We start from the raw sequence: 115,343 nt of genomic DNA, 5'->3' as shown, positions 1-115,343 counted from the left end.
GAATAATGTTAGTAATCACCCACAACAGATATCTATTGAATCATTGCTTTAATAAAATTATACACTTAGAAAATCTTGAACTCCAAGAATTTGATGGAAGCTATATTGATTATAACTTCTCATTACTTCAAACTAAAATTGAGTTACAAGAACTAGCTATTGCTGATAATGAAGAAATTGAGAGAAACGAGCATATAATCAATAGACTAAGAGAGAGAGCAGAAATTACAGGTGAGACTGCTGCTGGAAGATATCTAAAAGGTAAAATGAAATTTCTAGAAAGATTAGAAGCTCGTAGAATAAAAACACCTTTTATTGAAATTAAACAACCTTATATCCGTTTAACTACTAATAATCCGATTGAAGAAACAATTGCTTTAAAAGTTAATGATTACAGTGTTAGCTTTGATGATACACTTTTAGAAAACATTAACTTTGAGATTAAATCTAATGATAAAGTGGCTATTATCGGGTTAAACGGTACTGGAAAAACAACTTTACTTAGAGATATCTTTAAAAATAATAATCCTGCTATTGAAATAGATCCTCACATTGAAATAGCTTATTTATCACAGCTTCAAGGTGAAATACTAAATGAATCTAATACAATACTTGAAGAATTCCTAGATGCAGGTTTTAAAACTTATGAAGATGTTGAATCATATATTTCAAACTATGGTTTTGACGAAGAAATCATAAACCAAAAAATAGGATCTTTATCTGGTGGAGAAAAGAATATACTTCAGTTAGCCAAAGTTTCTGCTAGTAAATCAAACATGTTGCTTCTAGATGAACCCATAAGTCATTTAGACACCTATTCACAGATAGCACTTGAAAAAGCCATATCAAATTATAACGGTGCGATTTTAATGATATCTCATGATTACTATTCTATTATAAACTGCGTAGATTATGTTTTAATTATTGAAGATAAGACAATTAGAAGAATGAGTATGCGAAAATTTAGAAAGATGATTTATGCAAAGTATTTTGATAAAGACTATTTAGAAATTGAACAAAAGAAAAGAGCTGTTGAAATAAAAATAGAAACGGCTCTAAAAAATACTGATTTTGAACTTGCAAAAGTTTTATCTGAAGAGTTAGAATCACTGATTAAGTTACTTTAAAATAAAAGTGTAAATAAAGCCCTCTAGTGTCTATGAGGACACTGGAGGGAAATAAATCATTTTATTCTTTTATTCACCATGAAAACATACTCCAATTAATTCATCAGTATCTGTATAAAAAGTTACATCTACTGTTTGACCATTTTTAGTCTTTGCACTAACTTGAACAGTTGGTCTTAATCCTAAATAACATAACTTCTTTAATAATAATCCACAATTTACCACACTAATATTTTATTAGTTATACTAATTTAATTCAATACGACACAAAGGTAAACTAAATTCTAACTTAATGTTTTCATTATAAAAAAAACAGAACACTGCCTTCACAACAGAGTTCCATTTTTATTTACATTATACTATCTAAAATAAGCTTAATTGCTGCACTATCTGCTTTTCTTCAAAAGTATGCATATAATTAAATATTACATCATTATTGCAAACTATCCCATGTTCTTTACATACTGAACGGAAGATATGCATAAATTTCTTACTTTCATCACTTCTTATTTCATAACTGTAACCATACTTTTTATGATATTTTTCTTTAAGCCCTGGAAAATGTTCATCTAACTTCTTATAAAAATATTCTCTATTACCATCTCTTAAAGTTAACCCCATACCAAAACAAATAATACCGTATACCTTAGCTTCTATACAATAATTTAAAATTCCTCTTAAATTTTCTTCTGTATCATTGATAAAAGGTAACATTGGATCAATCCATACAACAGTTGGAATCCCATTATCCCTCATAATCGTAAGCACTTCGAAACGTTCCTTTGTAGTGCAAACAGCAGGTTCAATAATTTTACATAACTCCTCATCATAAGTAGTAAGAGTCATTTGAACAACACACTTAGATTTCTCATTTATACTTTTCAGCAAATCTAAATCACGCAATATACGATTTGATTTTGTTTGAATACTAAGTCCAAACCCATACCTATCAATTATTTCAAGACATTTTCTTGTATGATTAAGCTTCATTTCAACATGCATATATGGATCACACATCGCCCCTGTACCAACCATACACTTCTTACGCTTTTTTCGAAGTGACTCTTCAAGTAATTGTGGTGCATTAATCTTTACTTCAATATCCTCAAAATCATGATCCATATTGTAACACCAACTCCTGCTGTCACAATAAATACAACCATGGGTGCAACCACGATATAAATTCATACCGTTACCTGGTGATAAAATCCCCTTTACTTCTTTATAATGCATACTACTTCTTCCTTTTCTATTACAACTATATAATAAGATTTATAAACACTATTATATATCATTATAGTTGACAACTATATGTCATATTTAATTAAGTTATTTATTTTACTCTCTAAAGTATTTTAGCTATAAATGATATTACTCTCGCTGCTGGAATCAGTAATAACTGTGCTAAAATTGTTCCTATTATCAAACCTTCAACAACAAAAATTATACATCTTTTAAACTGAAGTTCAGTACACTCTCCATTTATCACATCATCCGTTAACATTGATACATATGGATCCACGAAAATAACCATAAGTAATGTTGCAACACCTGTTATAACTGGTGATAAATTACTGCAAGTAGTTCTTAGTTCTGGATTTAAGCATCCAGCGTATAATGATGATAATGAACCAACAGTCACTGCTGAAAAAGCTAACGTATTTAATAAAATAACTTTTTTAGGAATCATCTTCAAACACTTTAACTGTGCTAAATTTTCTTTTTTAGGTTTTGTAACACTACTTTTAAACTGTTCTATTCCTGATTTTGAAAAAGCATGTAATAATAATTTGGGGATAGAGCGATTAACACAAAATGATTGTACTGCTTTTTCTAAGACTTTTATAAATGTTGGCATCAACAATGCTCCAATAATTGTTGCTACTGTTGTGAAACCTAGTATCCACCTAAATATATATAGCATACTTTCAACATTTCCAACCTTTATGCTATTCTCAATTTTTTTAGACAATACTGGTCCTTGAATACTATTTGCTGTTCTTGATATTAGCGCAAAAATACTGAATACTGCAGACGATACTGCTATTCTTCCTGTTCTTATGCCAACAATCCTTACAGAATACGCAAGTGTTGAAATTATTGATATTATAACTGTCAGGATTATAACTATTACTATTTGTACAGACATTCTTTTGCTCCCTTCAATAAACTATTGATTCTAATAAGAAATCAATTACAATCTATTTCCTGTTTAATTCCATATATCTCTATACATAAGTTTCCTTTTTATCCTTTATATCACACAATATAATTTTAAAACAGCATACTTTCTTATTTTTAACATTTTTTTCATACTCTCCTTTACTTTAAGAACAAAATGCGGGATTTTGTTAACAATATCTTCATAACATAATTTCTTTTTTATTCTTTCTCCATATGAAACCTAATCAAATAGCTTTTTTATAAGTTATACATAAATTCCACTTCATTACAATTTCTTAAGGAATAAAAAAAACAGCTCATATACAATTACTTTATAACTGTATATGAGCTTCACACTATAATTTTTAATATTTACTTACCCAATATCCTCAGATAATTTTAACAATTTAGAAGATAAATCATTAAGTGCTTGGCTTCCTGCTGCTATTTGGTCAGCTTGTCTAGATTGAGTTGTACTTGTATCAGTGAATTCACTTATAACGCTTACAATTTGATCTATATTTTCTTTAATCTTAGCTAGTGTTTCATTAATTTTTCCTGTTGATTCTTTGCTATTTGTAGCAAGCTTTCTTATTTCTCCTGCTACAACTGAAAAGCCTTTACCATGTTCACCAGCTCTTGCTGATTCAATTGATGCATTTAATCCTAATAAATTTGTTGTATCTGCAATACTTTTTATGTATTTAATAATGTCATCCATGCTTGCTATGCCTGCTTGAGTTTCGCTAATTAATTGATTAAAGTTTTCACTATTGCTAGATAACTTGTGTGTAGAACTACTTAAGTCCTCAGATGAAGATTCTAGTTCTTTTGAGAATAGTTGCAATGCACTTGCCATTTCAACTACTGCATTTTCTTTTTCCATAGAAATAGCGTAAGTTATAGTTCCAACTACATTTTTAGTATTAGGATTAATTAATGGAACTGCAGAAGCAACTATAGGAAATCCAAAAGCATCTTTAGGATAACGAATTGAAATCTTTTCTCTTGATTTTATTGCCTTTTCTGAGGTTCCTCCTACTATTAATTTAAGTCCTTCCTTTATACCCAAATCAAAAGTTTTAGCCTCTTTTATTGTTACTACCTTCTCATTATCAGTAATAGCCATGGTAACATCCGAATTGAATAGTGTTGGTAAAATAGGAAATATAGCCTTTACTGCTGAAAAAAATTCCTCATCACTTAAATTCATTTATAATACCTCTCTTTTAAGTTAAATTTTATTGATTTTCTCTTTATTATTATGAATTATATCAATAAATAGCAGTCATATCAATTGATATTATTGATATAAACTATATTACATTTAAGCATAATTTCTAACTTTTTAACTTTAAAGAAATATACTAACTAAAGTTCATATTTTTTGTCACATTATTAACTTTTTTGTAATCAATTTTCATTCTAATTATGATATGTTTAAAAGAAGTTCGCATATTGCAGAAATGTTATAAAATTAGAAAAAAAAATAATAAATTCTGTTTTAATTATTATTCCCTTATTTATTAATTTAGGTATATAATATCCAATAGGGACAAGCCACTTAATATGGGCTATTGTTTCCTTTAAAAAATATTTAATTAAAAGCGAAGGACGATTATAACTATGAAATCACTTACGAAACAAAATAATATTAGTAAAGCGACCTTGGGTGGAATTTTAATAGCATTAGGAGTTGTTTATGGAGATATTGGTACCTCTCCTCTTTATGTTATGAAATCTATTCTTAAAGGCAATGGTGGCATTAATAATGTTTCTGAGAATTTTATTCTTGGATCCTTATCTCTAGTTTTCTGGACAATCACCATTTTAACAACTATAAAATATGTAATGATTACTTTAAAAGCAGACAATAAGGGTGAAGGTGGTATTTTCTCTCTTTTCACTTTGGTTCGTAGCCAAGCAAAATGGCTTATTATTCCAGCAATGATTGGTGGATCTGCCTTACTTGCTGATGGTATGTTAACACCTGCTGTGACTGTAACTTCAGCAATTGAAGGACTTAACCTTATCCCAAGTTTCAATGAGGTTGTAGGTGGCAATCAAGATATTATTATCATCATTGTAATAGCAATATTGAGCCTTTTATTTGCTATTCAGCATTTTGGAACTGATTTAATTGGAAAATTATTCGGACCAATAATGTTTGTTTGGTTCTCTACACTAGCAATATTCGGAATAGTTAGTATTACTCATGATTTTACACTTTTACGTGCATTATCTCCACATTATGCAATTAGTATTCTTTTTAGTCATGAAAATAAAGCTGGTTTCTTCCTTCTTGGTAGTATTTTCTTATCATCAACAGGTGCTGAAGCTCTTTATTCAGATCTTGGACATGTTGGTCAGAAAAATATTTATGGTTCTTGGCCCTTTGTTAAGATATGTTTATTATTAAACTATTTTGGACAAGGTGCTTGGATATTAGCAGTAAAAAATAATCCTCAATTTGCAAATATGACAGACTTGAATCCATTCTTCCAAATGGTTCCACATGCATTCTTGGTTTATTCTGTTATAATTTCAACACTTGCTGCTATTATTGCTTCACAAGCATTGATTTCAGGTTCTTTTACACTTGTTTCAGAAGCAATTAAATTAAACTTATTTCCTAGATTACACATTATGTATCCATCTAGATCTAAGGGACAATTATATATACCAACAATTAATAGAATCTTATGGTTTGCTTGTATAGGAATAGTTCTTTACTTTAAGAGTTCAGACAATATGGAAGCAGCATATGGTTTAGCAATTACAGCCACAATGTTAATGACTACTATTCTTCTATTTAACTACTTATTAAAGAAGAATGTTAAATTTATCATTGCATTAAGTATGCTTATTTTCTTTGGTACTTTTGAAACTTGTTTCTTTGTTGCAAATGCAGTTAAATTTATGCATGGTGGATATATAGCAGTATTAATAGCTTTAGCAATATTATCAATTATGTATATTTGGATCAGAGGCTATAACATTAAAATGAGAGTTGTAGAGAATGTTCCACTTGAAGATTACAAGAAACAATTAGACCAATTACGCCAAGATAACGATAGACCTAAATATACATCTAATCTTGTGTGCTTAACTACTTGTAAAGAACCTCGCCAAATTGAAAGAAAGATAATGTACTCTCTTTTAGATAAGAGACCTAAAAGAGCTGATGTATATTGGTTTGTTCATATAAAAGTTACTGATGAACCTTATCAAGCAGAATATTCTGTAGATACTATGGATACTTCTTATATTGTAAAAGTTCAAATAAAACTTGGATTCAGAGTAGATCAACAATTGAATGTATTCCTACGTCAAATATCAACCGATTTGGTTAATAGTGGTGAAATACAAAAGCAATCAAGAAATTATACTACAATGCAAGATAGAAAAGTTGGAGACTTCCGTTTCTTATTAATCCAAGAACAACTTTCATATGAAACAGACTTGAATTTCTCAGAAACATTTATACTTAAAGCTAAATTATTTATAAAGAGATACACTGTTTCTCCAGCAAAATGGTTTGGACTTGAAACTAGTGATGTTGATATAGAAAATGTACCTTTATTCTCAGCACACTGTAATCACACAACATTACAACGTGTGTACAAAGAAGAACAAATAACATCAAAAAAGAAAGAAAAGAAGAAAGTTAACCAATAAAATATAAGCCTGTTAATAACAAATTGTTTTTAGCAGGCTTATATTTTTTATCAAAAATATCTATTAAATCATTATCTCATCTTAATAATTCAACTTCTTTAATTGCTGTAACTAATATTATATTGAAAAAAGCTAATACTATAAAAAATAAAGAACTATATTAGCTGTAAAGGAAGATGAATTATGAGTGAACCTATGAAGAAACATGATGTTACTAAAGTAACCTTAGGGTCAATTTTAGTAACTCTAGGAGTTGTTTATGGAGATATTGGAACTTCACCTCTTTATGTAATGAAATCAGTAATTCAAGGTAATGGAGGTTTAGCTAATGTGTCTGAGAACTTTATACTCGGCGCTTTATCTCTAGTATTTTGGACCATAACTATTTTAACTACAATAAAATATGTTTTTATTACTCTAAATGCAGATAATAAAGGTGAGGGTGGTATTTTTTCACTCTATACTTTAGTGAGAAAACGTGCCAAGTGGCTTATTATCCCTGCAATGATTGGTGGATCTGCGCTTCTAGCTGATGGAATGTTAACACCTGCTGTAACTGTTACTTCAGCAATTGAAGGATTAGAGTTAATACCACAATTCCGTGATATTGTGGGAAATAACCAAAATATTATAATTATAATTGTTATAACAATTTTAAGTTTGGTATTTTTTATTCAGCATTTTGGAACTGATTTAATAGGAAAATTATTTGGTCCAATTATGCTTATTTGGTTTTCTTCCCTTGCAATATTCGGCATTATCGGCATTTTTAATGACTTTACATTGTTTCGTGCATTATCTCCCCATTACGGAATAAGCATTCTTTTTAGTAGTGATAATAGAGCAGGCTTTTTCATTCTTGGTAGTATATTCTTATCAGCAACAGGAGCCGAAGCTCTTTATTCAGATCTAGGTCACGTTGGGAAAAAAAATATATATATTACTTGGCCTTATGTTAAAGTATGCCTATTATTAAACTATTTTGGTCAAGGTGCTTGGGTACTAGCTACAAAAAGAAATGGTGGATTAGCCAATCCAGAAGCAGTAAATCCATTTTTTCAAATGGTTCCCAGGAGCTTTTTACTGTTTTCTATAATAATCGGAACATTTGCAGCAATTATTGCTTCACAGGCATTAATTTCAGGTTCCTTCACACTTGTATCTGAAGCAATTAAGTTAAACTTATTTCCTAGATTACATATTTTGTATCCTTCCAACTCCAAAGGACAGCTTTATATCCCAACAATTAATAAAGTTCTTTGGGTTGTTTGTATTGGAACTGTTCTTTACTTGAGAACTTCTGAACATATGGAAGCTGCTTACGGTTTATCAATTACAGTTACAATGTTGATGACCACTATACTCTTATTTAATTACTTATTAAAAAAGAAAACTCCCCTTATCGTTGCTGTAAGTATGCTTGTTTTCTTTAGTACCTTTGAATCTTCATTCTTTGTTGCAAACATGATTAAATTTGCTCATGGAGGATTTATAGCTGTATTAATAGCCTTAATACTTTTATTTGTTATGTATATTTGGATCAAAGGTTACTATATTAAGATGAGATTGTTAGAAAATGTTTCAATCGAAGACTACAAAGAACAACTAAATCAGTTGCATAATGATAAAGACCGTCCTAAATATACAACAAATCTTGTCTGCTTAACAAACAGTAGAAAACCTAACGAAATTGAGAGAAAAATATTATATTCAATATTAGACAAAAGGCCAAAGAAAGCTGATGTTTATTGGTTCGTTAATTTTGAAGTCACTGATGATCCATATGAAGCTAAATATTCAGCAAATACTTTTGGAACCTCCTATATTGTTAAAGTTCAGATAAAGCTTGGATTCAGAGTAAACCAACAACTAAATGTTTTTATGCGTCAAATTTCTAACGAACTAGTTGAAAGTGGCGAAATACAAATTCAATCAAGAAGTTATACAATACTACCTGATAGGAAGATTGGAGATTTTCGTTTCATGCTGATTCAAGAACAACTTTCATATCAAACACAATTAAATTCTTGGGAAACCTTTATTCTTAAGACTAAATTATTTATAAAAAGATTTACTGTCTCTCCTGAAAAGTGGTTTGGATTAGAAACTAGTGACGTTGATGTTGAAAGTGTCCCATTATTTATAGCCATGGAAAACCCTGTTATATTAGAAAGGACTTCAAAATAATATTTTATTTTAAATAATATATAAAACTCCCCTACAGTATGTTTAAATCACCTGGTGGGGAGTTTTATAAAATATGTGAATACTTTATATTATTTTATTAAGTTTTTATAATAGACAATGGAACCCTTATATTTTTTCCACCGCATTCTTTTTCATCATCAGCCTTACTATTAGTACTAAAGGTATAGAAATTACCCATATTCCTAGAAAAATAAATTTAAAAATCGTAATACAACTTGCCATTGTCACAAGTATAGGCAACTTAATTTTGTATTTATATAATAAAGTTAAGATAAAAATATTCTCCATAATATCAAATAGACCTCTTAAGTAAGCAGTAGATAACAAGATCCGCCATCTAGTGCCTAATATGGTTTTACCCATAGCAAACTTTAAAATATAGTTTTGCACGAAGATATAGCTAATGGTAAAAATACAATCAACATACAAACTTTTAATATAAATTAGTCTTCCTTTTCTTTTTAATGTTTTAAACAATTGATAAACATCTATAGAATTGTATCCAAATTGCATATCCAACATCTTTTTTCCTTTGCTATACACTAGAAAGGTTGGTTCAATTTTTTTCATAATTAATAAAGTTGAGATAAAAGTTAATACAATTAGTATCCTAAATGCACATATTTTATTAAATCTCCTGTTACATTTCATTTCACAGGTCAGCTCCCTCTCACTTGCTTGACATTCTTGCTAAATAATGTATACTATAAGTAAATTTGTATACCACAAGTATACTTTTATGTGTTTTATTTGTCAATAGAGAGGAGCGATATTTTGGAACTACTAACCAAACGTCAACGTAAACAATTAGAGCGAGAAGATTTCATTGTTTCTAAAGCTGAAGATTTATTTTGTACACATGGATTCGATAAAGTATCAATGGATACTATAGCTAAAGAATGTAACTTCACTAAAAGAACTATATATAGATATTTCTCCTGCAAAGAGGACTTGTTTTTTGCTGTAGCTCTAAAAGGATATGAACACTTTTTAGATCATATAAAAAAACAAATGGCAAATGGTAATACTGGTTTTGAAAAAATTCGTCTAGCTTATTATGCTTATTATGATTTTTATCGCAATTCCCATCAACTGCTTCAAGTAATGAACACTTGTGCTATAATAAAATCAACATCTGCAGACACTGAACTTCCTTATCATAAAAAATTAATATCTTTCGATAAGCAAGTATTTGAGGGTTTAACCACCATGTTTGATGAAGGAAAAACTGATGGAAGCATCCGTTCTGATTTAGAAATTTCTCAATTAGCCCTTTCTTCAATTTTTGTTACTACGGGTTTCTTCAAATTACTTTCTCTATCCGGAAACACTTATACAACTCACTTTAATTTAAATGGTGATGAATTCATAAAATTTACTATAGAAATGTTACTAGATTCACTAAAGAATAAACAATAAGTTAGGTTAGTTAAAAATAAGTGGTACTTTCTGATTGCGCATAAGAGTACCACCATTAGAAACTAATTTATAATACACCATATGATTGTCTTTGTGGTTTACCTAAAATCTCACAAGAAGTACTGTCTATTTCAATGATTACCTTTAAAAACGTCTGAATTTGCTCATACATTAGATCAGCATCAAGTTTATCTATATCACCATTTAATGATATTTTACATAAATAATCTGGAGCTGGCACAAGGGAGATGGTTGGTATATTAGCTTGAAAAAGTGGTTGTCCTTCTCCAAAGTAGATATTATTTCTTTGTCTTAATGTTATTGTATTTATCTTAGTTCTCCCTCCTAATGCTCTCATATATATTTCATTCATTACTTTATTGCCTGTGTATACTAGTTCAAAATCTACTGGACTTACTTTTTTATATGATAGATGCTTTTTATCATCCTTCCATCCAGTACAGCCTAAATGTTCAATTGTAACTCCTGCTACAGCCTTTTTATTAGTTCCATTGCCAGTCCATAGTTCAGGATGTTTATACAACCACCTAGAGGTTGCCTGATGATTATCTACACCAAACTGAGGAATCTGAAAATGGCCTGTAACAAATACAAACACTATTGTACGATTTCTTTCACTTACTGGTATCTTAGAAAAATAGCCTGCTAAAGCTAGTAAAGCTATGCCTCCATTCTCCTCGCAAGCATTAGGACCATCTGTATGTGTATTTACTATTATAGTTTCTTCGGTATTGCTACCAGGTAAAACTGTATAAATTGTACTAGATTCTGCATTATTCTCAATAGATGCTTCTAAAATAATAGTCGCTCTTGCATTTATACCTGCTAATTCTTTTAGTCTTTCTCCTGTATTAAAGTCTACCCATAAACTTGGACACCCTTTATATGCTTCAGTAAAAGGTAAATACTGCTGTGATGCATTTTCAGAGGAAATCTTCCTCCAAATACATATTACTCCTAACACTCCTTCACTTGCTGCTTTTCTAAGGTTTGCCCCCTTTAATACAGAACCAACTACTGGATTATCTATTAAAAATGGAAGTTTAGCACCACTGGGATATGAACTTCTTTTTTTAAAGAGCAAAGATCTAGGCACCGAAGGAATCACTACATCCACAATAGCAATTTTACCTTTTGCATATTTGAAATTTCCTTCACCTGTACCGCAATAAATAAGTTCACCAGTTACCCCTCTCTTACTTGTAGCACCTGAATATGGATAATAAAAAGTCACTGGGATCTCTTCTTCAACAGCTTTTTCATTTTCAACAATCACCTTCCATTGCTTGGCTTCCCATCTGTTAAACCTATGCTTATCCTCTAAAACAGCCAAGCCATAGCTTTCAAGCTCGTTCCTAAGCAAGTCAACATACTTTTCATGTGCAGCATTACCTGTTAAACGTGGACCAAGCTCATTTATAAGCTTTTGAAAATTCCACACTTCCTCTTTACTTAATAGTAAATCATTATGTATCTTAAACTCTTTATTTTTTATCATTAGAATATCTCCTTTTTTCATTTTAATTGACAGTTTTCTATTAATTCATTATTGTTAATTATATATTTGAAATTGGCATTAAACAATGTGCCATCTTCATCAAAAGCGTTATCTATACAACACTTAACAACAAAGTGTCAATTAACTAGGAGAATATTTTATGAAAAAGCAAACAAATGATAGACGCTACAAGCGTACTCAAAGACAATTAGAATCTGCATTAATCCAATTGCTAAAAACTAAAAATATTAATCAAATTTCTGTTCGTGAACTATCTGAAATAGCTGATATAAATAGAGCAACTTTTTATCTTCACTATAAAACACCTAATGATTTATTAATGCAACTGGAAAATAAACTTTTCGATATTATATTTACTTCATATAAACATCATGATATAAAAAATCCTGATGATTTCCTAATTTTACTTTATAAAAGTATTAATGATAATTATGAACTTTTTAAAGTTCTTTTAAATCACAATGCAGGTAGCACCTTTTGGAATAAAATAAGTTCTGAAATCAAAAAAGAATATAGCTTCTTGTGGTCATCGGAGTTAAAATCCTTGTCTCAAAACCAAATTGATTATTACAGTACTTTTGTAATTGATGGTTATATTGCTGTAATAAAAGTCTGGATACTAAATGGAATGGAGGAATCCCCTGAAGAAATGGTACACTTAGCAAATCGTTTTGAATTAAAACATTTGAAACTAAAATAGTATATAGTATATTGATTTATTTTTTTGAATGTAACTAAAGTTGCTTACATAGAAAAGCTCCTTGAATGCTTTTACTGCATCCAAGAAGCTTTTAAATATCAATTATTCTTATTCTGCAAGTTCCTTAACTTCTTTATACTTCTCTAAGTCTGTATATAATTCACCAAGATAAGGATTTCTCTTAGTCTTAGCAGTTTTGTAAATCATATAAACAAATACTGCTACATTAGCTAGTAATGCTACTAAACTGAATATAAAAAGTGGAACAGTATTATGTGTAGATGCAACAGCAAAAGTTCCCTTGTCTATAAATGCTGGGAAGGTTTGAGCAAACATACACCATAATGCTAATGTTTGAGCACGGTGTTGTAACCAAGCTCCCTTTCCTATTGTAAAAGCACAAACTGTTGGAGCTAATAATAATGCAAATCCACAATACCAAGCATGATCTGGTAAGCAATTATAAGTATATGCAAAGTTCCATAAATCATAAGCTATTATCCAGAACCATAACATATCTGGCCATAACATATCTTGACTTCCATCTTTGTTTGTTTTCTTTCTTAAGCAAATTCCAAGCCATCCAGTAATAGTTATGATATTTAAAATACCAGCTATACCATTCATGAAGTTCCATGAGCCTCCAAGAACATACATAGCTTCATCAGCTAATTTTCCGCCACCAGCATATTGAACACCAACTTGAAAATCACGACTTACTGCTTCTGCTATATTAATAGCAAGAATTAATGGTGGAAAGCATAGTGCCCATTTCTTTTCTGATAGTCTCCATTCCTTGCCTGTAGTCTTGTTCTTTCCTCTAACATATTTAATACACCAAAAACCGATACATCCAGCCGTAGACGAATATACCTTAGCAAGATGGAACCAATCTGTATAAGTTGTATCTTTTAATACTGTAAACCATAATATTGAAAGTACTACTGGTAAAACAACAAAGCAGAAAAATCCTGCATATTTGTTTCTACGAGTTATTTCATTTAAAATAAAGAGTGCCGCAAAAATTAATATCCAAACACCCCATACACCAAAAAATGATGCTCCTTGAGCATAGTTAAAAGTAAACATATAATTCCCCCCTTGATATAAAATATTTAAGATTTATCACATTTATTGTACAACCCCTGTGTAATCATATACAATAGACAGATAATCCAAAGTGTCAGAATTATATAAATACTTTACTTTAAACCTTATTATTTAGCTGTTTCTCCGGCAAAGGTGGACACTGAACGCGGAATACTTCCTGTTATCATTACCATAAGCTTTTTTAGAATAGTTTCTGGTTCCCCCTCCATTCCTTCACGCATCCAATCTATAATCAATCCATTAAATACATGTCTATAAAAATTAACAATAAAAAGCTCATCTTTCTCTGATAATTTTACATTCATGTTTTTAACACATTCTGTAACAACATCATCTAATAATTTATTTGAGAAATTTGTAAAATAATTATTTGCCTCAGACCAATAAGAAGAATTGTATATGTGTAAAAACATTCTGGAATTTTTCTTCATATAATTCATTGTAGCTAAAAATCCGCCTTCCCATGTCTCGAAGGTTCTATTTTGTGCAATTTCCTCAGATAATTCCTGATACACTACAAACTTAAATATATCCATAATGTCTGTAAAGTAATAATAAAAAGTTTGCCTGTTAACATCACAACGTTTACAGATCTCTTTGACTGTAACCTTATCTATACACTGTTCATTAATAAGTTCTTTAAAAGAATTAATTATTGCAATTTTGGCATGTTGTTTCATTATACAATCCCCCATTCCTTAATCTAATTTTATACCATAATTAACCTATATTCAAACTCTATGGTAACGCATCTATTAGCTATATATATACAATAATATAAATATTATCGATTTAAGTTAATCATTCTTAGATTAACAATTTATTTTAATAATTCATTAACCCTTTCTTAATAATAGATAAGTAATAGAGTATATTTTTCACCACTTAAGTATATTACTTAGTACATTCAGTATACTCTCATATTTGCTTAATATTAAAGCATATTATATATAAAAACTATAATGTATTAATCTATAAGCATCCTATATTTTGTAGTTTTTTCTATAACTTTAATGATGATATTGACTTATTATCACCAAAAACTTTATACTTAAAATAAGCACTAATAATTCTAAATATATTATTAATATAAATAATAGAGAGATTTAGGGGAAACAGATGAAAATAATAAATAAAATTTCCAACAAAATAAATGATTATATACCAAGGTATGCCATTGTGCCCTTAATGTTATGCGTGACTTTTAACTTTTCTGTATACTGGGGTGTACGTTTATTTTATGATGATAGAATTTTTCATGACTTGACAACTTATTTAGATGAACGAATACCATTATTACCTATATTTGTAGTGATTTATTTAGGAAGCTATGCTTTTTGGATTACTAACTATATATTAATTAGCCGTATAAACAAAGAGCAATGCTACCGCTTAATAACAGCAGATTTGCTAGGTAAATTAATATGTGGTCTTATATATATACTATACCCTACTACTAACATAAGGCCTGATATAACAAGTACAGGAATTTTTGTGGACATGCTTAAATTTCTATATAGCATAGATGCTGCCAATAACCTTTTCCCATCAATTCATTGTTTGGTTAGTTGGTATTGTTATGCTGGCATAAGAAATTGTAAAGCTATTCCTAAATGGTATCGCTGCGTTTCTTTATTAGTAGCACTAATGATATGTATTTCAACAGTAACAACAAAACAACATGTTATTGTTGATGTTTTTGGAGGAGTAATGCTAGCTGAAATCACATGGCAATTATCTTTGTATTTACAAGTCCATAGAGCAAAAAAACTAATTAATCAGGAGGCATAAATGAAAATTCTTACTGTAGTAATTCCTTGCTACAATTCAGCAGCCTATATGGATAGAGCGATAGACTCATTACTAATTGGCAGCGAGGATTTAGAAATATTAATTATAAATGATGGTTCTAACGATGATACATCAAAAATCGCTAAGGAGTATGAACAAAAATACCCAAATATAATTCGTGCAATAGATAAAGAGAATGGTGGCCATGGCGATGCAATAAACACTGGCCTTAAAAATTCAACTGGTAAATATTTTAAGGTTTTAGATAGTGATGATTGGTTTGATAAAGGTAGCTTAGAAAAAATTCTTACTATATTAAAAAACATGATCAACACTTCAAAATGTGTGGACATGCTTATTGCAAACTATGTATATGAAAATGCAAATATCAATAAATCCACAATTATTAACTATAAATGGGCAATGCCAAAAGATAAAATCTTTACTTGGGATGAATTAGGTCATCTTAAAAGCAGTGAAAATATATTAATGCATTCAGTTATTTATCGTACAGAAGTTCTAAAAGAATGTAATATTGAACTTCCTAAACATACGTTTTATGTAGATAATATTTTTGTATATAAACCATTGCCTTATGTAAAAACAATGTATTATACAGATGTTAATCTGTACAGATACTTTATTGGAAGAGAAGATCAATCTGTTAATGAAAAAATAATGATTGGACGTATTGATCAGCAAATTAGGGTTACAAAAATAATTATTGACTCCCACAACCCTATGATTTTAACCTGCAAAAAACTACGCAAATATATGATTAAATATTTGGTTATGATGATGACAATAAGTACAGTGCTTTTATTAAAGGATGGTACTGAAGAAAGCCTAAATAAAAAAGAAGAACTTTGGAACTATCTAAGTACTAAAAACAAGGCTTTATATCAGCAAGTAAATAAGTCCTTCTTAGGCTTATCAATGCAGGCTAAAACACTACTAGGAAGAAGAATTATATTATTAGGTTATTCAGCATCAAGAAAGATGTTTGGTTTTAATTAATAATGGATTTATATAAAAAGGCTCAAATAATATTGTAGTAACTCCACAATATTATTTGAGCCTTTTAAGATTTACATTGATACTCCAAAAATCGCTCCGGATATGTATGGTATTAACCAAATTATCCACACTACAATACTAAACTTATGAAATTTAGCCTTTGCTTTTTCATTATCCTGTAACAACACAACGGTTGCCCAAACTGCATGAAAAAGCATAAGTATAATTGCAAGTAATCCTGTTATCCCGTGAAAATTAAGTTGAAAACCACTCTTAGCAATTTTACTCATCAAAGTAGTTCCAGTTGTATCAAAAATCAATCCTATCCAAAATATTATCAAGTGCCACTTTTTAAGTTTTCCTTGGATTTTTTCTGACCAAACTCCTATGGTGTAAAAAACAAGCGCTAAGCTAATGGTAACAATTGCATAAATCAGCATAAATAATCCTCCTTAGTATTAAACCACATAAAAAATATCTTGTATGTTGTATCTATATATGTTATATTATCATATAATTAGGTTGATATCAATTTAATTTTTATAAATATTATTTAAATTAATCTAAATATTTTTAGGTGTTTTACACACCATATAAAGGAGTTAATAAACATGGATAAAATAATTGATTTACTACAAAAAAATAATGTTGGGATTTTAGCAACCTCTGAAAATAATAAACCACACGGCAGACCTCAACATATTCATTTGATAAAAGACGGTAAATTTTACTTTACCACTGCTAATGTAAAAAATGCATATACTCAATTAAAGGAAAATCCATATATTGAGTTCATTGTAACTACACCAAATTATATCACTGTTAGATTAAGTGGAAAAATCAACTTTGCAGATAACCTTAATGAAAAACAGCTTCTTATTGATAATGCTCCTTTAGTCAAAAAGGGATATGAAACTGCTGATAATCCAATTTTTGAAGTATTCTATCTTGAGCATGGCGAAGCTACTTACTATGATTTATTATCTGGAAACCCATCTGAAATATTCACTATTTAAGGAGGAATGATTAATGAAAATAGAAATATGGTCCGATTTTGTATGTCCATTCTGCTATATTGGAAAAAGAAGATTGGAAGTTGCACTAGAAAAATTCGAACATAAGGAAGAAGTTGAATTAATTTTTAGAAGCTTTGAACTTGATCCAACAGCTAAAAAGAAATATGATGAAACTCTTCATGAAATTATAGCCAAAAAATATGGAATATCTGTAGATCAAGCTAAGGCATCAAATAAGCAAATTATTGAACAAGCTAAATCCCTTGGTCTTAACTATAACTTTGAAGATATAATTCCAACAAATACTTTTGATGCTCATAGATTATCTCATTACGCAAAAACCGAAGGCAAGATGAAGGAACTATCAGAAAGACTTTTAAAAGCTTACTTTGTAGAATCTTTAAATATATCTGATTACGAAGTATTAGCTAATCTCGCTTCTGAAGTAGGCCTTGATAGAAATAAAGCTTTAAGTGTGTTAGAATCTGATGATTATGCTAAAGACGTGCGAAAAGACGAAGAAAGAGCTTCAACACTAAGAATAACTGGCGTTCCTTATTTTATATTCAATAATAAGTATGCAGTATCTGGTGCTCAACCACCTGAACTATTCTTAGAAGTACTTGAGAAAGTGCAAAAAGAGGAACTTTCATCACCTGTAATAGAATTTTTATCAAAAGATCAATCCAAAGATGATTCTAACTCTGGAAACTGCTCTGATGGTAAATGTGAAATCTAACTTTTTCTTTGATTTAGGCATCTTGAAAAATAAGTGAGTGTACTTCATTACGTAAAATAAAGGTAAAAAGTTCAGAAAAAGTGTTAATAATCAAATAAAGGATACGATAATTAATATGTAATAATTTCAAAAGGAGTATTACATATGGAAATAATAATTGATAAAGTATCGAAAAAAACTTCCAAGCACATTAATACAGCTAATAAGAATTCAAAGGTTTCTTTTTCTGAATACCTAAAAAGAGACTCTATGCATTACGATAAAGATTTCAAAATATCAATGGATAAAGATCATGAAAAACAGGTCAAATCAACTAAGAAAGCTCAAAATGTGCTAAGCCTTATAAAACTTTTAGAAGGTCAAAAGGCTAAATATGAATATTTATTTAGTGTTACTCACAATAAAAGCTATTATAATAAGATAAATAGTCTAGAGATACAGATACGAGATTTGAAAAGTCAAATTGGTTCAGCTATTTCTTAAAACAAATGGAGGTGATTAGAAATCACCTCCATAACTTTCTACCGCAATTTATTTACTTTATCCTTGGTTCTACAATTATAAAATAGTGTAAATGTATTTGCTCTATTTACTACTTTGATTAATTAATTTATCTTTAAGAAGTACATGCTCCAATATCCAATTAAAAATAAATGATAGTATTTTATCTATATTCTCTTTTGGATTCTCATCTATGCTTCTAAAATCAACATTATCTAGCTGTTCTACAAAACCAGCATGCTCTATCTTTTGGCTTTCTAATTGTTCTGAATTAATAGACATCATATAATTTTCTTCTGATTGAAAATGAAATTTTGCATATTGACGTAAATCTTCTAAAATTAGAATGATCCTATCATATTTATCTACACAAAACTCATCCTTTAACAATGTATATGCATCATTACCAATTTCAAATAATCTTTTATGCTGGATATCAATTAATTCCACTCCTACAGAGTACTCATCCTTCCATACTAACATAATTCCTTCCCCCTATGAAAAAATCTAACTTATAAATTATATCACAAAATATTACATACTTTAACAATGTTTTTAATCTCTATTTTTCAATGCTTCTGCCATTCTAATTCTCTTTACCCTTTGCACATGAAAATAATTTATCACTAAGTATGATATAACTCCTATAGCTACTATAGCTACATATAAATATGCTGGTATAAAAATATCCATATATCCATTCATCTTTGCTAAGGCTAGTAAAAAGCAATATTTTAAAGCTACATAGTTTAGAGGTAACCCTATTATAAGAGACGCAATTACTACAATAGTAGTAGCATGTAAATATAATTTTCTTATCTCATTGTCTTCATATCCAAATACCTTCATATAGGAAATATATAGTGCATTTTTATCAATTACTATTTTAGTAAGTATATACATAAGAGATATATAAATTAGAATTGCAACAACAATACACATATACATTGAACTTCCAAAGGATGATGTCATCTGCTGACCTAATTTCACCATATCATTTGGAGTTATAACGGTTGCTACAAACTTGTCTTCAATATTAAGCTTTTTATTAGAAAAATATCCGTTATAATAATCCTTATTGTATTTAAGAAGCTTATTTAACTGTTCATTGTTCATAAAAATAGCAAATCCTGATGAATAATCATAACTTCCAATTATCTTTAAAGTATATACATCATTGGAATATGGATCAGTAAATTTAATATTTCCTCCAACACTAGAGCCAAGTTTTTTCATGAGACCATCTGATAAGTACACTCCTGCATTGTTTTTATCTAGTGATAATTTGCTTAGGTACTTAGATTTATCTGCTATTCCATAAGTAGAAACATCTACATCTCTTTTTCCTCCTACATAATAAGTTTTAAAAGAGTACATAGTAAACTTTTCTGCACTATCCTCTTTTATATCAACAGGTGATTTTAAGATATATTGATAACCTGCTATACTTGATTGCTTGATTTCATCAACATAATGATTAATCATAGGCTGCATGCCCAAACCAAATAGTAAAATTACACTTCCTAAAAATATTCCAATAAAAAGCATAAGATAATTAGCCTTATTCTGCAAAATAACTCTAAGACGGAATCTGCTTACAAATTTAAAAGCTGGCAATTTTACAGGTTTATTATTGGAATGCTTTTTTAAATCCCTTCTTAAAAATCTTAATGGTGATATATTTAATTTCAAAGTTAATGCTAAAATATTAATTAAAATCATAATACAAATAGGAATAATAGTTGTTAGTATGAATGCTTCCCTATTTATTTTAATTGTGCATTGTGGCAGGCTGTAGCTATTATAATACATCGCTTTAAATGCAGAAGGAAGGACTATATATCCAATAAGATTACCAATACTTGCACTCAAAAGTGTTATTATTATTGGCATTTTTATATAATGACTCAATATTTCATATTTACTGTACCCATTTGAAAGTAGCGTTCCTATTATTGGTGCTTCTTCATCAATAGTACTCATAATAATGATTGCAAAAACAAACGCCATAATTGCTATTGTAATATAGCAAAATACCTTCATCATAGGTACATCAGAACCCATATCACTCTCTATAAATGAAATGCTCTGATTATTAGCTGCTGTGCAGAAATTAGTTAGGCTCACCCCATTATTCACTAGATTCTTTTTAAGTTCCTCTGATAAATCTGCTTTTTTCTTTTTATCTAAATTCCTATCTTTAAAATGATAAGAATAGTTATATACTAAGCTGCTGTCATTAAAATCACTAAAAGCTGCATCTGATACAATTGCAACTCCAAAATACTTCGTTTCCATCATAAGATTAGAATTTTTCTCAAATAAGGAACTATAATCAGGAAGTGCTATAGTCCCTGTTATGTTATAAACTTTTCCCTTAATTTTTATAGTATCACCAGGCTTAAATGAATTGTTCTTAGCAAACAGCCTGTCTATTGCAATCTCATTTTTGCTTGTTGGAAGTTTTCCTTCCATAACAGTTGCAATATCAATATCTTTTCTCTCTTTATAAATTCTTAGGGTAGTATCTTTTAAAATCAATTCATCTGAATAATAATTCTCATACATACTTACTCCTAATTTTTCTGCCTTTGATATTGTTTCTTTGGGAATCTTAAAGTAAGAAGTAAACAATCCATCTTCTACCTTGCACTCTTTTCTATTGCTATAAAAATCCTCCTTTATTGAATCTGCTGTAGCTAAAAAGCCTGAAAGTAAAGCTATTGAGGCAATCATAATAACAGCTACAGCTATATATCTTCCAGCATTATGTTTTAAATCTCGTATTAATCTCTTATTTAGTGGATTTCTCATGCTGCACCTACCATTCTAGTTCTTTGGCAGGAACTATATTTTTATTCTCATATTCTTTTATAACCTTACCATCATGTAACTTCATAATTTTATGAGCCATATTCTTAATGGCATCATTATGAGTTACTATTATAATAGTATTGTTATATTTTTTATTTACTTTTTCAATTAACTCTAATATTTCCTTAGAAGTAGCATAGTCTAAAGCTCCTGTCGGTTCATCACAAAGCAATATTCCTGGATTCTTAACTAACGCTCTTCCAATGGCACATCTTTGCTGCTGACCACCAGAAAGCTGATTAGGAAACTTATCCTTATGCTCCCATAGCCCAAGGGTTTTAATAAGATCATCAATATCCAATGGTGCTTTACTTAAATATTCACAAACTTCAATATTTTCTTTTACAGAAAGATTGGGTACTAAATTATAGAATTGAAATACAAAACCTAAATTATTGCGTCTATAAAGTGATAATTCTTTTGAGTTCATATGTCCTATTTCTTTTCCATCTACAAATATTTCTCCTTCATCAAGTTCTTCAATCCCCCCTATAATATTAAGCAAGGTGGATTTTCCAGAACCTGAAGGCCCAAGTAATACACAGATTTGTCCCTTTTCAACAGAACAATCAATTCCTTTTAAAACCTTAACTTTATTTTCTTCCTCACCATAGTACTTAACTAAATTCCTTACTTCCAAATACATATTACCATCTCCCCAACTTTATATAGAGTTCTCACTGAAACTCGTTGAAACCTATTATTACTCTTACTAAGAAGTTTTTTATGAATAATCCTTCAGTATTTCATATGAACGATTATTCATATGTTCATATATAAATTTTATGTCTCCCTATAGCCTTTGTCAACATATAACATGGAATTATTATCAAAATAGTTAATCCTCACACTTATGTGTATGTAAAAATACTACATAACGTTCTCTTACTTATTGATAATGAATTTCAATATTGTTTACGTTAGTTAGTATACTCTAACTGTAATAAGATGTCAATAATATCTGGAAATTATTTCGAATTTATCCGATAGCTAGCATCCGTAACACTCCAACTTCTTTAAGTTGGAGATAACGGCTGCACGCTCCTGGATAAGTTCAACTAAGATTCAGATGGGGATACACCCCACTTGAATCAAGTTTCACTTGATACTGCAATTGAATATTATTAAAATTCATCTTATAATTAACTAAATGAGCAACCATAAATTATACTTAACTGCTAAGATAATTATATTTAGGAGGGACCTATGAAACTGCTTTTAATAAGACATGGACAAACAGATTGGAATGTAGAAGGAAAGATTCAAGGAAGTTGTGATATTGAACTTAATGATACTGGTATCAATCAAGCAAAAGAGTTAAGCCATAAAGTATTAAATGAAAACTACAAATTATCAAAAATCTACTCAAGCCAACAAAAAAGAGCTGTTAAAACAGCAGAAATTTTAAGCCAAGCTACTAATCTAGATTATGTCGTAATGGATGGATTAGAAGAGATTAATCTTGGAGAATGGGAAGGGCTATCCTGGACAGAAGTTAAAGAAAAATATCCAGAAGAATATAAGGAATGGTACATAAATAGAAGATACACAAAACCTCCAAAAGGTGAAGCTTATCAAGATATGCTAGATCGTGTTTTTGCAGCACTACATGAGATTATTAAAAATAATTCTAAAGATGTTGCTATTGTGACTCATAGTGCTGTAATTATGTGCATCCAATGCTATTTAACAAACACACCTTTTGATGAAATGACTAAATTTAAAACTGACAATACTTCAATAATAGAGATAGATAGTGATTCATTACTATAACTTAGAAAGGAAAGCATTTCTATGAATTATGAAATAAGAGAAGCAAATAAGCATGACTATGCAGGAATTTCACAACTTACTATGGAGGTTTATAACCTGCATCTTAAAAATAGACCAGATGTTTATTTAGATATTGAAAATCCACTATCAAAAGAGTTCTTTAATGATTTATTAAATTCAAATACCACAAACATATTTATAGTTGAAAATACTGATAACAAACAGCTTGTTGCTTATAGTATACTTCAAATAATGAACACCAAAAATCCAATATATATTCCAAAGAAATATATCTATATAGATGATTTCTGCGTTAAATCAACCTTAAAAAGAACTGGCATAGGAAAATTACTATTTAATCATATTGTTGACTATGCAAAATTAGAAAATGCTGCTGCATTACAGTTAAATGTATGGGAATTCAATCAAGATGCACTGAAATTCTACGAATCTATGGGAATGAACACAAGAAATAGAATGATGGAACTGAACTTTTAGTACAGGCTTATATAAAAATAGAAATATAGTTACATATAAAAAATGTTAACTATATTTCTATAAAACTATATAAATATTTATAGGAAAAATGCCATGTGCAGGACTGTAGTTGTCCACTTATAATGCTCAATATATGAAAATTCACTATATAAAAAATATGTAAAATTTATTATTAAATAATACACTTATTTTATTTCTATAAGTTTTCAATATTCCATAGAAAATAATGCTTTACTTCTCGTTTTTTTCTTATAGTCTTCCTTATCTTTTTTTTAGTCAATATATATTCCTCATAAATAGTTTCTGCATTAAAAATACTCTTCAATCCAGAAAAAAACATGAATAACAGGCAAAAAAAACTAAACTCCACATATTGCATTAAATCATCTCTATTTATTGTTGGTTTGTTTATCTTAGGATTCTTAGGTAAATATAGAATGTCTATAGTATTTGTGTTTATAATTTTGTTCCATCCTTCTATATTAGCTGGTTTTAAAACATGAAAATTTTGGCTAAAAATTGTAAGAATATTATTATTGGATGAATAGATAGAATTATTAACTTTGAAAGTATACTCAACATATCTAGTAGATGGTCTACCAAATCTAATTCCATAGTTAGTTAATGTGCCCTTACATACTACACCATTTTTATCTAGATCAAGGCTTTTATACATAGTGATTACATAATACATAGTCAAGATAATAAAAAAAGTTAACACAGCCAAAGTCTTTAAAAGATTCTTAATATTAATGTGAATATTTACATTGTACTTTTCTAATTTAAAATCTATAAGCCTCATAAAACCTCCTTAAATTATCTAAAAAATATTACTGAATAACAACGAAAATTCACTTTGAATATCACTTATTATAACATAATTTGCAAAATATCACATCTAGTATACATATTGCAACTCTCTCCTTTTCTATTAGATATCTATTTTGAACCTTGATTTAAAACATAACCTTCTATAAAAACATATAAATATTTATAGGAAAAATGCCACTAAAAAGCCTTTCTCACTAAATACCCTTCCCTTATATTACAAGAATTTATAAACACTTTTATTAGTAATATTGCATGTAAACTACAAATATACTATAATCTAATTAGCATATGCCAATAACATTATGTGCTAATTATAAATTATTGGAGGTCTATTCTATGAAAATTGCATTACCAACACGTAACAATAATATTGATGATCACTTTGGACATTGCGAATATTTCACTGTTCTAACATTAGATACTGAAACCAAAAAAATTATAAATTCTGAGACTGTTCAGTCTCCTGAAGGCTGTGGCTGTAAATCAAATATAGCAACAACACTTGCTGATATGGATGTAAAAGTTCTCCTTGCAGGTAATATGGGGCAAGGTGCAGTAAGAGTGTTAAATAATGCTGGTATAGACGTTCTTCGTGGATGTTCGGGAAATGTAGAAGCAGTTGCCTTAAAATGGCTTGAGGGTTCTCTTGTAGATTGTGGCGACTCATGTCATTCTCACGAATGCCATGACTAATCAAGTGAAACTTGATTCACGTATGGTTTGATTGCCATCTTAATCTTAGTTTAACTTACGCCCTCAGGTGGTACCTCGTTCAGGAGCGTGTAGCCGTTATCTCAAACTTAAAGAAGTTGGAGTGTTACAGATGCTTGCTATCGGATAAATCTAAAAAAAATTATAATCAAAACATAAATAATAGACCCATATGCTCCTACATATGAGTCTATTATTTTGTTTCATATTCTAAATTTCTATAATTGCTTTATTCTTCATCAATACAAGCATTGTTGCACTTACACCAACTTTTACAAAATCCTGCCACTTTCTTACTACACATAACTCTAGAAGAACCACAACTAGGACAACCTTCTCTGTCTTGACTATACTTTATCTCATAAATCTGTCCACATTCTAGGCACTTAAACTTACATAATTTTGTGGTATAGTTGCCGCCACTTATTTTAATTGCTTTACCTTCTGTTAATGCAATTGCTACTTTTTTTCGCGCACTATCTATAATATTTTGAAAAGTCTGTCTTGAAACTTGCATTTTTTCAGCACATTCTTCTTGATTTAACTCTTCAATATCTTTTAATCTCATGGCTTCAAGTTCTTCTACTTTTAAAATTATCTCTTCTATTTCACATTTAGGTTTTCCCAATGGCACAAAATAATCCTCTGTAGGGAAAAACTCTACCATTCTGAATTTTGTAGGTCTTGCCATTCGTATCCTCCTTGAATTTTTATATTTTCAAAACACTTTAGCTTCTAAATTCTTATCTTTATTTACTCATTTTATTATACTAAATTAAGTGAAAACTTCAAAGATGCATACTAACAAACCCACATTTATTATCACTTCGTAAATATTATTGAAATCATCTTCTAATATTAATTTTATTATATCCTATAGCTTTTTTAGGACATGCTACAGCACATTGTCCACATTGTATACAATCAGGGTGACTTAATATATCTCCTTTATAATCATACGGAACTAATCCTATTGGACATTTCTTCTCACAAACCTTGCAGGATACGCAAGCATTTGATACTTGTAGTACATTTTTGTTTTTTCTAAATTTTGAAATTATTGATGCTAAAGTTCCCATAGGACAGAAGTTGCACCAAGTTCTATGATTAAAGAATAAAGATAACCCTACACCAATAGCTGTTGTTACAACAATTAATCTATAAAACACCATGCCTATACCATAAAGGTTCCCCCAGTTTTTATATACCCCTGAAATGAACACTGTCATCATAATAGTTAAGATTACAGCTCTAAAATAATAAGACTTAAAAAACTTTGGTGGTCTTCTTTTATTGCTAAATTTAGAAATCACATTATCATAGAAACTGCCTCTAGGACATAAATTTCCACACCAAAACCTTCCTTTAAATATTGATACTATTATTGGTCCTACCATGCAGATAGCTGCCACCATTGCAAATCTTAAATCAAGTAATCCTAATACTATAAATGCAATTAGAATAATAAATGAATACTTTTTCCACAAATTCAGTAATTTTCCCACAAAAAACTCCTCCTATTTATCAATCTCTTTAGATAAAAAATATTTTTTTAATTATGTATGAACTGCTTGGCTCTTTATGATTTTAACGGATATAGCAATAAGTACTCCGTGACTTAATCACATTAATAAATATCTTATCTATTCATTTCTATAATCATTATTAGTGTTTTATGCAAAAAAAGATGAGATACTCAAAAAATGAGTTTCCCACCATAGAAACTAAAATTGCTTGAAAGCAAGCTAATATTACACTATTTTCTATTCTTCTCAATCCATTTGATAGCATAATCTACAATGTCTCTTTGTCTCATAAATCTAACTGTTGCTTTGCCAATAGTTACAATTTTTACTTCATGCTCTTTTTCAAAATCTCTGCCTATATCCTCAAAATCCTCTCCATCTACTGCTAGTGTCTCATAGGTAACCCATCTTCTTTCTCCATTAACCATCATAGCACTACTGTTAAATTCATTATGCTTACTAGGATACTTAGCAATTGCATCAGCTAAATGAATAGATGTATTTTTATCATATCCAACACCGATTAGCATTACATATCCATCTAATTGGTATAGCTTACCTATAGGTGAATCTTCCCCAAAAATATTTGCTAAGTCATGATTCTTTGTTAAGAATTCTGCATTCTTGCCAACAGCTGCAAATGATCTTGCTGGATGATCACTTCTTCTAGCATTTGGCCAAGTTCTAAGCATTTCTGCAACTGCTCCCATTGTATTTGTTGGAGTAATGTTCTTATCATAAGCAGGCCAATTATCTCTTATTATTTGGTGCCATTCCTCTGGTTCCTCCCAATGCACTCCCATTGAAGGATCAAGGTTCTTCCAAGTTTGCGTTGGCATCATAATTGTACCATTTTCTCCTGCACATTCTAGTAAAGCTTCTATTACAATTTGGGCTCCTCCGCAAACAAAACCTAGGCTATTTAATGATGTGTGAACTATTATCTGTTGACCTTCCATTACCCCCAGTGCTTTAAAACCATTTATTAAATCTTCTTTTAAAACAATCCTTCTGTTTTCACTCTTCATTTTCCCTATCCCCTCTACATTTTCTTAATACTATTTCTTCCAATTAACTCTACAGGTAGTATAACATTATTCTCCTTTATATCATCATTAGCTTGGCTAAAAAAACGAATATATAGGAATACTTCACCTTCTTTATCATTATTTTCAATTTCATCCTATCACAGCTTTGGCTTTAATACAATAGGTTAATCGCATAACTCGCTACTATTGGTAAATGTCACAATTAACTTGAACTTAACCATCTTAAGATATTACATTATCTTTTTTTAAAAATAATTCAAAAGCCACATTAATAATTATTATTATTAATGTAGCTTTCTTTTTACTAACTATTTATTAGCTTTATAACAATCAATTAATTTATATGCAGTATCAATGGTTTGTTTAGTATTGCAATTATTGGTTGTGCCTACTATATATAAGTTTTCATCTGGGCAATAAAATGCTACAGTTCCCAAGCTTCCTAAATGGCCAATCAACTCATATTTCCAATTGCATTCCATTAGGCCTGTACCATATTTCATTGGAGTAAACTGAATGTTATTGAAGTTTTGCATTTTACTTAAATGCTCTTTAGCAAACAATTTTCCATTGAAGAAGGCTTTTAAAAACATCATATTGTCTCCTGTATTAGAAACCATACCTCCAGTTGATCTTTCAGATGCATTAACAAGCGGTCTACCAACTAATCCTCTGTTAAATTCAATAAGTTGTATATTCCATTTCATATCCTTTTCAAAAAGATATGTTTTCTTTAAACCAAGAGGCTCAAAAATATACTTTTTATAGGCTTCACTTAAACTCAACGAAGTAACCCCTTCAATTATTTTACCAAGCAATTGAAAGTTTCCATCGGAATAATACGCCTTTCCCTCTGTTCCAGGAGCAAAATGAGGTGTTAACTTTTTTGTTCTATTAAGAATCTCATTAAAATCATAATATATATCGTTAACCTTAGTTGAGTATTCTTCTATACTAGCCTTATCTCCAACGTCCTCTGTAAAGTAATCAGGTAGCCCAGAAGTATGAGACATTAATTGATTCACTGTTATTTTATGAGAATAATCTACTCCATTATAAACATGTAGTTTATCTACAATATCATTACTTAAATATTTGTCAATTGTATCATCTAAATTAACCCTTCCTTCGTCAGATAGCTTAAGCATAACAGCGGTTGTGTACATCTTTGTGATACTAGCCAAGGCATACTGTGTATCAACCTTCATTTTTCCACTGGCATGACTCCATTTGAAAGTTCCATCCACAGTTTCAATTCTATAACTGGTTCCATTTATTTTATTCTCACTACATATGTTATCCAGCTCTTTATTCAATTTATCCTGAAGTTCTTTGTTTTCCTCAACTGCAGAATTGCACTGTTTTTCACCCTTAGTTACATTTCCTTGAATTATTATAAATGCTGCAAATAGTATTAATATCCCCAATATTGCCCCAACAATTATTACCCCTTTTTTCTTATTCATTTTCTCTATTCCCTCCATGCTATTCCAACTTAATTTAGCATATTGCAATAATACATATATAAAACTTCTTCCTACAAGAATATTTTCATTAAGCTATTTATTGTACTTATCATAACAATCAATTAATTGATATGCTACCTGAAGTGTTTGCTTGGTATCACAATTATTCGTTGAACCAACTATATATAATTTTTTTTCTGGACAATAAAATGCTAAGGTTCCCAAACTTCCCATATGACCAATTAATTCATATTCCAAATTACATTCCATAAGTCCTGTACCATACTTCAACGGAGTAGGTTCAATATCATTGAAATTCTGCATTTTACTTAGATGTGCTTTGTCAAATAACTTTCCATTGAAGAAAGCTTTTAAAAATATCATATTATCACTTGTGTTGGAAACCATCCCTCCTGTTGACCTTCCAGATGCATTAGAAAGTGGTCGCCCTGTTAATCCTCTAGGAAACTCAACGAGCTGTATATCCCACTTCATGCCTTTTTCAGAAAGATATGTCTTCTTTAAACTAAGAGGCTGAAAAATATACTTCTTATACGCTTCACTTAAATCTAATGAAGTAACCTTTTCAATTATCTTACCAAGCAATTGAAAGTTTCCATCAGAATAATACGCCTTTCCCTCTGTCCCAGGAGCAAAATGAGGTGTCAAATTCTTAGTTCGATTAATCAATTCACTAAAATCATAAGCATAATCTCTTATATTCTGTACAATGTAACCAACACTAGGCTGACCTTTCAAGTCTTCACTTCCATAATCAGGTAATCCAGAAGTATGAGACATTAACTGATTTACTGTTATTTTATGAGAATAATCTACTCCATTATAAACATGTAATTTATCTACAATATCATTGCTTAAGTATTTATCAATTGTGTCATCTAAATTGACTTTGCCTTCATCAGATAGCTTAAGCATAACAGCGGTTGTGTACATCTTTGTGATACTGGCTAAGGCGTACTGCGTATCAACCTGCATTTTGCCACTAGCATGACTCCATTTGAAAGTTCCATCCACAGTTTCAATTCTATAACTGGTTCCATTTATTTTATTCTCACTACATATGTTATCCAGCTCTTTATTCAATTTATCCTGAAGTTCTTTGTTTTCCTCAACTGCAGAATTCCACTGTTTTTCACCCTTAGTTACATTTCCTTGAATTATTATAAACGCTGCAACTAGTATTAATACTCCTAATATTGTTCCAACAATTATTACCCCTTTTTTCTTATTCATTTTTAACGTCCCCCATATCACTATTTTTCCTCTTTATTACTTATATTATAAATAATACTAAACAGTATGGTTATTTTCAATTTAGGCTACTAATAGTATTTACACGTATTCTATAAATATCTGCCAAAATAAAGACTTAATATAAATACATTTTTTCATTTATGCTAAAAAACTTTATTTTCTCAAGTATTTATCATGCTTAAATACAAAAAAACAAGAGCCGAGATTTTTCTCTCGGCTCTTGTTTTCTAATTTTTGATTTAACTTGACTTCTCTCAATATAATTGGGGCAACATTGTATAGAAATCATAGATTTAGGTTCTCTGCTTAATTTGCTGCTTTTACAACTGTTCCAGTTTTAACAACTTTGCATTCAGCTACTGCTCCACTTTGGAAGTGTAGTTTGAAAGTAATTTCACCATCTTTAGCTTCTGCAAAGAATTTGCTTGTGATAGTTACTTTGTTATTTGTATAATCAACAGTAAATGCATAATCATATTCTTTATAAGTTGTCCAGTTTTGAGGTCCTGCACCAGTTCCATCTGAATATACAGCTTCTAATGTAGAAAGTTTATCTCCATTAAATTGTACAGGAATGTTAAATCCATCTGTATTTCCTTCACCTGCACTTAATACTGCTGTTGCATAATGATCTACATAAACATTCCAATCAGCACCTGATGTAAATCTCATAGTTAATGTAGTATTTGTTCCATATTCACTTGTGATTAACTTATTTACATAGCTACCTTTTAATATTACAGTGTCATTAACATAAGTGTAATCTCTGCCTAATTTTAATTTTTTACTTCCATTGTGAATTGAAATTAACTTGTTACCATTTAAAGTCAATTTCATTGAAACATCCTTATTTCTATCTTCATCTTTAATGAAAACTCTATCTGATTCTGAGTATGAGCTACGATGTTTAAAAGATTCCTTAACCATATTTCCTAAAGATTGATTTTTCCAAGTATATTTAGTTCTATCTATAAGGTTTCCATTGTCCCAAAGCATTAAAGTAATACCCTTCGTTTTAGCATAATAATTAATATATTCAAAGTACTTTAATAATTCACCATTTTCAATAGCATTTGTTGATTTATCAAATCCTAATAAACCATACTCACCACATACTACTCCAATCCCATTAGCTGTAAAGTGATTATACATTCTATCAAATGCTGCTCTTAATTCTGAAACTACTGTATCGTTCATAGTAGTAGTACCAGCAATGTTTGTACTAAAAGGCCAGTAACCATAGTAATGGAAAGTTGCTATTATATTCTTATCATTGAATCCTTTTATTGTATTATATAGGGATTCGCATCTATTATCACTATCGTTAGTATTTAAAGTTGGCATAACTAGCATACGTTTTGAATTCTTCCCACCTGAATTTCTAACAATTTGATAAAATGTCTTGTTTACATCTTCAAGTATTTTTATTTGATTAGTAAGATCTCCTTCTTTAAATTGTGGTTCATTTAGAGATTCAAAACATACTTTATCAGAATAATTCTTAAAATAATCTGCTAATTGAGTCCAAATAGCTTTATATCTTTGCATTGAGGCTCCATTATCAGCACTTGAACCAATGTTATTTGCCCATGCCCATGAATCATGGTGTATATTTATCATTACATATAAGCCTTGATCAAGACTCCATTTTACAACTTCTGCATAACGATCTAAAAATTTAGGATCAATCTTATAGTCAGGAGCTGCTCCTGTACGCATATTACTTGTAAATGGAATACGAATACTTTTAAAGCCTTTAGCTTTAATTGATTGAATAAGTTGCTTTGTTACAACTGGATTTCCCCAAGATTGCTCACCTTTGTCTCCATTTGTGTCAAATGAATCAAAACTATTTCCAAGATTCCAACCATGACCCATCTCTTCTACATATTTCTGGGATACACTTTTTGCATTTGCTTTATCTGCAGTCTTTGCCTCTGCCTTTATAGCTGGTGCACCAATAATGCAAGTTGTAACAGTTAATGCGCATGCAAGAAAAATACTAGCAATTTTTTTTGTTTTCTTTAACAATTTGACATCCTCCCCTTTTTAATAATACCCTTAATTATACCTAATAATTTTTAATCATGAAATCGTTAACACTAATCACACGAATCAATTATAAATGCAAAGCACTAAGAAAAATACTTGTAAAATTATTCATAATCAACCATGATTTTTAGACATTCATACAAAACATTAATAATGTTTCAACTTTACACTATGATTATTAGTAAAAAAACAGCATTTGTTCTAATTCAAATGCTGTTATATCTACTTATATTTTTTAATTTTCTTGCTTAATTTTAATATTTTGTTTCTTAGTAATACTTTCTTGCAAAGACATAAGTGCTGGTAATGCTATCGGAAGTAGAATAAATGCCAAAATAAATAATCCAATAATTACACAAATAGCGAGTTCCATTAATACTATTATGTTGGATGGATACATTGTAGCAAATGTTCCTGCAAGTATTACAGCTGCTGACATTACTACACCACCTATATTTCTTGCTGAAAGAATTATTGCTTCTTTTGGTGAAATATTATTATATTCTTTAAAACGTGTCATTAAGAATATACTATAGTCAACCCCTAATGCTGCTATCATAACAAAGGCAAAGAAAGGCACATTCCAAGATAAACCTTCTTTTGCACTGCTGAATAACAGCTTTGAAATAGCTGCTGTTGCAGACAACGAAGTATAATATGCAGTTACCAGTAAAGATACTATATATACTGGAATCCAAAAAGATCTTATTACTAATATCAGTAATGTAAATATAGCCAATAGTACTATTACCTGGGTGAAAATTATATCATGAGTTGATATATTTCTTAAATCATATGAATTTGAAGTTACTCCTGCAATTCCAATACTTGCATCAGCAAGCTTCGTCCCCTTTAGTTGATTTTTAGTAAAAGTACTCATGTCATTTATAAGATTAATTGAATTATCAGCATAAGGCTCTGAATCTAGTGTAACAGTCAATTTTACTATTTTTCTATCTTTAGACATATACATATCAAATATTTTACTTATACTAGAACTACTGAATACTTCGTTTGGAATATAAAAACTTTTAGTATCTGAAAGCTGCTTTAAAAAGTTTCCTCCCTTATTAATGCCATCTGATATGGAACCTAATCCATCACTGCCCTTATTTATTCCAGCCTTTAACTGTGTCATTCCTCCACTAAGACTAGTCAAACCATCATACAATGTGCTTTGACCTGCTTTAATTTTATCAGTTCCTAATCTTAACTTTGCCATACTTTCTATAACTTGTTGTTGTCCTGAACTTCCCTTTTTAAGGCCTTCTGAAAGTGATTTCGCCCCATTATCTAGGTCATTTATTCCCATAACTAGCTTTGAATTTGGACTTGTATTATCAATTAATATCTTAATTCCATCATTAACTTTAGATAATCCTCCCGTAAGCATATCATAATTAGCATTAGCAGTATTTATACCTGCGGAAACCTTATCCAATGAAGAAGATAATTTTTCAATCATTACTTTTAATGTTCCCACATCTTGGTCATTAGGTAATTTTGCATCAATTTTTGTAACACTTGATTGCATCATTAAAACTAATTGCTTCAATTGTCCTATAGATTGTGGTAAAGACTTATAGCCTTGTCCAAGGGTATTATAACCATTATTTATTTCTGTTGTCTTTTCTGAAATAGTCTTCAACGTAACATTTATTTCAGATACTCCATTCCGAAGTTGCTCTATACCTAAAGCCAAACTATTTGCACCATTAGCACCTTGTGAAATACCTACATCTATCTTTTTAAGCCCAATTGTTATAGCATCCATACCATTTTGAAGGCTGCCTGTTCCATTTATTAAATCCTTAACTGACGAAAAATCTGGAGAAGATAAACCATTACTCATGGTATTAAGTCCTGATCTAACTTTATTGACTCCATCATTTGCATCCGATAAACCAGTTGCCACAGTTTGAGTTTGAGTATTTGTATAAAAGTCTTTTATCATGCTTCCTTTCGGTTGTGTCGGTCCAGAAACTTCTTTTACCCCTTTTAGACCTTTTAGTTTTTCAGTAAGATTGTCTATGACTGCTAAATCTTCATTGCTGTCCATAGCCTCTTTATTTTCTAAGACAATAGTGGTTTGCATTACCTTACCAGAACCAAATTTATCTGCAACAATGTTAAAACCTTTTACAGATTGATCATTAACACTTAAATCTTTAATATTATCAAATGATAGCCTAGTTGTATTAAATATTATTGCTGGTGCAATGATAACTGCCACTACTACTAATGATAGTATTGGATGTTTTACAGAAGTTGAAGCTGCTTTTCCCCAAAATCTACTTTCTTTATGCCCAGTTGAATTCTTAGATGGCCAAAATAACTTTTCGCCTAATATCCTCATTAGAAGTGGAGTTAATGTAAGAATTTCTATCAACAGTACTGCTATACCTATTGCAACTGAATTAGCGGATTTATAAACAGGAAATTTAACAAAAGTCAAACTAGCAAATCCCATAAAAACTGTAAAACCACTATATATTATTGTTTTTCCTGCTGTCTTATAACTTGTTACAACTGCTTCTTCTATAGAGGAACCATGTGCAAGTTCTTCTTTAAATCTGTTAAATAGTAATATGTGATAATCAGTTCCTATCCCGAATAAAACCAAAATTACAAACATCTGAGTAAAACTTGTAACTTTAAAGTCAAATTTATTTACTAGTATACCAATTATACCCATTGAACATAGATATGAAACTCCTACTGATAAAAGAGTGACTATTGGAGTAATCACTGAACGGAACATAAGTATTAATACAATCATGATAAATCCTACGGTAAGTATTCCACTTTTATCAACACCTTGAGCTACGTCATTTAAATAATCATTTTCTATAGCTAAAGAGCCAGTTATATAATGAGTCACATTTATATCTTTAATAGCATTTTTAAAATCATTTATTACTGTCTGATTGTCTCTTTTTCCTTTTTCAAAAGATATGGGTATTATTAAAGTAGTATTATCTTTTGAAAGTACTTGATCCTTAACTTCTGGTGTACTAAAAGGATCTACTATATTCGTTATTTTAAGTTTTTCCTTGTTCTCATTAAGCTTTTTGATACCTTTCTCAATATCTTTCATTTCATCTGCTGAAATTTTCTTATCATCGTTAAACACCAACAACAATGATTCACCTTTAGATGTACCCATCTTATCTAACATCTTGGAAGCTATTTTAGATGCTTCATTATCTGAAATTGTTGCTTCACCTTTTTGGTTAATTATTTGCTTTAAATTTGGCTGATTTACTGCAAATAATACAGTTATAATAAGCCATGTAATTAGTAATCCCCAACGATACTTTAGCATTTTCTGCATAAATTGATCATCCTCCATCAAAAACTCTTGTAGTCAAATATCTTCTAGATTGTAATTATTAAAAAATATCAACATAATCAAAATCATTTATTTGTTCAAAATCAAACACGTGTTGAACTTTGTTTATATGTGTATTATAATAAGCTTAATCTCTATACACAATCATCAGATTTGTTGAATGTGTTCAAAATTATACAAACTTCACTTTATTGATCAACTTTGAAATATTTTATTAAGGAGTACACTAATGGGCAATAAAGCAGAATATAAAAGTGCAATACGTTCACGTAAATTGATAAGGCAAGCATTTATTGAATTAATACAGGAAAAAGACATAGAAAAAATCACAGTCACTGATATTATTACTAGAGCGGACATTAACCGTGGAACATTCTATGCTCATTATCAAGATATACAGGCAGTTATGGAACAGATAATAGATGAACTCATATCAAAACTCAAGGAATTTCTTAGTGAGTTCCATTATAAAAACTTTTTTAAAAATCCATTACCACTTCTATTAAAAATATCAAACTGGATTGAAGAAGACTTTGAGCTATATAAAATTCTTATTAATACAAGAGGAGCTGAGGAATTTCTTATAAAGCTAAATGATATTTTTGTTAAATTGATGGAAACTGATAGCGATATACCAATGCACATTAAAAAAACTTCTAAATTTACTATTCATGCACATTTCATTGCTGGAGGATTTATTAATTTGTATCAGGTATGGCTTAGAGGTGAAATGAATATTTCTCTTGAAGAAATATCTGCAGAGCTTAGTGAAATTCTATCCACTTATCTACCATTGTGTGATGAATAATTCTTATGCAAATAGTGTAGTCTTCAATATTGAATATAAAAAACAGCATTTGTCTTTGCACAAATGCTGTTTCTATAATTATACAAATGTATCTAATTCTCTATAGCTTTCTTCCCATCATTACTCCCATGGCTGAAGCCATCATTAATCCTCTTGTCCATCCACTGGAATCTCCTAAACAATGTAACCCTTTGATGTTTGTTTCAAAATTATTCTTATCTACATTAATTCTGTTGCTATAGAACTTAATTTCAGGTCCATATAACAAAGTCTCTCTACTTGCAAAGCCTGGAACCACTGTGTCCATGGCCTGTATAAAGTTTAATATATTTGTCATTGTTCTATATGGAATTGCAGATGTTAAATCCCCTGCTTCTGCATCTGGTAATGTATGCTTAACATTTGATTGATACAATTCATGTTCCCAAGTTCTCTTTCCATCTAATATATCACCATATCTTTGAACTAATATTTTACCATTACCAAGCATATTAACAAGTTCTGCAACCTTTTGTCCATACTCAATAGGTTCATTAAAAGGCTCTGAAAAATTATGTGAGCTTAATATAGCTAAATTTGTGTTTTCAGACTTTTTATCCTTATAGGAATGACCATTAACTATTGCTAAGTTGTTATCATAATTTTCTTGGCTAACAAAACCACCTGGATTTTGGCAGAAGGTTCTAACCTTATCCTTAAATGGTGCTGGATGCCCTATAAGTTTAGATTCATAAAGAACATTATTTACGCTCTCCATAACTTCATTTCTTAGCTCTACTCTAACCCCTATATCTACTGGACCTGCACTATGTTTTACATTATGCTTAATGCACATATCCTTTAGCCAATCTGCACCTTTTCTACCTGTTGCTACAACAACTGTATCTGAAAGTGCCTCTTCATCATTCTTTCTAGTTAATGAATCAGTTGCTATTACTCCATATATTGCACCATTTTTAATTAAGAGGTCTTTAACTGTTGTATCAAATTTTATTTCAACACCACTATCTAATAAGTGATTTTGTATTTTTAAATATATTTCTTGAGCTTTTTCAGTTCCTAAATGTCTTATTGGACAATCTACTAACTTTAAGGATGCCTGAATAGCCTTTCTTCTAATTTCTTTTACAGCTTCATTGTTTCCTACACCTTCAACTCTAGTATCTGCGCCAAAATTTAAGTAAATTGAATCTGTATAGTTTATATATTCTTGTGCCAAATCAGCACCTACAAGTTCAGGTAAATCTCCACCCACTTCATGATTCAATGATAACTTTCCGTCTGAAAAGGCACCAGCCCCTGAAAAACCAGTTGTTATATTACAATATGGCTTACAAGATACACATTTCTTTGTCTTATCTTTTGGACAATGTCTTTTATCAATACTTCTTCCTGATTCAATTAAAAGTATTTTAGATTCAGGTTTTTGTTTCTTTAATTCATATGCAGTAAATATTCCTGCTGGACCAGCACCTACTATTATTACATCATAATTCATTTCCTATCTCTCCTCGATATTAAATATAATTTTTAGCAGACACTTATAGTCCTATAGCTATTTTCGGCAGCTTGGTAGAAACATCCAACCCATATCGTTGAATTTATATAAGTGAATATTATTTTATTTTTTCAATTTTTAATTCGTTTTACCTAGTAATTTTAGCTTAAGTTTTTATAAAAATCAAGAAAAAGCAGAAATTTAATTATATCAATCTTTTAAAATACGAATATTTCTATTCAAAATTGCAATTTCAGAAATAATTAAAGAGGAATCTGTACAACTCAGTTCCTCTTTAATTCTTAAATCAGTTTTCGTTTATCTATGGGATATAATGTGAAGATACTCCATTCTTAGCTAAGATTTGATATATGGTTCCATCATTCTTCATCTCTCTGAGCTTTTCATTAACTACATTTAGTAATTCAGTATCTTCTTTCTTAAAAGCATATCCTACACTAAAATTCAATTCTGGTTTATATTGACTTGGAGATAATAATTTAAATTTCAAGTTAGGTTTTTGATAAAGTATGTCTTCTTCTACTACAGATGAAGCAAGCATAGCATCAATAACATTACTTTCTAATGCCACCTCCAAAGAATTACTATCATAAAATTTCAGATAATCTTTTATCACTCCTTGCCGTTTCCATTTTTCTGCCATAGTCTCATAAACCGTACAACTAATCACTCCTATTTTTTTATTCTTTAAGTCACTTTTGCTATTTATATTTGAATCTTTCCTAGCTAAAATTCCATCAACTTCTGTATAAATTGAATTACTAAAATTCACTAATTGTTTTCGTTCATCAGTAATATATATTCCTTGAGCTAATAAATCAACTTGAGGATTCTTAGTCACTTCTTCTATTAAATAAGGAAATGCTATATACTTTGCCTCAACTCTATTAATTCCTAAACGCCTGGCTATTTCTCTTATGATCTCTGCATCAATCCCACTAAACTCACCATCTTTAGAATCTTTATATGAATATGGAGGCATATCAGGTGATAGTACCGTTAATACCCCTTTTTGTTTTATATTGTTAAATCTATCAACCTGTTTTGTAGAAGCTATATTCGCATTTGCTTTTATTACTTTTCCACTTGCAATAACTGTGAGATTTACACTAATAGCTAATAAGATTATAAACTTTACAAGTCTCTTCAATTGAATTCCTCCTAATTCCACGAAATAGTTAAAATACTCTAACATTATTTCAACATTCTTAACAAGATTTCCTACTAAGCTTTCATTAAGAATACTCATTAATTATGCTATTTAAGGAATATAATGTGATATTAAACTACGCTTAGCTAATATCTCATATAGACTTCCATCATTCCTCATTTCCTGTAACTTTTCATTAATTGCATTTAACAACGTAATATCTTCTTTCTTGAAAGCATATCCTACACTCAAATTCAACTCTGGCTTATATTGATTGGGAGATAATAACTTAAAATTTGAATTTGGTTTTTGAAAAAGAGCATTTTCTGCTGTTATAGAAGCAGTAATTGCAGCATCTATAGTTTTATTTTCTAGTGCCAATAGTAATGAATTATTATCATAAAATCTAGTGTAATCTCTTATTAAGCCTTGTAATTTCCAATTCTTTGCCATTTCATCATAAACCGACCCTGCAGCTGCACCAATTATTCTATTCTTTAAATCATTTTTACTATTTATATTTGTATCCTTTCTAGTTAATATTGCATCCACCTCAGTATAAATGGGGTTACTAAAATTGACCACTTTCTTACGATCCTCTGTCATATATATGCCTTGTGCTAATAAATCAATATCTGGATTCTTGGCTGTCTCTTCTATTGCATATGGAAATGCTATATATTTTGCATCCACTGTCCTAATTCCTAGTCTTCTGGCTATCTCTCTTATAATATCTGCATCAATCCCACTAAATTCACCACTTCTAGGATCTTTATATGAATACGGAGCTGAATCAGATGATAATACTGTTAATACTCCCTTCTCCTTTATTTTTTGCAATCTATCTATTGGCTGTACTGATGTCATATGTTCATTTGCTTTTATTATCTTTGCATTTGTGCCAATTGCGAGATTTAAACTAATGATGGATAAAGCTATAAATTTCAAAAAATTCTTCAATTAAATTCCCCCCTAAACTTATTTTTCTCTAGCAAAAAATATATATTTTTATATTTTCTTTTATCTTAGATAATTATTCACCTTTTATTGATAACTTAAAAAGTAGCTTTAAAACGTACTGGTACATACGCTTATACACAAAAGTATAAAATTAAGCTATAATTTTATTTAAATAAAAAAATTGTAAAAGATTAAAGATTAAATACTCCGAAATACTTCAAAATAATAAAAATATTTTTATAGAGGATTAAGATGAATATTGAAAAAATAAAGTATTATATAGATTTAGTTAAATGTAGAAATTTCACAGAAACAGCAAGAAAGAATTTTGTATCGCAAACTACTATCAGCCAGCAAATTGCCTCGCTTGAAAAGGAGTTTGAAATGCAATTAATTGATAGAAAGCAAATACCTATTGAACCTACACCAGCTGGATGGCTTTTTTATGAGGAAGCAGTTGTGCTTTGGAAACAATATAATCATATGAAGACCAAAATGGCAAATTATCAAAGAGATTATACTCAAATATTGAATATGGAATATGCTGCAGTAACAGATATACAAAGTATATTGAGATTTATCCCTTCATTCAAAGAAAGTAATCCCAATATCAAACTTGGATTAAATAAAGTTCTATTAAAAGATGTATCAGAATTCTTGCAAAAAGAAATATATGATATTGCAATAACCTTTGATTCTGAATTCAAAGGAAAGGAGGATATTAAAACTCATACCTTATATAGCGGACGATATTGTGCAGTGGTAAGCAATAAACATCCACTTTTTTATAATAAATCAATCTCAAAAGATGAATTATATGCATATCCACTTGTTATGCTAAATCCAAGCACAATTGGTAACTCCTATTATTTAATGATTGAAAATGCTATAGAAGATGGCTATGACCCTAAAATACTTCAAACCGTAGATGATATAGAAACCGAATTATTTTATATAATAACAGAAAATTTGATTGGCTTTTTTCCTGATAATCATAATCTTTCTTACATAAAAGATGAAGTTCGCTTAATTCCATTAGAAGAATCTCATCATACTTTTAAAATACAAATTGGATATTTAAAGGATAATAAAAATCCTGCATTAAAGCCATTCATTGAGCATATACAGCATTTGTTTTCTCAATAGCTCATAACTTTTTCATATTGGACTTTGTTTGAATATTCACATAACATATAGTCATAGATAATAAGACATCTTCAAAAACAAGTAATTCGTTATTCGATAGATATTTGTACATTGTTTTTAGATGAAAAAAATCAAGGAGTGTTGTAGTTATGGGAAAATTATTATTAACTGGTGTGGATGGAAATCTAGGAAAACAAGCCGCTGAATACTTATTAAATTTAGTTGATAAAGATCAAATTATTTTTTGTGGATATAATGCGGAATCTTTAAAAGAATATGAAGAACAAGGTATAGAAACACATGTAACTAACTTCAATAAAATTGATGGTCTTGCAGAAGCTTTTGCTAATGCAGATAAGGTTGCCTTAATTTCAATGCCTTTTGTTGGAACAAGACGTCAAAATGCACATAAGAATGTTGTAGATGCCGCAAAAAAAGCTGGTGTAAAACAAGTTATATATACATCACTTGTAAATGCAGCTGATGAGACAAATCCAAGTGTTGAAAAAATAGATCATGCCTATACTGAGGCTTACGTAAAAAGTGTTGGATTAGATTATATCTTCCTTCGTAATTCTCAATATGCTGAAGCAATGATTACAAACTACTTCACATATGTAAAAACTAGTGGTGTATTGACAAACAGCCAAGGTGATGGAAAGATGGCATATATCTCACGTAATGATTGTGCAAAAGCTGTTGCCTATGCTCTAGCATCAAAGAATTATCATGAAGCTATTTTAAATATAAATGGAGCTGAACTGATGACAATTTCAGACTTTATAGCATACGGTAACGAAGCTACTGGTAATAAGATAACTTATAAAGAAATTACTGATGAAGAAAATTATGCTGTATTTGATGCAATGGGAGTTCCTAGAACAACAGATGGAAAGTTTAAAGATGGTTCAGAAGCGCCTTTCTCTTCTGAAGGCATGGTTACTTTCGCTCAAGCTATTCGCTTAGGAAAAATGGCTGAGTTTACAGATGATTTTAAGAAATTAACTGGTCAAGATCCAGTTACTGTTAAGTATATGTTTGAACATAGTGCTGACTTCCAAATTGGTGAACGTCACTCACAAGACAACTAAAAAATACTAAAAGAAGAGAAGTTATCTCAATATGCAGACATAACTTCTCTTTTTTATGATTAATTTTAAAAACTATACTCTCTAGCTTCTTTGTTTAATCCTCATCTTATACATTCTATATAGTGTTAAGAATGCTCCGATTGCACATATAATAGCTGCTGCAATATATACAAACTGCATTCCATATATAAATACATCATCTTTTCCCGCAATATATCCTGTAACATGATATCCAATTTTGCTACTCATTCTGCTATATAAAAGTGTAGTTGAAAAAGATATACCAAAAACCATTCCTAAGTTTCTAACTAGCGCATTTATTCCTCCTGCAATACCTAGACTCTTCTTATCAACCGTAGACATCACTAGTGAATTATTTGGAGATTGAAACATTCCATTTCCCATAGCCATTATAGCTATAAATATTATTACTTCCCACATATGAGAACCCTGATTCAAAAATGCCATTAATAATAAACCTAAACTTGTTCCTGTAAGTCCTATAAATGTTAACTTTTCTGATCCTATTCTATCAGACATATATCCACTTATAGGGGCAACAATTGATAAAATCAAAGGTGATACCATCATTAAAAATCCAGTTATTGAAGGTGTCAATTTCATTACATACTGCAAATAAAATGGTAATATAATATTTGAGCAGCTTATTGCAACAAAGGAAATAAAGGCACAAAATATGCTAAGTGAAAATAAAGGATTATAGAATATTTCAAGTTTTAACAATGGATCTTCTGTTCTTCTCTCCACTGCTATAAATACAGTGAAAAGTACAACTGCAGCAATCACTAAAATTGCAATAGTTAAGTTTTCATATCCAATATTATTACCTATTGTCATCGCAACAAATATTAATACCATACTTACTCCAAATAAAAATGCTCCTTTTGCATCTAGCTTCTCGCTTGAATCAGACTTATTATTTTTAGGAAAGGCTCTTGTTGAAAAAACAAGTGCAAAAATTCCTATCGGTACATTTATCAAAAATATATATTGCCAACTTAACACAGAAACTATTATTCCCCCTAATGGAGGTCCTACCATAGAACCTAAAGCAACTGCTGTTGCATTTAATCCTAAAGCTCGCCCTCTTTCATTGCTTGGAAATACATGAGTTATTATGCCTTGACTTGTTGACATAGTTCCTGCTGCTCCTATTGCTTGCAAACATCTTGATGCAACTAACACTGGTAATGAATTTGTAAATCCACATAAAAACGAACCTACTGTGAAAATAATTACCCCAAACTTAAAAATTGTAGTTTTCCCTTTAATATCTCCCAATCTTCCAAATACTAAAATAGTTCCTACTATTACTATTAAATAACTAGTAACCACCCATTGAATCGATGCCATGCTTACTGAAAGCTTATGTGCCATAACAGGCAATGCTACATTTACAATGCTTCCATCTAGAGTTGCCATAAAAGTAAAAAGTACAGTAGAAAATAGTATTATCCATCTATTATTATGTACTGTGTTTTCCGTAGTTTTTATATCCTCCATATTCTGTCTCCCTCCAAGTATTGATTGTAATACAAACTATTTATAAAAATCCAAGTTCTATAAGTTGAAGTTGAAATCAAACTTATTTATTTTAATGTATATGCTGTATATATTGATATCTAGCATCCATATAGAACTGTTCCATAAGCAGATAGCCAAAAGCTTGTCTTTTGAGCGAATCGGTTAAGCAGACATCTCGAATCTATGATTTGATGATGGTCGCTTACTCTATGAGTACTCTTACGATGCTAGGAATAGGAGTTTCATTAAATAATGTTGGTGGAAATATTAATGGACAAGTTACAAAAATTCGACATTTTTCTACCAACATTTAAGTGGAATAGTTCTATACAACTTCAAACTTATATAAGTATTATAGCCCTATACACTGATTTATAAATTTAGAAATAAATCTTCTCCAATCATAACATGTGAACTTATTTTGTCTCAACAATTGTTTTTTTATAACAGGCTTGTCACAATAAATTGAAACATTATAATCCATGGGGCAATTGATTTTATATTTCCCACGCTCACAAGCTTAAAAGACTATAATTAATAATAAAAAACATGTGGTGCTTTGCACGTAAACTAGACTTACGTGCAAAGCACCACATGTTCAATGAAATTATATCAAATTAAACTTTAAAAGGTCAAGAATTTATTGATATGTATTTTATTATCACGCCATAGCTTTTCCCCTCAGACAGAATTTTATGAAAATTATAACTACTCCTTATCTTTCTTCTTAGAAACAAAATAAGTACATATAGTAGATAGATAAACTAGAGATAATGGAGCAAGATCAAAAAGTGAATTAGCAGAAAATACAGTATTTATAAAAGGACCTGGTACAGAAAACTTACCTATATTCCAATAATAATATTGCAAGAATAAAATCATAATCCCTGACAATAAAAGGAGGATATTATAGCGCAACTGACTTCTTTTATTTTTTGCAAAGAAGTACAAAGTTAAAATAAATATAAAGAATAAAATGTGTAAATAGCTAATATCTAAGGTTTTTGAAATGTCATAAGCCATTAAAATGTATGTTCCATATAGTGTAAGTATTCCTGCATACATAGCATACACTAAACCACGTAAAATTTTATCAATAATTTTTAGAATTTTCATAATTATATCCTTTCAAATAGAAGCTTTTTGTAATTAATTATAGATTACATCTATTGAGAAAAATCGTAAATTATTTTCTTCAAAAGACTCACATCTTAAAATTATATGTATTATAATACTATAGCAATATTCGTTATGAGAAATTATGACTATTCAGATAACCCAGTTATCGCTTGGCTTTCATTTGATGGAAAAACAATTAAGTTCATAGAAGATTATGCTCATTCTGCTGGCTATCAAGAAGAATTCAATGGAAACAACTATGTTAAAGGCACCACAGGAAAACAAATTTTCTATGATCTTTATCAGGATAATAGATTTATAAGAGAAATGTTTTCATACGTAAACTAAAAATAAGTCACATGAATCTCTTTTTCATACAAAAAAATCCTTCTATATTTTATGGTTATATTGTAAAGTATCGCCATAAGGGATAAAGAAAGTATATATAGTAATAGTGGGATATTAGCATACTTATATAATAATACATTAAATATATATAAATTCATTACTGGAAGGATAATATGTTTGGCAAGGAAAAAAGATTTGAAATCATTCATAAGGATGGCGGCATGGCTGGTTGCAAAATAATATTGGATAAAAACACAGGAGTCCAGTATTTATATGCCTATGATGGATATGGTGGTGGCGTAACAGTTCTTGTTGATAAGGACGGAAAGCCAATTCTTTATTCAGATGATAAATAGAGTTTATGCACAAAAAGGTTAGTAAATATACATACTAACCTTTTTATGAACTTTAATAATTGTATTTTACATCATACATTGTTTATTATCAGGAAATCACTATATATGTTTGAGTATAAGCTACCAGTTGATCACCTTGTGTAAGGTAGTAATATATTGGAATCATATAAGTTGAATAAAATAGTGTAGATGTTCCTTCTACATTATTTTCTATTGATCTTATCAAAAGTTGCTGATGCTTTAAGCTTATAATATAGCAATCAGATATGGCTACCATTTGTTCTGCAAAAAATACATCTGAAATTGAATTTTTATATGTATCAGAATGCCTTACTAAGGTTGCTCTAATAATTCTAAGCTGCTCAATATATCTCTCCAAATTAGTATCTATAGTTTTTAGTTCTTGAGCTGGTGTATTAGTCTTTACATTAATAATACTTAAATTAGCACGTATAGATTTAATTTGTTCAAAGCTACTAACAATCTCTGCTTTGTTCTGCAAATCTGATATTTTAGGTCCATAAGGCTGAGAGATAATCTGTGCATATGCTAGATTGCTTGTTGATAAGGTTATAACTATTATAAATATTATTGAACGAATTATTTTTCTTGACATTATTACTCAATCCCCTTCTATATAAATATTCAACATTAAAGTTAGCATTATTCCTTGCCTTAAACTAAAACAAAATTCAGCTTATCTCTGATATGAAATAGATATTTTTAACTTGAATATCTATAAATTTATATTAATAATAGAGCTTAATTCTAATTTATGTTTAGCTATTTTAAAGAATTTATTCTCTATAAACATCAATTAAATCTAAATTTCTATACATAACTGTACAGCAATATTTATTATAAATAAAAAAAAAATCACCCAATTATAAGTTGAGTGAATTTCTTACTTAAAGATATATAATTATCATCATACTTAATTGCTTAAAGGTATTTGCACTCAAAATTTTTAAACTCAGCATAATTAGTAGTTTGTCCATAGGAATATAACCCTATAACAACACCTGTAAATCCTCCAGCAACTTCTGATGAAAGATATCTAGTTTGTGCTGTTCCAAGAGGAATTTTTTTACCTTCAACATTAGCATAGAAAGCATAGTTGTAATTGCTTGCATGGACAACCAAAGAAGCATTATTAGTATCTTTTAAAGATACAGTTTTCTCTACTGATTTAATATCTCCTATATTAAGTCGTTCAATCACCTCATATCCATCATCACATCTACGTATTGCTAAATCATAATGGTGGTTTTCATCTAGATAAAAAGTAATCCCTGCCTCACCATCTGGAATGCATACATTACAAGAAATAACTCCATTGAAGTCTCTTTGACGGATTCCTATAAATGTTGGAGAATCAGCTTCATCAATAGTAATATTAGTTCCTTTTAGACTTATACTATCTTCACTTAGCTTATAGTTTTCAATATGAGGATGACGAAGATAGCACCAGTCCTTGTCCCATTCTGTATTTTTAAAGGTGTAGCATTTTTTCTCATTCTGAACTACATTATTAGAAATACTTTCTACATCAAAGCAATAAATTGTTGTACCATTGTTTCCTGCTGTGAACCAACCATCTTCATTAAAATTAACTGGAGTAAGGAAAACTTCACGTCCAAGGTGGTGATAAGCAGCCCATTGACCTTGTTGTCTAAATCCAAGATGAAGTATCCACCAATTGCCACTATTATCTTGAATAAGATCACCATGGCCTACTCCTTGTATTTCATAACCACCTAAATTACGATTTGTAAGAACAGGATTGTTAGCATATGCTTCAAAAGGACCAAATGGAGAATTTCCACGTGCATATGTTACCATATGACCATATTCAGTTCCGCCTTCTGCTGCCATAAGATAGTATTTTCCATCTATTTTATATAAGTGTGGACTCTCAAGAAAACGTCCACCAGTTCCTTGCCATATTGTACGACTTGGAGTCAATTTTTTACCTGTTTCAATCTCAATTTCACATTGAACTATACCTGGAACTCCATTGTCATCTGCTCCGTTGCTCATGAAATATGTTTTGCCATCTTCAAAGTATAAAGATGGATCAATTCCACCTTGATCTACAGATATAGGCTCAGACCATTCCCCATAAATATCATCTGTCCAAACATAGAAATTTTGACGAGTTGTATCATTAGTTGTAGTCATATAAAAACGTCCGTTGTTATATCTTATTGTAGGAGCAAAAACTCCACCTGAACTATTTATCTTTTCAAGCTGAACTTGACTCTTTCTTGTAAGACAATGTCCTATCTGCTTCCAATTAATTAAATCCTTGCTTTCGAAAATAGGTACTCCTGGAAAGTATTGAAAAGAACTACATACAAGATAATATGTATCATCTACCTTGCACACACTAGGATCTGGATAAAAACCTTTAATTACAGGATTATTATATTTCATTATATACACTCCCACTTTTTAATAATATAAAAATTACACTAAGGCATCTTTAAAAAACAAGTAAGTCAATATGCTATGCTATTTCAGATGCCTAAAATCTTATAGTGACAATCTCCTATATATAGATGTGCATGAACTCAGCACAAAAAACTATCCCAAAATTATCACTTATGATATACTGCATATATTAGCAAATAAAAATAGCATATTATATAACTATTTCACCATGTTATAGCACAAAACAGACAAGATTTAAGGAGAGATAAATGGAACAATTTAAACTTAGTTATTTTACAAATGATGAAAGCTTTCCATTTTTTATTCAGTACGGAAACCATGATGATAACCTTTTCATGCACACACATAAGGATTTTTCTGAGCTTGTAATTGTATTGAGTGGCAGTGCAATGCACATTGTTGATAATGAAAAATTTTATATTAAAAAAGGGGATGTTTTTGTTATCAGTAATGATACTGCTCATGGATATGAAGAAGCTGAGAATTTTCACATTTGTAATATAATGTATCGCTCTGAAAATCTACTTTCAGCTGATTATGATATTAAAAAAAATGCTGGATTTCATGCACTGTTTGTATTGGAACCTTATTTCACCAAGGAGCACAGCTTTAAAAGCAGATTAGCTCTTAAACCAATAGAATTTGATAAGATACACATTTTAACAGATACTATGCTTTCTGAGTACCAAACCAAAGCTGAGGGGTGGAAAACAATTCTCAAATCAAGCTTTATAACTCTAGTTGTCATGCTTTCTCGGTTATATAGCTTTGGAAATATCTCTGAGGAAGTAGATATAATCAACGTTGCTAAGTCTATTTCATATATTGAGAGCCATTATACAGAAGATATCTCTATAGATATACTTGCTGAAATTTCGCACTACTCCCCAAGACATTTTACAAGAATTTTTACTGCTACCTACAATAGTACACCTTTAAACTACATACTTACACTAAGAATAAACCATGCATGTAGTTTACTTAGAGAGAGTCGCATTCCTATATCTCATATAGCGCTACAATGTGGATTTAGCGACAGCAATTATTTCAGCCGTATTTTCAAGAAGAAAACAGGACTTACTCCGAAGCAATATCGTGCTTCGGAATAAGTCCATTTAATCATCCGCAATAATTCTATTCCTGAAATAACATTTTCCTTTTGCCACTGCAAATTCTATGCTATATGAGCACATCTCTTAATTACTTTTACCCACTCATTTGGCCTACATGCCAGTAACTCTTCATGTAATAGATCATGTTTAATTATTTGTGGACTTCTAAAGTGTTTCTTGTATCTCTTTAAATATATTTCCCCCATCTTTGTTGCATACAAACAATGTATACTTGTTCCCTCAACATCTATACTATCTTCTAATTCCGTAACTAAATCAGAATAAAATTGATTTTCCATACTTCGTTTTGATATAAAATTTAATTTTTCACCACCTACTCCTAGCATAATGTGCATAAATTCCATAGTATACTGCTCACCTCTGTGCTTTTTCATAAGATTAAGAATTATCTTATTAACCTTTCCTTTGTGAATAATCTTATATACAATTGGTACAAATAGTTTTGTTTGTATTTTAGCTTTCCATGAATCTTTCTGATCTAAATCAGAACTTCCAAGTATACCATGATTCATATGAATCTGCTTTCTTTGAGCCAACAATCCAACAAATGACCCACCTAAAGAACATCCATATACAGTATGTACTTCTCCATTAAATTTTCTTTTTATATATTCTTCAATTTTCTGAACTTCCGTTATCATATCTATAAATTCAGTTTGTTCAATTTCATCAAATCCATCATAAGATACGCACACTACATAAAATACGTCAGTTAACATCTCTATTACTTTTCCATAGTTATTTTTCCAATGACAGCATGTCCCAGGTAATAGCATAAGTACTGGGTTCCTCTTTTCACCAAATTCATAAAATTTCATATTATTCACCTCACTTCAATTCAAATAATTCTCAAAATAGAGAATTATCTATCTTTATAATGCTCCTTTATATAATATTATTCAACTTCATATTTTTATCCTTTTTATAGCCTAGAATTTAATCGATGTTTGCTAATTCTTATGTTATACTAACTATAGTTATATTAAACTAACCACTATTGATAATTGAGGTGATACATTATGCCTGTAAGTGAATCTGCTCAAAACTATTTAGAAACGATCCTTATGTTAAGTAAATCTCTTCCTGCTGTTCGCTCTATTGATATAGCAGAGGAACTTGATTTTAAGAAATCAAGTGTTAGTGTAGCTATAAAAAATCTACGTGAAAAAAATTATATCACCGTTACAAAGGAAGGATATATATATTTAACTGAATCTGGTAAAGAAATTGCAGAGATGATCTTTGAAAGGCACTACTTTCTCTCTTCCTGGCTAAAACAACTTGGAGTGAGCAGCGAAATTGCTACAGAAGATGCATGTCGCATTGAACATGTTATAAGTAAAGAAAGCTTTGAAGCAATAAAAAAGCATATTAAATTATTATAAATAAAAATACCATCTACAAACAGATGGTATTTTATTATTTATTTAATATGACAACTTCCTCCACAGTGCTTACATTCTCCACCACAGTGAATTGATTTTCCACTTTTCTTATCTCTAATCATATTTCTTATGATTAGTCCAACAATACACATAACACCTATTCCTACTATAATTGTTCCCATATAAAACATCTCCTTAAAAGTTATTTAGCACTTATTGCGTTATTTTCTTTATGAGGCTTGACCAATAAATATATAAAACCTATTATCAAAAGAAATGCAACTGCTGTTCCAATTCCAAATGAACCTGTTGTAATAAGTGTTCCTATTTGGAACACACATAATGATACCAAGTAAGCAAAAAGTGTTTGATACCCTATAGCAAACCAAAACCATTTTGCACTATTCATTTCCCTCTTGATTGCACCCATAGCCGCAAAACATGGTGCACAAAGAAGATTAAATACTAGAAATGAGTAAGCTGCAATTGCTGTCATACTTCCAGCAAGACTTCCCCAAACTTCTGCTCCATTTTCTGCAACTTCTGCGAAGCCATAAAGAATACCAAAGGTTCCAACCACATTTTCTTTTGCAATCAATCCAGTTACTGCTGCAACTGCTGACTTCCAGTTTCCCCATCCAAGTGGAGTAAACAGCCATGCTATTACATTACCAATAGATGCTAATATACTGTGATCAAGCTGCATAGTATCAAGCATTCCAAATTGTCCATTAACCCATCCAAAACTCATGGCAAACCATAATATTATTGTTGAAAGAAGAATAATTGTACCAGCTTTCTTCATAAATGATGAGCTTCTTTCTCCTATACTCCTTAGTATATTGCTAACAGTTGGCATATGATATGCTGGAAGTTCCATAACAAATGGAGCAGTTTCTCCTGCAAACATCTTTGTTTTCTTTAAAATAATCCCTGAAGTTACTATAGCAATAATTCCAACAAAATAAGCACTTGGTGCTACCCACCAGGCTCCATTAAATAATGCACCTGCAATCAAAGCAATAATTGGTAGTTTGGCACTACAAGGAATAAAAGTTGTAGTCATAATTGTCATCTTACGGTCACGATCATTTTCAATTGTTCTTGAGGCCATTATTCCAGGAACTCCACATCCACTTCCTATTAACATTGGAATAAATGATTTTCCTGAAAGACCAAATTTACGGAAGATTCTATCCATTATAAATGCAACTCTTGCCATATATCCGCATGCTTCTAAAAATGCAAGAAAAGCAAAAAGTACAATCATCTGTGGAACAAATCCAAGTACGGCTCCAACACCAGCAACAATACCGTTAACAATTAATCCTTGCAACCAAGCTGCACATCCTATAGCTGTAAGTCCTGATTGAATAAGGTCTGGAATTCCAGCTACATGAAGTGATTCTATCCCAAAGAAATTCCACCCATCACCGAATACTCCATCATTAACCCAATCTGTTGCCCACTTACCAATTGTTGTTATTGATACATAATATACAATGAACATTACAACCGCAAATATAGGTAATGCAAGCCATCTATTAGTTACAATCTTGTCGATTTTATCTGACACTGTAAGCTTTTTTGTCTTATTCTTTTTACAGCATTCATTAATTATTGAAGAAATATATGTATATCTTTCATTTGTTACAATACTTTCTGTATCATCATCAAGTTTACTTTCTATTGCTACAATTTCTTTTGACACATCAGGCACTTTGCTCATTTGGGTTTTAATTTTCTCATCCTTCTCAAGTAATTTAATAGCAAAAAACCTCTTTTGTTCTTTTACAATATCAGAGCCTAGTCTTTCTTCAATAGAATGAATTACTTTCTCCACTTCTGAATCAAATCGATGTACTGGAACATTTACATTTTTACTCTTTGCAATAGCTACTGCTTTTTCAGCTGCCTTCTGAATACCTGTACCCTTTAATGCAGATATCTCAACTACTTCACATCCTAATTTCTCACTAAGCTTGTCAATATATATCTTATCTCCTGTTTTCTCCAATACATCCATCATATTAACTGCCATGATTAACGGAATACCAAGTTCCATTAATTGAGTAGACAAATATAAATTTCTTTCAATATTTGTACCATCAACAATGTTAAGAATTGCATCTGGTCTCTCCCCTATTAAATAATTTCTTGCTACTACCTCTTCTAAAGTATATGGTGACAAGGAATAAATTCCTGGCAAATCCATTATTATGACATCTTTATATCCCTTTAATCTACCTTCTTTTTTCTCAACAGTAACTCCTGGCCAATTTCCAACAAACTGATTTGAACCTGTCAAAGCATTAAACAATGTTGTCTTTCCACAGTTTGGATTACCTGCAAGTGCTATTTTAATTGACATACTAAAACTCCTTCTTCCTTATTGATATATTCATCTCAACTATTTCTAATTTTACTTACCTCCACTTAGTTAGTTTAAACTAACCGAACAGTATGAATTTACTCTACCTCAATCATTTCAGCATCTGCTTTACGAAGAGATAATTCATACCCTCTTACTGTTACTTCAACAGGATCTCCAAGAGGTGCGACTTTTCTAACAAAAACATCAACTCCCTTTGTTATTCCCATGTCCATTATACGTCTTTTTACAGGGCCTTCTCCGGTTAACTTCTTTACCTTTGCAGTCTGTCCACAAGGTACTTCTTTTAAAGTTTTCATAATAATTCCTTCCTCCATTTATAAACATCTTATATTAAACCATTATTTTATTTGCCATATCTTTTCCTATTGCAACTCTAGAATCCTTAACATTTACTATAATATTTCCACCTATTTGAGAAATAACCGTAACTATTCCTCCCGCAACAAATCCAAGATTCTCTAAAAACCTCTTTGTTTCTTCTTTTCCTCCGACCCTTTTTATTATATTAGGTTCACCTGATTTCACCATTGTTAAAGGCATAATTTCTATCCCCTTTCGCTAACCTTATTGATAATGATTATCATTCTTTATGAAGTTAGTATATACTAACTCAAATTCAATGTCAATAACTTCTCCAAAATTTTTACCATTGAAGATTAATATATCCTACATGACAATATATTTGAAACTCAAAAATAATTAGAAAATAAGACTTATTCTGAAATAATGTTACTCTTCAAAATAAGTCTCTTAAATTTATTAATTACAATTAATTCCTATTTATTTTATAGATGCACCAAGTTTTCTTGCTTCTTTAAGTTGTTCAGGTTTGTTTTTAATATCCCCTATATTCATGTTGCCACCAGCAAGCATCATTCCATAATCTCTCCATCTCATATGGTTTAATAGTGCTTCATAATAATCTACAACTGGTGCAAAATTACTTTTAGTACTGCCCTCAGCAGACATCAATAATATACAATCCTTCCTTGGATTCTCATGGTTTTCATTGCATTCTGCAACAGCAAACAAACGATCAAATGCACATTTAAGCTGACTACTAAAGCTCCAGTAATACATAGGCGATGCAAGCACTACTATATCTGCAGCTGCATATATGGGATAAATCTTGTCCATGTCATCTCTTTGAACACATGGATTTTCTGTGTTTTTACCGCCTCCCAGGCATCCTTGGCATGGATGAATATTCATTGAATTCAAATTAAACCTTACAATCTCATTGCCTGATTCTTCAGCTCCTTTAACAAACTCATCTATAAGTTCAACAGTATTCCCTTTTTCTCTTGGGCTTCCATTTAACACTAAAATCTTTTTACTCATGTCAACATTCCTTTTCATCTCATTTTAGTTGATAAATTTATATATTAACCTTAATCTTTATATCATTCTATGCATCATTATAATTCCTAATAGTAACTACGCATAGTACGCACTTTAATGTTCCTTACTACATTAATGGATAGTATAAAAAACAAATATACGTTCTAAAGTTACTAAAAATCCCACCATGAAGAAATAGGCACATGTAACTCTGAATTTAAATCTACAGTTTGTCCAATTTTAGGCGCAATTAAATTAACTTTATCTCTTTTTGATGCTTCTATTGCTCGTTCTACAGGTTTCCTCCAACCATGATAAGCTAATGTAAAAGCACCCCAATGCATTAACATCATATTCTTCCCTTTTACATCTAAATTTGCTTGAACAGACTGTTCTGGCATCATATGTATATCTGCCCAACGTTTATCATACTGTGCTCCCTCAATTAAAGTAATGTCAAAAGGGCCGTACTTCTTTCCTATTTCCTTGAAATGAGGACCATATCCTCCATCTCCACTAGTATATAATTTTGTGTTTTTTCCAAGAATCACCCACCCACCCCATAAGGTAGTATTTGAATCAAATAATGATCTTCCTGAAAAATGTCTAGAAGTCGTAAATGCGATTTTTAAGCCTTGATACTCTTTTTCGTCCCACCAGTTGAGTTCTGTAATTCTTTCTTTTGAAACACCCCAACGTATTAAATGGGCACTCACTCCAAGTGGAACAAAAAAATGTGATACTTTGTTCTTTAGCTTCACAATAGATTGATAATCCAAATGATCATAATGGTCATGAGAAATAAATACAGCATCAATAGGTGGCATTTTATCTATAATATTGGACATATCCTCACTATATTTATATCTTTTACTCCCTACAAAAGAAACTGGTGACGCAACTGAACTCAACATAGGGTCTAACAGTAATTTTTTATTATCAATACTAATCAAAAAGGCAGAGTGCCCAAGCCAAGTGAAACTATTAGCCTCACTTTTAATTTTGTTCCAATCAATAGAATTTACAGGAATTTTGTTTTCTGGATTACGCCCCTTATTGCCTGAAAAAGAATCCTTAATCATAGACAACAAATCTGATATACTCATGCTCATTCCTGTTGGGACTTGATTAATGAATTTCCCATTCACATAATTAGTATAGTTCTTATAACTTTCTTTTTGTTCTTTTGTAGCTGTTCCACCAAAAACCGGATTCAAGTTTAAGAACAAAGCCCCCCCAACAGATGCTATAAGTAAAAAGCATACAAAATATATTATCATTTTTTCTCCCTTCCTTCTGTTTCTTATCTTTTTCACATTCATCCCCATCGTATACGGTTTAATTAATCATATTAATTTATAAATAGGATAAGCCTTTTTTTATCTTGCTTTAATATCAATTATCACATACTCTGAATGTGCACCTGTTCTTATTGGATATCCCCAACCTGCCATTCCTGAAGAAACAATTATTTGCATGTGTGATAATTGTTTATATCCATAATTCAACTCACCAAATCCTAATATGCCACTAACTTGTCCTACTGGCCAGATTTGTCCTGCATGAGTATGTCCACTTAACTGAAGATCGTAGCCTAATTCATTATTTTGCTTAAGTTCACGAGGCTGATGATCTAATAATAATATAAATTTATCTGAATCCACTTCTGAAGCCAGATCTCCCGTACTTTTACGTTGTACTTCTCCAGCGAAACCTATGTCATCTCTACCTACAATTGTGAACTCATCGTTAATATTATAAATCTTATCCTGTAGTAACTTAATTTTATTATTTTCAAGTTCTTTATCTAGCTGCATAACTGTATAATGTGGTTTTTGAGAATATTTATTTTTGTCATGATTGCCGTAAACATAATAAGTTCCATAAGTACTCTTAATAGAACCAATGGCCTTTAACACTTCCTGCATCTGAGAAAAAGTTGTGTTTTCATCTACTATATCACCACCAAGTACAACCATATCAGGATTTTGTTTTGTAATTTCATCGCAATACTTTTGCAGTTTTTCTTTATTCATGGTGGTTCCATAATGAAGATCTGTAATCATAGCTATGCGATAGCCTTTCCCTTGTATATGCTTATCCGTGTATATCTTATAATCAGTCTCTACCATATTTCTCATATTCCAATAACCATATGCTATTATTAAAGCTGCAAGCAATATTGGTATCAAACCGCTTTGATAGATCTTGCTCCACTTCTTATACCTTTTGCATACTAAATTTATAAGCTCCATGGATAAGGCAATTGCTACTACATGCAAAACAATAAGTGCTCCCATACCCCATATATTAACTGACAAAGCCACCAAACATAAAGTCAAAATAATGATTCCAACCCTAACTAATTTGCTTTCAATATTTATACCCCAAAACTTTGCCATACGTCTCAGATAAAAATAAATATATACCCCAATAGGTATCATACATAATGCTGGTATTAGAAAAAATAATAAATACATTTTACACTTCCTTTATTATAGATAATTGTATAGCTTACAAGTCACTAAAAATTTAACCTTTTAGTTTCCCTATTAAATAATCCTACAACTTAAAGTCAACTCCAAGTCAAGCACTTTTTATACATTATCATTAAATTCATCTATAAATTATCTTATTTGTGCTATACTTTTATCTCAAATTTAGAATTTTCTTTACCTATCTGATGTTTCTTAGATTCCCACATCTATAAAATCAAGATAATTAAATTCAACAAAATCCCTCAAACCTAGGTTTGAAGGATTATATAATTACGTAACTTTTTAGTCTAAATGCTTCCATTTATAACTGTATACTCTTATCTTTGTCACACACTTTAGTAAAAGCACCATTATTGAAATAATATGCTTCACCATATAATGTTGATTTATTATCATCAACAAAAATATAAGAACCATCCACCAATGCATAAAATGGTCTAATTTTACTGTCTTCTAATGAAATATCTTCTACAACTCTTAATCCATCTACTGTTAAATCCTTTGCATCTTGAAAATGTGGAAAAACACTTATTGTTGTTAAATCCAAGCCATTCAAATATCTTTTATAGTTAGGATCAATTGCTTCACCATCTAATTCTGGTTGGGCATAAACCATATCTGCACAATTCATAGTTCCTGCACTGATTCCAATAACAATGCCATCATAGCTCTTAAGTAATTCTTTTAAGTGAATTCTATTGAAAAATTCATTCTGGGTAGGAACATGTCCCCCAGCAAGAAATATAAGATTATAATCATATATTGTGTCAGCAAGTTTATTTTCGTTTCTACTATCACAAATATCAATTTTTGATAACGGAAGGTTACTGATTTTAAATGCTTCATCAAATATAAATTTGAAACTATCATTCACCTCTTGATTTTCAGGATCAGAACTTAAGATAAGGCATTTGGGATTTTTAGGCCAATATTTCTTAAGTAATTCTAAGAAATTATTGGAGTCATCAAGTGCACAAGGAATTCTTTTTCCATTCTCCTTATAACTTCCCCCAATGCTACTAGTCAAAAATACTTTCATAATTTTCACCTCACTAATAAGTATGTCATTAGTTTATCATTTTTTGCCATTACTATCAATTTATTGTCTTTTTATCTACATAAAAAAGAGCTAAGACTTTTTTCTTAGCTCTACACTTATTGCTCTATATTATCTACAATTCTACTAACTGGAAAATATATTTCTACTTCTGAAGATTCACACCCATCACTAATATCTGAAGAAAATATATTAAATGAAGGCAATAAATCCATCTCATAATTATTTCCTTTTAAATCATACATAAATACTTCATTTATGCTCCTTTGCAAGTCATTCATGTTACCAACATGTTTATAAAATATATACTCATGCTTTGGCATTGTAAAACTTATCATATCATTAGGAACAGTTTTAATATCTAACACTTGTACTGCAAAGACAAATGAAAAAATAGACTGTGGTACAATATCTTTACCTAATGAATCTACACCTGCAAATCCATATATTTTACCTTTCTCAACTATATTTGATATCTTAAGAGTTCTATCATAAACTTCTCTAACAAACTTAGGAAAATCTTTTTTACTAATGTATTTTGTATAGTGAACTCCAATAAAATTCATTGCTTCTTTATGAACTATAGTTAACGGTACAGATGGTTCAACTCCAAAGCCCTCTTCTTCATACTTTTTCTGAAATTCCTCATCATTCTTTAGTTGTGCTTCTTTGCTTTGTTTATATTTTAAACTTAATATAGATAAGCAGTTATCCACAGCTTCTAATGTTTTTCCTATAATCTCAATATTTCCATCTGATATTATATAAGTACAAAACCTTTCAAAGCCCCTTTGTTGCTCTTCTGACAAATCTAAAAGCATCATTTCATTAATACTCTTAGCTTCTCGTTCTTCAATATAGTTATCATTTTTTAAATTTTCTGCTATTTTGCTTTGTACAATTTTCCATTCTTCTTCATCTATATCTATATTATGCCTCAACTCATCTGGAATGGTTAGATTCGGAATATTGTCTAAAACTTTAACTAGATTCATCCAAGCTTCTTCTTTTTCTTTACTATCTATAGATTCAGTTAAAAAGCTGCTGAGACATAGTGATATTACTCTTCCGTAAATGCCTGGAAAAATTCTTTCAAGTTCTGAAATCATGAAGCCTTCTCTCTCTTTTTCACTCATCTCAATAGCCTTACTCAATACATTCATTTCCTCTGTTACTTTTTTAATATCTGTTTTATCATTTTTCAAATTATTAACACAGGATGACAGTACAGTCTCGCACTTCTTCATTTCACTAATTTGCCTTGCAAGCTTTGATGTATATTCAGTCATTACCTGTAAAAGAGCTTCTGGACTTTCAAGGGCTGACTTAATCTCTTTAACAGAAAGACCAAAACGTCTTAAGGTTGCTATTTGAGTTAATAATTCAACATCTTTCTCAGAGTAATCTCTATAATTATTTTCTTGCGATACAGATGGACTAATTAATCCGTTATCTTCATAATAATTAAGGGCTTTTTTAGTAAGTCCTGTTAGGGACATAACTTCGCTTATTTTCAACCTTATTCCTTCTTTCAAAATAGATTGTAATTATCTAAGTTCAATTTTACTAAATAAGAAATCACTTAAACGGAGTATTATTATAATAATTACAATAGAAATTATAACAAACATTGACAAGGCTAACATTACATTTTTCAGATAAATTACGATTAATGCAGTCACTGCTATAGCTGGAGCAAACATTACATAGGAAACTAAAGATTGAATAATTAAATTTTTACCATTATCATTAGGTGGAGTAACCAAAATAATTATTACAGTACTTAAATAACATAAAATAATTATAACAACTGCTATTAACCATAGAAGAACCACTTGTAAAATTGAAGTTTCAGTAAAAAATACTATAGGTAACAACATCAATGTATCAGTTATAACGTTATTTATTATAGGTTTAACATGCAAAGCTAAAAGTTTTGCAGCAGCACTACCTGGCAAAAGAAATAAATATTGCTTCTTTATTTCATACTTCAGAGGAGATGATATCTGCGCTGAACTAATTGCTCCTTGTAAAAATACTAATATAAATAATGGATAAAAACTGCTGAACTCTTTTCCTCTAAGAAAGTAACACATAACCCCTGATGCTATTAAAGCAATTGCATATCCAATTAAACCACCTTTCTTTGCAGTTCGCTTGTTTATTATAGAGCTTTTCCAAATAAAAGCCCACGGTCCTCTAAGCTCTTTTATATTGAACGCTTCAACTGTTTTACTTTTCTTTGAATCTTCTAAGTTATCAACAATATCATAAATAGTACTTGAATGAGTATCCACAATTTTTTCGTGATAACCAACATCTTCACCAGCTTCTTCATAATAGTCATCAGCAAAGTAAATTGCACAAAATAGCATTGCTGTTGTAATGACAACTAATACAACTGTCTGAATAAAAGGTGCCTTATTAGCTACAAAAGGAGCTATCAGCATATCTCTTAACCACCCTACAATCAGAATGGTAGAAAAAAACTTTTCATTTAATATATCGATCACTGTATCAAGTATATTTTTACTGCCAACAGTATTATAAATCAGGTGGAAAACTATAACCCCTGCAAATGATAAAATACAATATTTTATCAGCTTACCTAAATTAAATCTGTTAGATATAGTATATACAAGAAATATCAATGCATTTTGCAATATAGGAAATAGTAATATTGCAATAATAACATATATAAGCTTAAATATATGAACCTCTGAAACCCTTGATACGGTAATAACCATTACTACAACCAACAAAATTGACCCTATTAACCCCTTTATACATTTTCTTATAATTGTCCAAGCGTAAATTGTTCGTGGACTTATAGGTGACGGAAACAAATAATTAACATCGGCAGATTCAAATTGAGAGGGATTATATTTGGCTACAGAATTATAAATTGTAAGCATAAATATCAAAAGTAATATAAGCATAATTATAGCTGATAATATATGCGGTTTTATTATAACCTGCAAAAGAGTATAACCTCCTCCATTTTTTCTTGTATATAAAAACAAAATAACTATAAAAGGAAAAAGGAATGACCCCATAGTTTTTATTGCAGTTAATGGATGCCTAAAAGACTCTATAACTCTATTCTTATATTTAGTTATTTCTATATATGCTAAAGAGAGAAAATCCTTAAATCCACTATTTTTCATCTTCAGTCACCTCTAAGAATATATCTTCAAGGGAAGTCTCTTGAGAAACTTTTATTTTGTGTCTTAAATCTTCTATACTACCTTCGGCTAACACTCTCCCCTTTTTCACAACAATTATTCTATCACATAGATTTTCAGCAGCATCCAGCATATGAGTACTTATAAGTATAGTTTTTCCTTCTTCCTTTAAAGCTTTAAAAGCATCCTTTAATTCTCTCACAGCCTTAGGATCAAGGCCTATAAAAGGCTCATCTACAAAGAAAATTTCCGGATTATGAATTAATGCACAACATATAGAAAGCTTCTGCTTCATCCCTTTGGAAAGATTTTTAGCCAGCTCATCCTTCTTATCTGCTATATCAAATTTAGATAATATTTTTTCAGCTACCACAGTCCAATTATTAATCTTATATACAAGTGCCATAAACTTTAGGTGCTCCCATACTGTAAGCATTGGGTATATATCAGGAGTTTCAGGTATATACGCTAATTTGTATTTAACATCCTTAGATTTATTGTCGGTACCATTTATAAATATTTCTCCTTCATTCTTTCTAAGAAGTCCCAAAATACACTTAATAGTAGTAGTTTTACCAGCTCCATTAGGACCAGTTAATGCCACAATTTCTCCCTTATTTAATGAAAAACTTATGCCATCAACAGCATTTTTTCTTTTATAGTGCTTTGTCAAATTTGTAACTTGCAATACTTTTTCTTCCATATTAACATCTCCCACTGTCTTCGTTGATAAAATTCTAACGCGATCCCTTGGGGAACAGTCAATATATTAATAAAAATTATTTTTAAATATAAGAATATGGTGTTGTAGATTCATTTTTCAAATAACTCTACAACACCATATTTAATTAGAATTCTCGATTCTTTATAGCTAGATAATAACTTCCCTTTGCAGACGATATGCATTCATTTATGATATTAAAATCCTTTATTTCTTTTGATAGATATCTTATATAATTCTCCTTTATAATAGAAACTTTGGTAAGAATACTTCCCAATATGCATATATTAACTTGAGATTGAAAGCCAAGCATTTTATAAACCTTCACGGTGATATTTGCTAACTCTTTGCTAGCCACCTTTAATATATTAACTGCATTCTCATCATTTCTTTCTGCAGCCTTTACTATAACTGGAGTTATAGCTGCAATATCTGTTTTATTTGAATTAGAAACAAATTCAACCATATCATAAATATTTGATACATTAATATAACTCAAGATTTCTTTACTTAAGTCTGAACTTTCTAGTCCATCATCTATCTCACTAACTACTTTCTTTAAGCCATTTAATGCTATATCATAGCCACTGCCTTCATCACCTAATATTTTTCCCCATCCACCTGCACGAAAATATTTATCTTTATGAAATCCAAAACTCACAGAGCCTGTCCCCGAGATTGTTATTATCCCATCTTCTCCTTTTAAAAGAGCATAAAAAGCTAAATCCGCATCATTAATTACAGTAATAGAAGTATTAAATCTACCCGTTAAATAATTCTCTATTATTTCTTTATTGTTACCTACTTCCATTCCTGAAATTCCAGCATAAATATGAACACAATCACTTCTATTCAAATTTTCCATGCATTGAGATATAGCCATGCCTATGTTATCTAATCCTTGTTGTCTATCTTCAATTATGTTTGCAAATCCTCCATATCCACAGGCTATCTGCTCTCCAGCACTATTGTAAGCTATAACTTCTGTTTTGGTTCCTCCACCATCTACACCAATAACATATTTCATATTTTCAATTCCTTTCTAACTATAGACAATTCTAAGCCAACTTCAAACATCCTTTTCCATGGTAAAAATACTTTTTCTATATTCAACTCATACATATTAGAAATATTAAGCTTATTATATTCTTCTACTAATAGCTTTCTAATTTCTTTTTCAACTTCAGATTGTTTGTCTTTTAAATCAAATATATTCATTCCATACTTAGGCAAAAACTCATTGGTTAATTTATCTCTAACATTAGCTTGATATAGTGCATCTTCAACAACTCTATATATAATATTTCTAATTATTTCTTGATTTTCTTTCTGATCAAATGCGTGTATTCCAGAAGATAAGACAGTCCCTAGAGAATTGCAATTTGTATTCCATCCTGCATAAGCTATAATCTTATCCAATATACCTAACCTGTCCATAAAATCTATTAGCTGTAGATCTCCTCCATTACAAAACGCTGAATCACAAACAATTACCTTCTCACCACTATTTACGTATTTTTGTATTCTAAAAACAAAATCCTGTAGATTTCTATGTGAAGTAAAGGTTAAATCTAAATTTGTTAATTGTTCACAGGCCTCCTGCATTTTCTTTCCTGGACAATTAATTGCTAATATAAGATCTGCATCTTTATAGTCCTCTACAATTTCTGCTCCACATACACGTATATGATATTTTAGGCTTTCATTCATTGGCCTATCTTCATAAAATGGTATAATAGTTGGTCCTAAAGTAGATGCATAAAAAGGATATACCTTAACTGTTCTATTCAAATAATTATTTAATATTCTAGCTAATAAAGAACATGCTACTTCATCAGCTCCTGGATATATATTCACCTTAAATTCTAACTTGTTTTCTTTAACAAACCTAATAACTTTTCTTTGAGCAATAGCTGTATATCCATACTCACAAGAATCATCCTGTGGTATTGTTAAGAAGTCAATTATTCCTTCCTTAACTAATTCAACAACCTTCATATTAACCTTTAAATTAAATTCTCTTCTGTTTTCATAGTCATCAATTATTTCATTAGGTATCTTTATATTATCAAATTCATTTTCTTCTTCCTTAGAAAGGCTAGACCTTTCTCTCTTGTCCATCAAATATGCTCTTCTAAATATGCTATATCCATAGGCCCCATAATATTCAGGTTCCTCTTCTGCTGAATTATATTGGGGAGATCTCATTATACAATTAAATGCATAAATTTTAAGGTTTGGATTGAATTTCTTAACTTTTTTGATATTCTCAATATACTCTCCCACTTCTTCTGAGCTCAAACAATGAAGTCTAGAAGGTATTAACCCTCCATAAACCAACATATCAACAGAAATTACTGCGTAATCACACCCCACTGCATTTTCAAAAACAAACTCCCATAATTTTTTTGTATCTGCTGCTGTTTTTTTATCTCCTAACAGGCTCTTTTCTGGTACTACTAATTCAATATCTCTTCGTACCTTAACTACATCCTGTGGAAAATTGAAATTGCAAGGTCTTTCATCTAATGGAATAAATAGTACCTTCATCAATCACAACACCTTCCTACATTATTTATTTGGTCTGCAAATTTTTTTGTAATGATTTGTGGTCTTGTAATAATTGAGCCTACTACAACACTGTGGCACCCTAGTTCTAAAACACGACGTGCTTTTTCAGGTGTATCTATGTTTCCTTCTGCTATCACTGGTTTTTTAACCTTGTCCAATATCCTTCTTATCAATTCAAAATCATTTTCCTCTATTTTGGCTCCTTGGCTTTGCTTGGTATAACCTACTAATGTTGTCCCAATAAAATCAAAACCTAATTTATCTGCATGTATTGCTTCCTCATAGGTTGAACAATCAGCCATTAATAATTGCTTTGGATATTTCTCTTTGATATTAAAAAAGAATTTATCTAAGGATAATTTATTAGGTCTCATAGAAGTTGTAGCATCAAGAGCAATAATCTCAACTTTAGACTCTATCAATTCCTCAATTTCAGCCATAGTTGGAGTAATATACACATCACTATCATCATAGTCCTTTTTAACTATACCTATGATAGGCAAATCAACATTTCGCTTGATTTCCAATATATCTTCTTTTGTATTAGCTCTGATTCCAGAAGCACCACCTTCCTTTGCTGCTAGTGCCATCCTTCCCATTATAAAAGAAGAGTGCAATGGCTCACTGGGTAAAGCTTGACAAGATACTATTAATTTATTTTTTAAACATTCAAGAGTATTCAATATATCACCTTCATACATAATATTACAACAATCGTATAATCATATTATAGTACATACGTTTACATTTTCAATGAGACTATCATTCCTTTTTAGCACACTATCTTCACCTGATATATCAGTTCTCCATTCACATCTTTTTCCCCTATATACTTAAAACCTAAGCTTGTATTCAAATTATATGCCACTATATTATCTTCAAAAAAACTAAGATAAAGAGAACTAACATCAATGTCTTTAAAATATAAGTTATGCTCTTTTTATCCCACAATATAACACATTCCAAATTTTACACCTATCTCATAGATAATTTTATACCTCAGTATTTTCTAATTTCACTATAAATGTTGATCCCTTTCCATATTCACTTTGTACTTTTATCTCTCCATTACATAAATCTATTATTCTTTTTACAAGTGTGAGTCCAAGACCATTTCCTTCAACATTACGATTTTTATCTCCTTGATAAAATTTTTCAAATATGTGTTTTCGCGTATCCTCTGTCATTCCTATGCCTGTGTCAGAAATCTCCACGGTTACCAATTGATCTATCTGTCTCATAACTATCTGAATGGATCCATTTTCAGGAGTAAATTTTATAGCATTACTTAACAAATTAAACCACACCTGAATAAGTAAGTCTTCATTGCCATAGAATTCAATTGGACTTAAGTCAATATTAAGATTTATATTCTTTTTACTCCATTTAACTTCTAATAGTAATAGAGCTTGCCTTATCTGCTCATCTAACTGATAAATTGTTTTCTCAACAACAATCTCTTGACTCTCCAGTTTTGATAATTTTAATATATTACTACTTAAAATGGATAATTGCCTTGCACTTTCAATGATCATCTTTGTATATTCATCATGTTCTTCTTCACATAGGCCCCTATCCTGCAGCAAAGTTGCATATCCCTCAATTGCAGATATTGGTGTTTTAAACTCATGTGAAACATTAACTATAAAATCATTCCTAAATGTCTCAATTCCATCTAATTCTCTTATCATTTTATTGAAATAACTATTCATATCTTTAATTGTGCTTTCTTTATAATTTTCATTAAGTCGAACACTAAAATCTCCCTTAGCTACTTGTTTTGTTGCTATAATTAAAGCTTCAATAGGTTTCAGTATCCTATGCATTATGAATATTGTGAAAAATGTAGAAACTATTATACTTAGAATACATATAGCTATAAATGGAAATATATGCTTTAACATATCATTTGAATAATGTGATAATTTGTATATTATAAATATAGCAATAGCTATTAATACAACTGAAATATTCATGATAAGAAAAACACTTATTATCATTCTCCACCATAAACCGAATCTTGATTTTATATTCATTTCTTAACCACCTTATATCCCAGTCCCCTTACAGTAACAATTTCAAAATCTGGGTTACTAGAAAAATGCTTTCGAAGTCTATTTATATGCACATCGATTGTCTGTGCATCTGATTCGCTATTAACACCCCAAATCTCATCCATAAGTTGCTGTCTAGTGAATATTTTATTTGGAAATGATACTAGCATATAAAGGAGATAAAATTCTTTTTGGGATAACTCTATTATTTCACCATTCCTAAAAACTGTTAGACAATCATAATCAAGAATAGTTTCTCCTATGTTTTGTTTTCTATCATGAATACTTTTTACTCGGCGTAATAATGCTCCAACACGCAATACCATTTCATTAACATCAATAGGTTTAACCATATAGTCATCAGTTCCAAGAATAAACCCACGCCTTTTAGCTGAAAAATCTTCTCTTGCTGTAATCATCAATATAGGAATTTCGCTGTTTGTATCTCTAATGGATTTAGTAAACTCATACCCATCCATATTTGGCATCATGATATCTGAAATTACTAAATCAACATGATTTGCTTCTATAACATTCCAAGCTTCAATACCATCTCCTGCCTGTAATGTATTATATCCATTTTTATTTAAAACAGTACTAAATAATTTACGTAACTTTATATCATCTTCCACAATTAATATAGTAAACATTCAAATTTCTCCTTTGCACCAAAATATAATATTTCATTTCATTATATTATTAGAAGTTAAACTGAAAATGAACTTTTACAAGGCATCTAAAAATAAATAACATAAGGAATTACTTGTTTTTCAAACTCCTTTATAAAAATTATTTTATTTAGTTCATCTTCAGTTCATCTTGAGTTAAGGTTGAGTTTATTTTTTAATTTTAAACTAAAACTAGTTAATTTATTATAACAAAAGTGAAAGGAGAACAAGTATGTTACAATTAAAAGAAATATCAAAAAGTTATTCTACAGGCGATTTCACTCAAATTGCCCTAAATAAAGTAAATCTAGAATTTAGAGAAAATGAATTTGCAGCTATCCTTGGTCCAAGTGGCTCTGGAAAAACTACTCTTTTAAATGTTGTTGGCGGACTTGACCAATATGACAGCGGAGATTTAATAATAAATGGAGCCTCAACAAAGAAGTTCAAAGACAGAGATTGGGATGCATATCGTAACAACAGTGTAGGTTTTATCTTTCAAAGTTATAACCTTATAGGGCACCTAGGTATCTTGGATAATGTAGAAATGGGAATGACATTAAGTGGTGTTTCTTCATCAGAAAGAAGAAAGAAAGCTTTAAATGCTCTTAAAAGAGTTGGACTTATAGACCATATTAATAAAAAACCAAACCAGCTATCTGGTGGTCAAATGCAAAGAGTTGCTATAGCAAGAGCTCTTGCTAACGATCCTGATATAATCCTTGCTGATGAGCCTACCGGTGCTCTAGATACCACTACAAGCGAACAAATTATGGAGTTAATCAGAGAAATCGCGAAAGACAAGTTAGTTATAATGGTTACACATAATCCAGAACTTGCTGAAAAATATGCCAGTCGTACTATTCATTTTCAAGATGGACATGTTATAAATGATAATAATCCTCTAAAGAGAAAGATATTAAATCTGATTATAAACTAAAAAAGACCAGTATGAATTTTCTTACTGCCTTAAAGTTATCTGGAAAAAACATCATGACAAAGAAATGGAGAACTGGGCTCACTGCTTTTGCTTCGAGTATAGGCATAATCGGAATTGCACTTGTGTTATCTCTCTCAAATGGATTTAATAAGCAAATTGATTCCTATGAAAAAGGAACACTTTCAAATTTTCCAATAACTATTAGTCAGACAGCTACAGATATCTCAAAAATGACTCCTTCAAACAAAGAGAAAAAAATTGAATTTCCTAAAGACAATGATATATATCCATATGATTCAAGCAAAACTTCTGCTTCACACACCAATGTGTTAACAGAAAAATACATAGATTACATTAATAAAATAGATACATCTTGGATTGATGGAATTTCATACTCTAGAAGTATTAACATGAATATACTAAAAAAACAAGATAATAAAGCTACTGCTTTAAATTTAGGTACCATCAATTTCACCTCATATCCAGTGAAAAAAGATGATAAATCATCCTCATACTTAAAAGAATATTATGATGTACTCGAGGGGAATTTGCCATCAGACAAAACACAAATTGTTCTTGCTGTAGACAAGTATAATCAGGTTAACAAGACTGTATTAGAAGAACTTGGAATTGACTCTGATAAAAAAAGTATAAATTTTAAAGATATTATTGGGAAAGAGTTCAAGCTTGTTTTGAATAATGACTATTATGCAAAAGCAGATAACAATTTTAGAATTAATGGAAATCCTTCAGATTTAAGTGCTCTGTATAATAGTTCAAAAGCCATAACATTAAAAATAAGTGGTGTAATTAGAATAAAAAATGGTGTCAACATCTCTGCACTTCCTGCAGGAATTATCTACTCAGACGAGCTTTCACAATTTTTTATTAATGATGCTATGAAATCTCAAATCGTTAAAGCACAGCAATCTATAAATTATAATGTACTTACAGGTGGAATTCTATCTAATAAAACTCAAACATCAACTGGAATGAGTCCAGTGGGACCAACTTCAATGGGCGGCAATGCTACTGGCATGAATATCAAAAGCTCACAAACTAAAGAGGACGTTTTAAAATCATTAGGAGCATCTTATATTCCAACTACTATTTCATTATATCCAATAAATTTCGACTCTAAAGAAAAAATCACACAATATCTTGATAAATGGAATAATGGATTAGATGAAAAAGACCAAATTAAATATACTGATATGGCTTCAATGGTTACAACCTTATCCAAAAACCTAATGGATTCAATCACTCTTGTATTAGTAGCATTTGCAGCAATTTCACTATTTGTTTCACTAATCATGATTGCCATTATAACATATATTTCTGTGTTAGAACGTACAAAAGAGATAGGTGTTCTACGTGCTTTAGGTGCAAGAAAAAAAGATATTACCCGTGTTTTCAACGCTGAAACCTTCATTATAGGTCTTTGTTCTGGAACTTTAGGTATACTAATCGCGTATTTGCTTACATTCCCTGTAAACAGCATTCTTTATAAAATCACAAACTTATCTAACGTTGCAATGCTTAATCCTGTTCATTCATTAGTGTTGGTATTGCTTAGTTTAATATTAACTGTTCTTGGAGGAGCACTACCAGCAAAAATGGCAGCAAAGAAAGATCCAGTAACTGCACTGCGTTCAGAATAGTACGTAAATTTATTTATAATAAAAGGAGCTGTCGCATTAGCGGATTAAAATCTTCTAGCGATAGCTCCTCTTTTGCTATTTCTCCATATAAAGAATTTTCATAACAAATCACTACCATTATCATTATTCTATCAATCCAAATATCATCATAAGCAAGTACATATTTCTTCCACAGATCTATTTTTGAAATAAGTATACAAAATTTAGTATTGTAGTAACTATTGAAAAGATTATAAAGAATGCAAAACCCTTAAGTGTGCCAAACCTTGGTCCACCATATAATCCATTTCCATCCGAAATAGTTAAATATCGAAACTTTTCTTGAACTAGTAATGTTGTTTTGTAATAATGCTTCCATAAACATGCTACAATAGCGAAAAAAAATGTTATTCCTATTGGTTGAACTATAGCTAAGTTTATTAATTTCTTAACTTCTACACTCTTAATTATCCATATAACTATGTTTACAAGAAAAATTATTACAAATTGAACTTTTGAAACTTTCCATAACCGCTCTATATTTTGTTCTCCCATTTCTATTATAAATAGTACAGAACCATAAAAAACTATTAGTGCTGCAAGTATTACTCCCACAATTATTGCCACTGCTAGTAAATCTTTCACACTCCCCACCTCACTTAACACTCAAAACTTCTAAACCCCTATGCTATACACTATAAAGCATTTATTTAAATATTAGGTATAATTGTATATTTAAAACATCCAAATGTCAATGAATCACTTAGTATAGAAGTTGACAAAGAGCAAGTTACTTTATATGAAACAAAGATATAGAACAAACGAGTAACCATATTAAATTTGTAACAACAAGTAATTCAAATCAAATTTAACGTCAATTTATTTAACCTTTAATCTCTAATTAACATTCCAAAGATAATATAAAAAGGTACTAACATAATCTTATAGGTAACTTACATAAGATTAAGCAAAGTTAATATTATTGAGGAGAGAAAAATGAAGGAGCAAACTAAACATTTAATAGTAATCTCATTTGACGGTCTATCATCTTTAGATTTTGAATATATAAGAACTTTACCAAACTTTAAAAGATATCTTAACACTGCATCCTATTGTAACAAGGTTTACAGTGTGTACCCTTCCTTAACTTATCCTGCACATGCAACCATTGTAACAGGGAAATACCCTAAAAATCATGGAATCATAAATAATACTTTGCTGCAAATTAATAAAAAATCTCCAGACTGGTATTGGTATAGAAAAGATATACAAGGAGAAACCTTTTATGACTTAGCCATAAAAAAAGGAAAGAAGGTTGCAGCTCTACTATGGCCTGTCACCGCTAAATCTAAGATTCAATATAATATGCCTGAAATATTTGCTAACAGACCTTGGCAAAATCAAATTTTCACCTCACTTTTCAATGGAAGTCCATTATATCAATTTGAATTGAATAAGAAGTTTGGAAACTTAAGAGATGGATTATCTCAACCTAATTTAGATAACTTCACACATGAATCGCTACTTTACACTATAAAACATAAAAAAACAGATTTAATACTTGTTCACTATACTGATTTAGATAGTGCAAGACATAATTACGGTTTTAATTCTAACGAAGCAACCCTTGCACTTAAAAGACATGATAGAAGACTTGCAGATATTATAAATACCTTACTTGACCAAAATATATATGATGAAAGTACAATTGTAATTTTAGGTGATCATAGCAGTCTTGATGAAAAATATGTTGTTAACTTAAACGTGTTGCTACTTAAAAATGGATATATTCATACAGATACACATCATAATATCACTTCTTATAAAGCAATAGCTAAAAATTGTGATGGCTCTGCTTATGTATATGTAAATAACGATGATAAGGAAACAATTAAACGCATCTATAACTTAATCTTAGAATTCAACAAAGCTAATAATTGTATAGATATTATCTACACTAAAGATGATGCTGTTAAATTAGGTGCAGATCCAAAATGTGCACTTATGCTAGAAGCTAAACTTGGCTTCTACTTTCAAGATGAACTTCATGACGATATAATCATTGATTTGAACCAAGCAAATAAGTTTAAGTATCCACATTATACAAAAGCTACTCATGGCTACTCACCATATAAAGAAAATTACACCACTGTATTTATGGCAGCTGGATGTGGCATAAGAAAAAACATAATAATTGATGAAATGAACTTAGTTGATGAAGCTCCTACAATAGCTAATTTACTAGGTATAGATTTAAAAGATGTAGATGGTAAAGTTATACAAGAACTTTTTGAGAAATAATTATCTTATGGAGGTACAAAATATGTACAAATGTAACAAAGAAGAAAAAAGTTGGATTCTATATGATTGCACAATATCAACCTATAGCATGATTCTCATAACCTCAATATTCCCTCTATATTTAAGAATGGTATTAAAAAATAATGGAGTTTCAGAAGCCTCCACTACAGTTTACTGGGGATATTTAAATTCAATTGGAAGATTTCTTATAGCAATTTTAGCTCCTATTTTAGGAACAATTGCGGACTACAGAGGATATAAAATAAAATTCTTTAAAATATTTTGTATAATAGGCATTGTTGCAACAGGACTTTTAGGGATTATTCCAGATTCGCTCTACATAGTTATAGCAATAATATTCACTATAAGTACTATAGGTAATTCAGGAAGCAATGTTTTTTATGATGCCTTCCTAGTAGATGTTACTGATAAAAAGAATATGGACATGATTTCTTCTATTGGTTTTGCTGCTGGATATATCGGGGATATAATCTCACTTGCGCTTTGCATGGTAATTGTCTTACTAGCTCAAAAAAATATAATTCCAATAGATGTAGCCACTGCTTGTAGAATATGTTTCATAATAACTGCTATTTGGTGTTTATTATTTTCAATTCCAATGATTAAAAATGTGAAACAAGTTTATGGTATAGATAAAGAAAATAAAGTTGTAACAAATAGTTTTAAACGCTTGGGAAAAACCCTTTCCAACATAAGAAATCATAAAAATATTTTTACGTTTCTATTAGCTTACTTTTTCTATATCGATGGAGTAAATACAATAATAACCATGGCAACATCCTTTGGTTCAGATTTAGGAATTAGCAGCTCCAGCATGCTTCTTGTATTATTACTAATCATGTTTGTTGCCTTTCCTTCCTCAATTATTTATGGAAAATTAGCAGAAAAGCATGGTGCCAAGATTATGCTATATGCTGGAATAATTATATACTCTGTCATATGTGTATATGCCTATTTCATTCATAACATAACAGGATTTATGATATTAGCTGTACTTGTAGGAACATCCCAAGGTGGTGTACAAGCAATAAGCAGATCATATTTTGGCAAACTCGTTCCTAAAGAAAAGAATAATGAATTCTTTGGTTTTTTCAATGTATTTGGAAGATTTGCAGCAATTTTAGGACCTGCATTAGTTAGTTTGGTAACCTCCTTAACTGGGAAAACATCTAATGGTGTTTTTAGTGTATTAGCTCTATTTATATTAGGAGGACTTATTCTTACCAAAGTTGAAGATGTTAAAATAAAGGATGAAATAATTCTAAAAGATGAAGCTATAATAAATAATTAGACTTATAAAATTACTGCTCCCATATCAATTCTTATAAATTAATATAGGAGCAGTATAAAATATACATTATAAATTTAATTAATTTTCTTGAGGCAACCTAATATTAAATTTAATCTCATTACCATCACACTCTGCCCAAATCATTCCATGATGAAGTGCAATGATTTTCTTTGAAATGGCAAGACCTAACCCTGAACCTTCAATTTCAGCATTTCTAGATTTATCAATTCTATACATCTCATCAAATATTCTCACCAAATCCTCCTCACTAATATTATCGCCTTCATTAATAAAAGAAAGATTAATATTGTTATCTTCCTCCCACATTTTAATTGTATAGGTAGAATTTTTATAACTATATTTTTCAGCATTTTTTACTAAATTCTCAATAACTCTAATAAATTTTTGCATATCAATTTCACACATTAATTCATTTTCATCGCATTCAATCTCAACTTGTATATTTTTCTCTGATAAAAATAGCATATGCTCTCCAACTATCTGACTTACTATAACAGCTATATTAAATGGAGCTTTATTTAGTTTTATGTAGTTATTGGAAAACTTAGTATATTCAAAAAGTTCCTCAATTAACTTTTTTAGATTTTTGCTTTTTTTATAGGCTACTTCTAAAAATTCCTTTTGCTCTTTTGTAAAATTCCCTTTATCCTTATTGAGAAGTTCCAAATATCCCATTATAGATGTTAATGGAGTTTTTAAGTCATGTGAAACAGCAACTATTAATTCATTTTTAGCATCTTCTTGCTTTTTTTCTTTTTCATAATTTTCTTTAAGTTTTTCAGACATTGTATTTATATCAGTAGCTAATTGAGCAATTTCATCACTACCTTTTATATCTATAGGATTTAGATATTTCTGAGTCTTTATATTAGTAACACTCTTGCTTATATACTTTAAATATTTAATTCTTCTGCTAATTGCAGCTAAAAAAACAACTACAAAAATTGTTATTGCTGTTACAAAATATCCTGTAGCTATTATAACTCCATACGTTTTATAAAACTCAGTATTATATCCAAATATTTTAACAATTATATTACTCAGAACCCCTAAAAACAAAAAACTTATTATCATATCGATAGGAATCAATATTAATAATTTGATTCCTACATTATTAAATATATTTAGCTTTATCTTCATATCTTATAGCCAACTCCCCAAACAGTCTTAACATATTTAGGACTTTTGGGATTGGGTTCGATTTTTTGCCTTAGATTTGTTATATGAACCATAATTGAAGTATCTGATACTGCAAATTTCTCGTTCCAAATAATCTCGTATAACTTCTCAACAGAAAATACCATACCTCTATTTTTAGCCAAACATTCTAATATTGCGAATTCCTTTGGGGTAAGTTTAACTTGCTTTCCTTTTACGGCTACCTCATGAGTATCAAAATTAATAGTTAAATCTTCAATAGTAACAAAATTGATATTTTGAAGCTCGTTAAACTTTTTATATCTTCTAAGTTGAGCCTTTACTCTGGCTATAAACTCCATAGAGCCAAATGGTTTAGTGATATAATCATCCGCACCTACTGTTAACCCCTGTATCTTGTGAATTTCTTCATCTTTTGCAGATAAAAATATTATAGGCATAGTATAATTTTCTCTAATTTTCATACAAGCACTTATGCCATCAAGAATTGGCATCATCACATCTAAAATAACTAAATCAAAATCATTCTCATTAATCTTAATTAAGGCTTCAGCACCATTAGAAGCCTCCTCAATATTATACCCTTCATTTCCAAGATAGACTTTGATTAAATTTCGAATATCCTTATCATCATCTACAACCAAAATATTTGTCTCCATATATGTACTTCCTTTTCTTCTCTAAATATTTTTTCTTAGATAAATTAATAATTTTTATATTGAAAAATTTCATTCTTCAATACTAGTAAAAAATGCGTACTATCTCATTATTTTTTCTTTACATCATTATAAAAACTTACTTTACGAGTAATATACTCCTATTAATAAGGAAATCTTTTGTACATATCCTAACTGTAAAATTATTAACATTAATCTTGAACATAATATTCCCAAGATAATGCCTGCTATAATATCAGTTGGATAATGTACATTCAAATATACCCTTGATAAAGCTATAAGAAATGCTATACCAATGAAAATAAACTTATATTGAGCATAATGCACAGACAACACTTCTGCAGCAGCAAAAGAAGACAACGTATGGCCTGAAGGAAAAGAATAAGATAAAGGCCTAGAAATCAAAAGACTAACATTATTATATTGATTACAAGGTCTAACTCGTCTTACTATATTTTTTATTACTCCTTCTCCAACAATGGTACTTATTATTAATGTAAGTATTACTACATATACAATTAATTTCTGCTTTTTATCTACAGATATAGTTACTGCTATTAAAATCCAAATACCACCCAAGTTTCCCATAGATGTTATTATAGGCATTAATATATCTAAATATTTATTTTGTATATATTTCTTAATAGAACATAAAATATAATTATCAAATCTATTTATTTTTTTTAAGGCATTTAAATACACTCAATCCCTCCATACTAAGTTTATATCGGTATACTAATTTTTTGCCTAAAACTCTTTAATTTCCAATTAAAAACATGCTTTTAGCACTCTATATTCTGCCTAGTTTTTACATTCTAAAACATAAGCTGGTGGTAGATTTAAAAGTACTTTCTTTCTTTTAATTTCCCCGAAATATTTTCTAAATAGCTTCATTTTAAATAAAGTATATTGAAAAGTTATAAACCTACTTTTACCTTTTAATATTTCTTTTGTAACTGATAATATCCTTTGACTCATAGCATCAGGTAAACTTGCAAATGGCAGTCCTGAAACAATATAGTCAACCTTATCAATATTGTATTTATTTAAATATTCTTTTAAATTCTCAGCTGAATCATTTATTAGTATAAAGTTTGTCTCATTTTTAAACTTGTCTTTTAATATCTTATAAAATTCAGCGTTATATTCTATAGCTATAAATATCGTGCTATCCTTCTTCTTATTTAATATTTTTTCTGTGAAAACGCCAGTTCCTGGTCCATATTCAACAATGCATGAAGCATTTATGAAATTAATATCTTCAACCATTCTATTGGCTAATTTTTCTGAACTTGGTGCTACAGCACCTACTGTTTTTGGATTTCTTATATATTGTTTTATAAAATTATTACTTTCCATTTTATCTTCCCCCCATAATCAACATGAGAAAAGTATAAAATATAAATCTTAAGCTTTTACCCAAAAAAACATTAAGAATTCTTAAGACTTTTTAATTTTGTTCCATATACGAAAGGTGTAATATGATACCAAAACAATTACAATAGCCACAAAAATCCTAAAAATAGCTGTCTCCTTGAATCCATTTCCTAAAAATCCATACAAAAATGTCATAGGAGCACTAGCTATTAACACTGTTAGAATTGATTTTTTATAGTTCAATTTTATACATGCAGCTAAAATAGTCATGAAATCCGAAGGAGTTACTGGGCAAGCTACTCCTAATGCTAAAACTTTATAGCCATGCTTGCTAAGAACTGTTATGTTCTCTTTATTTTTTTCAAAGAACCCTTCTCCTAATAATTGTTTTTCAAAAAATATTCCAATAGCATACAAAATGCTATGTGAAATTACTAAGGATAAAATTGATAGAAAAAATCCCTCATATGGGCCAAATACCATACTTCCCCCAATAGTAAAAATAGTTTGAGGAATAAAAAATGCTATTCTCACCGTTGAGAATAATACAAATAAAAATCTCATCTTAATTGGATTGTCCCCAATAATAAGATTAATCTTATTAAAATCTGTTGTAAGTAATCCCATGCTATATAAAATAAGCACAATTATTATCCAAAAAATTAAAGTCATAATTATTTTATTTCTTTTTTTCATACGAATCCCCATCCTCATTAGTTTAGTAGCATGCAAATACATAACAAATTTATTCACATTCATAAATAATGAACTTTTTCTCTTAAAAACAAGAAAATGTATTTGATGCACTTGTCTATTTTCTTATTTTAAATTGATTTTTTTAAGATTTTATACATATAATTCTTAAGATTCACTAAGATTTCAATAGCATTTAATTGTTGACGATTTTATCCGATAGCTAGCATCCGTAACACTCCAATCTTATATGAAACTCATCTTCCTAAAGTCAGATGAGTACTCACAGAGTAAGCGACCATTATCAAATCATAGATTTGAGATGTCTGCTTAACCGATTCACACTAAATTGATTTTAATGAAGTTAACTAATTCATTAGTTAACTAAGTTCAAGTAACCAAATCATAGATTTTGGCTTTCACTTATTTGCTTAAGTTGGAGATAACGGCTGCACGCTCCTGGACGAGGTACCCCTTGAGGGTGTAAGTTCAACTAAGATTCAGATGGGGATACAAAATATACTTCCAAATAAAAATTCCCTTAAACCTAAGTCTAAGGGAAGAAAGGACCTGAATTATTCACTTTAAATTACACCATTCTCTGAAAATTCACAACATATTTTGAATGAGGAAGGTACTGAACGTTATACTTACTTCCTTCATATAATTTTTCTCCATATGAATAACCTCCTGAAAACATAATTCCATTAACATTCATGTGGTAATTTACCAAAGACTCATGTCTATCTTCGTAAAATTTCACCACTCCTTCTGTAGTTGAATAATTAGCTTCTACTACACATGGTATATCCATTATTAGATTTCCTATATTCTTTATATTCTTAAATGAAAAACAGAAAATAATAAGAACTACTGCCAATAATATAAATACATTTTTACCAGAAATGCCAGTAGACTTATCCATTTTAGTGTCTGATTTAATATTTAAATATATAAATTTTATTATCAATCCAGCAGCAATAGTTATCATAGCTGCAACACTTGGAATATAAAGATTCCTAAATATTTCACAGATAATATACCCTGCAGCCTCTCCATCAGGGGATGAAGCTATGGGATGTACCACTATAAAAACAGAACTTAATATCATAATCACCAGTAAAATAATAAATGCATATAAACTTGTAAATTTATTTTTTATATTCTTACCTCTCTTTTCTTCCACCATATTAAAAACCCACCTTCTCACAAATTAATATAATCAAAATATTAATTATATGGTAGTATATCAATATTGTTTATTAATAAACTTTGTGTTAAATATTGTTATACTAATTTAACAATACTTAACACTATTTACAAATAAGTTTACCTTTCTCATTATAAATTTCTTCTTAAACAATATTATCAATAAATCCAAAAAATATTTTATGCACAATTAAATCATATTGTGAAAAATTTTTCTTTTCATAATCTTAGATAATAATCATCATTGTTTTCAATTACACAATATTGAAAACAAATTGTATAATATACCTATAGCATTTTTATAATACTTACAAATTGAAAGGATGATGATTTATGGATTTTAAATATTCAATGCCTACTAAAATATATTTCGGTGAAGAATCAGTTTTAAGAAACAAAGAAGTTTTTAATAATATAGGAAGCAAAGCTTTAATTGTTACAGGAAGAAGCTCTGCAAAAAAGAATGGTTCATATGATGATGTTGTTAAGGCACTTTCTGAGGTGGGAATAGAACATATTCTTTTTGATGAAGTGGAAGAGAACCCTTCTTTAGAAACTATTGAAAAAGGAAGTACTATCGGTAAAACCAATAATGTAGATTTTGTCATAGGTATAGGTGGAGGTTCCCCTATGGATGCTTCAAAGGCTATGGCTGTTTTTATAAAAAATCCAGAAATTAATATGGATAATATCTTTGATGGAAAGCAATTAGAAAGTATCCCTGTGGTTGCAGTTGCAACAACTTCTGGAACAGGTTCAGAAGTCACTCAATACAGTATTGTAACTTCAAATAAGGAAAAAACAAAGAAAAATTTAGGCCAATCAGTATTTCCTGTAGCTGCCTTTCTTGATAGCAAATATACCTTTAACTTACCTTATAATATAACTGTAAATACAGCTATTGATGCCTTTACTCATTTAGTTGAAGGTTATCTAAATACAAATAGCACCTATATGTCTGAACTTTATGGTGAAAGAGGATTTGAGTTATTTAAATATTGCTTTGAAAAGCTTGTAAATAAAGATTTAGATAAGGAATTTAGAAGTAAAGTTATGTTAGCCTCAACTTTAGCAGGAATACAAATATCTCAAACTGGAACATCACTACCTCATGGCATGGGATACTCACTTACATATTTTAAAGGACTTCCCCATGGCTTGGCTAATGGAGTATTAACAATAGAATATTTAAGAACTTTTAAGGATAAAACAAAGGTTAACAAAATGCTAAATATTCTTGGATTCAATACCTTAAATGAATTAGAAGAAATCTTCACAAAATTATTTAAAGTAGATATCGATATAACTACTGAAGAAATAGTAGAATATTCACAGGCTTTTGTTTCTAACAAAGGTAAATTGAAGAACCACCCAGAAGAAGTGTCTTTAGAAGATGTAGTAAGAATTTATAGCAAGAGCCTCCTAAAATAACTTGAAGTTTATATCAATAAAAATATATATAGCAAAAATGGAGAAAGTATCTAAACCTTCTCCATTCACAATAGTATGATTATTACTTTTTAATATTATTATTTATGATTCCAATCATATATGGATGCATCTTGTCCACCTACTCTACCAATCTCCACTAGATCCTCCACCATCAGATGAACCACCGCCAAAATCTGATGAATCAGAGCCTGACCCAGAGTCAGAACTACTGTCTGAATCACTATATGACGTACCAAAGAAGCTATGTGAACGCCTAGACATATATTTTTTTCTATTTTTAAACAATGCAACAAGGCAAATTAAAAAAAATCCATATTTTCCAATATCAAATGAATCTACAAATTTATCTTTTAAAGCTCCTAGGGAATCAGATAACTGTGTTTGAATGCTAGGTTCTTTTACATGTAGAGAATTATCTAAAGTAAGATTTTTCGCCTTTGCAATACTATCACAAAAAACTGAATAAGAGTTTATTAAGCCTTCTGCATATTTATCATTCTTAAATTTTGGAGTAGCATAAGTTTCCATTATATCTTTGCACTTTAGATCAGGTAATACCCCTTCAAGACCAGTACCAACTTCAACTCTATATTTCCTATCATTCTTAACTATAAGTATAAGTAATCCATTGTTTTTGTCTTTCTTTCCTATACCCCATTCTCTAAATAAACCATTTGCGTATTCTTCTATGGAATGTCCATTCAATGTACCTATTACAACTATAGCAGCTTCTGCACCTGTTTTATCTTCTAATTCTCTTGCTAAAGATACAAGCTTATCAGTATCTCCTTGATTTAATAAACCTGTATAATCATTTACATACTTATACATTGTAGGTTTTGGATACTGTCCCTCTGCATTTACTGTAGTAGGAAGTACTATTCCTACTACAAGTAATATTATAACTATACAAAATATCCTAACCTTATTTACCCACCTCATTATTTAGAAAAATCCACAGAAGGTACATTCTGCGCTCCTTCACTTGCCTTGTACAAAGCTTTTTCTTTAAAACCAAATATATTTGCTACTATATTAGTAGGAAAGGTCCTTCTCTTTACATTATAATCATTAGCAGCAGCATTATAATCCTTTCTTGCTATTGCTATTCTATTTTCTGCTCCTTCTAATTCAACAGTCAAATCTCTAAAATTCTGACTTGATTTTAAATCCGGATAATTTTCAACTACAACTAATAATTTTGAAATTGCACTTGATAATTCACTATCTGCCTTAACCTTGTCTTCAGTAGTTGATGCTCCTGCCAATTTGGTTCTTGCATTTGTCACACTATCTATAACACCTTTTTCTTGCTTTGCATACCCCTTTACTGTATTCACTACATTTGGGATTAAATCATTTCTTCTTTGCAGCTTAGTATCTATGTTTGATGAGGCTGTATTTACATTCTCCTCAAGCCTTACCAAACTATTATACTTATTCACTATCACTACCCCTAGAAGAAATATTACCAATACAATTCCTGCTAATAACCTTCTGCTTGTCCTCATGTTAACCCTCCTATAATTCTAATTTTTATATTATCAAGCCATTTACCACAAAACTTTAATGTAGTAATGCCAAATTTGAATACTTACCCATTTTTTATTTAAACTCCCATTTATAATATATTATACATTTTTATAAAATTAAATAAAACTACTTCTACACTAATCGCATAAAATTTTATTTCAAACTCTTTCGTACTTCTATGTCTTTCATATAATAATTTTCAATATCATATTAGATAATAAAAAATGCAAATAATTTTTAATTCAATAGAGAATAATATTAATTAGGTTTTTGTACCTTTAACAACTAATTTATTGCTATGGAGGGACTATAAATGAAAAAATTTATTTGTACTGTATGTGGTTATGTCCATGAAGGAGATAATCCACCAGAAATTTGCCCTATTTGTAAAGCCGGGGCTGATAAGTTTAAAGAAATGACAGATGAATTGAACTTCGCTGATGAGCACAGAATAGGAGTTGCAGAAGGCTGTGATGATGAATTATTAGAAGGATTAAGAGCTAACTTCATGGGAGAATGCACTGAGGTTGGAATGTATCTTGCAATGTCTCGTCAAGCTGATCGTGAAGGTTATCCTGAGGTTGGTGAGGCTTATAAGAGAATAGCCTTTGAAGAAGCAGAACATGCTGCTAAATTTGCTGAACTTTTAGGTGAAGTAGTAGTTGCTGATACTAAGTCCAACTTATCTGCTAGAGTTGAAGCTGAATATGGTGCCTGTGAAGGTAAAAAGAAGCTAGCTACTATAGCTAAACAAAAAAATCTTGATGCAATTCATGATACAGTTCATGAAATGTGTAAGGATGAAGCAAGACATGGTAGAGCTTTCAAAGGCTTACTTGATAGATACTTTAGTAAGGTGTCCGAAAATAAATAATAAGTCCAAATAGAATAGTATATAAACCTATATACTTTCAGATACCTAATAAAAATATTTTAAAACTTATATAAAGGAGTGAGTCTTTATGCAAAAAATTACTTGCAGTGTATCAAATTGTTCTCATAATAAAACTGGACTTTGCTATTCAAACAGAGTGGATATTGGAGGTGCCACTGCATCTACTGAGGCAGGAACTGTATGTGGTTCATTCTTAAATAAATGTGAATATAGCAGTTTAACTAACAATACTAATTCTTCAGGGCCATGTGATGCTCTTACCTGCAATGTTACAAGCTGTGGACATAATGAAAATAAGCTATGTAATTTAGATTCTATACAGGTAGCTGGAGATGATGCTCATATATACACTGAAACAGAATGCTCTAGCTTTGATGCTAAACCATCTTGGTAATCCTTATTAAACACAAATGTATGAGTATATCCAAATAACAGTATTTCATATAAGAATTATTTACAGTTAAGCATCTAAAAATAAAAATAGTTATATAGTTAAACTTTTTTATATTTAACTATATAACTATTTAAATATATAAATATTTATAGTAAAAATGCCACTTGAAGCTTATTAGCTCCTAATAAAAGCATCTTGATATAATCTAATCATATGTTAAGCTAATTAAAATTTAGCCTCTTAACTACTATTTAATCCTCCCAAACTTCCTTTGCTAGTGTAAATGCTGCCCAAGCATTAGGCCATCCAACATAAAATGCTAAGTGTGTAATAACTTCAGCAATTTCTTCTGCTGTTACTCCATTATTTTTTGCATTTGCCATATGGTATTTCAAAGAGTTATCGAAAATCCCCTTTGTCATTAGTGCAGTTACTGTAATTAGACTTCTATCTCTAAGTGACAACTTATCTTCTCTTGACCACACCTCTCCAAATAAAACATCATCATTTAATTCTGCAAATTTAGGTGCGAAGGTTCCAAGGGCATCTCTCCCTGCTGTTTGCTTTTTCATACTTATCTCCTTTCTTTATAATAGAATTTTCATCCTGTCTTATCACATACTATCCTAATTTTTTATACTCTTCATCTGTCACTGGTTCACACCATTCGTTAGAACCACCTTCTACTGGAATAGATAAGGCTAGATGTGCAAAAGCTTCCTCTGCTACAGCACCATGCCAATGCTTAATCTCTGGAGCTATATAGACTACATCACCACTCTTTAAAAGTTGAGGTTCTTTACCAAACTCTTGATACCAGCCATGACCACCAACACAGATTAATATTTGTCCGCTGCCGTGATGAATATGCCAGTTATTACGACATCCTGGTTCAAATGTAATATTACAGATAACAGCTTCCTTATCATTTAAAAGGCTTAAATAGCTTTTCCCGATAAAATATTTTGCATAAGCAGTATTCTCTTCTCCAAGTGAAAAATTAGATACCTTTTCAAGTTCCTCTATATTCATATCTTTTCTCCTTTTCTTTTCTATAATTCATAGAATAAAAGCATCTTTTAATCTTGCATAAGTTCCTTTTATATCTTATGATATATTTATTCTAATACCTAAACCTAACTTTAGGTCAATACTTTATTTATACTTGGCATCAAAAAATAAATAACAATTTAAAATAGCATATAAATCTATTTGCTTTTAGATGCATTATGGGAGGAAATTTATGAATTATTCAATTGGTGATGTTTCAAAGATGTTAAATATATCTATCTCAGCTTTGCGCTACTATGACAAAGAAGGCCTTCTCCCACTTGTGAACAGAACAGGTGGTAATATAAGAATATTCGATGATACAGATGTTGAATGCTTAAAAATGATAGAATGTTTAAAAAATACAGGTATGCCCCTTAAAGAAATCAAACAATTCTTTGAGTGGTGTGAAGAAGGCGATTCTACCATCGAACAGAGATATGAGCTATTTCTCCATCAAAAAGAACAGACTAAAAAACAAATTGCAATTCTACAAAATGCACTTGAAAGAATTAATTATAAATGTGAATTTTACAGAATTGCTAAGCAAAAAGGAACTACTGAAGTTCCGGGATTAAGAGAAGAACTGGCTATGAAGTTTTTACATAAAGAAGCTGAAAAAGATACAGATAACTTGTAGAAAATTCTTTAAAGATTAACCTTAAAATTTGCTATATATTTAAGTAGAAATGAAAAGTAATTTTAAATTAAAGAAAGTGAACTCTATGTATTCAATTATATTGAAATTAATGTTATAATTAGCAAATAGAATCTGTAACTTCTTGTTGTTTTGTAAAATATTGTGCATTTTAAAGAAGTTATTAATTTAAGGAGGGAGTACTATGGTAACAGATAAAACTGCATTAAGTAAATCTATATATCCTTATCCAAGACAACGGGTATTTGGTTTATTTCTTATAGGTGTAGGTATTACCATGATAATATCAATAATTTTGGGAACTGATCAATATCCTAATGTTTGGATATTTATTGTTGGATATGCTATGAGCATGATAGGCATAATGTTTAACAAGAAAATTAGAAAAAGATTTTCTGTTGGTGAATCAACTCCATTGCAGGAGAAGGCTTCTAAATTTTCAATGCTATTTATAGCTGTAGTTACTCCAATTATCGGCATGTCTTTAAGTGGGACAGGCAATTATAGACTTATATGGTTACTTGTTTTATTGGCAGTTGGTATTCACTTCATACCTTTCACATTAGTTCATGGAAAATTAGCATTATTACTTGCTATATTATTAATTATAAATTCATGTATTGGCCTATATTTAATTAGTATATCATTTGCTATATTTAGCATTATAGATGCACTTATAAAATTATTTATAGGAATCATACTATTCAAATTAAGTCCTAAAAAGCAATCACTCTAGATAAGTAAATATAAAAATATGACATAATGTTTAATTAAAGAAAAGAGCAGCCTTATTCAATTTATAAATAAGGCTGCTCTTTCTTGTAATGTAAATTAGTTAATATGGAAAAATATCGAATTATTATACACTTAAAAAATATATTAAGATTGACTGTTTAATTATATAAAAGTTTTATGATTATTTTTTAATAGTTTAATTCTTATAACAATTAGACTTATATGTAAAGTAACTAAAAGCATTAGTAAACTCTATAATTTAAAGTGTAAAGAATATTGAAATTTTTATTTGCGTAATTTTAAGCTTAAAAAATAAATTTAAGAGCCTAAAAACACAATAATATCAGTCTATTATTTCAAGAAAAAAAATAGCAGCTTTAGGATATTATTTGATTATATTACATTATAATGAATTAAAATATAACTTATAGGACACAGAAACTTTACAATAATAACTTGTAAAGTTCCATCTAATTAACTTCAGTTATTAAAAAAATATTATTTTAAGGAGGAATCTATAATGAAAAAAAACTTACTCAAACCACTTTCCCTTTTGTTAACGTTTGCATTAGTGTGCTCTTTGCTAGTGTTTAGATCTACACCAGCAAAAGCAGACTCTTCCCTCCCAATAAAAGTGGAAGCAGAATCCTGTACTCTTGGTAATGGGGCTACAGTTACCAACAATGTTTATGGCACTAAATATCCTGGATATTCAGGAGACGGATTTGTATGGGCAGCAAACTCAGGGACAGTAACCTTAAATGTTACAGTTCCTAAAAATGGCATGTATGAAGTTTCTACAAGATGCTGGATGTATCTTGGAAACAAGGGTGATACTAGACTTCAGGTTCTTAGCATCAACGGAGTAGCACAAGGTAATTTCTATATTCCAAACAAGGGTGGCTGGGCTGATTACAGCTTTGGATATTTTTATCTTCAAGCTGGACAAACAAAAATAGAAATTGGTTCTTCTGGAAGTTGGGGCTTTGTACTTTACGACACAGTAACCTTTGACTATGCAAAAATGCCTGCACTAAAGGTTGACTCTGCTCCATGTGATGTAAACGCAACCACAGAAACAAAAAACCTTAAAAAGTATCTTACAAGCGTTTACGGAAATCATATTCTTTCTGGACAACAAGAAATTTATGGTGGAGGAAATAACGGAGATGCAGAACTCGAATTTAATTATATCCATGACAAAACAGGTAAATATCCTGCAATTAGAGGTTTTGACATGATGAACTACAATCCTTTATACGGATGGGAGGACGGCACAACAAACCGTATCATTCAATGGGTAAAACAACGTGGTGGCATCGCAACTTCATCTTGGCATATCAATATACCAACTGATTTTGCAAACTATAAACTTGGTGATAAGTTAGATTGGAAAAATTGTACCTACAAACCAACCTCTAGCTTTAAAGCTTCTAATTGTCTAGACAAATCAACAAAGGAATATGCTTACTTGATGCTTGCAATTGATGATCTTGCAAAACAACTTAAAACTCTACAAAATGCTAATGTTCCTTTACTTTTCAGACCTTTCCACGAAGCTGAAGGTAACAATAATATCAATGGTTCTGGTGCATGGTTCTGGTGGGGTTCTTCAGGAGCAGAAGTGTACAAGCAACTTTGGCAGCTTCTTTATACTACTCTTACTGAAAAATACGGTATTCATAATATAATATGGGAAGTAAATCTTTATACCTATGCAAACTCAGCTCAATGGTATCCAGGAGATAAATATGTAGATATTGTTGGCTATGATAAATATGAAGGTTCTCCTTACACTTGGAAAACAAGTGCTGCAACAACAGCATTTCTATCACTTGTAAATGACACAAATGATACAAAGATGGTAGCAATGACAGAAAATGATGTAATTCCAGACATTCAGAACATTGTTAATCAAGGAGCATGGTGGTTATATTTCTGCCCTTGGTATGGCGATTTCATTACAAGTCCAACTTATAACGACTCTGCTCGTCTAAGTGCTATTTACAACAGTCCATATGTAATAACACTAGATAAACTTCCTACAAATCTTTATGGAACAGTTACTAAACCTTGATATGTAACCCCGTAAACACTATTCAAAGTAGCCTTAATTTTATTGTTAATTGAGCTTTACTAGAATCCCACTCAGGTAAGTGTCTAGTTGTATTAATTAATGTAGTATCTAATATGATTTATAACCCTTATTAATATAAATATAAAAAAACTAGGAGGTTACTCGCTATAACTATAGCAAGTTGCTTCCTAGTCTTTTATGTTTCTTATTTTTATTTGCTTACTGAAAATGCAACTTTCACTTCGCCTGACCCTACTGCCTCAGCAAGTCCTGCTGTTTTATCTATATGTCCAAGTTTTACGTAGCTGTATGAAGTATTGAATGTCTTATAGAAAAGAACAAGGCAGTTGTTTCCATAAAGCATTAAATCACCTTCATTAATTTTGCCCGGACAAGATGATGTGCCTGGCAGGTTACTTGACAAATAATTATATTTTTCATTGCCATAAAGGTCAGACATGTACACTGTTAATGGAAGCTGTTTAACAAATGCTTTAGCAGTGTCATTATTCTCGATAGTTGCAGTAAATATTTTGTTGTCCACTGTTATATTCATAGTAGTCATTTTTTCCACTTGTGCTGCCTCCTTTTTATTATCTACCGGTGTTACGTTTTTCTCATTATCCACTGGTGTTATCTTCTTATTATCTATTGGAACTGTATTGTGTTCATCAGCTGATTTATTTTTAGAATTGCCAGATGCTTCAGATGATGAATGTCCATTGTTTTCTATATTATTATTACATCCAGCAAAAGTAAACATGATAACAAGAGTAAAAAATATAAATACGATTTTTTTCATTTTACTACCATTTGCGTGTATAAATCTTTCTATAACTTTTCTGCTTCCATATAGCTAATCTCTGTTCTCTCAGGATTTATCTTTGTTGCATCCATAATCAATTCACCAATGCCCTCTGCACAGATTCTACCAGCAGAAGGATTCATTACGCTATCAATAGTGTTGTTAATATGTACATCTACTGTAGAATATTCAAATGCCAGTGTAGTATTTAACAATTGACAGTTTTTCATTACAAGATTATCAATATAACATAGGCCCTGTAAGCTTTCAATAGTACAGTTTACAAAGGTCAAATTCTTAGAATTCCATCCCAAGTATTCTCCTGAAATAAATGAGTCATAAACTGTTACATTTTCACAGTTCCAAAATGCATCCTTTGACAGCATCTTTGCGTTATGAATCTCAATATTTTTCGCTCCATCAAAAGAATAATTTCCTGACAATTGAAATCCGTCAATTTTAATATTTGTACTGTTCATGCCAAAGTAATCCCCTTTGGCTGTTACATTTTTTAAAGAAATCTCATCGCAGTTCCATAAAGTCTCACTGGCATTGTGCATGGTAACATTCTCTAAAGTAATGCCTTTTACACGCCTAAAGTTCTTCGGTGCATCAATAATAGTATTGGTTATTGTAATATTTTCAGTATACCAAATTCCAGAACGAGCTGTTTCAAAAAATGTACTGTTCTCTACTACAATATTCTTACAGTACCACAACGGATATTTCCATTTAAACATACTGTAGTCTATTTTAATATCTTTACTTTCCTTTAATGGAGATTCCCCATCAGCAAATGTTGAATAAGAAATCTGTAAATCCTTGCTATTGAATAATGCTCTTTCACCTGTTAAAAATTGTTGTTTTATTAGTTTCATTAGCTTATCCTTCTTTCATTAATCTCTCGTGTACTTGCTTGTACACTATTTGATTTTATTTATATAATCAAAGCAATAAAATCTAAATACACTGAGTTGTCACAATATAACCAATTTTTATTGATTAATAGTGCTACTCATTGTATTTAGATTTAGATTTTCACTTTTTATTTATAGGAGCTTCTAAAAACATTCACATATTCCTGATGATTCGTCTCTGAAGGCTTTGCTATAAATATCTCTTGAATACCTTATTTTATAATACTAATGATATCTTCTACAATCTGAACATCTGTAAGTCTATTCTTTTTCATAAGTTCATCTGGAACATAACGATCTAAGAATTCTTTCTTGATACCATAGTTTAATACCTTCATATCAGAAGCTCCATAATATCTTGCAATCTTTTCACCAAAGCCACCCTCTAAAATTCCATCTTCAAGAGTAATTACAAGCTTATGTTCTTTCTTTAAGCTTTCTAGTAATTCTTCGTCAATACCTGTGATAAACTTTGGATTGATAAGAGTAGCATCGACACCATTTTCCTTTGAAAGCTTTGTGACAACTGACTCACCAAGTTGATAGAAATCTCCAAGTGCAATCACTGCAACATCTTTTCCTGCTTTTGTTACTTGATATTTATTTAATTTTGAATAATCTGTCTTATCTTCTATTCCACTCTCTATTACTCCCATTGATGGAACACGTATAGCCACTGGATAATCTTGTTGATTCATTCCCCATTTAAGCATCTCAAAATATTCTTCTTTACATGTTGGAGCAAGATACACCATATTGGGAATGTTACTCATCATACCAATATCATATAATCCAATATGTGTTACATCATTCATTCCATAAACAGAAGCATAATTTACAAGTATTACTGCTGAATTATTGTTTATGCATAAATCTTGTGAAAGTTGGTCATATGTTCTTTGAAGGAATGTACTATATACTCCATAAACTGGTTTTCCACCATTTTTTGCAATTCCTGAAGCTAAAGCAACTGCATGTTCTTCTGCAATACCAACATCAACAAATTGTCTGCCTGCTTCTTTTCTTCTTTCTGGGTTGAAACCAAACACTGCTGGAGTTCCAGATGTAATTGCAACTACTGTAGGATCATTTTTCATGGCAGCTAATAAATATTCTGCTGTAAGATTACCATAATCCTCCCCAGCACCCATAGAGAATTTTGATTCTCCTGTTGCTAATACGAAAGGCATTCCCCAGTGCCATTGTTCTTTATTCTTTTCTGCATACTCAAATCCTTTTCCTTTGATTGTATGAATATGAACAACTACTGGATGATCTGTATCCCTAACCTTTTTTAATACACTGATTAATTCTTCAAAATCATGTCCATCTTTTACATAATGGTAATCTAATCCCATTGCCTTAAAGAAATTACACTCACTTTTGCCTTCTGTGTCTCTAAGTTCTTTAAGATTTTTATATAAACCACCATGATTTTCTGCAATAGACATATCATTATCATTTACAATAACAATCATATTTGTTCCGGCTTCAGCAGCATTATTAAGTCCTTCATAGGCTTCCCCACCACTTAGTGAACCATCTCCAATAATAGCAATTATATTATCCTTCTCATCTTTTAAGTCTCTTGCTTTAGCAAGACCACATGCAAGACTGATGGATGTAGACGTGTGTCCTATGTTAAAAAAGTCATGTGCACTTTCTTCTGGGTTTGAATAACCAGATACATCATCATATTTCTCTGAATTGATAAAAGCTTCTTTTCTTCCAGTAAGCATCTTATGAACATAACTTTGATGCGAAACATCATAAACAATTTTATCTTCTGGTGAATTAAATACGTGGTGTAATGCAACAGTTAGTTCTACCATTCCTAGATTAGGACCAATATGTCCTCCATGTTCACTTAATTTCTTAAGAAGTGCTTGACGAATCTCTGCACTTAAATCCTTCATTTCATTTACTGATAATTTTTTTACATCTTCTGGTGAATTAATTTTTTCTAAATACATATATATTATCCTCCTATAAATATCTAATTAATAAACAAATGCTACCTACAATTACATGATAAATGTTAAAGCTAACTTTAAGTCAATACCTAATTTATATTTTTTTTATAATTTTGCTTACTTTAAATTAAAATTTAAATAATAATATTAAGAAGAATAATACTCATTAAATTAATTTCACCATTATTATTTTCTTTACTTATAATCACATTTTTTGCATTGAGTCATTGTATTTTCATTATCTTCCTTGTGATATGCTCCAGCCCATCTGCAAATACTCTGTAGAATTGGAATCACAGAATTGCCTTTCTCTGTTAAGTGATACTCAACGCGAGGTGGAATCTCATCGAAAGACTTTCTATGAACAATATCATCTGAAATTAAAACCTTTAAAGTGGATGCCAGAACAGCATCAGTAATATTACTCATCTCTTTTCTAAGTTCACTGTATCTTAAAGTTCCTTTTCCAGCCAAAACGCATATAACTCGTGATTTCCACTTTCCACCGAAAATTTCAAGACCATATTCAAGCGGACAACGAATGTCCTCTGCCATTTTATGTTTATACATTAAACTTCACCACCTTATCATATCCCAAGCCAGCTACAGCAAAACAGGATAACTATATAATAGACGTCTATATGTATATTAACAAGTAACTATGAAATTTATTAGTAACTCATAAATTTGCAGATATCTTTTTATCTTTGAGTGCTTTAAATATAATTTAAACAGGCTCAAATAAACGAGCCATATAACAAAATTGGAGGTAACATTATGAAAGTAAATGCTTATTTACAAATTACAATGAAAATTGAAAAGGATAATCGTGCAGATGCTGCCAAGGTTTATACTGACTATCGTGGACCATTTTTAGAAACAATAGAAGGTGCTCTAACCAAAGATCTTCTTATTCGTGATGAAGATGTTCAAGTGCTTCATGGCTTCGACAGCGTAGAACATGCACAGGCTTACTTATCTAGCCAAATGTTCAAAAATGATGTCTTTGTTGGTCTTAAGCCACTTTGGAGTGCTGACCCTGATGTAAAAATTTATAGTGTGGCATAATTCCTTGAAACATACCAAGATTTCTCCGTACATCATTTACAGATGTACGGACTTTTTATATAAAAACTACGCCGATTATCTACGCCTGTTAGAGAAGACCTTTTTGATTACTTTATTTCATAAATTATAGAGAAAAAGTGATATTCAAAGTTTATACTTGTACTTAACATCATAAACTAAAAATATCACTTTTCTTTTTAAATTGTTGAAAATATCTATACATTCTGTTCCCTAAATGTAAATAAACTTATGTACACATGTCATAAAACTTTCAGTCTTTATATCTAACTTACTGGTTATTATCACTTTTAAGCTTTTCAATAACTAGTACATCTGCAGGTACCCAATTAAGTTCATCTAACTCTTCTAATGTTGACCACTTAGCATCATTATGAGCATTTAAATGCATTTTCCCACCACATATAGTGCATATAAAGCAATGCATTGTAAGGTGGAAATTTGGATAATCATAATCAACAGTTGTCAAATAATTAGTTATATCAATATCTAACTCTAACTCTTCTTTTATTTCACGAATAAGAGCTTTTTCCTGAGTTTCTCCTGCTTCCACTTTTCCACCTGGAAACTCCCACATGTTCTCAAACTCACCGTAACTACGGCGAGTGGTCAATATTTTATCATCATGTTTTATTATTGCTGCAACTACTTCTATTGTTTTCATTGATCTCTCCTCTAAAATAAATCTACACATTTTGTATAAAACATATTCTTAATTTACTTTTAATTATAGCACATAAATTTATAAACTACTCTTTTTTTGCTAGCGTCATACTATGCCACCATAAGCCACAAAAAAGATTAGTTGTTATCTTCATGCTTTACTCCTCATACTTCATTTATATTAAAATTTTAATTACTTTTTCTACATACTTCATCCATTATTCAACATTTAGATATCCTAATGCTTATGAATCTACTACTATTAAAGATTCTAAAACCCTGAAAATTCCTACCACAGTTAAAGTAGTAGGAATTTGTTTAATAATCTGTATCTTCCTCATATTCATCTATTCCAGGAATTACTGTATCTATATTAACATTATTATCAATACAATATTTTAATATTGCTGATAACTCACCATCAGTAAAATTTAAGCACTCTGTACTGAAGCTGTCATTAAATTTTTTTGAATATTCCTTCAGCAATCTACAAACTTCCTTACTTGATTCTGTTTGTCCTCTAGGTTCTCCAAAGAGCAACTTTATTTTACCATCCATTTAGTACACCACCTTCCGTATGATAATACATCTATAATCTAGCGTAATATATACTGTTTTGCACCTTTATTATACTTTATTTCCAACACTTATAGAATAATCACATATTCTAATACTTATGAATCTATTAGATAACTTCACCAAATTCCACGTTGACAAATATATCGCATACTACTATACTGTATAGTAGTATAATAAATGGTGGTGATTAAATTGTCTTCAATAAATTTGATAATACTCGGCTATCTGAAAAACAAAGAGAAAAGTGCCTATGAGATGGTTAAAGAATTTGAAATATGGAATCTTACTAAGTGGCTAAAAATCAGTACTCCGTCAATCTATAAAAATATAATTAAATTATGTGATAATGGATATTTAAATTCAAGAACTGTTAAAGAAGGTGAAATGCCTGAAAAAACACTATATTCACTGAACGAAAAAGGAAATTTATATTTCAATGAACTAATGGAGGAAAGTTCAAAAAATATAGGAAATATTTATTTGGAGTTTAATGCATTTTTGGTTAACATAGAGAATTTACCAGAAGAAAAAAGAAGAGAATACCTTAAAAACTTCAAAGACAAGGCAGAAGAACGTAGAGCGTATGTAGAGCCAATTTATAATTACGCAAAACAGCACAATGAAAAAAATGGTTCTGAATTTCTAATACTAGATTTATATAACGAGTTTTATAAGATTTTAGAAAAATGGTCTGAAAAAGTTTTTGATTATTATAATTAATAATTTGATGTCTCAAATAGCTTCTTATATTGTGAGACATTTTTTTCGCCCCACTACTATACATTATAGTAGTCTATTGTATACTAATATATATTACATTATTACTTAGGAGGTTCAACTTATGAACAAAAAACATCAACTCATTTCATTTGTAGCTATTATTTTAGGATTTTTTATGGCATTGTTAGATACAACTGTAGTAAATATTACTTTGCCTAAAATGGCTGAATACTTTAATACTACTATGGATCAGATTTCTTGGGTAGTAAATGCCTATAATCTAGCTACTGCAGTTATTATAATAACTGCTTCAAGACTTGGAGATCAATTTGGTAGAAAAAAACTATTTGTTGCAGGGGTATTTTTATTTACTATATCTTCACTGCTATGTGGTATTTCAAATTCCCTTCAATTGCTTATATTATTTAGGACAATTCAAGGGCTAGCTGCAGCTTTTGTTGTGACTATTGCAGCGCCTCTTTCTGTTGAAATATTTCCACCAGAAAAGAGCAGAGCTATTATGGCACTTTGGGGAGCTTTTTCTGGTCTTGCTGCTGCAAGTGGACCATCAATTGGTGGTATAGTGACTCAATTTTTTAATTGGAGATACATTTTCTTTATTAATATACCTATAGGTTGCATTTGTATACTATTAACTATAAAATTCATAAAAGAATCTTATGACTCAACTGCAAGTAAAAGTATAGACTTTGGTGGAATTGCCACAATCTCAATTGCTATGTTTTTCTTAACTTTCGCATTAATGAAGGCTAATGAAAAAGGCTGGACTTCAAACTTCACTCTTTCTTTCTTTGGGGTTTCTGTTATAGCTCTTATACTATTTGTTATCATTGAACTAAAAGTTAAGGAACCCATGGTCCCACTCAGCTTATTTAAATCTGCCGCATTTACAAATGGCTCCATTGCTCTATTCCTAATCGGACTTGGTATGATGTCTGGTACCTATTTGCTATCTTTTTTCCTAATTCAGGTTAGAGGATTAAATCAACTATCAGCAGGGCTTATTATTTCAACGATGTCCTTAACTTCAATGATTTTTTCATTATTAGCTCCTATTTTAACAAGAAAATTAGGTAGCAGATTTACCACTGCATTGGGTGTTCTTTTACTTTGTATCTCTTGCTACTTAAATAGTTCTCTTACTCAAAATTCCTCAAATATAGATATTATTTTAAGATTAATTGTTGCTGGTTCTGGTACAGGCTTAAGTATGGCAACACTAATAGGTTCTATAATGGCTAATGTTCCTGTAAATAAAATAGGAATAGCTTCTGGAATAAATAACATGACAAGAACACTTGGAACTGTACTTGGAGTTGCTTTATTTTTAACTATATTTACATCAAATATAACTATCCAGATATCTGATGCTAAAAACTCTGTTGTACAGACAATACAGAGTGACACTGTATTTAATAATGAAACCAAGCTACAGATGATTTCTTCTATCAAAGCAGGTAGTAATAAAAAGGTTAATCTTTCAGAAATAATAAATGTAATTGATAAAAAAGAAGCTACTGTACTAGCCTCTTCCCCAGCCACAGCTAAAAATAAAATTAAAGAAAATTTTGAAGCTCAGAAGAAAGAGACAAAAAAAATAATGCCTAGTATCCAGGATACCTTTTTGACCTATACTGTTAAAGCTTTTAGTTTCACCTTTAAAATAAGTTCTGCAATTCTCTTACCAGGCATAGTCTTTGCACTATTCAGTGATAAGAGAAGAACTTCTCAAATAAAAAAACAAGTAGCTTAAGTACATTTATATGTTTATAGTAAAATTCTACACAAAAAGGGACACTCAACTCGAGTGTCCCTATAAGTATACTTTTTAACTTACTTTAACAAATGAAAAAAATATTATTACATCAATGATTCTCTGCCATAACTCCAACTAACTTATGTGGTACATATGCTTCTTCCAAATAAGCAAGTTCTTCTGGTGTTAATTTTACAGAAACAGCTGATACAGCATCATCAATATGAGAAATCTTGGTTGCACCAATTACTGGAGCTGTTACCTTGGATAATAGCCATCCCAAAGCAATCTGAATACGAGTCATACCTTTCTTTTCTGCTAGTTCAGCAACTCTTTTAATAATGATTGCATCCTGTTCAGCTGTAGCATCATATTTCCCTTTTGCATAAGAATCCTCTTCCAATCTCTTAGACGTCTCTGTAGGTGGTTTTACAAGGCGCCCTGATGCAAGTGGACTGTATGGTGTAATTGCAATATTTTCTTCTTTGCAGTACGGAATCATTTCTCTTTCTTCTTCACGGAATAGTAGATTATAGTGTCCTTGTATAGATGCAAATTCTGCACACCCATTCATTTTGGCAATGGAATTTGCTTTTGCTATTTGCCATGCATAGCAGTTAGATATCCCTATATGTCTGACTTTTCCCATTTTCACTGCTTCGTTAAGTGTTTCCATTACTTCTTCAATTGGTGTATTATAGTCCCACATATGATAGATGTATAGGTCAATGTAGTCTGTAGCAAGGTTTTTTAAACTCATATCTAACAGTTTATTGATATGTTCTTTTCCACTTATATGATTAGCAATTTCATCTTTTGTTCTAGGGAAAAATTTCGTTGCAAGAATAATATCCTCACGTTTTGCATATTCCTTAATTGCTCTACCAACATACTGCTCACTAGTTCCACCTGAGTATCCTATTGCAGTATCAATGAAATTAATTCCTAGCTTTAATGCATGTTTTATGATTTCTTTTGACTTCTCCTCATCCAATGTCCATGTATGCTGCCCAACATTGGAAGCTCCAAATCCCATTGTCCCTAAGCATAATTTTGAAACATTCAAATCTGTTTTACCAAATTTAACATACTCCATTGATCCAACCACCTTTCCATATGATAACATTATAACTCATCCGCACACTAACCTAATATATAAAAGCCTTTTACGTAAATACGAGCTTTACAACTCTCTTTCATTATTACATAACATTTCTTCCCAATTCATAAGCTCTTTGTGGGAAATCTTTTTGCTCCATTACTTCCCTTACTGGGCATCCTGTAGCATATAATGTCGCTACCTTTTCCCAATTTAGATAACCTAGTATTAGATCAAATGTCTTATCTAAACCATCCATAGTCCAATCTGCGTCTCCATAAGAACTTGCCATAATGATTGCTTTTTTATTTCCAGCAAATTCAGCATTTTTTGCATGTAGACGATCCATAACTGCTTTAATTTGGGCTGACATTGTATAATAATATAATGGCGTTGAAAATACCACCATATCCGCGTCTGCTAATTCTGTATACAATTTTCCCATTGAATCTTTATGCACACAGTTCGAATGATGTGTAGAACAATATTCACATGCTAAGCATGGTTTTACTTCCTCAAACGCAGCATCAAATCGAAAGACCTCATGTCCTGCTTCTATAGCTCCTTCTATAAATTTATCTGCAAGAAATGCAGATGTTCCTTTTTTATGTGCACTACCTGTTATTACTACTACTTTCATTAATTTCTCCTTTTTAGTTTAAAATATTACCCCAAATTTATTGTTTGCTATGCATTTCTTTCTGACATTAATTGTCCACCAAATCCGATGTTATCTATATCATTTTCCTTCACTAAAACGATAAATGCTTGTTCTGGTACATTCATTGCCTTTGATGCTGTACGTGTCAATTCCTTCACTAACTTACTTTTTTGCTCTTTATTTAACTTACCTGCTTCTACTGTTATTACTGGCATATTAATTTCTCCTCCCTAATTATTTTCTAATATTTTCCCCTAAAATAAGTTCATTCACTAAGGGTTAAAATAAGCTTAGCCCCTTAACTCAACTTAAGGTCAAGTACTTTTTAGCTTTTATTTTTTATTTTCTATTTCTCTCTGCTTTTCTTTCCATTTATTCACCATTTCAATAGTGATTGGCTCACATTTTTTATCATAGATATCCAACTTATAATTTATAACATCTAAGCTCTCCTGAATCTCTGCCATCTTTTTCTCCAGATCTTCTTTGGCTTCAAGCAATATTTCTTTCCTAGCCGGTTTTGTTTCTTCTCCATTTATAGCCAGTTGAATATATTCACGAATTGCCTCTAGTGGCATGCCACCTCTTTTAAAACGCATTGCAAAATCAATCCAATGCAATGACATCTCATCATAATCTCTAATTCCAGAAGCTGTTCGTGGTACCTCAGGAATTAGTCCAATTCTTTCATAGTAACGGAGATTATCTATGCTAATTCCTGTAATTTCAGATGCTTCTTTGATGGTCATTATTCATTCTCCTTTCAAAATCCAATTCATTTGTTCTATCTTTTCTCATAATTATTATTTAGATTCATTACACTAATTAGCCAATGATTCTTGTTGAAGCATGTTACAATACTTTAGTTGTTTCAGTTAAGTCTGCGATAGTATTGAGATATTTTTCTGCTTCAGCTTTATCAATCATCTCAAGGTATTCCTCAAAATTTATCATTTATTTTATAAATCAAATTAATATATATTTTTTGAAGATGCCTTATACCATAGAATGTTCCCATGAACCTCTGGTATCCACACGAGTTTTAGATGCCATTCGTTCAAATTCCTTTATCTCTTCTGCTGCTAGAATAATCTCTGCAGCCTTTGTCGCCTCTTCAACGTGTGATGGCTTTGTTACTCCGATAATAGGAGTTGTCCCTTTAGCTATAGCCCATGCCATTGCAATCTGTGACACAGAAACATTGTACTTGTCACCAATATTTTTCATAGTATCAATTAATGCTTCAATTTCTGATAACACAGGATTGAATGAAATGTTACTTAAGTTCTTTTTCATCATATAACCTTAAGTCAACTTCAGGTCAATAGATATTTTCAATATATTTTTAAAGTTGATAAAAAAATAGACCACTCATTTTCAAAAGATTGAAAATAAGCGGTCTTTCTGACGTTTTAATATAATTAATCTGCTTATTTATGAACTGTTAAGGAATTTAATGACAGAACTTTGTAGCAAAATAAGATTAAATGCTATAATGATAATAGATTTAAAAAGGAGTATTTATCGTAATGAATAAAAGTAAACTATTGGATAATTATATAATTGACATAGACAAACTTGTAGAGTATGGCTTTATCCTAAAGAAAGATACCTATATTTATAAGTATGAATTAAAGAATTCAGATTTTTATTCTTATTTTTATATTGAAAATAATACATTTGAAATAAAAGTATTTGATTCAGTAACTGAGGAGGAATATTTACTATTTAATGTGCCGGATTCAACTGGAAAAATTGTATCTACTATTAGGGAAGAAATAGATAATGTTATTGATGATATTCTATTGAAATGTTTTTCAAAAAGTAATTTAAAAGAAGAATTATTAAAATATACAACTAATGTTCATGGTACAATTCCAGAAACACCTTTTGAAAAACTTCCTACTTCTTATACTGTGAAAACACATAAGAAAAATAAATGGTATGGCCTATTCATGGATATTACATATAAGCAACTAGGCATTGATAATCAAGATACTGTGCACATTCTTAATGTAAAAAATCGTCCTAAAAAAATAGAGGAACTAATTGATTATATTCACTTTTTCCCAGCCTATCACATGAATAAAAAACATTGGATAACAATTGTATTAAATAAATCAACTGATGTAGAGTTGGTAAAGAACATGATTGATGATAGTTATTCTATAGTTGAAAAATAATAATTCTATTTTAAACTTTCCTTTTAAAATATAGTGCTAACCTAACACCTTCTGGCTGAATTTAAAAATTAGTCTCCAACACACCAATACTCATTGTTGTGTTGGAGAACATATTTTATATATTCTATCTTAAATTCTTACTTTATTAAACATAATACTGTGCTTGGGTCATATACATTTTTTCATACTGACTTCCTTGTTCTTTTATCAATTCATCATGAGTTCCATGCTGAATAATCTCACCATTATGAAATACAGCAATTCTATCGCAGAATCTGCAGCTTGACAATCTATGTGAAATATATATTGCTGTTTTTTCTCCTATTAGCTCATTAAATCTACTGTATATCTCAAACTCAGCAATAGGATCTAAGGCTGCTGTTGGTTCATCTAAAACTACTATTGGTGCAGCCTTATATACGGCTCTTGAAATTGCTAACTTTTGAGACTGACCTCCTGAAAACTCTATGCCATCTTCCTCAAATGTTTTATATATATGAGTGTTTATTCCTTTTGGCAGTTTTGAAATATAATCTTCAAGACCTACCTCATTAAGGGCTTTTTCAATATCTTCATCCTTGGAAGTTTCATAATCATTAAGAGCTATATTCTCTTTTATACTAAATGCCATCAACTTGAAGTCTTGAAATACTACTGCTAGCAATTTCATATATTCATCATAATCATATTCTTTTATATTTATCCCATTTAATAATATTTCACCTTCAGTAGGTTCATAAAGCCTTGTAACTAATTTTATGAAGGTAGTTTTTCCTGCTCCATTTAAGCCTACTACTGATAACTTTTCTCCATCTTTAATATCAATAGACACATTTTTCAAAGTATATTCTTTGCTTCGTGGATATTTAAAATATACATTTTTAAATTCTATATTAAACTTTTTAACATCATCTATTTTTTTTGTTCCTTCTATGTTTTTAGATTTAATTTGTTCAAATTCCATGTATGGCTCTAATAATTTACACATCTGCCTTAAGAATATAACTGTACTACTAAAATCAGACATTGTAGTGCTAAAATTAATAACTGAAGATACATACATTGTAAATGAACCGATTCCTATAGCTTTCGTAAATACCTTATAGGTCATATAAGCATAAACAACTGCCATCTGAATTTGAAGATTTATCTTATTAAATCCATTATATTTCCATATAGTTTTATACATCTTATTAAATTCATTTAATGATTCTTTACTACATTCTTCATATTTTTTCATAATTAAAGGACTCATATTGTATAATCTTATATCTTTACCACTAGAAAAGTCATTAATTACTCCATCAAAATATTCCACAATCCTATTTAGTGGAATTAACACTTTGTATATTCCAAACCTTACTTCTTGATTTTTTTTATACATCAATGAATTTGCCACTACTATACAAATTATAAATAGAACAATATATAAATCCAAAGTTGCAATTACTGCTATTAGACCAATGATAGTTATAATATTAGTGAACACTTTCATTCCTTCACTTATCATTCTCTCAATAACATTTTGATTCTTGATCTGATATATAGCTTGTTCCTTTAAATTTAAAACCTCAGAATCTTCTATTTTTTCAAAGTCCATATTCATTACTTTTTTACCTATTAATAAATCAAAACCATTATAAATTTCTATGTTTTTTATCTCTAGTACAGCATATAACCATCTGCTAACCAAATTCAATATGAAATTTCCACATACAAGGATTGCTACCAGTAGTATAAGTGTCTCTATTCTCTTACGATTCATTAACTCATCTATAATAAATTTAGGCATTATTATATTAATCAAAGGAATTACCGCATTAATTATACATGATAAAATTGATAAATAAATATATGACTTTGAAATTCCATAAGTTAGCTTTAGAAAATGTGCACCAGTACTAAAATCTTTTTTAAATCCTAAAATTCTTTCTTTGCTCATACTATACGCCCTCCGCTTCAAATCTTACGTCTTTATAATAAGATGCTTGTACATTGAACATTTCTGCATATTTTCCGTTTTTATTTAAAAGTTCATCATGGGTTCCATATTCCTTTATTTCACCGTCTTCAAACAAAGCTATTACATCACAAAACTGTGTACTTCCTAATCTATGAGATATAAAAAATGATGTTTTATCACCAATAATATTATTAAAGGTTTTATAAATATTGTATTCCGCAATAGGATCTAACGCTGCTGTTGGTTCATCTAAAATCATAATAGGTCCATCCTTGTATAATCCTCTAGCAAGAGCTAATTTCTGGTTTTCTCCTCCTGAAAGTTCTATCCCTTCGGAATCTAATGTTTTAAGTAATGGTGTATCTATTCCATTTTCTAAAGAATCAATTTTTTCTTTCATTCCAGCTTTATGAATGCTCTCTAATACCTTTTCTCTATCTATTTTCTTATTATCAAGTGCTATATTTTCAGCTATAGAAAAAGCAAACATTTTTATCTCTTGAAACACTACTGAAAATAACTTGTAATACTCATTCCTATCAAACTTTGCAATATTGACTCCGTTTAATAATATTTTCCCTTCTGTAGGCTCATACAATCTAGTTAGCAACTTAACAAAAGTGGTCTTTCCAGCTCCATTAACTCCTACTATGGCTAATCGCTGTCCTTTGTTTATCTTTAAAGAAAGATTTCTAAAAATGTACCTTTCACTATTGGGATATTTATAAGATACATTTTTAAACTCTATTTCATAGTTGTTATCTCCAGGCATGTCTACATAACTAGAATTTCCTGTTTTCAAGTCAGTTTCCAAGAAATCTCTATAATCGTTTATATATAAATTCTGTGCATTTATATGGGCTATATTATCTAATATTTTCTGCATCCAAGCTGCAAACCCTGCAATTAGTGTGGAGTACATAACGAAATTTCCTATGCTCATGTGATTATATAATACCTGATAAATCAAATATGCATATACTACACCCTCTCTAATTAAGAGAAAGAAAACTTCTACTATGGACACCATTAAATTCTTATATTTAATATCCTTATGTAATTTAACTTGCTCTTTACCTAACCCCTGAAATTTATCAGCCATACGGTTACTTAAATTAAAGATTCTTATTTCTTTACCATATGCAAAATTCTGCATAACATCATAAATATAATTTCTTTTTCTGCTTAGCTGTGAAATATCATTTTTTTTGCTATATTCATATTTTTTTGCCCTAATTGCCAAGTAGTAAATAGTAACTACATTAACTATCAAATATAATAGAATCCATGGATTCAAATTAAATACAATAGTTATATACCCAAGAAATGCAATGCCGGCACCAAATATTTCAAAGAGTTTACGAAGCACTCCTGGGATTCCAGTAGTATTACCATCTACAGCTCTTCTAGCAGTTTCTATGTCATCTAAAACTTCAGGATCTTCAGTATACTTAAAATCCATATTCATACACTTTTCACTGAGAAGATTATTATACCTATCTCCTATATTCGTTATTATTGGAGAATATACTCCCTCTAAATATGCATTTAAAAAGTTTAATGTAGCAGATATAACAACGTAGCCTAATAAAATAATAATTAATCTCTCTACTCTGTTGGCTCCCATTAACTCTTCAATTAAAAATTTAGGTGCAAACATATTTATAAATGGTATTATTGCTGTTACTACTGTATATAAGGCAAAATAACTTAACACCTTCTTGTCCCATTTATAAGTGTTCTTAACTAAAAACCAAATATTATTCGTGACACTTCTCTTATTTTTCTTCATCATTTTCTCCCCCCCTTTGTCATAACTCAGATTTTTTTATAATTGATTCTAATAATTAATATTTTTTCAATAAGTTCTTTAATTTTACAGTATACTTATACTAGCATAATTAATATACATTGTAAAATATTTCTGATTTATGCATTATTTAATATAATAAATATTATTTTTACTACTTTTAATATATATAGTTTTCTTTACTTTTTCACTCCCCACTCTATTCTTAGACAACAAAAAAACAGGGTGCATCCCTGTTTATAATAAGATCATCTTGGAAGAATTAATTACTTTAGCTATCTTTTAAATTGCCTTTTTGGCTGTGTTTGGCTCTAAAAGTTCTTTAGAAAAATTCACTGTTTTGTTTCATAGGTATGCTCTGCAAAACAAGCAATCTCAACAAAATCATTTCTTTCATATAATTTTTTAGCACCAGTATTTGATTTAGCAACTCGAAGTCTTATATTATTAATGGATTTGTTTACTCTCATATTTCTAATACAATGTGCTAATATATAACTTCCGTATCCTTTATTTTGGAATCCTGGTTTTACAACAATATCAGTAATGTAATTTTGCTCAAAAATATATGCACCTATCAACTCATTGTTTACCCAAAATGAGCAGACTTGATCAAATTTATTCAAATCATTAAGCTTTTGATGAAATTGTTCTTCATATATAGCATGACTGTTTACTTTCCAACCATTTTCTATATTTAACTGATAATAAGCACTATCAAACAAATCAACAAATTCTTGTAACATACTGCTTTCAAACCCTTTAACAGTCAAACTACAATTATTTATTTGTGGCAGTTCTTTACCTACATATTCAAGATGGTATCCTTCCATATCTGACTTAAAACCTAATTGCCTTGCTAAAGTAATTATTTTTAGATTTTTTCCATATACATTAAAGCATAACTCTTTTGAATTACCTTTTGAAATATATTCATTGATTCTGCCTTTAATTACCTCTAAAACCTCTTCTATATTATCTTCATTAAGAAAAGAAGCATAAAAAATACAACAATCCTCATTATCAACTATTATAAATATACCTTTATTTTTCTCTGTAGATATAGAATATAGTATTTCAACCTTCTTATTCTCAAATCCTTTATATACATAATCCTTTGCATGAGGAGATATAAGTTCTATTAGTTTTAATATTTCTTCATAAGACATTTTATTAATCCTTCCTTACTTATTTGACTATTTGTAATTATACTCATACTCGTACAATTTAACTATATACATATAAAAATATTTAGATATTTATAGCAAAAATGCCACTTTTGAGCTTATTTTCTTATATGGTTATTATAGCATTAATTCCAATATGTGTTTTACTATCCATTAATGTTTTTTATAATTCATCAATTAAATTATATACTTCCTTTATTATTTTTTCTGGATTACAGCGATAAATACAATGTTTGGATTCCTTAATCTCCATAGATTGTCCTTTTCTTGATAAAACTGCAACTTCCTTAACAATTTTATACCATATGTTTTCCATTGTTATAGCTTCTTCTTTTGTAATACCACACTTTATAAAATTTGAAATCATTAATTTCTTGCCTCTTACCATAACTTTAATTAAAATTTCATACTTGTTATTGAGAGATTTTATCTCACTAATACTATATATGTTGCAAATTGGTTCCTACTTACACATAGCCTGCCTATTGTCTAAGTAGGAACCATATTTATAGTTCTAATAAACTTTTGTACTTCAATTTTAACTCTTACCAAAGAAGGATAAAACACATTATTAATAACAGACGATTTTAACCCTCCATATAACCCTTCTATTATGTTAAGTTCCAGACTGTATGGTGGCAAGAGCATTAATTCACTTCTATCTCCAACTTCATTTATATAATCTTACACTTCTAGTTTGTCGCAAAGCATTTTTTTATTTCATTAATCTCACTGTCATGTTCACTAATCTTATTAATACCTAAAATATCCAGATTTAAAACCTCAATACAAATTTATTTTAGTTTGGATGTTTTAATCAGTTTATATTGATGGACATTTTTACTTAAGAGTTACTTTGTAATATTGATTTTGCAACTTATATAGGTAAGCATCAAATCTTTAGTACATTTAACAATTTTCAAGATAGCATTAAAATATCCCAGTAAGGCAAATTATTAGGCTTTACTGGGATTAAACTTTCCTTAATGTGTATGTTTTCACGAATATTATTAAATCAAGGTACAAGACTTTCTAAACCATAGCTTTTAAATATTTTACCAATGTATTTTTATTACAATTCATGTTGTGGAATAACGCATAGACTTAACCCATATCTTGAATCACATTTCTCATCCATATATAAGATTTAATTCTTCGTGCTCCAATCAATGACTTAACAACTTCTTCTAATGATAGTAAAGCAACTACCCAGTGTAATGGAAGTTTAAACACTAAAACACTTAAGAAGGCTAGAGGAATTCCAATTAACCAGACTGTTCCAGCATCTAAAAAGCAAGCAAAAGTTGTATCTCCACCACTTCTAAAGAATCCAACTACCATAGTTATATTGAAAAATTTTACTGACAAATACATGCATATTACATATAAAGTTCGAATCGTTTCCAACTTCACTTCCGGCTTTATATTGTATAAGTTTACAAATGCTGGTGATAGTAGTGCCATCAAAATCCCTGTAATAATCCCTAAACTAATACTTAATTTTGAGAAATTTCTTACATATACTCTAACACTCTCGTTATCATTCTCACCTATCCTATTTCCAATCATTACTGCTGAAGCTGTAGAAATACTTTTTGCAACAATCATAAATAGATTTTGAACTGCATTACAAATTTGGATAGCAGCTACAGCTTCAATACTTATTCTTCCATATGCAATAGAATATATAATTATTCCTAATGACCAAAGTGCTTCATTAAAAATTACTGGCAAAGTAGTTCTATAAAATTTTATAACAAATTCTTTAGATATATTTAATAACTCTTGTAAATTTGCATTTAAAGGAGTTTTATTTTTATACACAAATCTCAAGATTAATATTAATTCAACTATACGCGCAATAACAGTTGCAAGTGCTGATCCACTTACTCCCATTGCAGGCATCCCAAACTTCCCATAAATCAATATATAATTTAAAATTGTATTACATAACAATGATAATGTACTCGCCTTCATAATAGCTTTTGTTTCCCCAATTGATCTACATGATGCAGAATAAGCAAAAGAAATACTAGTTATTATATAACTCACACTGATAATTCTCAAAAATGCACTTCCAAGTTCTATTGTTTTACTATCCTTTATAAATATACTCATTATATAGTTTGGCATTATCATTGCACCTAAAGCAAAAATTATACTAATAATTCCACAGGACAATAACACAACACCTAAAATCCTCTTTATATTCTTAATATCTTTATTACCCCAAAATTGCGCAGTAAAGGTAGCTGATCCACTACATATACCAAATACTATAAGAATAAAGAAGTAGTAATACTGATTAGCAAGTCCAACTGCTGCTAAAGCCTCTTCTTGTAACCCACCTACCATCAAACTATCAACTATATTTAATGAAGTTGAAAAAAAACTCTGGATAGCTATTGGAACAGCAATAGCTAATAGCATTTTATAAAAAGTATGATTCTTATTAATTTCCAACAATGATTTCTCCTTTGTTAGCATCTACATAAACTATATCTCCAGTTTTGATAAGTTTTGTTGCGTTTATAGTTCCTATTACACACGGAATATTGAACTCCCTCGCAATTACTGCTGCATGACATGTAATACCTCCCTGATCTGTTACAATAGCTCCAGCCATCTTCATTAAAGGAATCAAATCTGGATCAGCTTCTAAAGAAACTAATACATCACCGCATTTAAAATCATGAATATCTTTACTTCTTTCTACAATGACAGCTCTTCCCTTACACGCCCCCATACACGCTGAACGACCTTTTAAGATATTTGAACTCACTTCTTCTACACCTTCCATTTTACTCCTCAACTTTTGAGCCTCTTTACCAACAAAAATTAGCTCTTCTCCATCCAAAATCATATACACCATCTCAGATGTTCTTTTTTCTATATTATTTATATCCACCTTTTCTCTTTCTCCTCTAAGAAGTGATATAATTTCTTCTGGAACCATGAATCTAAGATAACTCTCAGGTAATTCTAATTTTCTTGCTATAACTCCAATCATAAAATCCAAAAAATAGAAATTTTTGAGTTGCGCTAATCTTCTGTAAGCTTTTGATACAGCAAGTTCTCCATACATTACAAATAATTCTGTATATAATTTATCCATCTTTTCTCTTAAAGTGTGTACTTGAGAATTTTTCTCTTCGGATTGTCTTTCCCATTTACCTTTCTCTATCTGTATCTTTGAGGCATTTGTAACATACTCTTTAACTCTTGCTATGTAATCATCTTTATGGTAGGGTTCTCTATCACCAAAACCATGATAACCTAAATACCCATATTTACTTTGAATTTCTTCTATTTTGTCATTAATGTATGGTGTTACATATGTTCTTAAATGCTTTATTGGTTCTTTAAATAGTTTATTTAATCTAGAATCTCCTAATACATATTCTGCAATTTCAATAACTTTTTTTTCTTCTTCAACATATACAGAATCCTTATAACTTCTTGTTAAACTATAGAAAACATTCTCTGCTTCCGCTTCACTAATACCAAAACTTTTTAAATAATCAATTAAATGATCAGCGAGTCCCACTCCTGGAACTTGAATCACCTCTGCAATCCAACATTTCTTATAAAGTTCTATTTGTGCCTTGTATTGTTTTTCATATAAATTACAAAGTTCATCAAGGCTCAGTTGCTCAATTTCTTCTCTTCTTAATCCATTATATACATTTGATAATCCATCTGCTGAACTATATATTTCTTTATTAAAGTTATTTCTCCAAATTGAATCTTTTTTAAGCTTGTCTATAATTACATCACACAAACGTTTTGTATTTTCTTTGGTAAAATAGAACTCCCCACAATATTTTTTATACATTAATAAAGTCTTTGTATGGCAATAACCAATCTCTTCTGCAATAGCTCCGCAAGCTGTTCGTAAAAATACTACATCAGTATGAAAATCATCATCTTCATTTTTAGATGCAAATTCCCATGCTGTATTTTTTGTGTTATTATTTATTTCTTCATCACTAAATAATTTGTTCCAATTTAACTCCCTTGTTTGACTTTCCAAGTTGTGATAACCAATCATATTTTCTTCCTCCTGGTGCTCTATATTTAAAATTTTCTTTTACTAGTGTCTTCTCTATAGCTTTAATTAACTCTTTATGACTTATATTAACATCTTCCCAATCTATATTAGGATTTGCATTTCCACTAATTAATTTACTCCAAAATTCAACCTCTATTTGATTAAACATGCTACTATCTTTGGTTGCTGTTTTAGCTTCTGAGTAACTTACACCAAAAACATATCCTCTTTTTTGGTCAATGCAAACAACTCTATCTTTTCTTTTATAAAATGGTGGTAACTTATCAATTTGTACATTTTTATAATTTTCCTTTGTTATTTGCTCAATACTTTCAATAAGATTTTCTTTATTAAGTTCTAGAATTTTTACCCTTCTAGTGAGAATTTCTCCTTCTTCTTTTTCCTTAAATTTAATCGCAGGTTTTTTGGACCACCCTTTTTTACCCAACAACACCAAATAATCTTTTATATTGTCTGATTGAAGTTCTAAATATCTCTCAAAACTATTTGTACATTGAATAGCTCCAGTTTCGAAGTTTTCTATGTTTACATTTTCGAACATAGCGTTAAATTTTGAAAAACTAAATTTATCTGTAGGATAAACATCAATTTTATATTCTGTTTCATTTACTGACCAAAAACTATTCTTTGAGCATTCCATTTTAAGAGTTGGATTAAATTCACTTAAAGTTTCTATTGAATCACTGATTTTATAACATAATGTATTTACTACTTTTAAAATATTAATATACTTTTTCCGCCCCTGTTCTGTATATTCTTCTAGCATTAAATTTCCATTTTTGTTTATTAAACTATTAATCATAAGAAAAAGCTTAGGATCATTAATAACTCCATAATTTCCATTCAGTATTTCTTTCTTTAATTGTGCAATTTTTTCACGATTCATTCTTTATATGACCTCCCCATATAATAAAACCTTTATAGGACTTTTTAGCGTCTCTAATTTTAAAAATAATTATTTCTACTTAAAAATTTCACTTTACATAATAAATTCATCAAAAATCTATTTCAATCTTTTTATATGCACAAAAAAATTAAGAATCTTCACCTTACAGGTTAGAATTCTCCCCAATAGATTTTTATGTTCATTTCTACTATAATAAAAATCATTAATGAACATAATACTATTAAACCTATCATATTGACTAACAGTACTTGTCTATACGAACATTTTATTTAATTCTTTTATACCTAAAGCTACTGCTCCTATTACTCCTGAATTTTCTTTTAGTCTAGATTGCCTAATCTTAAAATCCTTACACATAGGAGGAAATCCTTTGAGTGATATAACCTCATTTAGTTTATTAATTATATGATCACTTGAATTTCCAATTCCCCCTCCAATAATCACAATATCTGGATCAAATAATGTTATTAAGTTAGCTATGGATATCCCAAGGTAAGTATAAACATCATTTAGAATATTAATATACTGTTTTTTCCCATTTTCCGCTTCTATAAAAACTTCTTTAGCTGTAATATTTTTATAATTAAATACTGTTTCTTCACTACTTGTCCGCTTAATCTTTTGTGCTTTTTTAGCAATAGCATTGCCTGATGCTATTGTTTCAAGACATCCATAATTTCCGCAACTACACTTATCTCCATCTAATTTAACAACAGTATGTCCTATTTCTAATGCATTAGATGTAATCCCAGTATATAATTCACCATTTATTATAGCAGCCCCACCAATTCCAGTACTTATAGTTAAATACACCATGCTTTTACTTCCTCTACCTTCTCCATACATATATTCACCTAAAGCTGCTACATTTGCATCATTTTGAAGAACTATGGGTATATTGTATTTTTCTTTTATAGGTCTTAATATATTAAAATTTTCAAATGGCAATTGAGTTGCTTTTATTATTATTCCATTTTGTATATCTAAAATCCCTGGAGAACCAATCCCAATAGCTTTTATATTTTCAACTTTTATTTTCGCTTTATTTAATACGGATTCAATTAATAATAAAATATTGCTTATTATATGACTTTCACCTAAACTTGCTTCTGTGGCGCTAATTTCACTTAAAATAATATTACCATTTAAATCTGCTAATGCTATATTTATCTTTGTCCCACCTAAATCAATTCCTATTACATACCCTTCTTCCATATATTTCACTCCTCCTTGCATAATGTAGTTATGATGTTTCATAGAAAATTCAATTCAGATCTACCTCACATTACAATTAATAATTTTTTTATTATTCTTATTTTTTATAATTCCATATAGAATCTTACGATGAAAAACGTGCATCTTTTGTAATATTACTCTTCTATTTAAATCCCTTTATGAATTTAAACAAATTAAATAAATTTGAGTATAATAATTCCGTACTATACAGAAATTTATGTTCCAACAGATTTTTCATATATTGCAATATCTACACCTAATGAATATATTTATAGGAATGTTTTTCAATTGAATCTTGTTTAATTTTCTTTAATTATTATTGTCTACCATATTTCACACTTTAACTTTTTACAAAAATCCTATTTGTGCCTTATCATCCTGCCATTAACTATTACATTTTTAATGTTAAGTTCTCCATCAAAAATTATGATATCAGCATCAAACCCTTGCATAATAGAACCTTTACTGTTATCAACTTTACAATGTTTTGCTGGATTAATAGTCACCATCTTGATAACTTCATGAAGTGAACAATTCGTATTATTATATACATTCTTAACAGCTTTATTGAGCATGGTTATAGATCCTGCTAAAACTCCTGATTTTAATTCAGCCTTTGAATTTGATATATTAAGCTCTTCATTATTAATTAAATATTTTCCATCATCCATATTTGAATACATAATGGCATCAGTTACAATAATAATATCATCTACTTTTTTTTGATTACATACTACCCTTAATGCTGTATATGAATTAATAATCCCATCTGCAATTATTTCTGTAGTAATGTTATTATCAAATATAGCTCCAATAATTCCGGGGTTTCTATGATGAAATATTGGCATTGCATTGAAAATATGTGTTGAATGAGATATCCCTAAATTTATAGCTTCTACGGCTTCTTCATATGAAGCTTTTGAATGTCCTATAGACGCAACAATCCCTTTTTTATATAAATATTTTATTAGTTCTTTATTATTTCCAACTTCAGGCGCTAATGTAACTGATACTATGTCTCTCTCTGATTCTCCAATAATTTCTTTAAAATTCTCTACAGATCCATCAAGTACACAATTTATATCATGCGCTCCTATCGCTTCTCTATTTATGAATGGCCCTTCTAAGTGGCATCCTAAAACATTTGCTCCACTAGTCCCCTTCTTTTTAGCCTCTGATACTATTTTTACTGCTGTTTTTATCTTTTTACTATCGAAAGTCATAGTTGTTGGTACAAATGACGTAGTTCCAAAATCAGCTATTATTTCAGAAATTTTATCTATTGACTCATACCTGCCGTCCATTACATCATATCCACCTGAACCATGAATATGAACATCTATAAATCCTGGTGAAAGATATAACCCTTCTCCCTCTAAAGTATCACATAAATATTTATCACTATTTGTAATTTCTTTAATTTTGCTATTTTCAACAAGTACATTCTTTTTTTCAATGCCTTCTGGAAAAATTACATTACAATTTTTAATTAGTAACAACTTTTTCACCTACTATACTTAAAAATTAATAGGGTTAATAAATTTAAAAATGTTATTTATTTAAAACATTTTTAAATTTCTAACCACTAATTATATATAAATATTTAACTTAAATAACTTGACTTGTGCATTAATTTGAGAAATTTTTCTATGAACATACATCCATAAATTACTTTAACAATTTTTTGTAAAAAAATAGCATAGATGCCTCCAATATGTTAGGTTTATGTTGTGACACCAAACCTAAGGAGGTTAATCTATGCTGACAACAATATTAAACCATAATGAAGCAATAAACAACTATATTTTAGAGTTAAACTTACCATATTATTCTACATTAAAGAACCCTATGATAAATTTAGTTTCTGGAATAACCATCACCGAAGGTAGTAAGAATCTCTCTTTAATCTATAGCAAACTTACTTGTAATAGAGATAGCAGTACTGGTTCACGGTTACTAAGCTCACACTCATGGAATCATGAGTATGTTACGGATGAACGAATATTTCATGCTATCTCTGAAATCTCAAATACGTGGAAAGATGATGATGTTGGATTTTTAATTATTGATGATACTTTAAGTAAAAAAGATATTTCTACAAAACATATAGAGGGTTTAGATTTTCATAATTCTCATGCAGATGTCACCAAGCCTATGTGATATCATTGCTTGGTAACATCTCATTATACAATTAATGATTACTCAATTCCTTTAAACTTTAAACAGTATCAACGTAAAAAAGTCTTTAAGAATAATCCTAAAAAGTTTAGAGATAAACAACAACTCGCTATAGAATTGATAAATGAATTTACTCCAGCTACGATAATCCTTATTTTTTACTAAGTACGGATATATCATTAGATAATCAAACTATAATCTCATACTATGAAAAACTTTGGAATTAAGATTGTTTTATTTCTTCTAAAATTTCATGTGGAATTCCATTCATCAACACTAAGCTCATCTTGTTCTTAAAAACGTATATTGTTACTCTATACAAATAATAGAACTTGTTTTTTATACGTTGATCTTTAAGTTCATAAAATTCTTTAATTACCTCTGCTTCATTTATCTCCCTTTCACCACTAAAATTCATATGAAATCTTGATTTTTTCAATATTTTTAAAATTTCTTCTCCCTCTCTAGTGTCTTTAAACTTAGAACTAGACATATAATAAAGATTTACTTTCTTACTTTTACAGAACTTATCATCCTCCATTTCTTTTTTTAATTTGCAATATTTAACACTCATTTCACCCATATCAAAAACAATAGGATTAAAACTACGACAATCACCTATAATATTTGAAAAATTGTATTCTCCAAAGTTTCTCCAACCACTCACTATATTAAGTGGTATTTTTTCCATATTAAATATTCTATTTAGAATGCAGCATGTTAAATATATTGCTATTGAACTAAAATCATCCCCTTCTTCCAAATATTTACTAACATCATATTCTAATATAACTGGCTCTGAAAATATTATATTATCAGATAATCCTTCAATCTTCTTTTCAAAACAACAAGAAAACTGTTCCAATTCATTCTTTAATTTTATAAAATCATTATCCATCATTGTATCATTCAATTTATTAACATCATGTTCTTCATTTACAAACTTTATCAACTTATTGTAACTAGTCTCTTCTAATATTGATTCATAACTACCTTTTTCTTTTATTTCATTATAAATTTTATAAAATTGTTTATTTAAGATATTCTTACTTGCAGCATCAAAAATTTTATGATCAAATCTAAATACTACCCTATAACTTTTCATATTTTCTTTTAATATAATAATTCTATATAAAATATCTTTTCCATCAAAATTGTATTCCCTGCGTTGTATATTATCAATTCTAGTAACCTTATTACTTAAGTCCTCATATTGAATTGAATTTAAATCTGAAATATCTATATAATTTAATTTTAAACTGTTAATTGTATCAAACTCTATAAAATAGTTCTTGTTATCTTCCTTTATAATAGTTGATCTCAACATCGCGTTTCTATTTATTAACTCTTTAATTGTTTTCACAATATTATCTACACTGATTTCATTTTCTATCAAAATTGTCATTGCAATTATTGGAACTTCATTTCTTTCTATAAATTCATCTTGTAAATAAAAAGTTCTATATTTATTGATAATCTTATTAT

At 29.9% G+C, this 115,343-nt stretch carries 108 protein-coding genes, 2 pseudogenes and 1 riboswitch (2 of these 111 only partly in view); of the genes and pseudogenes, 34 read left to right on the top strand and 76 right to left on the bottom strand.

Going from position 1 to position 115,343, the window contains the following annotated elements; translation table 11 throughout:
• Positions 1-1,127, top strand: partial view of an ABC-F family ATP-binding cassette domain-containing protein gene (locus OCU47_RS03015; RefSeq protein WP_261827114.1) — the 3' portion only. The gene continues 613 nt to the left of window position 1, outside the view; the window shows 1,127 of its 1,740 coding nt (coding positions 614-1,740); the start codon falls outside the window, past its left edge; it ends in the stop codon at positions 1,125-1,127.
• A 69-nt stretch (positions 1,128-1,196) separates the two neighbouring features.
• On the opposite strand, the gene OCU47_RS03010 is transcribed toward OCU47_RS03015, so the two are convergent.
• The 4 genes from OCU47_RS03010 to OCU47_RS21770 form a co-directional block, all read right to left on the bottom strand.
• Positions 1,197-1,352, bottom strand: coding sequence for a hypothetical protein (locus OCU47_RS03010; RefSeq protein ID WP_261827113.1), 156 nt, complete (start codon positions 1,350-1,352; stop codon positions 1,197-1,199).
• 138 nt (positions 1,353-1,490) lie between these two features.
• Positions 1,491-2,360 (bottom strand): SPL family radical SAM protein, encoded by an 870-nt coding sequence (locus tag OCU47_RS03005; RefSeq protein ID WP_261827112.1) that lies wholly within the window; start codon positions 2,358-2,360, stop codon positions 1,491-1,493.
• 112 nt (positions 2,361-2,472) lie between these two features.
• Entirely contained in the window at positions 2,473-3,276 is an 804-nt protein-coding gene (locus tag OCU47_RS03000) for a lipid II flippase Amj family protein (RefSeq protein ID WP_261827111.1), read from the bottom strand.
• Positions 3,277-3,666: 390 nt separating this feature from the next.
• Entirely contained in the window at positions 3,667-4,503 is an 837-nt protein-coding gene (locus tag OCU47_RS21770; protein WP_309297425.1) for a methyl-accepting chemotaxis protein, read from the bottom strand.
• A 413-nt stretch (positions 4,504-4,916) separates the two neighbouring features.
• Between OCU47_RS21770 and OCU47_RS02990 the strand changes: the two genes are divergently transcribed.
• Together OCU47_RS02990 and OCU47_RS02985 are read left to right on the top strand one after the other, a co-directional pair.
• Positions 4,917-6,968: a KUP/HAK/KT family potassium transporter gene (locus OCU47_RS02990; RefSeq protein ID WP_261827110.1), complete on the top strand. Its 2,052-nt coding sequence runs from the start codon at positions 4,917-4,919 to the stop codon at positions 6,966-6,968.
• A 183-nt stretch (positions 6,969-7,151) separates the two neighbouring features.
• Entirely contained in the window at positions 7,152-9,155 is a 2,004-nt protein-coding gene (locus tag OCU47_RS02985; protein ID WP_261827109.1) for a KUP/HAK/KT family potassium transporter, read from the top strand.
• 126 nt (positions 9,156-9,281) lie between these two features.
• Here the strand turns inward: OCU47_RS02985 and OCU47_RS02980 are convergent, their stop codons facing one another.
• The gene (locus OCU47_RS02980; RefSeq protein ID WP_261827108.1) at positions 9,282-9,827 is read right to left on the bottom strand and encodes a hypothetical protein; all 546 of its coding nucleotides are present in this window, start codon (positions 9,825-9,827) and stop codon (positions 9,282-9,284) included.
• A gap of 123 nt (positions 9,828-9,950) precedes the next feature.
• On the opposite strand from OCU47_RS02980, the gene OCU47_RS02975 reads away from it, so the two are divergent.
• Positions 9,951-10,595, top strand: a complete 645-nt coding sequence (locus OCU47_RS02975) for a TetR/AcrR family transcriptional regulator (protein WP_261827107.1) — start codon at positions 9,951-9,953, stop codon at positions 10,593-10,595.
• A 67-nt stretch (positions 10,596-10,662) separates the two neighbouring features.
• Here OCU47_RS02975 and OCU47_RS02970 read toward each other — a convergent pair whose 3' ends face one another.
• Positions 10,663-12,114, bottom strand: a complete 1,452-nt coding sequence (locus OCU47_RS02970) for a zinc-binding metallopeptidase family protein (protein WP_261827106.1) — start codon at positions 12,112-12,114, stop codon at positions 10,663-10,665.
• Positions 12,115-12,274: 160 nt separating this feature from the next.
• Between OCU47_RS02970 and OCU47_RS02965 the strand changes: the two genes are divergently transcribed.
• A complete protein-coding gene (locus OCU47_RS02965; RefSeq protein WP_261827105.1) occupies positions 12,275-12,835 on the top strand; it encodes a TetR/AcrR family transcriptional regulator in 561 nt (186 codons plus the stop codon).
• Positions 12,836-12,943: 108 nt separating this feature from the next.
• Here the strand turns inward: OCU47_RS02965 and OCU47_RS02960 are convergent, their stop codons facing one another.
• Both OCU47_RS02960 and OCU47_RS02955 read right to left on the bottom strand, forming a co-directional pair.
• Entirely contained in the window at positions 12,944-13,924 is a 981-nt protein-coding gene (locus OCU47_RS02960) for a DUF5692 family protein (protein ID WP_261827104.1), read from the bottom strand.
• 128 nt (positions 13,925-14,052) lie between these two features.
• Positions 14,053-14,625: a TetR/AcrR family transcriptional regulator gene (locus tag OCU47_RS02955; protein ID WP_261827103.1), complete on the bottom strand. Its 573-nt coding sequence runs from the start codon at positions 14,623-14,625 to the stop codon at positions 14,053-14,055.
• Positions 14,626-15,064: 439 nt separating this feature from the next.
• Between OCU47_RS02955 and OCU47_RS02950 the strand changes: the two genes are divergently transcribed.
• Both OCU47_RS02950 and OCU47_RS02945 read left to right on the top strand, forming a co-directional pair.
• Entirely contained in the window at positions 15,065-15,736 is a 672-nt protein-coding gene (locus tag OCU47_RS02950; protein ID WP_261827102.1) for a phosphatase PAP2 family protein, read from the top strand.
• Entirely contained in the window at positions 15,737-16,753 is a 1,017-nt protein-coding gene (locus OCU47_RS02945) for a glycosyltransferase family 2 protein (RefSeq protein ID WP_261827101.1), read from the top strand.
• A 71-nt stretch (positions 16,754-16,824) separates the two neighbouring features.
• Here the strand turns inward: OCU47_RS02945 and OCU47_RS02940 are convergent, their stop codons facing one another.
• Positions 16,825-17,193 carry an HsmA family protein gene (locus OCU47_RS02940; RefSeq protein ID WP_261827100.1) on the bottom strand — a complete coding sequence of 123 codons (369 nt, stop codon included), beginning with the start codon at positions 17,191-17,193 and terminating at the stop codon, positions 16,825-16,827.
• 171 nt (positions 17,194-17,364) lie between these two features.
• Here OCU47_RS02940 and OCU47_RS02935 point away from each other — a divergent pair, with 171 nt between their 5' ends.
• The 3 genes from OCU47_RS02935 to OCU47_RS02925 all read left to right on the top strand — a co-directional run bounded on the left by OCU47_RS02935 (position 17,365) and on the right by OCU47_RS02925 (position 18,991).
• Positions 17,365-17,769, top strand: a complete 405-nt coding sequence (locus tag OCU47_RS02935) for a pyridoxamine 5'-phosphate oxidase family protein (protein WP_261827099.1) — start codon at positions 17,365-17,367, stop codon at positions 17,767-17,769.
• A 13-nt stretch (positions 17,770-17,782) separates the two neighbouring features.
• Positions 17,783-18,508, top strand: coding sequence for a DsbA family oxidoreductase (locus OCU47_RS02930; RefSeq protein WP_261827098.1), 726 nt, complete (start codon positions 17,783-17,785; stop codon positions 18,506-18,508).
• Between the two features lie 144 nt (positions 18,509-18,652).
• Positions 18,653-18,991 carry a hypothetical protein gene (locus OCU47_RS02925; RefSeq protein ID WP_261827097.1) on the top strand — a complete coding sequence of 113 codons (339 nt, stop codon included), beginning with the start codon at positions 18,653-18,655 and terminating at the stop codon, positions 18,989-18,991.
• Between the two features lie 102 nt (positions 18,992-19,093).
• Here OCU47_RS02925 and OCU47_RS02920 read toward each other — a convergent pair whose 3' ends face one another.
• From OCU47_RS02920 to OCU47_RS02910, 3 genes are all read right to left on the bottom strand, one after another.
• Positions 19,094-19,492 carry a bacteriohemerythrin gene (locus OCU47_RS02920; protein ID WP_261827096.1) on the bottom strand — a complete coding sequence of 133 codons (399 nt, stop codon included), beginning with the start codon at positions 19,490-19,492 and terminating at the stop codon, positions 19,094-19,096.
• A 72-nt stretch (positions 19,493-19,564) separates the two neighbouring features.
• Positions 19,565-21,823 carry an ABC transporter permease gene (locus OCU47_RS02915; RefSeq protein WP_261827095.1) on the bottom strand — a complete coding sequence of 753 codons (2,259 nt, stop codon included), beginning with the start codon at positions 21,821-21,823 and terminating at the stop codon, positions 19,565-19,567.
• A 7-nt stretch (positions 21,824-21,830) separates the two neighbouring features.
• Complete coding sequence (locus tag OCU47_RS02910; protein ID WP_261827094.1) at positions 21,831-22,529, bottom strand: ABC transporter ATP-binding protein; 699 nt, start codon at positions 22,527-22,529, stop codon at positions 21,831-21,833.
• 560 nt (positions 22,530-23,089) lie between these two features.
• Here OCU47_RS02910 and OCU47_RS02905 point away from each other — a divergent pair.
• Positions 23,090-23,656, top strand: coding sequence for a histidine phosphatase family protein (locus tag OCU47_RS02905; RefSeq protein WP_261827093.1), 567 nt, complete (start codon positions 23,090-23,092; stop codon positions 23,654-23,656).
• 21 nt (positions 23,657-23,677) lie between these two features.
• Positions 23,678-24,154: a GNAT family N-acetyltransferase gene (locus OCU47_RS02900; RefSeq protein ID WP_261827092.1), complete on the top strand. Its 477-nt coding sequence runs from the start codon at positions 23,678-23,680 to the stop codon at positions 24,152-24,154.
• A 196-nt stretch (positions 24,155-24,350) separates the two neighbouring features.
• Here the strand turns inward: OCU47_RS02900 and OCU47_RS02895 are convergent, their stop codons facing one another.
• On the bottom strand, positions 24,351-24,956 hold the full coding sequence (locus OCU47_RS02895) for a hypothetical protein (RefSeq protein ID WP_261827091.1): 606 nt from the start codon (positions 24,954-24,956) through the stop codon (positions 24,351-24,353).
• 365 nt (positions 24,957-25,321) lie between these two features.
• On the opposite strand from OCU47_RS02895, the gene OCU47_RS02890 reads away from it, so the two are divergent.
• Entirely contained in the window at positions 25,322-25,678 is a 357-nt protein-coding gene (locus OCU47_RS02890) for a NifB/NifX family molybdenum-iron cluster-binding protein (protein WP_261827090.1), read from the top strand.
• A gap of 247 nt (positions 25,679-25,925) precedes the next feature.
• Here the strand turns inward: OCU47_RS02890 and OCU47_RS02885 are convergent, their stop codons facing one another.
• From OCU47_RS02885 to OCU47_RS02855, 7 genes are all read right to left on the bottom strand, one after another.
• On the bottom strand, positions 25,926-26,387 hold the full coding sequence (locus OCU47_RS02885; protein ID WP_261827089.1) for a DUF134 domain-containing protein: 462 nt from the start codon (positions 26,385-26,387) through the stop codon (positions 25,926-25,928).
• A 154-nt stretch (positions 26,388-26,541) separates the two neighbouring features.
• The gene (locus OCU47_RS02880; protein ID WP_261827088.1) at positions 26,542-27,201 is read right to left on the bottom strand and encodes a 4Fe-4S binding protein; all 660 of its coding nucleotides are present in this window, start codon (positions 27,199-27,201) and stop codon (positions 26,542-26,544) included.
• Between the two features lie 251 nt (positions 27,202-27,452).
• Positions 27,453-28,250, bottom strand: a complete 798-nt coding sequence (locus tag OCU47_RS02875) for an AAC(3) family N-acetyltransferase (protein WP_261827087.1) — start codon at positions 28,248-28,250, stop codon at positions 27,453-27,455.
• Between the two features lie 329 nt (positions 28,251-28,579).
• Positions 28,580-29,737: a serine hydrolase domain-containing protein gene (locus OCU47_RS02870; RefSeq protein WP_261827086.1), complete on the bottom strand. Its 1,158-nt coding sequence runs from the start codon at positions 29,735-29,737 to the stop codon at positions 28,580-28,582.
• A 93-nt stretch (positions 29,738-29,830) separates the two neighbouring features.
• Positions 29,831-30,991, bottom strand: a complete 1,161-nt coding sequence (locus tag OCU47_RS02865; RefSeq protein ID WP_261827085.1) for a serine hydrolase domain-containing protein — start codon at positions 30,989-30,991, stop codon at positions 29,831-29,833.
• A gap of 327 nt (positions 30,992-31,318) precedes the next feature.
• Complete coding sequence (locus OCU47_RS02860; RefSeq protein WP_261827084.1) at positions 31,319-33,043, bottom strand: cellulase family glycosylhydrolase; 1,725 nt, start codon at positions 33,041-33,043, stop codon at positions 31,319-31,321.
• A gap of 256 nt (positions 33,044-33,299) precedes the next feature.
• Positions 33,300-36,398, bottom strand: a complete 3,099-nt coding sequence (locus tag OCU47_RS02855) for an MMPL family transporter (protein WP_261827083.1) — start codon at positions 36,396-36,398, stop codon at positions 33,300-33,302.
• Between the two features lie 247 nt (positions 36,399-36,645).
• On the opposite strand from OCU47_RS02855, the gene OCU47_RS02850 reads away from it, so the two are divergent.
• The gene (locus tag OCU47_RS02850) at positions 36,646-37,224 is read left to right on the top strand and encodes a TetR/AcrR family transcriptional regulator (RefSeq protein ID WP_261827082.1); all 579 of its coding nucleotides are present in this window, start codon (positions 36,646-36,648) and stop codon (positions 37,222-37,224) included.
• Between the two features lie 100 nt (positions 37,225-37,324).
• Here OCU47_RS02850 and OCU47_RS02845 read toward each other — a convergent pair whose 3' ends face one another.
• From OCU47_RS02845 to OCU47_RS02835, 3 genes are all read right to left on the bottom strand, one after another.
• Complete coding sequence (locus tag OCU47_RS02845; RefSeq protein WP_261827081.1) at positions 37,325-38,722, bottom strand: NAD(P)/FAD-dependent oxidoreductase; 1,398 nt, start codon at positions 38,720-38,722, stop codon at positions 37,325-37,327.
• Between the two features lie 26 nt (positions 38,723-38,748).
• Positions 38,749-38,853: riboswitch (purine riboswitch) on the bottom strand.
• Positions 38,854-39,044: 191 nt separating this feature from the next.
• Positions 39,045-39,893 carry a substrate-binding periplasmic protein gene (locus OCU47_RS02840; RefSeq protein ID WP_261827080.1) on the bottom strand — a complete coding sequence of 283 codons (849 nt, stop codon included), beginning with the start codon at positions 39,891-39,893 and terminating at the stop codon, positions 39,045-39,047.
• A 111-nt stretch (positions 39,894-40,004) separates the two neighbouring features.
• A complete protein-coding gene (locus tag OCU47_RS02835) occupies positions 40,005-40,853 on the bottom strand; it encodes a substrate-binding periplasmic protein (protein ID WP_261827079.1) in 849 nt (282 codons plus the stop codon).
• 252 nt (positions 40,854-41,105) lie between these two features.
• Between OCU47_RS02835 and OCU47_RS02830 the strand changes: the two genes are divergently transcribed.
• Both OCU47_RS02830 and OCU47_RS02825 read left to right on the top strand, forming a co-directional pair.
• Complete coding sequence (locus tag OCU47_RS02830; protein ID WP_261827078.1) at positions 41,106-41,999, top strand: LysR family transcriptional regulator; 894 nt, start codon at positions 41,106-41,108, stop codon at positions 41,997-41,999.
• 149 nt (positions 42,000-42,148) lie between these two features.
• The gene (locus OCU47_RS02825; RefSeq protein WP_261827077.1) at positions 42,149-43,090 is read left to right on the top strand and encodes an NAD(P)H-binding protein; all 942 of its coding nucleotides are present in this window, start codon (positions 42,149-42,151) and stop codon (positions 43,088-43,090) included.
• Positions 43,091-43,171: 81 nt separating this feature from the next.
• Here the strand turns inward: OCU47_RS02825 and OCU47_RS02820 are convergent, their stop codons facing one another.
• Together OCU47_RS02820 and OCU47_RS02815 are read right to left on the bottom strand one after the other, a co-directional pair.
• Positions 43,172-44,614: an MFS transporter gene (locus OCU47_RS02820; protein ID WP_261827076.1), complete on the bottom strand. Its 1,443-nt coding sequence runs from the start codon at positions 44,612-44,614 to the stop codon at positions 43,172-43,174.
• Positions 44,615-45,343: 729 nt separating this feature from the next.
• Positions 45,344-45,751, bottom strand: coding sequence for a hypothetical protein (locus tag OCU47_RS02815; protein ID WP_261827075.1), 408 nt, complete (start codon positions 45,749-45,751; stop codon positions 45,344-45,346).
• 135 nt (positions 45,752-45,886) lie between these two features.
• On the opposite strand from OCU47_RS02815, the gene OCU47_RS02810 reads away from it, so the two are divergent.
• Both OCU47_RS02810 and OCU47_RS02805 read left to right on the top strand, forming a co-directional pair.
• The gene (locus OCU47_RS02810) at positions 45,887-46,102 is read left to right on the top strand and encodes a hypothetical protein (protein ID WP_261827074.1); all 216 of its coding nucleotides are present in this window, start codon (positions 45,887-45,889) and stop codon (positions 46,100-46,102) included.
• A gap of 173 nt (positions 46,103-46,275) precedes the next feature.
• Positions 46,276-46,458 (top strand): DUF6440 family protein, encoded by a 183-nt coding sequence (locus OCU47_RS02805; protein WP_261827073.1) that lies wholly within the window; start codon positions 46,276-46,278, stop codon positions 46,456-46,458.
• 88 nt (positions 46,459-46,546) lie between these two features.
• Here the strand turns inward: OCU47_RS02805 and OCU47_RS02800 are convergent, their stop codons facing one another.
• Complete coding sequence (locus OCU47_RS02800) at positions 46,547-47,074, bottom strand: hypothetical protein (protein ID WP_261827072.1); 528 nt, start codon at positions 47,072-47,074, stop codon at positions 46,547-46,549.
• 326 nt (positions 47,075-47,400) lie between these two features.
• Positions 47,401-48,894: a glycoside hydrolase family 43 protein gene (locus tag OCU47_RS02795; RefSeq protein ID WP_261827071.1), complete on the bottom strand. Its 1,494-nt coding sequence runs from the start codon at positions 48,892-48,894 to the stop codon at positions 47,401-47,403.
• A 266-nt stretch (positions 48,895-49,160) separates the two neighbouring features.
• Between OCU47_RS02795 and OCU47_RS02790 the strand changes: the two genes are divergently transcribed.
• On the top strand, positions 49,161-50,021 hold the full coding sequence (locus OCU47_RS02790) for an AraC family transcriptional regulator (RefSeq protein WP_261827070.1): 861 nt from the start codon (positions 49,161-49,163) through the stop codon (positions 50,019-50,021).
• A 65-nt stretch (positions 50,022-50,086) separates the two neighbouring features.
• Here the strand turns inward: OCU47_RS02790 and OCU47_RS02785 are convergent, their stop codons facing one another.
• Positions 50,087-50,863, bottom strand: coding sequence for an alpha/beta hydrolase (locus OCU47_RS02785; protein WP_261827069.1), 777 nt, complete (start codon positions 50,861-50,863; stop codon positions 50,087-50,089).
• A 201-nt stretch (positions 50,864-51,064) separates the two neighbouring features.
• Between OCU47_RS02785 and OCU47_RS02780 the strand changes: the two genes are divergently transcribed.
• Entirely contained in the window at positions 51,065-51,430 is a 366-nt protein-coding gene (locus tag OCU47_RS02780; RefSeq protein WP_261827068.1) for a metal-dependent transcriptional regulator, read from the top strand.
• 38 nt (positions 51,431-51,468) lie between these two features.
• On the opposite strand, the gene OCU47_RS02775 is transcribed toward OCU47_RS02780, so the two are convergent.
• The 16 genes from OCU47_RS02775 to OCU47_RS02700 all read right to left on the bottom strand — a co-directional run bounded on the left by OCU47_RS02775 (position 51,469) and on the right by OCU47_RS02700 (position 67,902).
• Positions 51,469-51,612 carry a FeoB-associated Cys-rich membrane protein gene (locus OCU47_RS02775; RefSeq protein WP_261827067.1) on the bottom strand — a complete coding sequence of 48 codons (144 nt, stop codon included), beginning with the start codon at positions 51,610-51,612 and terminating at the stop codon, positions 51,469-51,471.
• Positions 51,613-51,632: 20 nt separating this feature from the next.
• The gene (gene feoB, locus OCU47_RS02770) at positions 51,633-53,801 is read right to left on the bottom strand and encodes a ferrous iron transport protein B (protein WP_261827066.1); all 2,169 of its coding nucleotides are present in this window, start codon (positions 53,799-53,801) and stop codon (positions 51,633-51,635) included.
• A 98-nt stretch (positions 53,802-53,899) separates the two neighbouring features.
• Positions 53,900-54,121 (bottom strand): FeoA family protein, encoded by a 222-nt coding sequence (locus tag OCU47_RS02765; protein WP_261827065.1) that lies wholly within the window; start codon positions 54,119-54,121, stop codon positions 53,900-53,902.
• A gap of 34 nt (positions 54,122-54,155) precedes the next feature.
• Complete coding sequence (locus OCU47_RS02760) at positions 54,156-54,365, bottom strand: FeoA family protein (protein ID WP_376778023.1); 210 nt, start codon at positions 54,363-54,365, stop codon at positions 54,156-54,158.
• 240 nt (positions 54,366-54,605) lie between these two features.
• Complete coding sequence (locus tag OCU47_RS02755) at positions 54,606-55,166, bottom strand: flavodoxin family protein (RefSeq protein WP_261827064.1); 561 nt, start codon at positions 55,164-55,166, stop codon at positions 54,606-54,608.
• Positions 55,167-55,339: 173 nt separating this feature from the next.
• Positions 55,340-56,446, bottom strand: a complete 1,107-nt coding sequence (locus OCU47_RS02750) for an MBL fold metallo-hydrolase (protein ID WP_261830571.1) — start codon at positions 56,444-56,446, stop codon at positions 55,340-55,342.
• Positions 56,447-56,545: 99 nt separating this feature from the next.
• Positions 56,546-57,646 carry a metallophosphoesterase gene (locus tag OCU47_RS02745; protein WP_261827063.1) on the bottom strand — a complete coding sequence of 367 codons (1,101 nt, stop codon included), beginning with the start codon at positions 57,644-57,646 and terminating at the stop codon, positions 56,546-56,548.
• A gap of 319 nt (positions 57,647-57,965) precedes the next feature.
• On the bottom strand, positions 57,966-58,703 hold the full coding sequence (locus OCU47_RS02740) for a Type 1 glutamine amidotransferase-like domain-containing protein (RefSeq protein WP_261827062.1): 738 nt from the start codon (positions 58,701-58,703) through the stop codon (positions 57,966-57,968).
• A gap of 116 nt (positions 58,704-58,819) precedes the next feature.
• Positions 58,820-60,238 carry a MerR family transcriptional regulator gene (locus tag OCU47_RS02735; RefSeq protein ID WP_261827061.1) on the bottom strand — a complete coding sequence of 473 codons (1,419 nt, stop codon included), beginning with the start codon at positions 60,236-60,238 and terminating at the stop codon, positions 58,820-58,822.
• A gap of 30 nt (positions 60,239-60,268) precedes the next feature.
• Positions 60,269-61,888, bottom strand: coding sequence for a putative ABC exporter domain-containing protein (locus tag OCU47_RS02730; RefSeq protein ID WP_261827060.1), 1,620 nt, complete (start codon positions 61,886-61,888; stop codon positions 60,269-60,271).
• Positions 61,878-62,609 carry an ABC transporter ATP-binding protein gene (locus OCU47_RS02725; protein WP_261827059.1) on the bottom strand — a complete coding sequence of 244 codons (732 nt, stop codon included), beginning with the start codon at positions 62,607-62,609 and terminating at the stop codon, positions 61,878-61,880. Before OCU47_RS02725 ends, OCU47_RS02730 begins: the two co-directional genes overlap by 11 nt.
• Positions 62,610-62,754: 145 nt before the next feature.
• The gene (locus OCU47_RS02720) at positions 62,755-63,654 is read right to left on the bottom strand and encodes an N-acetylglucosamine kinase (RefSeq protein WP_261827058.1); all 900 of its coding nucleotides are present in this window, start codon (positions 63,652-63,654) and stop codon (positions 62,755-62,757) included.
• Positions 63,651-65,177 carry a DUF4127 family protein gene (locus OCU47_RS02715; protein WP_261827057.1) on the bottom strand — a complete coding sequence of 509 codons (1,527 nt, stop codon included), beginning with the start codon at positions 65,175-65,177 and terminating at the stop codon, positions 63,651-63,653. The genes OCU47_RS02720 and OCU47_RS02715 overlap by 4 nt, the downstream gene beginning before the upstream one ends.
• Complete coding sequence (locus OCU47_RS02710; RefSeq protein ID WP_425179421.1) at positions 65,177-65,899, bottom strand: N-acetylmannosamine-6-phosphate 2-epimerase; 723 nt, start codon at positions 65,897-65,899, stop codon at positions 65,177-65,179. The genes OCU47_RS02715 and OCU47_RS02710 overlap by 1 nt, the downstream gene beginning before the upstream one ends.
• 291 nt (positions 65,900-66,190) lie before the next feature.
• A complete protein-coding gene (locus OCU47_RS02705; protein ID WP_261827056.1) occupies positions 66,191-67,234 on the bottom strand; it encodes a HAMP domain-containing sensor histidine kinase in 1,044 nt (347 codons plus the stop codon).
• Positions 67,231-67,902, bottom strand: coding sequence for a response regulator transcription factor (locus OCU47_RS02700; RefSeq protein ID WP_261827055.1), 672 nt, complete (start codon positions 67,900-67,902; stop codon positions 67,231-67,233). Before OCU47_RS02700 ends, OCU47_RS02705 begins: the two co-directional genes overlap by 4 nt.
• Before the next feature lie 250 nt (positions 67,903-68,152).
• Here OCU47_RS02700 and OCU47_RS02695 point away from each other — a divergent pair.
• A pseudogene (locus tag OCU47_RS02695) lies at positions 68,153-70,521 on the top strand (ABC transporter ATP-binding protein/permease).
• A gap of 177 nt (positions 70,522-70,698) precedes the next feature.
• Here OCU47_RS02695 and OCU47_RS02690 read toward each other — a convergent pair.
• Entirely contained in the window at positions 70,699-71,145 is a 447-nt protein-coding gene (locus OCU47_RS02690) for a hypothetical protein (RefSeq protein WP_261827054.1), read from the bottom strand.
• A 351-nt stretch (positions 71,146-71,496) separates the two neighbouring features.
• Here OCU47_RS02690 and OCU47_RS02685 point away from each other — a divergent pair, with 351 nt between their 5' ends.
• Positions 71,497-72,801, top strand: a complete 1,305-nt coding sequence (locus OCU47_RS02685) for an alkaline phosphatase family protein (RefSeq protein ID WP_261827053.1) — start codon at positions 71,497-71,499, stop codon at positions 72,799-72,801.
• Positions 72,802-72,808: 7 nt separating this feature from the next.
• A complete protein-coding gene (locus tag OCU47_RS02680; protein ID WP_376778021.1) occupies positions 72,809-74,113 on the top strand; it encodes an MFS transporter in 1,305 nt (434 codons plus the stop codon).
• A gap of 78 nt (positions 74,114-74,191) precedes the next feature.
• Here OCU47_RS02680 and OCU47_RS02675 read toward each other — a convergent pair whose 3' ends face one another.
• From OCU47_RS02675 to OCU47_RS02650, 6 genes are all read right to left on the bottom strand, one after another.
• Complete coding sequence (locus OCU47_RS02675) at positions 74,192-75,274, bottom strand: sensor histidine kinase (RefSeq protein WP_261827051.1); 1,083 nt, start codon at positions 75,272-75,274, stop codon at positions 74,192-74,194.
• Complete coding sequence (locus OCU47_RS02670; protein WP_261827050.1) at positions 75,271-75,951, bottom strand: response regulator transcription factor; 681 nt, start codon at positions 75,949-75,951, stop codon at positions 75,271-75,273. Before OCU47_RS02670 ends, OCU47_RS02675 begins: the two co-directional genes overlap by 4 nt.
• A 141-nt stretch (positions 75,952-76,092) precedes the next feature.
• Positions 76,093-76,671: a phosphatase PAP2 family protein gene (locus OCU47_RS02665; RefSeq protein ID WP_261827049.1), complete on the bottom strand. Its 579-nt coding sequence runs from the start codon at positions 76,669-76,671 to the stop codon at positions 76,093-76,095.
• Between the two features lie 99 nt (positions 76,672-76,770).
• Positions 76,771-77,328, bottom strand: a complete 558-nt coding sequence (locus OCU47_RS02660) for a class I SAM-dependent methyltransferase (RefSeq protein ID WP_261827048.1) — start codon at positions 77,326-77,328, stop codon at positions 76,771-76,773.
• Between the two features lie 81 nt (positions 77,329-77,409).
• The gene (locus OCU47_RS02655; protein WP_261827047.1) at positions 77,410-78,042 is read right to left on the bottom strand and encodes a TVP38/TMEM64 family protein; all 633 of its coding nucleotides are present in this window, start codon (positions 78,040-78,042) and stop codon (positions 77,410-77,412) included.
• A gap of 586 nt (positions 78,043-78,628) precedes the next feature.
• Positions 78,629-79,228, bottom strand: coding sequence for a hypothetical protein (locus OCU47_RS02650; RefSeq protein WP_261827046.1), 600 nt, complete (start codon positions 79,226-79,228; stop codon positions 78,629-78,631).
• A 353-nt stretch (positions 79,229-79,581) separates the two neighbouring features.
• Between OCU47_RS02650 and OCU47_RS02645 the strand changes: the two genes are divergently transcribed.
• Positions 79,582-80,679 (top strand): iron-containing alcohol dehydrogenase family protein, encoded by a 1,098-nt coding sequence (locus tag OCU47_RS02645; RefSeq protein ID WP_261827045.1) that lies wholly within the window; start codon positions 79,582-79,584, stop codon positions 80,677-80,679.
• Positions 80,680-80,823: 144 nt separating this feature from the next.
• On the opposite strand, the gene OCU47_RS02640 is transcribed toward OCU47_RS02645, so the two are convergent.
• Positions 80,824-81,642 carry a TPM domain-containing protein gene (locus OCU47_RS02640; RefSeq protein ID WP_261827044.1) on the bottom strand — a complete coding sequence of 273 codons (819 nt, stop codon included), beginning with the start codon at positions 81,640-81,642 and terminating at the stop codon, positions 80,824-80,826.
• Positions 81,642-82,211, bottom strand: a complete 570-nt coding sequence (locus OCU47_RS02635) for a LemA family protein (protein ID WP_261827043.1) — start codon at positions 82,209-82,211, stop codon at positions 81,642-81,644. The genes OCU47_RS02640 and OCU47_RS02635 overlap by 1 nt, the downstream gene beginning before the upstream one ends.
• Before the next feature lie 335 nt (positions 82,212-82,546).
• On the opposite strand from OCU47_RS02635, the gene OCU47_RS02630 reads away from it, so the two are divergent.
• Positions 82,547-83,107, top strand: a complete 561-nt coding sequence (locus tag OCU47_RS02630) for an NADH peroxidase (RefSeq protein WP_261827042.1) — start codon at positions 82,547-82,549, stop codon at positions 83,105-83,107.
• An 88-nt stretch (positions 83,108-83,195) separates the two neighbouring features.
• Positions 83,196-83,522, top strand: coding sequence for a DUF1540 domain-containing protein (locus OCU47_RS02625; protein ID WP_261827041.1), 327 nt, complete (start codon positions 83,196-83,198; stop codon positions 83,520-83,522).
• Positions 83,523-83,773: 251 nt separating this feature from the next.
• Here the strand turns inward: OCU47_RS02625 and OCU47_RS02620 are convergent, their stop codons facing one another.
• Together OCU47_RS02620 and OCU47_RS02615 are read right to left on the bottom strand one after the other, a co-directional pair.
• Complete coding sequence (locus tag OCU47_RS02620) at positions 83,774-84,094, bottom strand: carboxymuconolactone decarboxylase family protein (protein ID WP_261827040.1); 321 nt, start codon at positions 84,092-84,094, stop codon at positions 83,774-83,776.
• 49 nt (positions 84,095-84,143) lie between these two features.
• Positions 84,144-84,554: a cupin domain-containing protein gene (locus tag OCU47_RS02615; protein ID WP_261827039.1), complete on the bottom strand. Its 411-nt coding sequence runs from the start codon at positions 84,552-84,554 to the stop codon at positions 84,144-84,146.
• A gap of 211 nt (positions 84,555-84,765) precedes the next feature.
• Between OCU47_RS02615 and OCU47_RS02610 the strand changes: the two genes are divergently transcribed.
• The 3 genes from OCU47_RS02610 (at position 84,766) to OCU47_RS02600 (ending at position 88,042) form a co-directional block, all read left to right on the top strand.
• Positions 84,766-85,212: a MerR family transcriptional regulator gene (locus OCU47_RS02610; RefSeq protein WP_261827038.1), complete on the top strand. Its 447-nt coding sequence runs from the start codon at positions 84,766-84,768 to the stop codon at positions 85,210-85,212.
• A 202-nt stretch (positions 85,213-85,414) separates the two neighbouring features.
• A complete protein-coding gene (locus tag OCU47_RS02605) occupies positions 85,415-85,966 on the top strand; it encodes a DUF6609 family protein (protein WP_261827037.1) in 552 nt (183 codons plus the stop codon).
• Between the two features lie 519 nt (positions 85,967-86,485).
• Positions 86,486-88,042 (top strand): glycosyl hydrolase, encoded by a 1,557-nt coding sequence (locus OCU47_RS02600; protein WP_261827036.1) that lies wholly within the window; start codon positions 86,486-86,488, stop codon positions 88,040-88,042.
• A gap of 211 nt (positions 88,043-88,253) precedes the next feature.
• Here OCU47_RS02600 and OCU47_RS02595 read toward each other — a convergent pair whose 3' ends face one another.
• The 4 genes from OCU47_RS02595 to OCU47_RS02580 all read right to left on the bottom strand — a co-directional run bounded on the left by OCU47_RS02595 (position 88,254) and on the right by OCU47_RS02580 (position 92,307).
• Complete coding sequence (locus OCU47_RS02595; protein ID WP_261827035.1) at positions 88,254-88,844, bottom strand: cyclophilin-like fold protein; 591 nt, start codon at positions 88,842-88,844, stop codon at positions 88,254-88,256.
• 29 nt (positions 88,845-88,873) lie between these two features.
• Entirely contained in the window at positions 88,874-89,725 is an 852-nt protein-coding gene (locus OCU47_RS02590; protein ID WP_261827034.1) for a DUF3737 family protein, read from the bottom strand.
• A 251-nt stretch (positions 89,726-89,976) separates the two neighbouring features.
• Positions 89,977-91,737, bottom strand: coding sequence for a 1-deoxy-D-xylulose-5-phosphate synthase (locus OCU47_RS02585; RefSeq protein ID WP_261827033.1), 1,761 nt, complete (start codon positions 91,735-91,737; stop codon positions 89,977-89,979).
• Positions 91,738-91,932: 195 nt separating this feature from the next.
• Positions 91,933-92,307 (bottom strand): winged helix-turn-helix transcriptional regulator, encoded by a 375-nt coding sequence (locus tag OCU47_RS02580; RefSeq protein ID WP_261827032.1) that lies wholly within the window; start codon positions 92,305-92,307, stop codon positions 91,933-91,935.
• Positions 92,308-92,514: 207 nt separating this feature from the next.
• On the opposite strand from OCU47_RS02580, the gene OCU47_RS02575 reads away from it, so the two are divergent.
• Positions 92,515-92,805 (top strand): hypothetical protein, encoded by a 291-nt coding sequence (locus OCU47_RS02575; protein ID WP_261827031.1) that lies wholly within the window; start codon positions 92,515-92,517, stop codon positions 92,803-92,805.
• 289 nt (positions 92,806-93,094) lie between these two features.
• Here OCU47_RS02575 and mutT read toward each other — a convergent pair whose 3' ends face one another.
• Together mutT and OCU47_RS02565 are read right to left on the bottom strand one after the other, a co-directional pair.
• A complete protein-coding gene (gene mutT, locus OCU47_RS02570) occupies positions 93,095-93,487 on the bottom strand; it encodes an 8-oxo-dGTP diphosphatase MutT (protein WP_261827030.1) in 393 nt (130 codons plus the stop codon).
• A gap of 317 nt (positions 93,488-93,804) precedes the next feature.
• The gene (locus OCU47_RS02565; RefSeq protein ID WP_261827029.1) at positions 93,805-94,044 is read right to left on the bottom strand and encodes a hypothetical protein; all 240 of its coding nucleotides are present in this window, start codon (positions 94,042-94,044) and stop codon (positions 93,805-93,807) included.
• A gap of 213 nt (positions 94,045-94,257) precedes the next feature.
• Between OCU47_RS02565 and OCU47_RS02560 the strand changes: the two genes are divergently transcribed.
• Positions 94,258-94,785, top strand: a complete 528-nt coding sequence (locus OCU47_RS02560) for a PadR family transcriptional regulator (protein WP_261827028.1) — start codon at positions 94,258-94,260, stop codon at positions 94,783-94,785.
• Between the two features lie 121 nt (positions 94,786-94,906).
• Positions 94,907-96,559, top strand: a complete 1,653-nt coding sequence (locus OCU47_RS02555; RefSeq protein WP_261827027.1) for an MFS transporter — start codon at positions 94,907-94,909, stop codon at positions 96,557-96,559.
• A 112-nt stretch (positions 96,560-96,671) separates the two neighbouring features.
• Here OCU47_RS02555 and OCU47_RS02550 read toward each other — a convergent pair whose 3' ends face one another.
• From OCU47_RS02550 to OCU47_RS02530, 5 genes are all read right to left on the bottom strand, one after another.
• Positions 96,672-97,658, bottom strand: coding sequence for an aldo/keto reductase (locus OCU47_RS02550; RefSeq protein WP_261827026.1), 987 nt, complete (start codon positions 97,656-97,658; stop codon positions 96,672-96,674).
• Between the two features lie 106 nt (positions 97,659-97,764).
• Entirely contained in the window at positions 97,765-98,301 is a 537-nt protein-coding gene (locus OCU47_RS02545) for a flavodoxin family protein (protein WP_261827025.1), read from the bottom strand.
• A gap of 47 nt (positions 98,302-98,348) precedes the next feature.
• A complete protein-coding gene (dmpI, locus tag OCU47_RS02540) occupies positions 98,349-98,537 on the bottom strand; it encodes a 4-oxalocrotonate tautomerase DmpI (protein ID WP_261827024.1) in 189 nt (62 codons plus the stop codon).
• A 117-nt stretch (positions 98,538-98,654) separates the two neighbouring features.
• Positions 98,655-99,071 (bottom strand): MerR family transcriptional regulator, encoded by a 417-nt coding sequence (locus tag OCU47_RS02535; RefSeq protein WP_261827023.1) that lies wholly within the window; start codon positions 99,069-99,071, stop codon positions 98,655-98,657.
• A gap of 247 nt (positions 99,072-99,318) precedes the next feature.
• Positions 99,319-99,618, bottom strand: a complete 300-nt coding sequence (locus OCU47_RS02530) for an aldo/keto reductase (RefSeq protein WP_261827022.1) — start codon at positions 99,616-99,618, stop codon at positions 99,319-99,321.
• Between the two features lie 233 nt (positions 99,619-99,851).
• Here OCU47_RS02530 and OCU47_RS02525 point away from each other — a divergent pair, with 233 nt between their 5' ends.
• On the top strand, positions 99,852-100,505 hold the full coding sequence (locus OCU47_RS02525; RefSeq protein ID WP_261827021.1) for an MmcQ/YjbR family DNA-binding protein: 654 nt from the start codon (positions 99,852-99,854) through the stop codon (positions 100,503-100,505).
• A 145-nt stretch (positions 100,506-100,650) separates the two neighbouring features.
• Here OCU47_RS02525 and OCU47_RS02520 read toward each other — a convergent pair whose 3' ends face one another.
• The 9 genes from OCU47_RS02520 to nagA form a co-directional block, all read right to left on the bottom strand.
• Positions 100,651-102,447 carry an ABC transporter ATP-binding protein gene (locus tag OCU47_RS02520; protein ID WP_261827020.1) on the bottom strand — a complete coding sequence of 599 codons (1,797 nt, stop codon included), beginning with the start codon at positions 102,445-102,447 and terminating at the stop codon, positions 100,651-100,653.
• Between the two features lies 1 nt (position 102,448).
• On the bottom strand, positions 102,449-104,263 hold the full coding sequence (locus OCU47_RS02515) for an ABC transporter ATP-binding protein (protein WP_261827019.1): 1,815 nt from the start codon (positions 104,261-104,263) through the stop codon (positions 102,449-102,451).
• A gap of 347 nt (positions 104,264-104,610) precedes the next feature.
• Complete coding sequence (locus tag OCU47_RS02510; protein ID WP_261827018.1) at positions 104,611-105,447, bottom strand: GNAT family N-acetyltransferase; 837 nt, start codon at positions 105,445-105,447, stop codon at positions 104,611-104,613.
• Positions 105,448-105,628: 181 nt separating this feature from the next.
• On the bottom strand, positions 105,629-105,832 hold the full coding sequence (locus tag OCU47_RS02505) for a hypothetical protein (protein ID WP_261827017.1): 204 nt from the start codon (positions 105,830-105,832) through the stop codon (positions 105,629-105,631).
• A gap of 737 nt (positions 105,833-106,569) precedes the next feature.
• The gene (locus OCU47_RS02500) at positions 106,570-107,928 is read right to left on the bottom strand and encodes an MATE family efflux transporter (RefSeq protein WP_261827016.1); all 1,359 of its coding nucleotides are present in this window, start codon (positions 107,926-107,928) and stop codon (positions 106,570-106,572) included.
• Entirely contained in the window at positions 107,918-109,516 is a 1,599-nt protein-coding gene (locus tag OCU47_RS02495) for a PEP-utilizing enzyme (RefSeq protein WP_261827015.1), read from the bottom strand. Before OCU47_RS02495 ends, OCU47_RS02500 begins: the two co-directional genes overlap by 11 nt.
• Positions 109,455-110,423 carry a hypothetical protein gene (locus tag OCU47_RS02490; RefSeq protein WP_261827014.1) on the bottom strand — a complete coding sequence of 323 codons (969 nt, stop codon included), beginning with the start codon at positions 110,421-110,423 and terminating at the stop codon, positions 109,455-109,457. The genes OCU47_RS02495 and OCU47_RS02490 overlap by 62 nt, the downstream gene beginning before the upstream one ends.
• A 273-nt stretch (positions 110,424-110,696) precedes the next feature.
• A complete protein-coding gene (locus OCU47_RS02485) occupies positions 110,697-111,659 on the bottom strand; it encodes an ROK family protein (RefSeq protein ID WP_261827013.1) in 963 nt (320 codons plus the stop codon).
• A 380-nt stretch (positions 111,660-112,039) separates the two neighbouring features.
• On the bottom strand, positions 112,040-113,179 hold the full coding sequence (gene nagA, locus OCU47_RS02480; protein ID WP_261827012.1) for an N-acetylglucosamine-6-phosphate deacetylase: 1,140 nt from the start codon (positions 113,177-113,179) through the stop codon (positions 112,040-112,042).
• A 215-nt stretch (positions 113,180-113,394) separates the two neighbouring features.
• On the opposite strand from nagA, the pseudogene OCU47_RS02475 reads away from it, so the two are divergent.
• Positions 113,395-114,008, top strand: a pseudogene (locus OCU47_RS02475) (transposase family protein); the annotation flags it as partial.
• Positions 114,009-114,081: 73 nt separating this feature from the next.
• Here OCU47_RS02475 and OCU47_RS02470 read toward each other — a convergent pair.
• Positions 114,082-115,343, bottom strand: the final stretch of a protein-coding gene (locus OCU47_RS02470) for a non-ribosomal peptide synthase/polyketide synthase (protein ID WP_261827011.1). The gene runs 15,904 nt beyond the window's last position; only the last 1,262 of its 17,166 coding nucleotides appear in the window; the start codon falls outside the window, past its right edge; it ends in the stop codon at positions 114,082-114,084.

The organism is Clostridium sp. TW13 (assembly GCF_024345225.1).
Classification (GTDB): domain Bacteria; phylum Bacillota; class Clostridia; order Clostridiales; family Clostridiaceae; genus Inconstantimicrobium; species Inconstantimicrobium mannanitabidum.
The sequence above is the reverse complement of the archived record's forward strand: the minus strand, read 5'-3'. Positions and strand labels throughout refer to the sequence as shown.

Coding starts and splice junctions, on each gene's coding strand:
- OCU47_RS02760 (WP_376778023.1), bottom strand. CDS start 54,365: ATGCCTTTAACAATGGTGAAATCAGGTGAACCTAATATAATAAAAAGG.
- mutT (WP_261827030.1), bottom strand. CDS start 93,487: ATGAAAACAATAGAAGTAGTTGCAGCAATAATAAAACATGATGATAAA.
- OCU47_RS02945 (WP_261827101.1), top strand. CDS start 15,737: ATGAAAATTCTTACTGTAGTAATTCCTTGCTACAATTCAGCAGCCTAT.
- OCU47_RS02740 (WP_261827062.1), bottom strand. CDS start 58,703: ATGAAAGTATTTTTGACTAGTAGCATTGGGGGAAGTTATAAGGAGAAT.
- OCU47_RS02885 (WP_261827089.1), bottom strand. CDS start 26,387: ATGGCAAGACCTACAAAATTCAGAATGGTAGAGTTTTTCCCTACAGAG.
- OCU47_RS02495 (WP_261827015.1), bottom strand. CDS start 109,516: ATGATTGGTTATCACAACTTGGAAAGTCAAACAAGGGAGTTAAATTGG.
- OCU47_RS02680 (WP_376778021.1), top strand. CDS start 72,809: ATGGAGGTACAAAATATGTACAAATGTAACAAAGAAGAAAAAAGTTGG.
- OCU47_RS02850 (WP_261827082.1), top strand. CDS start 36,646: ATGGGCAATAAAGCAGAATATAAAAGTGCAATACGTTCACGTAAATTG.
- OCU47_RS03005 (WP_261827112.1), bottom strand. CDS start 2,360: ATGCATTATAAAGAAGTAAAGGGGATTTTATCACCAGGTAACGGTATG.
- OCU47_RS02805 (WP_261827073.1), top strand. CDS start 46,276: ATGTTTGGCAAGGAAAAAAGATTTGAAATCATTCATAAGGATGGCGGC.
- OCU47_RS02590 (WP_261827034.1), bottom strand. CDS start 89,725: ATGAAACTAATAAAACAACAATTTTTAACAGGTGAAAGAGCATTATTC.
- OCU47_RS02715 (WP_261827057.1), bottom strand. CDS start 65,177: ATGAAGGTACTATTTATTCCATTAGATGAAAGACCTTGCAATTTCAAT.
- OCU47_RS02890 (WP_261827090.1), top strand. CDS start 25,322: ATGAAAATTGCATTACCAACACGTAACAATAATATTGATGATCACTTT.
- OCU47_RS02905 (WP_261827093.1), top strand. CDS start 23,090: ATGAAACTGCTTTTAATAAGACATGGACAAACAGATTGGAATGTAGAA.
- OCU47_RS02895 (WP_261827091.1), bottom strand. CDS start 24,956: ATGAGGCTTATAGATTTTAAATTAGAAAAGTACAATGTAAATATTCAC.
- OCU47_RS02485 (WP_261827013.1), bottom strand. CDS start 111,659: ATGGAAGAAGGGTATGTAATAGGAATTGATTTAGGTGGGACAAAGATA.
- OCU47_RS02810 (WP_261827074.1), top strand. CDS start 45,887: ATGAGAAATTATGACTATTCAGATAACCCAGTTATCGCTTGGCTTTCA.
- OCU47_RS02610 (WP_261827038.1), top strand. CDS start 84,766: ATGAATTATTCAATTGGTGATGTTTCAAAGATGTTAAATATATCTATC.
- OCU47_RS02670 (WP_261827050.1), bottom strand. CDS start 75,951: ATGGAGACAAATATTTTGGTTGTAGATGATGATAAGGATATTCGAAAT.
- OCU47_RS02775 (WP_261827067.1), bottom strand. CDS start 51,612: ATGGGAACAATTATAGTAGGAATAGGTGTTATGTGTATTGTTGGACTA.
- OCU47_RS02645 (WP_261827045.1), top strand. CDS start 79,582: ATGGATTTTAAATATTCAATGCCTACTAAAATATATTTCGGTGAAGAA.
- OCU47_RS02685 (WP_261827053.1), top strand. CDS start 71,497: ATGAAGGAGCAAACTAAACATTTAATAGTAATCTCATTTGACGGTCTA.
- OCU47_RS02520 (WP_261827020.1), bottom strand. CDS start 102,447: ATGAGCAAAGAAAGAATTTTAGGATTTAAAAAAGATTTTAGTACTGGT.
- OCU47_RS02580 (WP_261827032.1), bottom strand. CDS start 92,307: ATGTATAAACATAAAATGGCAGAGGACATTCGTTGTCCGCTTGAATAT.
- OCU47_RS02675 (WP_261827051.1), bottom strand. CDS start 75,274: ATGAAGATAAAGCTAAATATATTTAATAATGTAGGAATCAAATTATTA.
- OCU47_RS02815 (WP_261827075.1), bottom strand. CDS start 45,751: ATGAAAATTCTAAAAATTATTGATAAAATTTTACGTGGTTTAGTGTAT.
- OCU47_RS02910 (WP_261827094.1), bottom strand. CDS start 22,529: ATGTATTTGGAAGTAAGGAATTTAGTTAAGTACTATGGTGAGGAAGAA.
- OCU47_RS02505 (WP_261827017.1), bottom strand. CDS start 105,832: ATGATTTCAAATTTTATAAAGTGTGGTATTACAAAAGAAGAAGCTATA.
- OCU47_RS02585 (WP_261827033.1), bottom strand. CDS start 91,737: ATGTATTTAGAAAAAATTAATTCACCAGAAGATGTAAAAAAATTATCA.
- OCU47_RS02855 (WP_261827083.1), bottom strand. CDS start 36,398: ATGCAGAAAATGCTAAAGTATCGTTGGGGATTACTAATTACATGGCTT.
- OCU47_RS02525 (WP_261827021.1), top strand. CDS start 99,852: ATGAATAAAAGTAAACTATTGGATAATTATATAATTGACATAGACAAA.
- OCU47_RS02920 (WP_261827096.1), bottom strand. CDS start 19,492: ATGTTAGTATGGAAGGATGAGTACTCTGTAGGAGTGGAATTAATTGAT.
- OCU47_RS02865 (WP_261827085.1), bottom strand. CDS start 30,991: ATGAATAAGAAAAAAGGGGTAATAATTGTTGGAACAATATTAGGAGTA.
- OCU47_RS02965 (WP_261827105.1), top strand. CDS start 12,275: ATGAAAAAGCAAACAAATGATAGACGCTACAAGCGTACTCAAAGACAA.
- OCU47_RS02600 (WP_261827036.1), top strand. CDS start 86,486: ATGAAAAAAAACTTACTCAAACCACTTTCCCTTTTGTTAACGTTTGCA.
- OCU47_RS02950 (WP_261827102.1), top strand. CDS start 15,065: ATGAAAATAATAAATAAAATTTCCAACAAAATAAATGATTATATACCA.
- OCU47_RS02710 (WP_425179421.1), bottom strand. CDS start 65,899: ATGTATGAAGGTGATATATTGAATACTCTTGAATGTTTAAAAAATAAA.
- OCU47_RS02780 (WP_261827068.1), top strand. CDS start 51,065: ATGCCTGTAAGTGAATCTGCTCAAAACTATTTAGAAACGATCCTTATG.
- OCU47_RS02765 (WP_261827065.1), bottom strand. CDS start 54,121: ATGAAAACTTTAAAAGAAGTACCTTGTGGACAGACTGCAAAGGTAAAG.
- feoB (WP_261827066.1), bottom strand. CDS start 53,801: ATGTCAATTAAAATAGCACTTGCAGGTAATCCAAACTGTGGAAAGACA.
- OCU47_RS02595 (WP_261827035.1), bottom strand. CDS start 88,844: ATGAAAAAAATCGTATTTATATTTTTTACTCTTGTTATCATGTTTACT.
- OCU47_RS02490 (WP_261827014.1), bottom strand. CDS start 110,423: ATGAATCGTGAAAAAATTGCACAATTAAAGAAAGAAATACTGAATGGA.
- OCU47_RS02825 (WP_261827077.1), top strand. CDS start 42,149: ATGGGAAAATTATTATTAACTGGTGTGGATGGAAATCTAGGAAAACAA.
- OCU47_RS02625 (WP_261827041.1), top strand. CDS start 83,196: ATGCAAAAAATTACTTGCAGTGTATCAAATTGTTCTCATAATAAAACT.
- OCU47_RS02930 (WP_261827098.1), top strand. CDS start 17,783: ATGAAAATAGAAATATGGTCCGATTTTGTATGTCCATTCTGCTATATT.
- OCU47_RS02530 (WP_261827022.1), bottom strand. CDS start 99,618: ATGAAAAAGAACTTAAGTAACATTTCATTCAATCCTGTGTTATCAGAA.
- OCU47_RS02935 (WP_261827099.1), top strand. CDS start 17,365: ATGGATAAAATAATTGATTTACTACAAAAAAATAATGTTGGGATTTTA.
- OCU47_RS02785 (WP_261827069.1), bottom strand. CDS start 50,863: ATGAAATTTTATGAATTTGGTGAAAAGAGGAACCCAGTACTTATGCTA.
- OCU47_RS02640 (WP_261827044.1), bottom strand. CDS start 81,642: ATGAGGTGGGTAAATAAGGTTAGGATATTTTGTATAGTTATAATATTA.
- OCU47_RS02720 (WP_261827058.1), bottom strand. CDS start 63,654: ATGAAATATGTTATTGGTGTAGATGGTGGAGGAACCAAAACAGAAGTT.
- OCU47_RS03000 (WP_261827111.1), bottom strand. CDS start 3,276: ATGTCTGTACAAATAGTAATAGTTATAATCCTGACAGTTATAATATCA.
- OCU47_RS02820 (WP_261827076.1), bottom strand. CDS start 44,614: ATGGAGGATATAAAAACTACGGAAAACACAGTACATAATAATAGATGG.
- OCU47_RS02650 (WP_261827046.1), bottom strand. CDS start 79,228: ATGGTGGAAGAAAAGAGAGGTAAGAATATAAAAAATAAATTTACAAGT.
- OCU47_RS02660 (WP_261827048.1), bottom strand. CDS start 77,328: ATGGAAAGTAATAATTTTATAAAACAATATATAAGAAATCCAAAAACA.
- OCU47_RS02870 (WP_261827086.1), bottom strand. CDS start 29,737: ATGAATAAGAAAAAAGGGGTAATAATTGTTGGGGCAATATTGGGGATA.
- OCU47_RS02545 (WP_261827025.1), bottom strand. CDS start 98,301: ATGAAAGTAGTAGTAATAACAGGTAGTGCACATAAAAAAGGAACATCT.
- OCU47_RS02955 (WP_261827103.1), bottom strand. CDS start 14,625: ATGAAACAACATGCCAAAATTGCAATAATTAATTCTTTTAAAGAACTT.
- OCU47_RS02900 (WP_261827092.1), top strand. CDS start 23,678: ATGAATTATGAAATAAGAGAAGCAAATAAGCATGACTATGCAGGAATT.
- OCU47_RS02875 (WP_261827087.1), bottom strand. CDS start 28,250: ATGAAGAGTGAAAACAGAAGGATTGTTTTAAAAGAAGATTTAATAAAT.
- OCU47_RS02790 (WP_261827070.1), top strand. CDS start 49,161: ATGGAACAATTTAAACTTAGTTATTTTACAAATGATGAAAGCTTTCCA.
- OCU47_RS02980 (WP_261827108.1), bottom strand. CDS start 9,827: ATGAAATGTAACAGGAGATTTAATAAAATATGTGCATTTAGGATACTA.
- OCU47_RS02990 (WP_261827110.1), top strand. CDS start 4,917: ATGAAATCACTTACGAAACAAAATAATATTAGTAAAGCGACCTTGGGT.
- OCU47_RS02515 (WP_261827019.1), bottom strand. CDS start 104,263: ATGATGAAGAAAAATAAGAGAAGTGTCACGAATAATATTTGGTTTTTA.
- OCU47_RS02800 (WP_261827072.1), bottom strand. CDS start 47,074: ATGTCAAGAAAAATAATTCGTTCAATAATATTTATAATAGTTATAACC.
- OCU47_RS02960 (WP_261827104.1), bottom strand. CDS start 13,924: ATGTTTACTTTTAACTATGCTCAAGGAGCATCATTTTTTGGTGTATGG.
- OCU47_RS02620 (WP_261827040.1), bottom strand. CDS start 84,094: ATGAAAAAGCAAACAGCAGGGAGAGATGCCCTTGGAACCTTCGCACCT.
- OCU47_RS02705 (WP_261827056.1), bottom strand. CDS start 67,234: ATGAATATAAAATCAAGATTCGGTTTATGGTGGAGAATGATAATAAGT.
- OCU47_RS02830 (WP_261827078.1), top strand. CDS start 41,106: ATGAATATTGAAAAAATAAAGTATTATATAGATTTAGTTAAATGTAGA.
- OCU47_RS02635 (WP_261827043.1), bottom strand. CDS start 82,211: ATGAGGACAAGCAGAAGGTTATTAGCAGGAATTGTATTGGTAATATTT.
- OCU47_RS02565 (WP_261827029.1), bottom strand. CDS start 94,044: ATGGATGGTAAAATAAAGTTGCTCTTTGGAGAACCTAGAGGACAAACA.
- OCU47_RS02755 (WP_261827064.1), bottom strand. CDS start 55,166: ATGAGTAAAAAGATTTTAGTGTTAAATGGAAGCCCAAGAGAAAAAGGG.
- OCU47_RS02845 (WP_261827081.1), bottom strand. CDS start 38,722: ATGAATTATGATGTAATAATAGTAGGTGCTGGTCCAGCAGGAATATTT.
- OCU47_RS02700 (WP_261827055.1), bottom strand. CDS start 67,902: ATGTTTACTATATTAATTGTGGAAGATGATATAAAGTTACGTAAATTA.
- OCU47_RS21770 (WP_309297425.1), bottom strand. CDS start 4,503: ATGAATTTAAGTGATGAGGAATTTTTTTCAGCAGTAAAGGCTATATTT.
- OCU47_RS02795 (WP_261827071.1), bottom strand. CDS start 48,894: ATGAAATATAATAATCCTGTAATTAAAGGTTTTTATCCAGATCCTAGT.
- OCU47_RS02725 (WP_261827059.1), bottom strand. CDS start 62,609: ATGGAAGAAAAAGTATTGCAAGTTACAAATTTGACAAAGCACTATAAA.
- OCU47_RS02510 (WP_261827018.1), bottom strand. CDS start 105,447: ATGTCTTATGAAGAAATATTAAAACTAATAGAACTTATATCTCCTCAT.
- OCU47_RS02630 (WP_261827042.1), top strand. CDS start 82,547: ATGAAAAAATTTATTTGTACTGTATGTGGTTATGTCCATGAAGGAGAT.
- dmpI (WP_261827024.1), bottom strand. CDS start 98,537: ATGCCAGTAATAACAGTAGAAGCAGGTAAGTTAAATAAAGAGCAAAAA.
- OCU47_RS02925 (WP_261827097.1), top strand. CDS start 18,653: ATGGAAATAATAATTGATAAAGTATCGAAAAAAACTTCCAAGCACATT.
- OCU47_RS02730 (WP_261827060.1), bottom strand. CDS start 61,888: ATGAAAAATAGTGGATTTAAGGATTTTCTCTCTTTAGCATATATAGAA.
- OCU47_RS02940 (WP_261827100.1), bottom strand. CDS start 17,193: ATGCTGATTTATGCAATTGTTACCATTAGCTTAGCGCTTGTTTTTTAC.
- OCU47_RS02655 (WP_261827047.1), bottom strand. CDS start 78,042: ATGAAAAAAAGAAATAAAATAATTATGACTTTAATTTTTTGGATAATA.
- OCU47_RS02605 (WP_261827037.1), top strand. CDS start 85,415: ATGGTAACAGATAAAACTGCATTAAGTAAATCTATATATCCTTATCCA.
- OCU47_RS02970 (WP_261827106.1), bottom strand. CDS start 12,114: ATGATAAAAAATAAAGAGTTTAAGATACATAATGATTTACTATTAAGT.
- OCU47_RS02985 (WP_261827109.1), top strand. CDS start 7,152: ATGAGTGAACCTATGAAGAAACATGATGTTACTAAAGTAACCTTAGGG.
- OCU47_RS02745 (WP_261827063.1), bottom strand. CDS start 57,646: ATGTATTTATTATTTTTTCTAATACCAGCATTATGTATGATACCTATT.
- OCU47_RS02750 (WP_261830571.1), bottom strand. CDS start 56,446: ATGATAATATATTTTGTATGCTTTTTACTTATAGCATCTGTTGGGGGG.
- OCU47_RS02915 (WP_261827095.1), bottom strand. CDS start 21,823: ATGAGAAATCCACTAAATAAGAGATTAATACGAGATTTAAAACATAAT.
- OCU47_RS02575 (WP_261827031.1), top strand. CDS start 92,515: ATGAAAGTAAATGCTTATTTACAAATTACAATGAAAATTGAAAAGGAT.
- OCU47_RS02615 (WP_261827039.1), bottom strand. CDS start 84,554: ATGAATATAGAGGAACTTGAAAAGGTATCTAATTTTTCACTTGGAGAA.
- OCU47_RS02550 (WP_261827026.1), bottom strand. CDS start 97,658: ATGGAGTATGTTAAATTTGGTAAAACAGATTTGAATGTTTCAAAATTA.
- OCU47_RS02555 (WP_261827027.1), top strand. CDS start 94,907: ATGAACAAAAAACATCAACTCATTTCATTTGTAGCTATTATTTTAGGA.
- OCU47_RS02535 (WP_261827023.1), bottom strand. CDS start 99,071: ATGACCATCAAAGAAGCATCTGAAATTACAGGAATTAGCATAGATAAT.